General features: G+C 70.6%; 72 protein-coding genes and 3 pseudogenes. 36 read left to right on the forward strand and 39 right to left on the reverse strand.

Annotated features, from left to right (window positions below):
* Nucleotides 1-80: 80 nt before the first annotated feature.
* Entirely contained in the window at nt 81-1,730 is a 1,650-nt protein-coding gene (gene pgi / locus M1E25_RS15120; RefSeq protein ID WP_251415710.1) for a glucose-6-phosphate isomerase, read from the reverse strand.
* A gap of 348 nt (nt 1,731-2,078) precedes the next feature.
* On the opposite strand from pgi, the pseudogene M1E25_RS15125 reads away from it, so the two are divergent.
* Nucleotides 2,079-3,251: pseudogene (locus M1E25_RS15125) on the forward strand (S8 family peptidase); the annotation flags it as partial.
* A 311-nt stretch (nt 3,252-3,562) separates the two neighbouring features.
* On the opposite strand, the gene M1E25_RS15130 reads toward M1E25_RS15125, so the two are convergent.
* The 10 genes from M1E25_RS15130 to uvrC all read right to left on the reverse strand — a co-directional run bounded on the left by M1E25_RS15130 (nt 3,563) and on the right by uvrC (nt 13,189).
* A complete protein-coding gene (locus M1E25_RS15130; protein WP_308290432.1) occupies nt 3,563-3,898 on the reverse strand; it encodes an RNA polymerase-binding protein RbpA in 336 nt (111 codons plus the stop codon).
* Between the two features lie 136 nt (nt 3,899-4,034).
* Nucleotides 4,035-4,271, reverse strand: coding sequence for a preprotein translocase subunit SecG (gene secG, locus M1E25_RS15135; protein WP_251415554.1), 237 nt, complete (start codon nt 4,269-4,271; stop codon nt 4,035-4,037).
* A gap of 105 nt (nt 4,272-4,376) precedes the next feature.
* Complete coding sequence (tpiA, locus tag M1E25_RS15140) at nt 4,377-5,165, reverse strand: triose-phosphate isomerase (RefSeq protein WP_251415557.1); 789 nt, start codon at nt 5,163-5,165, stop codon at nt 4,377-4,379.
* 7 nt (nt 5,166-5,172) lie between these two features.
* A complete protein-coding gene (locus M1E25_RS15145; protein WP_251415560.1) occupies nt 5,173-6,375 on the reverse strand; it encodes a phosphoglycerate kinase in 1,203 nt (400 codons plus the stop codon).
* 184 nt (nt 6,376-6,559) lie between these two features.
* Complete coding sequence (gene gap / locus M1E25_RS15150) at nt 6,560-7,564, reverse strand: type I glyceraldehyde-3-phosphate dehydrogenase (protein WP_251415563.1); 1,005 nt, start codon at nt 7,562-7,564, stop codon at nt 6,560-6,562.
* Nucleotides 7,565-7,638: 74 nt separating this feature from the next.
* Nucleotides 7,639-8,043: a hypothetical protein gene (locus M1E25_RS15155; protein ID WP_372500836.1), complete on the reverse strand. Its 405-nt coding sequence runs from the start codon at nt 8,041-8,043 to the stop codon at nt 7,639-7,641.
* Between the two features lie 73 nt (nt 8,044-8,116).
* Entirely contained in the window at nt 8,117-9,106 is a 990-nt protein-coding gene (gene whiA, locus M1E25_RS15160; RefSeq protein ID WP_251415566.1) for a DNA-binding protein WhiA, read from the reverse strand.
* Entirely contained in the window at nt 9,097-10,161 is a 1,065-nt protein-coding gene (locus M1E25_RS15165; RefSeq protein WP_372500837.1) for a gluconeogenesis factor YvcK family protein, read from the reverse strand. The genes whiA and M1E25_RS15165 overlap by 10 nt, the downstream gene beginning before the upstream one ends.
* A complete protein-coding gene (gene rapZ, locus M1E25_RS15170) occupies nt 10,158-11,084 on the reverse strand; it encodes an RNase adapter RapZ (protein WP_251415569.1) in 927 nt (308 codons plus the stop codon). The genes M1E25_RS15165 and rapZ overlap by 4 nt, the downstream gene beginning before the upstream one ends.
* Nucleotides 11,081-13,189: an excinuclease ABC subunit UvrC gene (gene uvrC, locus M1E25_RS15175; RefSeq protein WP_251415572.1), complete on the reverse strand. Its 2,109-nt coding sequence runs from the start codon at nt 13,187-13,189 to the stop codon at nt 11,081-11,083. Before uvrC ends, rapZ begins: the two co-directional genes overlap by 4 nt.
* A 199-nt stretch (nt 13,190-13,388) precedes the next feature.
* Here uvrC and M1E25_RS15180 point away from each other — a divergent pair, with 199 nt between their 5' ends.
* The 4 genes from M1E25_RS15180 (at nt 13,389) to M1E25_RS15195 (ending at nt 18,504) form a co-directional block, all read left to right on the forward strand.
* Nucleotides 13,389-14,408 carry a LacI family DNA-binding transcriptional regulator gene (locus M1E25_RS15180; RefSeq protein WP_251415575.1) on the forward strand — a complete coding sequence of 340 codons (1,020 nt, stop codon included), beginning with the start codon at nt 13,389-13,391 and terminating at the stop codon, nt 14,406-14,408.
* 198 nt (nt 14,409-14,606) lie between these two features.
* Complete coding sequence (locus M1E25_RS15185; protein ID WP_285830801.1) at nt 14,607-15,623, forward strand: glycoside hydrolase family 130 protein; 1,017 nt, start codon at nt 14,607-14,609, stop codon at nt 15,621-15,623.
* Nucleotides 15,620-16,891, forward strand: coding sequence for a Gfo/Idh/MocA family protein (locus tag M1E25_RS15190; protein WP_251415581.1), 1,272 nt, complete (start codon nt 15,620-15,622; stop codon nt 16,889-16,891). The genes M1E25_RS15185 and M1E25_RS15190 overlap by 4 nt, the downstream gene beginning before the upstream one ends.
* Nucleotides 16,888-18,504 carry a glycoside hydrolase family 13 protein gene (locus tag M1E25_RS15195; protein WP_251415584.1) on the forward strand — a complete coding sequence of 539 codons (1,617 nt, stop codon included), beginning with the start codon at nt 16,888-16,890 and terminating at the stop codon, nt 18,502-18,504. The genes M1E25_RS15190 and M1E25_RS15195 overlap by 4 nt, the downstream gene beginning before the upstream one ends.
* Before the next feature lie 55 nt (nt 18,505-18,559).
* On the opposite strand, the gene uvrA is transcribed toward M1E25_RS15195, so the two are convergent.
* On the reverse strand, nt 18,560-21,547 hold the full coding sequence (gene uvrA, locus M1E25_RS15200; protein WP_251415587.1) for an excinuclease ABC subunit UvrA: 2,988 nt from the start codon (nt 21,545-21,547) through the stop codon (nt 18,560-18,562).
* Nucleotides 21,548-21,786: 239 nt separating this feature from the next.
* Here uvrA and M1E25_RS15205 point away from each other — a divergent pair, with 239 nt between their 5' ends.
* From M1E25_RS15205 to M1E25_RS15215, 3 genes are all read left to right on the forward strand, one after another.
* The gene (locus M1E25_RS15205) at nt 21,787-22,503 is read left to right on the forward strand and encodes a maleylpyruvate isomerase family mycothiol-dependent enzyme (RefSeq protein WP_251415589.1); all 717 of its coding nucleotides are present in this window, start codon (nt 21,787-21,789) and stop codon (nt 22,501-22,503) included.
* Between the two features lie 4 nt (nt 22,504-22,507).
* Nucleotides 22,508-23,164 carry an MBL fold metallo-hydrolase gene (locus tag M1E25_RS15210; RefSeq protein ID WP_251415594.1) on the forward strand — a complete coding sequence of 219 codons (657 nt, stop codon included), beginning with the start codon at nt 22,508-22,510 and terminating at the stop codon, nt 23,162-23,164.
* A gap of 95 nt (nt 23,165-23,259) precedes the next feature.
* The gene (locus M1E25_RS15215) at nt 23,260-24,306 is read left to right on the forward strand and encodes a S66 family peptidase (RefSeq protein ID WP_251415597.1); all 1,047 of its coding nucleotides are present in this window, start codon (nt 23,260-23,262) and stop codon (nt 24,304-24,306) included.
* On the opposite strand, the gene M1E25_RS15220 is transcribed toward M1E25_RS15215, so the two are convergent.
* The 4 genes from M1E25_RS15220 to uvrB form a co-directional block, all read right to left on the reverse strand.
* On the reverse strand, nt 24,300-25,346 hold the full coding sequence (locus tag M1E25_RS15220; RefSeq protein WP_285830802.1) for a TerC family protein: 1,047 nt from the start codon (nt 25,344-25,346) through the stop codon (nt 24,300-24,302). The genes M1E25_RS15215 and M1E25_RS15220 overlap by 7 nt on opposite strands.
* Nucleotides 25,347-25,628: 282 nt before the next feature.
* On the reverse strand, nt 25,629-25,763 hold the full coding sequence (locus M1E25_RS25775) for an ATP-dependent Clp protease proteolytic subunit (RefSeq protein WP_251415603.1): 135 nt from the start codon (nt 25,761-25,763) through the stop codon (nt 25,629-25,631).
* Between the two features lie 104 nt (nt 25,764-25,867).
* The gene (locus M1E25_RS15230) at nt 25,868-26,446 is read right to left on the reverse strand and encodes a TerD family protein (protein ID WP_251415606.1); all 579 of its coding nucleotides are present in this window, start codon (nt 26,444-26,446) and stop codon (nt 25,868-25,870) included.
* A 170-nt stretch (nt 26,447-26,616) separates the two neighbouring features.
* The gene (uvrB, locus tag M1E25_RS15235; RefSeq protein WP_251415608.1) at nt 26,617-28,740 is read right to left on the reverse strand and encodes an excinuclease ABC subunit UvrB; all 2,124 of its coding nucleotides are present in this window, start codon (nt 28,738-28,740) and stop codon (nt 26,617-26,619) included.
* Nucleotides 28,741-29,065: 325 nt separating this feature from the next.
* Between uvrB and M1E25_RS15240 the strand changes: the two genes are divergently transcribed.
* From M1E25_RS15240 to M1E25_RS15260, 5 genes and pseudogenes are all read left to right on the forward strand, one after another.
* The gene (locus M1E25_RS15240; protein WP_251415612.1) at nt 29,066-29,983 is read left to right on the forward strand and encodes a glycerophosphodiester phosphodiesterase; all 918 of its coding nucleotides are present in this window, start codon (nt 29,066-29,068) and stop codon (nt 29,981-29,983) included.
* Between the two features lie 183 nt (nt 29,984-30,166).
* Complete coding sequence (locus M1E25_RS15245) at nt 30,167-30,679, forward strand: methylated-DNA--[protein]-cysteine S-methyltransferase (protein ID WP_251415716.1); 513 nt, start codon at nt 30,167-30,169, stop codon at nt 30,677-30,679.
* A gap of 97 nt (nt 30,680-30,776) precedes the next feature.
* On the forward strand, nt 30,777-32,066 hold the full coding sequence (locus M1E25_RS15250) for an MFS transporter (protein ID WP_372500854.1): 1,290 nt from the start codon (nt 30,777-30,779) through the stop codon (nt 32,064-32,066).
* 169 nt (nt 32,067-32,235) lie between these two features.
* Nucleotides 32,236-33,140 (forward strand): annotated as a pseudogene (locus M1E25_RS15255) (S1 family peptidase).
* Nucleotides 33,141-33,201: 61 nt separating this feature from the next.
* Nucleotides 33,202-33,924, forward strand: a complete 723-nt coding sequence (locus tag M1E25_RS15260) for a S1 family peptidase (protein ID WP_251415614.1) — start codon at nt 33,202-33,204, stop codon at nt 33,922-33,924.
* 7 nt (nt 33,925-33,931) lie between these two features.
* Here M1E25_RS15260 and M1E25_RS15265 read toward each other — a convergent pair whose 3' ends face one another.
* The 3 genes from M1E25_RS15265 to M1E25_RS15275 form a co-directional block, all read right to left on the reverse strand.
* Entirely contained in the window at nt 33,932-34,702 is a 771-nt protein-coding gene (locus tag M1E25_RS15265; RefSeq protein ID WP_251415616.1) for an alpha/beta fold hydrolase, read from the reverse strand.
* A gap of 107 nt (nt 34,703-34,809) precedes the next feature.
* Entirely contained in the window at nt 34,810-35,592 is a 783-nt protein-coding gene (locus M1E25_RS15270; RefSeq protein ID WP_251415618.1) for a uracil-DNA glycosylase, read from the reverse strand.
* 88 nt (nt 35,593-35,680) lie between these two features.
* Entirely contained in the window at nt 35,681-36,322 is a 642-nt protein-coding gene (locus M1E25_RS15275; RefSeq protein ID WP_372500839.1) for an NADPH-dependent FMN reductase, read from the reverse strand.
* Nucleotides 36,323-36,433: 111 nt separating this feature from the next.
* Here M1E25_RS15275 and soxR point away from each other — a divergent pair, with 111 nt between their 5' ends.
* The 6 genes from soxR to M1E25_RS15305 all read left to right on the forward strand — a co-directional run bounded on the left by soxR (nt 36,434) and on the right by M1E25_RS15305 (nt 39,291).
* The gene (soxR, locus tag M1E25_RS15280; RefSeq protein WP_251415620.1) at nt 36,434-36,889 is read left to right on the forward strand and encodes a redox-sensitive transcriptional activator SoxR; all 456 of its coding nucleotides are present in this window, start codon (nt 36,434-36,436) and stop codon (nt 36,887-36,889) included.
* 81 nt (nt 36,890-36,970) lie between these two features.
* Nucleotides 36,971-37,405 (forward strand): type II toxin-antitoxin system PemK/MazF family toxin, encoded by a 435-nt coding sequence (locus M1E25_RS15285; RefSeq protein ID WP_251415622.1) that lies wholly within the window; start codon nt 36,971-36,973, stop codon nt 37,403-37,405.
* 5 nt (nt 37,406-37,410) lie between these two features.
* Complete coding sequence (locus tag M1E25_RS15290; protein ID WP_251415625.1) at nt 37,411-38,040, forward strand: nucleoside/nucleotide kinase family protein; 630 nt, start codon at nt 37,411-37,413, stop codon at nt 38,038-38,040.
* A 116-nt stretch (nt 38,041-38,156) separates the two neighbouring features.
* Complete coding sequence (locus M1E25_RS15295) at nt 38,157-38,558, forward strand: DnaJ family domain-containing protein (protein WP_251415628.1); 402 nt, start codon at nt 38,157-38,159, stop codon at nt 38,556-38,558.
* Between the two features lie 54 nt (nt 38,559-38,612).
* Nucleotides 38,613-38,894, forward strand: coding sequence for a type II toxin-antitoxin system Phd/YefM family antitoxin (locus M1E25_RS15300; RefSeq protein ID WP_251415630.1), 282 nt, complete (start codon nt 38,613-38,615; stop codon nt 38,892-38,894).
* Nucleotides 38,887-39,291, forward strand: coding sequence for a type II toxin-antitoxin system VapC family toxin (locus tag M1E25_RS15305; protein WP_251415632.1), 405 nt, complete (start codon nt 38,887-38,889; stop codon nt 39,289-39,291). Before M1E25_RS15300 ends, M1E25_RS15305 begins: the two co-directional genes overlap by 8 nt.
* A gap of 230 nt (nt 39,292-39,521) precedes the next feature.
* On the opposite strand, the gene gntA is transcribed toward M1E25_RS15305, so the two are convergent.
* From gntA to M1E25_RS15320, 3 genes are all read right to left on the reverse strand, one after another.
* Nucleotides 39,522-40,283, reverse strand: a complete 762-nt coding sequence (gntA, locus tag M1E25_RS15310; RefSeq protein ID WP_251415634.1) for a guanitoxin biosynthesis heme-dependent pre-guanitoxin N-hydroxylase GntA — start codon at nt 40,281-40,283, stop codon at nt 39,522-39,524.
* A gap of 347 nt (nt 40,284-40,630) precedes the next feature.
* Entirely contained in the window at nt 40,631-41,539 is a 909-nt protein-coding gene (locus M1E25_RS15315) for a GNAT family N-acetyltransferase (RefSeq protein ID WP_251415636.1), read from the reverse strand.
* Nucleotides 41,540-41,585: 46 nt separating this feature from the next.
* Nucleotides 41,586-42,431, reverse strand: coding sequence for a hypothetical protein (locus M1E25_RS15320; protein ID WP_251415638.1), 846 nt, complete (start codon nt 42,429-42,431; stop codon nt 41,586-41,588).
* A gap of 367 nt (nt 42,432-42,798) precedes the next feature.
* Between M1E25_RS15320 and M1E25_RS15325 the strand changes: the two genes are divergently transcribed.
* Entirely contained in the window at nt 42,799-43,002 is a 204-nt protein-coding gene (locus M1E25_RS15325) for a hypothetical protein (protein ID WP_251415640.1), read from the forward strand.
* A 233-nt stretch (nt 43,003-43,235) separates the two neighbouring features.
* Here M1E25_RS15325 and M1E25_RS15330 read toward each other — a convergent pair whose 3' ends face one another.
* The 4 genes from M1E25_RS15330 to M1E25_RS15345 are packed head-to-tail and all read right to left on the reverse strand — an operon-like array spanning nt 43,236 to nt 53,402.
* Complete coding sequence (locus M1E25_RS15330; protein WP_251415643.1) at nt 43,236-45,359, reverse strand: DEAD/DEAH box helicase; 2,124 nt, start codon at nt 45,357-45,359, stop codon at nt 43,236-43,238.
* Nucleotides 45,356-46,687: a BREX system ATP-binding protein BrxD gene (gene brxD / locus M1E25_RS15335; RefSeq protein ID WP_251415645.1), complete on the reverse strand. Its 1,332-nt coding sequence runs from the start codon at nt 46,685-46,687 to the stop codon at nt 45,356-45,358. Before brxD ends, M1E25_RS15330 begins: the two co-directional genes overlap by 4 nt.
* On the reverse strand, nt 46,684-49,479 hold the full coding sequence (pglZ, locus tag M1E25_RS15340) for a BREX-2 system phosphatase PglZ (protein ID WP_251415648.1): 2,796 nt from the start codon (nt 49,477-49,479) through the stop codon (nt 46,684-46,686). The genes brxD and pglZ overlap by 4 nt, the downstream gene beginning before the upstream one ends.
* A complete protein-coding gene (locus M1E25_RS15345) occupies nt 49,476-53,402 on the reverse strand; it encodes a DUF6079 family protein (RefSeq protein ID WP_251415650.1) in 3,927 nt (1,308 codons plus the stop codon). The genes pglZ and M1E25_RS15345 overlap by 4 nt, the downstream gene beginning before the upstream one ends.
* A 217-nt stretch (nt 53,403-53,619) precedes the next feature.
* Here M1E25_RS15345 and M1E25_RS15350 point away from each other — a divergent pair, with 217 nt between their 5' ends.
* On the forward strand, nt 53,620-53,817 hold the full coding sequence (locus M1E25_RS15350) for a hypothetical protein (protein ID WP_251415652.1): 198 nt from the start codon (nt 53,620-53,622) through the stop codon (nt 53,815-53,817).
* Nucleotides 53,814-54,152, forward strand: a complete 339-nt coding sequence (locus M1E25_RS15355) for a hypothetical protein (RefSeq protein ID WP_251415654.1) — start codon at nt 53,814-53,816, stop codon at nt 54,150-54,152. The genes M1E25_RS15350 and M1E25_RS15355 overlap by 4 nt, the downstream gene beginning before the upstream one ends.
* A gap of 14 nt (nt 54,153-54,166) precedes the next feature.
* On the opposite strand, the pseudogene M1E25_RS25920 reads toward M1E25_RS15355, so the two are convergent.
* Nucleotides 54,167-54,489, reverse strand: a pseudogene (locus M1E25_RS25920) (DUF6193 family natural product biosynthesis protein).
* Nucleotides 54,490-54,743: 254 nt separating this feature from the next.
* On the opposite strand from M1E25_RS25920, the gene M1E25_RS15365 reads away from it, so the two are divergent.
* The 4 genes from M1E25_RS15365 to M1E25_RS15380 all read left to right on the forward strand — a co-directional run bounded on the left by M1E25_RS15365 (nt 54,744) and on the right by M1E25_RS15380 (nt 56,708).
* Nucleotides 54,744-55,073, forward strand: coding sequence for a hypothetical protein (locus tag M1E25_RS15365; protein ID WP_251415658.1), 330 nt, complete (start codon nt 54,744-54,746; stop codon nt 55,071-55,073).
* 9 nt (nt 55,074-55,082) lie between these two features.
* Nucleotides 55,083-55,343 (forward strand): hypothetical protein, encoded by a 261-nt coding sequence (locus tag M1E25_RS15370; RefSeq protein WP_251415659.1) that lies wholly within the window; start codon nt 55,083-55,085, stop codon nt 55,341-55,343.
* 286 nt (nt 55,344-55,629) lie between these two features.
* Nucleotides 55,630-56,502 (forward strand): helix-turn-helix domain-containing protein, encoded by an 873-nt coding sequence (locus M1E25_RS15375; protein ID WP_251415661.1) that lies wholly within the window; start codon nt 55,630-55,632, stop codon nt 56,500-56,502.
* Nucleotides 56,499-56,708 (forward strand): DUF397 domain-containing protein, encoded by a 210-nt coding sequence (locus M1E25_RS15380; RefSeq protein ID WP_251415664.1) that lies wholly within the window; start codon nt 56,499-56,501, stop codon nt 56,706-56,708. Before M1E25_RS15375 ends, M1E25_RS15380 begins: the two co-directional genes overlap by 4 nt.
* Before the next feature lie 41 nt (nt 56,709-56,749).
* Here M1E25_RS15380 and pglX read toward each other — a convergent pair whose 3' ends face one another.
* The gene (pglX, locus tag M1E25_RS15385; RefSeq protein WP_251415667.1) at nt 56,750-60,484 is read right to left on the reverse strand and encodes a BREX-2 system adenine-specific DNA-methyltransferase PglX; all 3,735 of its coding nucleotides are present in this window, start codon (nt 60,482-60,484) and stop codon (nt 56,750-56,752) included.
* Nucleotides 60,485-60,709: 225 nt separating this feature from the next.
* On the opposite strand from pglX, the gene M1E25_RS15390 reads away from it, so the two are divergent.
* Entirely contained in the window at nt 60,710-61,234 is a 525-nt protein-coding gene (locus M1E25_RS15390) for a hypothetical protein (protein WP_251415670.1), read from the forward strand.
* A 27-nt stretch (nt 61,235-61,261) separates the two neighbouring features.
* Here the strand turns inward: M1E25_RS15390 and M1E25_RS15395 are convergent, their stop codons facing one another.
* The 5 genes from M1E25_RS15395 to pglW all read right to left on the reverse strand — a co-directional run bounded on the left by M1E25_RS15395 (nt 61,262) and on the right by pglW (nt 71,755).
* Nucleotides 61,262-61,738 (reverse strand): barstar family protein, encoded by a 477-nt coding sequence (locus M1E25_RS15395; RefSeq protein ID WP_285830798.1) that lies wholly within the window; start codon nt 61,736-61,738, stop codon nt 61,262-61,264.
* Entirely contained in the window at nt 61,735-66,357 is a 4,623-nt protein-coding gene (locus tag M1E25_RS15400) for a putative T7SS-secreted protein (RefSeq protein WP_251415675.1), read from the reverse strand. The genes M1E25_RS15395 and M1E25_RS15400 overlap by 4 nt, the downstream gene beginning before the upstream one ends.
* Complete coding sequence (locus M1E25_RS15405; protein WP_251415678.1) at nt 66,357-66,866, reverse strand: hypothetical protein; 510 nt, start codon at nt 66,864-66,866, stop codon at nt 66,357-66,359. Before M1E25_RS15405 ends, M1E25_RS15400 begins: the two co-directional genes overlap by 1 nt.
* Nucleotides 66,863-67,258: an SseB family protein gene (locus M1E25_RS15410; protein WP_251415680.1), complete on the reverse strand. Its 396-nt coding sequence runs from the start codon at nt 67,256-67,258 to the stop codon at nt 66,863-66,865. Before M1E25_RS15410 ends, M1E25_RS15405 begins: the two co-directional genes overlap by 4 nt.
* 87 nt (nt 67,259-67,345) lie before the next feature.
* A complete protein-coding gene (pglW, locus tag M1E25_RS15415) occupies nt 67,346-71,755 on the reverse strand; it encodes a BREX system serine/threonine kinase PglW (RefSeq protein WP_251415682.1) in 4,410 nt (1,469 codons plus the stop codon).
* Between the two features lie 254 nt (nt 71,756-72,009).
* Here pglW and M1E25_RS15420 point away from each other — a divergent pair, with 254 nt between their 5' ends.
* A complete protein-coding gene (locus tag M1E25_RS15420) occupies nt 72,010-73,893 on the forward strand; it encodes a DUF2075 domain-containing protein (RefSeq protein ID WP_251415684.1) in 1,884 nt (627 codons plus the stop codon).
* A gap of 219 nt (nt 73,894-74,112) precedes the next feature.
* On the forward strand, nt 74,113-74,250 hold the full coding sequence (locus tag M1E25_RS15425; protein ID WP_251415686.1) for a hypothetical protein: 138 nt from the start codon (nt 74,113-74,115) through the stop codon (nt 74,248-74,250).
* Between the two features lie 156 nt (nt 74,251-74,406).
* On the opposite strand, the gene M1E25_RS15430 is transcribed toward M1E25_RS15425, so the two are convergent.
* Complete coding sequence (locus M1E25_RS15430; RefSeq protein WP_251415688.1) at nt 74,407-76,008, reverse strand: alkaline phosphatase D family protein; 1,602 nt, start codon at nt 76,006-76,008, stop codon at nt 74,407-74,409.
* 282 nt (nt 76,009-76,290) lie between these two features.
* Complete coding sequence (locus M1E25_RS15435; protein WP_251415689.1) at nt 76,291-77,598, reverse strand: YncE family protein; 1,308 nt, start codon at nt 77,596-77,598, stop codon at nt 76,291-76,293.
* Between the two features lie 223 nt (nt 77,599-77,821).
* Between M1E25_RS15435 and M1E25_RS15440 the strand changes: the two genes are divergently transcribed.
* Together M1E25_RS15440 and M1E25_RS15445 are read left to right on the forward strand one after the other, a co-directional pair.
* Nucleotides 77,822-79,711, forward strand: a complete 1,890-nt coding sequence (locus M1E25_RS15440) for a CocE/NonD family hydrolase (RefSeq protein WP_372500850.1) — start codon at nt 77,822-77,824, stop codon at nt 79,709-79,711.
* A gap of 158 nt (nt 79,712-79,869) precedes the next feature.
* Complete coding sequence (locus tag M1E25_RS15445; RefSeq protein WP_251415692.1) at nt 79,870-80,436, forward strand: DoxX family protein; 567 nt, start codon at nt 79,870-79,872, stop codon at nt 80,434-80,436.
* An 87-nt stretch (nt 80,437-80,523) separates the two neighbouring features.
* Here M1E25_RS15445 and bla read toward each other — a convergent pair whose 3' ends face one another.
* Complete coding sequence (gene bla, locus M1E25_RS15450) at nt 80,524-81,444, reverse strand: class A beta-lactamase (RefSeq protein WP_251415694.1); 921 nt, start codon at nt 81,442-81,444, stop codon at nt 80,524-80,526.
* 370 nt (nt 81,445-81,814) lie between these two features.
* Between bla and M1E25_RS15455 the strand changes: the two genes are divergently transcribed.
* The 5 genes from M1E25_RS15455 (at nt 81,815) to M1E25_RS15475 (ending at nt 86,708) form a co-directional block, all read left to right on the forward strand.
* Nucleotides 81,815-82,918 (forward strand): DUF6421 family protein, encoded by a 1,104-nt coding sequence (locus tag M1E25_RS15455; RefSeq protein WP_251415723.1) that lies wholly within the window; start codon nt 81,815-81,817, stop codon nt 82,916-82,918.
* An 86-nt stretch (nt 82,919-83,004) separates the two neighbouring features.
* Entirely contained in the window at nt 83,005-83,853 is an 849-nt protein-coding gene (locus M1E25_RS15460) for a DUF6202 family protein (protein ID WP_251415696.1), read from the forward strand.
* Nucleotides 83,854-83,925: 72 nt separating this feature from the next.
* Nucleotides 83,926-84,912 carry a GNAT family N-acetyltransferase gene (locus tag M1E25_RS15465; protein ID WP_251415699.1) on the forward strand — a complete coding sequence of 329 codons (987 nt, stop codon included), beginning with the start codon at nt 83,926-83,928 and terminating at the stop codon, nt 84,910-84,912.
* 131 nt (nt 84,913-85,043) lie between these two features.
* Nucleotides 85,044-85,925, forward strand: a complete 882-nt coding sequence (locus M1E25_RS15470) for a DUF1932 domain-containing protein (RefSeq protein WP_285830799.1) — start codon at nt 85,044-85,046, stop codon at nt 85,923-85,925.
* A gap of 78 nt (nt 85,926-86,003) precedes the next feature.
* Nucleotides 86,004-86,708: an alpha/beta fold hydrolase gene (locus M1E25_RS15475; RefSeq protein WP_251415701.1), complete on the forward strand. Its 705-nt coding sequence runs from the start codon at nt 86,004-86,006 to the stop codon at nt 86,706-86,708.
* Nucleotides 86,709-86,765: 57 nt separating this feature from the next.
* On the opposite strand, the gene M1E25_RS15480 is transcribed toward M1E25_RS15475, so the two are convergent.
* The 3 genes from M1E25_RS15480 to M1E25_RS15490 form a co-directional block, all read right to left on the reverse strand.
* The gene (locus M1E25_RS15480) at nt 86,766-87,647 is read right to left on the reverse strand and encodes an extensin family protein (RefSeq protein WP_251415703.1); all 882 of its coding nucleotides are present in this window, start codon (nt 87,645-87,647) and stop codon (nt 86,766-86,768) included.
* A gap of 453 nt (nt 87,648-88,100) precedes the next feature.
* Nucleotides 88,101-89,339 carry an SWIM zinc finger family protein gene (locus M1E25_RS15485; RefSeq protein ID WP_251415705.1) on the reverse strand — a complete coding sequence of 413 codons (1,239 nt, stop codon included), beginning with the start codon at nt 89,337-89,339 and terminating at the stop codon, nt 88,101-88,103.
* Nucleotides 89,336-91,520 (reverse strand): SCO1167/SCO6262 family helicase (locus M1E25_RS15490; RefSeq protein WP_251415708.1); only part of this gene is annotated, 2,185 nt, incomplete at its 5' end. The genes M1E25_RS15490 and M1E25_RS15485, both read right to left, overlap by 4 nt.

Raw genomic sequence — 91,520 nt, forward strand, 5'->3', positions numbered from 1 at the left:
TACTGACTCAGGACACTAGGGTCTGTCTGACAGACCCCAGCAGTCCGGCCCCCGGCGGGGGACGCCGGGGGCCCGCGGGTTCAGCGCCCGCGCAGTGCGCGGTACCGGGCGACCAGGGCAGCGGAGGAGCCGTCCAGTTCCTCGGCCCCGGTGCCCTCGGTGAGGACCGGCTCCATGCGCTTGGCCAGCACCTTGCCGAGCTCCACGCCCCACTGGTCGAACGAGTCGATGTTCCACACGGCGCCCTGGACGAACACCTTGTGCTCGTACAGGGCCACGAGCTGGCCGAGCACGTTGGGGGTGAGCTCGGTCGCGAGGATCGTGGTCGTGGGCCGGTTGCCCGGGAAGGTGCGGTGCGGCACCTGGTCGGCGGGCACGCCCTCGGCTGCGACCTCCTCCGCCGTCCTGCCGAACGCGAGCGCCTGGCCCTGGGCGAACAGGTTGGCCATGAGCAGGTCGTGCTGGCCGGCGAGGTCGCCGAGTTCGTCGACCGGCCGGGCGAACCCGATGAGATCGGCCGGAACGATCTTGGTGCCCTGGTGGAGCAACTGGTAATAGGCGTGCTGCCCGTTGGTGCCCGGGGTACCCCACACCACCGGTCCGGTCTGCCAGGCCACGGGCCGGCCCTCGCGGTCCACGGACTTGCCGTTCGACTCCATGTCGAGCTGCTGGAGGTAGGCGGTGAAGCGCGACAGGTAGTGGCTGTACGGCAGGACGGCGTGGGTCTGCGCGTCGTGGAAACCGCCGTACCAGATGCCGAGCAGGCCCATCAGCAGCGGTACGTTCCGCTCCGGCGGTGCGGTCCGGAAGTGCTCGTCGACGACGTGGAACCCGGCCAGCATCTCGCGGAAGTGGTCCGGACCGATGGCGATCATCAGGGACAGCCCGATGGCCGAGTCGTACGAGTAACGCCCGCCGACCCAGTCCCAGAACTCGAACATGTTGGAGGTGTCGATGCCGAACTTCGCCACCTCTGCGGCGTTCGTCGAGACGGCGACGAAGTGCTTGGCGACGGCCGATTCGTCCCCGCCGAGGCCGTCGACGAGCCAGCGCCGGGCGGCGGTGGCGTTGGTGACGGTCTCGATCGTGGTGAAGGTCTTGGAGGAGACGACGAACAGGGTCTCGGCCGGGTCGAGGTCGCGCAGCGCCTCGTGCAGGTCGGCGCCGTCGACGTTGGAGACGAACCGGAAGTCCAGGTTGCGGTCGGTGAAGGGCCGCAGGGACTCGTAGGCCATCGCGGGTCCGAGGTCGGATCCGCCGATGCCGATGTTCACGACCGTGCGGATGCGCCGGCCGGTGTGGCCCTTCCAGTCGCCGGAGCGGACGTGGCCCGCGAACACGGACATCCGGTTGAGCACCGAGTGCACCGCGGGCACGACGTTCCGGCCGTCGACCTCGATGACGGTGTCGAGCGGAACGCGCAGCGCCGTGTGGAGCACCGCGCGGTTCTCGGTGTTGTTGATCTTCTCGCCGCGGAACATCGCGTCACGCAGCCCGGCGACGCCGCAGGCCGCTGCGAGATCGCGCAGCAGACCCAGGGTCTCGTCCGTGACCAGGTGCTTGGAATAGTCCACGTGCAGGTCGCCGACCTGGAGCGCGAACCGCTCGCCCCGACGGGGATCCTCGGCGAACAGCTCGCGCAACTGCACGTCGCCGAGCCGGCGCCGGTGCTCGCCCAGTGCGGTCCACTCCGGCATCCGGTCGAGCCCGGTGCGGCCTTCTGCGTTCATCTCGGACATCAGCCCACTTCTTCTCGTACCTGCCCCGCTGCCACTCCAACCTAATTGATCAGGGCGAGTGCAAGGTGTCGGGCGGGTGTCCTGCGGACCACGTGCCGCGGTCGTCCGCAAAGAGACGTATTGCCCCTCGGCGGCACGATCCGTCCATCACCCCGTTTCAACAGCTGATATGACTGTGCGTCACCGTGCAGGGAAGTGAAGTCGTGTACAGAGATCATTCACGTTGGAGATCTTGTCTTGGCCCTTCCGATCAGTCATCCTCCGAAGACGGGCAAGCGGACGAGACTCCCGGGTTCCCCCTTCCCGTCAGTACCCCAACCACGACGAGAAGGGCCTCGAATGGCAGCGATACGTACGTCCCAACGCCGCCTCGCTTCCGGACTGCTGGCCGCGGCCATATCCACCGCGCTCGCAGCGGCCGGAACCGCCCCGGCGAGCGCCGCACCGGCCGCCCAGAGCGATTACATCGTCACGCTCAAGGGCGCCGCGGGCCTCCTCGGGCTCGGCTCCGCGAAGTCCCGCAACGAGGCGCTGCTCTCCGAGCACGGCGGCACCCTGGGTCGCACGTTCACCTCGGTTCTCAACGGCTTCTCCGCCACGATGACCAAGGCCGAGGCCGCCGAACTCGCGGACGACCCCGCCGTCGCCTCCGTCCGGGCGGACAAGAAGTTCACGATCAACACGACCCAGTCCAACCCTCCCTCGTGGGGCCTGGACCGGATCGACCAGCCGGATCTGCCGCTCAACAAGTCCTACACCTACCCGACCAGTGCCGGCGAGGGCGTGACGGCCTACGTCATCGACACCGGTGTCCGGATCAGCCACAAGGACTTCGGCGGCCGGGCCTCCTACGGCTACGACGCCGTCGACGGCGACTCCACCGCCCAGGACGGCCACGGCCACGGCACCCACGTCGCGGCCACCATCGCCGGTTCCTCCTACGGCGTCGCCAAGAAGGCGAAGATCGTCGGCGTCCGCGTCCTCGACAACGACGGTTCCGGTTCGACGGCTCAGGTCATCGCCGGCATCGACTGGGTGACCAAGCACGCGAAGAAGCCGGCCGTCGCCAACATGAGCCTCGGCGGCCTCGCCGACCCGGCGCTCGACGAGGCGGTGCGCACGTCCATCGCCTCCGGCATCACCTACGGGGTTGCGGCGGGCAACTCCTCCCTCCCCGCGGCCCTCCACTCGCCGGCCCGGGTCGGCGAAGCGATCACGGTCGGCGCCAGCGAGAAGAACGACGCCATGGCGTCCTACTCCAACTTCGGGCCGGGCGTGGACATCTTCGCGCCGGGCACCTCGATCACCTCGGCCTGGAACACAAGCGACTCGGCGACCAACACGATCTCCGGCACCTCGATGGCCACCCCGCACGTCGTCGGCGCTGCGGCACTCTACCTGTCCAAGAACCCGTCCAAGAATCCGGCGCAGGTGTCCGATGCGCTGACCGCGGCGGCCGCCCAGAACAAGATCAGCGGCGCGCTGCTGACCCCCAACCGGCTGCTTCAGGTCCCCTGACCCCCACCACGCACGAAGGTCCGGTTCGCATCCCCTGCGAGGGATGCGAACCGGACCTTCGTCGTTCACGAGCATGCTGCGAGGTGCACACGGTCCTCGGCCGGCTGCCGGTTACCGGCCCGGAAAGCCGCAAAGCGCGGTGCAGCCCTGCCGGCTGCGGGCCGGACCCCGCCGGGGGCGGCCACTCGGTCCGGACCTCAGGGCACCGGCGCGGGGCGGGCCCGAGCCGAGCGGGATGCGAGGGCCCAGGGCGTGTTGTGAAAGTAGCGTCGTCCGCCCCTGGGGCGGGGCTTTCACAACACGCCCTAGATCTCGCCCCGCAGCTTGGCGAGGGCCTCCGCGAGAATGGCCTCGCCGTCGGCATCGCTGCGCCGCTCCCGCACGTAGGCCAGGTGGGTCTTGTACGGCTCGATGCGCGGCGGGTCCGGCGGGTTGTCCGGGTCCTTCCCGGCCGGGAAGCCGCACCGCGGGCAGTCCCACGTCTCGGGCACCTGTGCATCACTGGCGAAGCTCGGCTGCGTCTCGTGCCCGTTCGAACACCAGAAGGAGATGCGCAGGCGTGGGGCGGACTCGCCCCGCTCGGCCTCGCCCATCGGCCCCGCTCCGACCCGACTTCCTCGGATCGCGTTGCCACTTGCCACGGTCGTAACTCCCTGCGTGATGGTGCTGCGAAGTTGCCCCAGTCTACGTAAGGCCCAACGCGCGTCCAGTAAAAGGAGTTACACAGCGCTCCCCGGGGACGCAAGCCTCATGATAGGCCGCGTATGCGACGGGACGTCAGCTGCCCAGCTTCACCAGGACGCCGAGCACCACAATGCAGGCGAACCACAGCAGGCCGATCACGATCGTGATCCGGTCGAGGTTGCGCTCCGCAACGGACGAGCCACCGACGGAGGACTGCATGCCGCCACCGAACATGTCGGACAGTCCGCCGCCCTTCCCCTTGTGCATCAGCACCAGCATCATCAGCAGCACGCTGAAGACGAGCAGGGCGATCGAGAACCCTAGAACCACGGCTGGACCAACTCTCTCGGACTGTTGACGGGCGACGGGGACCGGCCGGCGACGACGCCGGTCCGGCCCCCGACAGGGTACGACGGAGTACGGGCTCCGGCCTACTTACTGGTCACGGAACCTGACGATCTTGACGAACTCGTCCGCGTCGAGCGCCGCGCCGCCGATCAGCGCGCCGTCGACGTCGGGCTGGGCCATGATCGCGGCGATGTTGCCGGACTTGACCGAGCCGCCGTACTGGATGCGGACCTTGGCGGCCAGTTCCTCGCTGTGGAGCTCGGCCAGGCGCCTGCGGATCGCCCCGCAGACCTCCTGGGCGTCCTCCGGGGTGGCGACCTCACCGGTACCGATGGCCCACACCGGCTCGTACGCGATCACGATCCTTTCCACCTGCTCGGCCGGGACGCCCTCGAGGGCGCCGTCGACCTGCGCGAGGGTGTGGGCGACCTGGTTCCCGGCCTTGCGGACGTCCAGGCCCTCACCGACGCAGAGGATCGGGGTCAGGTCGTGACGGAAAGCGGCCTTGACCTTGGCGTTGACGATCTTCTCGTCCTCGGCGTGGTACTGCCTGCGCTCGGAATGCCCGATCGCCACGTACGTGCACTTCAGCTTGGCGAGCATCGGCCCGGAGATCTCGCCGGTGTAGGCGCCCGAGTCGTGGGCGGACAGGTCCTGGGCCCCGTACGCGATCTTCAGCTTGTCGCCGTCGACGAGGGTCTGCACGGACCGCAGGTCGGTGAAGGGCGGCAGGACCGCCACCTCGACGGCCTCGTAGTCCTTCTCGGTCAGTGCGAAGGCGAGCTTCTGGACATGGGCGATGGCCTCGAGATGGTTGAGGTTCATCTTCCAGTTGCCGGCCATCAGCGGGGTGCGGCCGTTGGCGATGTCAGTCATGCGGGGTTCAGTCCTCCAGTGCGGCAAGGCCGGGGAGCGTCTTGCCCTCGAGGTACTCGAGGCTGGCGCCACCACCGGTCGAAATGTGGCCGAATGCCTTCTCGTCGAAGCCCAGGATGCGCACCGCCGCGGCCGAGTCACCGCCGCCCACGACGGTGAAGGCCGGGTTGTCGACCAGGGCCTGGGCCACCGCGCGGGTGCCCTCGGCGTAATCGGGGTGCTCGAAGACGCCCATCGGTCCGTTCCAGAAGACCGTTCTGGCGTCGGCGAGCTTCGAGGCGAAGAGCTTACGGCTCTCCGGCCCGATGTCGAGCCCCAGGAGATCGGCCGGGATCGCGTCCGCGGGGGCCGCGACCGGGTTGGCCGGCGCCTTCGTCTCCAGGTCCGGGAAACCTGCCGCGGCCATCACGTCGACGGGCAGGACAAACTCCACGCCGCGCTCGCGCGCCCGCGCCAGGTAGTCCGTGACCGCCGGGATCTGGTCCTCCTGCAGCAGCGACTTGCCCACCTCGTGGCCCTGGGCCTTGAGGAAGGTGTACGCCATGCCGCCGCCGATGAGAATGCGGTCCGCCTTCTCCAGCAGGTGCTCGATCACACCGAGCTTGTCCGAGACCTTGGCACCGCCGAGCACGACGGCGTAGGGACGCCGGACGTCCTCGGTGAGCTTCTTCAGGACGTCGACCTCGGCGGCGATCAGCCCGCCCGCGGCGTGCGGCAGGCGCGCCGGGAGGTCGTACACCGACGCGTGCTTGCGGTGCACGGCGCCGAAGCCGTCCCCGACGTAGATGTCGGCGAGGGCCGCCAGGCTGTCGGCGAAGGCACCGCGCTCGGCGTCGTCCTTGCTCGTCTCACCCGGGTTGAAGCGGAGGTTCTCGAGCACCGCGATCCCGCCGTTTCCGAGTCCGGCCACGGTCTCCCGGGCGGACTCGCCGACGGTGTCGGAGGCGAAGGCGACGTCCTTGCCGAGGAGCTCGCCGATCCGGGCCGCGGCGGGCGCGAGCGTGTACCGGGGGTCTGGTGCGCCCTTGGGACGGCCCAGATGGGAGGCGACAATCACCTTGGCGCCCGCCTCCGCGAGCTTCCTGACCGTGGGCAGGACCGCCCGGATCCGGCCGTCGTCGGTGATCGTCGTGCCCTCGAGCGGCACGTTGAGGTCGGCGCGGAGGAAGACCCGCTTGCCGGACACGTCGAGGTCGTCGATCGTCTTCATGTTCTGGACTCCTGGATAGCGCAACTCTTCACGTGGAAAAACGGCGGCCGGCGACGGAGGTTTCCCTCGGTGCGGAACGTCTGCCGGCGGGCGGCGCGGCCGCCGGGGAAGACGACGGGGCCCGTGCGGCGCGCTGTGCGCTGCACGGGCCCCGTCGTTCACATCGTCGTGCCTGCCGAGGCGGTCAGAGCCTGCCGCCGACGAAGACGGTCAGGTCCACGAGGCGGTTGGAGTAGCCCCACTCGTTGTCGTACCAGCCGACCACCTTGACCTGCTTGCCCTGGGCCATGGTCAGGCCCGAGTCGAAGGTGCAGGAAGCCGGCCAGTTGACGATGTCCGAGGAGACGATCGGGTCCTCGGTGTACTCCAGGACGCCCTTGAGCCCGCCCTCCGCGGCCTTCTGGAACGCGGCGTTGATCTCGTCCTTGGTGACCTCGCGGTCGAGCTCGAGGACGAGGTCGGTCACCGAGCCGGTCGGGACCGGGACACGCATCGCGATGCCGTCCAGCTTGCCCTTGAGCTGCGGCAGGACCAGGGCGGTGGCCTTCGCGGCGCCCGTGGACGTCGGGATGATGTTCTCAGCGGCGGCGCGGGCGCGGCGCAGGTCCTTGTGCGGGAAGTCCAGGATGCGCTGGTCGTTGGTGTAGGCGTGGACCGTCGTCATCATGCCCTTGACGATGCCGAAGCTCTCGTCCAGGACCTTCGCCATCGGCGCCACGCAGTTGGTGGTGCAGGAGGCGTTGGAGATGACGTGGTGCTGCGCGGGGTCGTACTTGTCCTGGTTGACGCCCATCACGACGGTGATGTCCTCGTCCTTGGCGGGCGCCGAGATGATGACCTTCTTGGCACCGGCCGCGAGGTGCTTGGCGGCGTCCTCACGCTTGGTGAAGATGCCGGTCGACTCGACCACGATGTCAGCGCCGAGCTCGTTCCAGGGGAGGTTGGCCGGGTCGCGCTCGGCCATGGTCTTGAACGTCTGGTTGCCGACGGTGATCGTATCGGCGGTGTGGCTGACCTCCTGCTTCAGTCGGCCCAGGATCGAGTCGTACTTCAGCAGGTGCACCAGAGTGGCGTTGTCGGTCAGGTCGTTGACACCGACGATCTCGATGTCCGCGCCCTGCTCCAGGAGCGCGCGGAAGTAGTTGCGGCCGATGCGGCCGAAGCCGTTGATGCCTACGCGGATCGTCACGAACCGATCTCCTCGTTGGTGCGCCGGCACACGTGCCGGCGAGCTGTATGGGATGTCCCCGACCACACCCGACCCTACCCCTCCGGAACGCACCTGGTGACATCGGGCGGGCCGGGGACACCCGGGGTCAGCGGCCCAGTGCCCGCAGTGCCCCGCGCATCAGCCCGGTGCGGCCCGTCGCCGCGGTCACCGTGCTCCAGTCCGAATCCCAGGAGCACGGTGTCACCGGTGGTGACGGCCGCAGAGGTACGGAACAGCTCACCGGAGCGCGCCCAGTCGGCCCCGTTCGCCGGGCTGCCCTCCGGCGGGCCGGGGACGGTCCACGGCCCGAGGTCCTGCTCGAACCCGCCGTCCTCCTGCCCGGTACCGCCGGTGACGAGCCGGGGGTTGTCCACGAACACACCCCGCCCGCCCGAACCGGGGTCGGTCACGTACGAGACGGACACCTCGACCCGCTCGCCGGCGTAGGCGCCCAGCATGAAAGCGGACGGCGGACGGCCCCGGCCCCGCAGGAGGGGGGCCGGGACCGTCCGGAATCGGCGGAGGGGCCGGTCAGCCGACGAGACCGTCGGCCAGTTCCTCGGTCAGATTGGACTCGGTGCCGGGAATCCCCAGGTCCTGGGCCCGCTTGTCGGCCATCGCCAGCAGCCGGCGGATGCGGCCCGCGACCGCGTCCTTGGTCAGCGGCGGGTCGGCCAGGGCTCCCAGCTCCTCCAGCGACGCCTGCTTGTGCTCCATCCGCAGCCGGCCCGCGGCGGCGAGATGGTCCGGGACCTCCTCGCCGAGGATTTCCAGCGCCCGCTGCACCCGGGCTCCCGCGGCGACGGCCGCCCGGGCGGAACGGCGCAGGTTGGCATCGTCGAAGTTGGCCAAGCGGTTGGCCGTCGCCCGGACCTCGCGGCGCATCCGCCGCTCCTCCCAGGCCAGGACCGACTCGTGCGCGCCGAGCCGGGTCAGCAGCGCACCGATGGCGTCGCCGTCGCGGACGACCACGCGGTCGACGCCGCGCACCTCGCGCGCCTTGGCCCCGATGGAGAGCCGACGGGCGGCTCCGACCAGCGCGAGCGCGGCCTCGGGGCCCGGGCAGGTCACCTCCAGCGAAGACGACCGGCCGGGTTCGGTCAGCGAGCCATGGGCGAGGAAGGCGCCGCGCCAGGCCGCCTCGGCGTCGCAGGTGGCCCCCGAGACCACCTGCGGGGGCAGCCCGCGGATCGGCCGGCCGCGGCCGTCGACCAGGCCGGTCTGCCGGGCCAGTTGGTCGCCGCCGGCCACCACGCGGACGACGTAACGGCTGCCGCGGCGCAGCCCGCCCGGTGCCATCACGACCAGGTCCGAGGCGTGGCCGAAGATCTCCAGGATGTCCTTGCGCAGCCGCCGCGCGGCAATGCCCGTGTCCAGCTCCGCCTCGATCACGATGCGACCGCTGACCAGATGCAGTCCGCCCGCGAACCGCAGGATGGAGGAGACCTCCGACTTCCGGCAGCAGGTCCGGGTCACCGGGAGCCTGGAGATCTCATCCTTCACCGCTGCCGTCATCGCCATGGGCCGATCCTTCCATGCATCCGAAAAATACGGTCGTACGCGGCGGCCAGCAGCTCCGGATCGTGTTTCGGGGCTCCGTCGGGCGCGGCCACGGGCGCCAGCTCCACCCTGCCGCCCAGGCGGGCGGCGGCGTCGTTCAGGCTGTCCCGGTCGGGCACGGCGGCCTCGTCGGCCAGCACCACGTCGAAGGCGAGTTTAGGGGCGTGTCGGGCCAAAACCTCCAAATGACGCTGCGGAGAGAAGCCCTCGGTTTCCCCGGGCTGTGGCGCGAGGTTGAGCGAGAGCACCCGCCTGGCCCGGGTCTCGGTGAGCGCCTGGAGCAGTTCGGGCACCAGGAGGTGCGGGATCACGGACGAGAACCACGAGCCGGGTCCGAGCACGACCCAGTCGGCGTCCAGGACCGCCTCGACGGCCTGGGGCACCGCAGGCGGGTCCTGCGGCACCACGTGCACCGACAGGACCTCGCCGGGGGTGAGCGCCACGGTGGCCTGCCCGCGGACGGTGGTGGTCTCGTGCGGCCGGGCCGGGTCGTGCCCCCGTACCTGGGCCTGGAGTTCCAGCGGGACGGCGGACATCGGCAGTACCCGGCCATGGGCGCCGAGGAGCCGGCCGACCCACTCCAGGGCCGCCACGGGGTCCCCCAGCTGCTCCCACAGGGCGACGATCAGGAGGTTGCCGACCGCGTGGCCGTGCAGTTCACCCCGGCTCGCGAAGCGGTGCTGAATGACGCGCGCCCAGGTCTGGCCCCAGTCGTCGTCGCCGCACAGCGCCGCGAGGGCCTTGCGCAGGTCGCCGGGGGGCAGCACGCCCAGTTCGTCGCGCAGCCGCCCGCTCGAGCCGCCGTCGTCGGCCACGGTGACGACGGCGGTCAGGTCACCGGTGATCCGGCGGAGCGCGGCGAGCGAGGCGGACAGCCCGTGGCCGCCACCGAGGGCGACGACCTTGGGCTGCTGTGCGTCCCGCCGCCCGGCGGCGCGCCCGCGTGCCAGATCGGCGCCCTCGGTGACGAGCCGGCGGACGCGCCGCAGCCGTGAGGCACGGCCGGTCCCCGTCACTCGCGCCCCATGTCCCGGTGCACGACCACGGTCTCGATGCCCCCCGAGGCCAGTCGGCGGGCCAGTCGCTCCGACATGGCGACGCTGCGGTGCTTGCCGCCGGTGCAGCCCACCGCGACCGTCACGTACCGCTTGCCCTCGCGGCGGTATCCGGTGGCGATGAGCTGGAGGAGTTCGGCGTAGCGGTCGAGGAACTCCTTGGCCCCCGGCTGGTTGAAGACGTAGCCGGACACCTCCTCGTTGAGCCCGGTGAAGGGGCGCAGCTCCGGCACCCAGTGCGGGTTGGGCAGGAAGCGGCAGTCCACGACGAGATCGGCGTCGACGGGCAGGCCGTACTTGAACCCGAAGGACATGACGGTGGCCCGCAGTTCGGGCTCCTCGTCGCCCGCGAACTGGGCGTCCATCTTGGCGCGCAGCTCGTGGACGTTGAGGCTGGAGGTGTCGACGACGAGGTCGGCGTCCCCGCGCAGTTCGCGCAGCAGGTCGCGCTCGGCGGCGATGCCGTCGACGATCCGGCCGTCGCCCTGCAGGGGGTGCGGGCGGCGGACCGATTCGAAGCGGCGCACCAGGGCGTCGTCGGAGGCCTCCAGAAAGAGTGTGCGACGGGTTACGCCCTTGGCGTCGAGGTCGGCGAGCGACTCGCGGAGGTTGTCGAAGAACCGGCGGCCCCGCACGTCCACGACGACGGCGATCCGGGCGACGTTGCCCTGGGAGCGCGCCCCCAAATCGACCATGGTCGGGATCAGGGCCGGCGGCAGGTTGTCCACCACGAACCAGCCGAGGTCCTCGAGGCATTTCGCGGCAGTGGACCGACCTGCTCCGGACATGCCGGAGATGATCACCAGCTCAGGAATGGCGGCTTCGGCGCTGTCCGCCGTCGTGCCCGTGGTCACCTGTGCTCCGTCTCCGTCGTTCTCGTTCATCGTTCCTTCCCCCGTCCCGGCGACGCGGCCGCGGGTGCGGCCCCGTCCTCCATGATCTCTCCTGTGGCGGTGTTCACCGCCGGAGCCGCGGGTGCCGCCCCGGCGAGGGCAGCCGCCACGGTTTCGGCCGTCTTCCGTCCGATGCCCGGGACCTCGCAGATCTCGTCGATCGTGGCGGCGCGCAGCCGTTTGAGCGAACCGAAGTGCTTCAGCAGGGCCTGCCGCCGCCCGGAGCCGAGCCCGGGGACGGCGTCCAGCGGGCCGCTGCGCAGCGACGCGCTGCGCTTCTTGCGCTGGTAGGCGATGGCGAAACGGTGCGCCTCGTCCCGGATCCGCTGCAACAGGTACAGGCCCTCGCTGGTGCGCGGCAGAACCACCGGGTCGGTGTCGTCCGGCAGCCACACCTCCTCCAGGCGCTTGGCGAGGCCGCAGACGGCGACGTCGTCGATGCCGAGTTCGTCGAGCGCGCGCCGGGCCGCGGCGACCTGGGGCTGCCCGCCGTCGACGACGACGAGCTGCGGTGGGTAGGCGAAGCGGCGGGGCCGTCCCGACTCCGGGTCGAGTGGACCGGACCGGCCGTCCCCCAGGGGGTCGGGCCCGTCCGCGGGGTCGTTCCCCTCGGGGACCTCCCATTCGCCACTGCGCTGCATCTCGCTGAGGTAGCGGCGGAACCTCCGGCTGATCACCTCGTGCATCGATCGGACGTCGTCCTGGTCCGTGCCGTGCCAGACCTGTTCGCCGCCCACCCGGCCCTTGACCTGGAAGCGCCGGTACTCGCTCTTGCGGGCGAGGCCGTCCTCGAAGACGACCATCGAGGCGACGATGTCCTCGCCCTGGAAGTGGGAGATGTCGAAGCACTCCACGCGCAGCGGCGCCGAGTCGAGGCCGAGCGCATCGGCGATCTCCTCGAGCGCGCGGGAGCGGGTGGTGAGGTCGGAGGCGCGTTTGGTCTTGTGCAGGACGAGCGCCTGCTGGGCGTTGCGCTGCACGGTCGCCATGAGGTCCTTCTTGTCGCCGCGCTGCGGGACCCGCAGGTCGACGCGCGAGCCGCGGCGTTCGGCGAGCCAGGCCGCGACCGGCCGTGCGGCTTCCTCGCCGTACTCGTCCGTGGCGGCGGGCGTGTCGGGCAGGGCGGGCACCAGGACCTCGCGCGGGACGCCCTCACCGCTCTCGTCACCGTAGAGCTGCTGGAGGGCGTGCTCGACGAGCCCGGCGGTGTCGACCTCCTCGACCTTGTCCGTGACCCAGCCGCGCTGACCGCGCACCCGCCCGCCTCGGACGTGGAAGATCTGGACCGCTGCCTCGAGTTCGTCCTCGGCGACAGCGATCAGGTCGGCGTCGGTGGCGTCGGCGAGCACCACGGCGTTCTTCTCCATCGCCCGGCGGAGGGCCTCGGCGTCGTCACGCAGCCGTGCAGCCTTCTCGTACTCCATCTCCTCGGCGGCCTCGTGCATCCGCTGTTCGAGCCGGCGCAGATGGGCACGGGTGCGGCCGGCCATGAAGTCGCAGAACTCCTCGGCGAGTTCGCGGTGTTCCTCCGGGCTGATCCGTCCGACACAGGGCGCCGAGCATTTGCCGATGTAGCCGAGCAGGCAGGGGCGGCCGATCTGGGCGGAACGCTTGAACACCCCGGCGGAGCAGGTCCGTACGGGGAAGACCCGGAGCATCAGGTCGACGGTCTCGCGGATCGCCCACGCGTGCGCGTACGGGCCGAAGTAGCGGACCCCCTTGCGCTTCGGTCCCCGCATCACCTGGACCCGGGGGAACTCCTCGTTCATGGTGACGGCAAGGGACGGATAGCTCTTGTCGTCGCGGTACTTGACGTTGAACCGCGGGTCGAACTCCTTGATCCAGGAGTACTCCAGCTGAAGCGCCTCGACCTCGGTGGAGACCACCGTCCACTCCACGGACGCGGCGGTGGTGACCATGGTGCGGGTGCGCGGGTGCAGGCCTGCGAGGTCCTGGAAGTACGAGGAGAGCCGCTGACGGAGGCTCTTCGCCTTCCCGACGTAGATCACCCGGCGGTGCTCGTCCCGGAATTTGTAGACCCCCGGCGAATCGGGAATCTGCCCCGGCCTGGGTCGGTAGCTGGTGGGGTCGGCCATGGCATCCACCCTACTGGCGGGCAGGGACAGCACCGGGCGGGGCGGGAATCGCGAGGACACGCACGGTGACCGGGAGGGGTCACGGCCCGGCCGGGGGTTGACAGCCTCGGCACTAAACCGCTTCAGTTGCATCCGTCGCGCGATCTCGAACCGGTTTGAAAGACCGGGTGCGCGCCCCGCACCGACCGGAGTGACCCTCATGGACCGACGTCCCACCATCGCGGACGTAGCGAAGCTGGCGGGCGTTTCCCGCAGCGCCGTCTCCTTCGCGCTGAACGGCCGTCCCGGCATCTCCGAGGACACCCGGGAGCGCATTCTGGCCGCGGCCCGCGAACTCGGCTGGCAGCCCAGCCGTCCCGCGCAGGCGCTCTCCCGCGGCCGGGCGGGAGCCCTGGGGCTCGTCCTGTCCCGGGAGCCCGGCGCGATCGGCGCCGACGCCTTCTTCCCCGCGTTCATCGCCGGAGTCGAGTCCGTACTGGCCGAACGCGGTGACGCACTGGTCCTGCAGGTCACCGGCCCCGGCGACGAGGAGGCCGTGTACCGGCGCCTGGCCTCGGACCGCCGGGTCGACGGCGTCCTGCTGACGGACCTGCGCGTGGACGACCCGCGCCCCGCCCTCACCACCGAACTCGGCCTGCCCGCCGTAGTGGTGGGTGACGCGGACGGCGCGCACGGGCTGTGCGCCGTCTCCCTGGACGACCGCCCGGCGTTCGCCGCCGCGGTGCACCGCCTCGCGGACCTGGGTCATCGCCGCATCGCCCACGTCGCGGGGCCGCAGGAGTTCCGGCACGCCCGCCGCCGCCGCCAATCGTGGGAGCAGGCCATGCGGGAGGCCGGTCTGCCGCCCGGCCCGGTGCTGCCCGGCGGGTTCACCGCCGCGGGCGGCGCCTCGGCGACCCGCGAACTGCTGGGCCTCGGGCCGGACCGGCCAACCGCCGTCGTCTACGCCAACGACCTGTCGGCGACGGCCGGTCTCGCAGTGGCGCAGCAACGGGGCCTGGCCGTCCCCGGCGACCTCTCGGTGGTCGGCTACGACGACACCCCGCTCGCCGCCTACACGCACCCGCCGCTGGCGTCCGCCCGGGCGGACGCCCAGGGCTGGGGCGCAGCAGCCGCCCGCGCCCTGGACGAGGTCATCGACCGCGGCAGGGCGGACGACGTCGAACTCGCCCCGGCCGAACTGCGGCCGCGGGCGTCCATCGGACCGGCGCCCGCATGAGCGGCGCCCACGCCCCCCCGCAACCCGCCGGCACCCCACCTCGTCCCCCGGACCGCACCGCATCCCACGACCCCGACCGACCCTCCCCCGGACTCCGTCCGGGCGTACCCCCATCTCCGCACCAAAGGGCTGAACACCGTGCACGAGCGCACCACCGACACCACCATCCCGTACCGACTGGTCCGCCAGGGCGTCGTGATGTCCCCCGCCCCAGGAGAACCCCACGAGGCCGAGGGCGTTCTCAACCCCGCCGCCGGGCGCACTCCCGACGGAACCCTGCACCTGCTCCCCCGGCTGGTGGCAGAGGGCAACGTCTCCCGGGTGGGGCTCGCCGAGGTCGTGCTGACCGACGGCGTGCCGACCGGAGTCGAGCGGCGCGGCACCGTCCTGGAACCCGACGAGGGCTGGGAGCGCGGCCTGAACAACGCCGGCGTCGAGGACCCGCGCATCACCTGGATCGAGAGCCTCGGCCGGTTCGTCATGAGCTACGTCGCCTACGGCCCGCTGGGCCCCAAGCCCGCGCTGGCCGTCTCGGAGAACCTCACCGACTGGCAGCGGCTGGGCCCGATCCAGTTCACGTACCAGCCGGACCTGGACACCGACCTCAACCTGTTCCCCAACAAGGACGTCGTCCACTTCCCCGAGCCGGTGCCCGGGCCGGACGGCGAGCCGGCGTACGCGATGCTGCACCGCCCGATGTGGGACCTGGGCTGGTTCCGTCCCGGTGAGGGCGTGCACCTTCCCGCAGGCGTGACCGACGAGCGGCCCGGCATCTGGATCAGCTACGTCCCGGTCGCCGAGGTGGAGAAGGACATCACCGCGCTCGTGCGGCCCCGTGACCACCGGCTGGTCGCACTGTCCGAGCACCCCTGGGAGTCCCTGAAGATCGGCGCCGGGCCGGCCCCGATCCGCGTCGACGAGGGCTGGCTGCTCATCCACCACGGCGTCTCGGGCTCCATCGAGGACCCCTTCGCCCAGAACCAGAAGGTCAGTTACGCCGCCGGCGCGATGATCCTGGACCCGGCGGACCCGGCGCGGGTGCTGTCCCGATCCTCCGAGCCGCTGATGGAGCCCGAGACCGAGGAGGAGCGCTCCGGCACCGTGCCCAACGTCGTGTTCCCCACGGCGATCGAGGAGATCGACGGCACGCTGTTCGTCTTCTACGGCATGGCCGACGCGCACATCGGTGTCGCCCGCCTGGAGCGCACGGCATGACCGCGTCCGTCCCGGCGACCGGGGCGGACGGCACGCTCGGCCTGGGGCTGGTCGGCTGCGGCGCGTTCGGGGCGTACGTCCTCGACGCCGTGGCCGGCCTGCCGGGTCTGCGGGTCACCGCGGTGGCCGACGCGGACCCGGTGCGGGCGCGGACGCTCGCGGACGCCCACGGCTCGGCAGTCTGCTCCGGCCCGGACGACCTGCTGCAACGGTCCGACGTGCACGTCGTCGCGCTGGCCACGCCGCCCGCCGGCCACGCGGACCTGGCCGTGGCAGCGCTGCGCGCGGGCCGTCACGTCTTCTGCGAGAAGCCGCTGGCCACGACTGCCGCGGAAGCGGCCCGGGTACGGGACGAGGCCGAACGCTCCTCCGGCGTCCTCGTCGTCGACCACGTGCTGCGCTACAACCCGCTGCTGCGGATGCTCCAGCGCCTCGGCCCCGGGGAGCGGGGCGGTGAGGGACTGCTGGACCCGCTGCGGAGGTTCGCCTTCGAGAACGACGCCTCCGACGAGGACCTCGGCCCCGGCCACTGGTTCTGGGATCCGGAGCACAGCGGCGGCATCTTCGTCGAGCACGGCGTGCACTTCTTCGACGCCGCCCGTGCCCTGATGGGGAGCGAGCCGGAGACCGTGCAGGCCATGGCCGTGCGTCGGGACGGCGACGGCCCCGAGGACATCGTGGTCGCCACCGCGGCCCATCCGGGCGGCGCCGTCGCCACACACACCCACTCGTTCACCCACGCGCACCGCTGCGAACGGCAGTTGATGCGGCTGGACTACGGCTTCGCCGAGGCCCGCGTCACCGGCTGGATACCCGTCCACGCGACCCTGACCGCGTGGACGGACGACGCCGGTGCGGCCCGCTGGGAGGCACTGCCGGCCAGGTCCGCCGAGCTGCTGGCCGTCCCCGGCATGCCGCTGCACGGCGGCGAACGGGTGACGGTGACCGTGCACCGGAACGCCGGTTCCGCAGCGGCAGCCCGCGGTCGCGGTGTCTCCCGCAGCGTTCCGCACCGCGTCGACGCGGTGATCGACCTCGGCGGCGAGGCGATGAAGCCGCACGTGTACGCGGGCAGCGTCCGCGCCGCCTTCGCCGACCTGCTGCGCTGCGCTGTGGACGGCGGCACTCCGGTCGCGGACGCACGTTCGGGGCTGGCCGCGGTGGCGGTCGCCGAGGCCGCCACCCGGGCCGCCGCCACCGGCCGCACCGAACCCGTCCTGATACCGGGCCGCGGTACGGCGCCACGGATGCCGGGAGCGGGCACGTGAGGGGGCGGCCGGACGGCGAGGCGTCCGCCTGGTGGCGGGACGCGGTCTGCTACGAGATCCATCCGCGGGCCTTCGCCGACTCCGACGGCGACGGCATCGGCGACCTGCCCGGTCTGACCTCCCGGTTGCCGTACGTGGCGGAGCTGGGCGTCGACGCCGTCTGGCTCACGCCGTTCTACCCCTCGCCGCTGGCCGACGCCGGGTACGACATCGCCGACCACACGGCGGTCGCCCCGGAACTCGGCTCCCTCGAGGACTTCGACGAACTCACCGCGCGGGCCCATGCGCTGGGTCTCAGGGTGATCGTCGATCTGGTGCCCAACCACACCTCCGACGCGCATCCGTGGTTCCGCGAGGCGCTGAGTGCCCCGCCCGGCGACCCGGCGCGGGAGCGTTTCCTCTTCCGCCCCGGACGCGGTGCGGACGGCGAACGGCCGCCCAACGACTGGCAGTCCGCCTTCGGTGGGCCCGCCTGGACCCGGGTCCCCGACGGGGAGTGGTACCTGCACCTGCACGCCCCGGAGCAACCGGATCTGAACTGGCGCCATCCGGCCGTCCGCGCCGAGTTCGAGCGGATCCTGCGGTTCTGGCTGGACCACGGCGTCGACGGGTTCCGGGTGGACGTCGCCCACGCGCTGTTCAAGGAGGCCGGGCTGCCGGACGCCGGCCCCGGGCAGCACCAGGACATCGCCACCAACCACCTGCTCCCCTACTACGACCGCGAGGAGCTCCACCCGCTGTACCGGCGCTGGCGGTCGCTGCTGCTCTCGCATCCGGCCGGTCCGCCCGGATCGGCCCACCCGGCCGAGCGGTTGCTCGTTGCCGAGGCCGCGGTCTTCGATCCGGAGCGGCTGGCCCGCTACGTCCGGCCGGACGAGATGCAGCAGAGCTTCAACTTCGCCTTCCTGGAGTGCCCGTGGGAGCCGGCTGCGCTGCACCGCGTCATCGACGGTTCGACCCGGGCCATGGCCGGTGTGGGCGCACCGGTGACCTGGGTGCTCTCCAGCCATGACGCGATCCGGCCGGTCACCCGCTACGGCGGGGGCGCCGTCGGGGAGCGCCGGGCGCGGGCGGCTGCACTGCTCATGCTGTCGCTGCCCGGCACGGCGTATCTCTACCAGGGCGAGGAACTCGGTCTGCCGCAGGCCGAGTTGGCCGACGACCGGATCCGCGACCCGCTGTGGGAGCGCTCCGGCCGCACCGAGCGCGGGAGGGACGGCTGCCGCGTGCCCCTCCCGTGGACGGACGGCCTGCCGCCGTACGGCTTCAGCACCGCAGCTCCGGCGGACTGCTGGTTCCCGCAGCCGGAAGGCTGGGGCCTGCTGTCCGTGGCGGCGCAGAGCAGCGACAGCTCGTCCATGCTGGCGCTTCACCGCACCGCGTTGCAGGTGCGGCGGAACAACCCCACGTCGGACGGGGGCCCGCGGCTGCTCACGCCGCCGGACGCCTCGCACCTGGCCTTCGACCGGGGCGACCGGCTCCGATGCCTGGTCAACTTCGGCCCGGATCCGCTGCAGCTTCCCGGGGGCTGCGAGGTCCTGCTGACCAGCGGCCCGCTCAGCGACGGGATGCTGCCGGCGGACACCACGGCCTGGGTCGCACCGGCCCGCTGACCGCGACGGCGGGCGAGGAACCGAACCCGCCCCTCGCCCGCCGTCGCCGCCTTCGCTACGCGCCGGTGGTCTTCCGGGACGCCGTCCTCTTCGGGGCGGTCCGGCCCGACGCGGCCTTGGCGGCAGCCGACTTGGCCGTCTTCCTCGCCACGCTCTTCTTCGCCGCGGGCTTCCTGGCCGGTGCCGGGGAGGCATCGCTGACGCGGTCCCCGAGCAGTTCGCGGAGGAACTTGCCGGTGTGGCTGGCCGGGATCGAGGCGACCTCCTCGGGCGTGCCCTCGGCGACGACCAGACCGCCGCCGCTGCCGCCCTCGGGCCCCATGTCGACGACCCAGTCGGCCGTCTTGATCACATCGAGGTTGTGCTCGATGACGATGACCGAGTTGCCCTTCTCCACCAGCCCCGACAGCACGGTGATCAGCTTGCTGATGTCCTCGAAGTGCAGCCCGGTGGTGGGCTCGTCGAGGACGTAGACGGTCCGGCCCGTCGAGCGCTTCTGCAGTTCGCTGGCGAGCTTGACGCGCTGCGCCTCGCCGCCGGACAGGGTGGGCGCGGGCTGCCCGAGCCGGACGTAGCCCAGCCCGACCTCGTGCAGCGTCCGCAGGTGCCGGGAGATGGTCGGCACGGCCTCGAAGAAGTCGAGGGCCTCCTCGATCGGCATGTCCAGGACCTCGGCGATGGACTTGCCCTTGTAGTGGACCTCGAGGGTCTCCCGGTTGTAGCGGGCGCCGTGGCAGACCTCGCACGGCACGTACACGTCCGGCAGGAAGTTCATCTCGATCTTGATCGTGCCGTCACCGGAGCAGTTCTCGCAGCGGCCGCCCTTGACGTTGAAGGAGAAGCGGCCCGGCAGGTAGCCGCGCACCTTCGCCTCCATGGTCTCCGCGAAGAGTTTGCGGACGTGGTCGAAGACACCGGTGTAGGTCGCCGGGTTCGACCGGGGCGTACGGCCGATGGGCGACTGGTCGACGTGCACCACTTTGTCGACGAGGTCGTCTCCGTCGACGCGGGTGTGCCGGCCGGGCACCGCACGGGCGCCGTTGAGCTCCCGCGCCAGATGCGTGTACAGGATGTCGTTCACGAGCGTGGACTTGCCGGAGCCGGAGACACCGGTCACGGCGGTGAACACGCCGAGGGGGAAGGACACGTCGATGTCCTGGAGATTGTTCTCCCGCGCCCCGCGGACCGTCAGCCTGCGCTCCGGGTCCACCGGCCGCCGGACGTCCGGGGTCACGATCTCCCGCTTGCCGACGAGATACTGACCGGTCATCGACTCCTTGTTGCTCAGCATCTCGGACAACGGGCCGCTGTGGACGACCTTGCCGCCGTGCTCGCCCGCACCGGGGCCGATGTCGACGACCCAGTCGGAGGCGCGGATGGTGTCCTCGTCGTGCTCGACGACGATCAGGGTGTTGCCCAGGTCGCGCAGCCGGACGAGGGTCTCGATCAGCCGGTGGTTGTCGCGCTGGTGCAGGCCGATGGACGGCTCGTCCAGCACGTACAGCACGCCGACCAGGCCGGACCCGATCTGCGTGGCCAGCCGGATGCGCTGCGCCTCGCCGCCGGAGAGGGTGCCCGCCGCGCGGTTCAGCGAGAGGTAGTCCAGACCCACGTCGACGAGGAACCGCAGCCGCTCGTTGACCTCCTTGAGCACCCGCTCGGCGATGGTCTTCTCCCGGCCGGTCAGCTTCATGTCGCGGAGGAACTCCGCGCACTCGCTGATCGACATCGCGGAGACGTCGGCAATGGACCTGCCGTGCAGGGTGACGGCCAGCACGATCGGCTTGAGCCGGGTGCCCTCGCAGGTGGGGCACGGCACTTCGCGCATGTAGCCCTCGAAGCGCTCACGGCTGCTGTCGCTCTCCGCCTCGGAGTGGCGCCGCTTGACGAACGGCACCGCACCCTCGAACGAGGTGGTGTACGCGCGCTGGCGGCCGTAACGGTTGCGGTAGCGCACCTCGATCTGCGTGCGGTGGCCGTTCAGCAGCGCCTTCCGTGCACGCTGCGGCAGCCCCGCCCACGGGATGTCCGTGCGGAACCCGAGCTCGTCGGCGAGGGCGCCGACGAGCCGGGAGAAGTAGTCCCGGGTGTGGCCGTGCGACCAGGGGCTGATGGCGCCCTCGTCGAGCGACTTGTCCTCGTCCGGGACGATCAGCTCCGGGTCGACCTCCATCCTGGTGCCGATACCGGTGCACTCGGGGCAGGCGCCGAACGGCGAGTTGAAGGAGAACGAGCGCGGTTCCAGCTCCTCGAACGACAGGTCGTCGTACGGGCAGTAGAGATGCTCGGAGTACATCCGCTCGCGCTGCGGGTCGTCCTCGTCGAGGTCGACGAAGTCGAGGATCACCATGCCGCCGGAGAGCCCGAGGGCGGTCTCCACCGAGTCGGTGAGCCGTCGCTTGGCGCCCTCCTTGACGGTGAGCCGGTCGACGACCACCTCGATGGTGTGCTTCTCCTGCTTCTTCAGCTTCGGCGGATCGCTCAGCTGGATCGTCTCACCGTCCACCCGGGCTCGGCTGTAGCCCTTGGTCTGCAGGTCGGAGAACAGGTCGACGAACTCGCCCTTGCGCTCGCGCACCAGCGGGGAGAGCACCTGGAAGCGGCTGCCCGGTTCGAGGGCCAGTACCTTGTCGACGATCGCCTGCGGGGACTGCCGGGCGATCGGCCGGCCGCACTCGGGGCAGTGGGGCTTGCCGATCCGCGCGAACAGCAGCCGGAGGTAGTCGTAGACCTCGGTGATCGTGCCGACCGTCGAGCGCGGATTGCGCGAGGTCGACTTCTGGTCGATGGAGACCGCCGGGGAGAGGCCCTCGATGAAGTCCACATCGGGCTTGTCCATCTGGCCGAGAAACTGGCGGGCGTAGGAGGAGAGCGACTCGACGTAGCGACGCTGCCCCTCGGCGAAGATCGTGTCGAACGCGAGCGAGGACTTGCCCGACCCTGAGAGTCCGGTGAACACGATGAGCGAGTCACGGGGCAGGTCGAGCGAGACGTTCTTGAGGTTGTGCTCGCGAGCGCCACGGACGATGAGACGGTCGGCCACGCCGGTCGGCACCTTTCTTGAGAGAAACGGGGGTGCTCTGGCCCCTGCTCCGTTCGGCCCTGCCGGGAGGGATCCCGTCGGCGGAAGCGAGAGGCGAGGGGAGGCCCCCGAACCAGGGTATGGGGGGCGCCACTGCGATGTCCTGCGGTTGTCCGTGCCGAGCCTATAGCACGCGCATTCGATTTATGGCCCGGCGGTCAGAGCTTCACCCGAACGTGTGGTGGCGCTAACGTCGGGTCATGACTGATCACGTTCTCGACATGGCATCCGTGGCCGACGCCACGGACCGGCTGATCGCCGCCGCGGGCAAGCTGGACGACGCCGCACTCCACCAGCCCTGCGGACTCCCCGGCTGGAGCCGGGGGCACGTCCTCGCCCACATCGCACGCAACGCGGACGCTTTGGTCAACGTGCTCACCTCCGCACACACCGGGGAACACGTCCCCATGTACACCAGCGCCGAGGCACGGGACCGGGACATCGAGGAGGGTTCCGCCCGCCCGCTCGCCGCTCAACTCGAGGACCTCACGGCGAGTGCCACCCGGTTCAACCACGCGGCGGCCCTGCTTACTCCCGATCAGTGGCAGCGGACCGTGGAACTGCGCAACGGCGTGACGGACGTGGCGGCCCGCGTGCCGTTCCGGCGCCTCGCCGAGGTCGAACTGCACCTGGTCGACCTGGACGCCGGATACGCCGTCGGTGATCTCCCCGCCGGCTTCGTCGACGCGTACCTCGACTACGTCGTGGGCGAGCGCTTCGCGGGGCGCGCGGACGTCCCGGCGCTCCTGGTCTCCACGAACGACGGCGAGGGGCGGCGCACCGGCCGCGCCGAGGGCGACCCGGTGACCGTCAGCGGCTCCCCAGCGGCGCTCCTCGGCTGGCTGACCGGGCGCACCGACGGCACGGGGGTCCAGCCCTCCGGGCCCCGTCTTCCCGCCCTTCCGCCACTAGGCTGAGGACATGACGTACAGCGGAACGGTGACGGTCGGCGGACCGGCGGACGTGCACGAACTGACCGACCTCATGATCTCCAAGGTCGCGGTCGGCCCGATGAACAACAACGCCTATCTGCTGCGGTGCCGGCGCACCGACGAGCAGTTCCTCATCGACGCCGCCGCCGAGCCCGCCACGCTGATGACACTCGTCGGCGACAGCGGGATCACGGGCGTCGTCACGACACACCGCCATGCCGACCACTGGCAGGCCCTCCAGGACATCGTGAACGCGACAGGGGCCAGGACGTACGCGGGCCGCTACGACGCCGAGGGCATCCCGGTTCCCACCGACGTCCCGGTGGAGGACGGCGATGTCATCCGCGTCGGCCGGGTCGATCTCACCGCGCGCCGGATGATCGGCCACACCCCGGGCAGCATCGTGCTGATCTACGACGACCCGCACGGCCACCCGCACGTCTTCACCGGTGACTGCCTGTTCCCGGGGGGCGTGGGGAACACCCACAACGACCCCAAGGCCTTCACGACGCTGATCTCGGACGTGGAGAACAAGCTGTTCGCGCGGCTTCCGGACGAGACCTGGGTGTACCCGGGCCACGGCGACGACACCACCCTGGGCGCGGAGCGCCCGCATCTGCAGGAGTGGCGCGAACGCGGCTGGTAGTCACGGTGGCAGGTCCCGGTCCGGCGGCCGGGACCTGCCGCCGGACCGGGAAAACGCGTCGCGGCGGGCATCGGCGCCCCGCTACGGTCCGGGACATGCCGAGACCCGTTCACCCGCCCAAGCCGCAGCCCGGTGACCGGATCGCCGTGCTCTCCCCGTCGTCAGGTCTGCCGGGGGTCCTCCCGCTCCCCTTCGAGCTCGGACTCGCCCGCATGGAACGGGATTTCGGGCTGAAGCCGGTGGAGTTCCCCACCACACGGCAGATGGGCTCGACCCCGCAGCAGCGCGCCGACGACATCCATGCCGCGTTCGCCGACCCGGACATCGCGGCCGTGATGGCGAGCATCGGCGGGGACGACCAGATCACCGTCCTGCCGCTGCTGGACCGGGAGCTGATCCGGGCGAACCCGAAGCCGTTCTTCGGGTTCAGCGACAACACCAACCTGCTCATGACCCTGTGGAACCTGGGCATCGTCGGCTACCACGGCGCTTCCGTGATGTGCGAGCTGGGCCGTCCCGGTGCGATGCACCCGCTGACCGAGCAGTCGCTGCGCGCCGCGTTGTTCCGCTCCGGCCCCTACAAGCTCCCGGAGGCCTCGGAGTACTGCGACGAGAGCCGGGACTGGGCGGATCCGGCGACCTTCGACGCCGAGCCGGCCATGCAGCCGTCGGGCGGGCGGATCTGGCACAACGCGGACCGCGTGGTGGAGGGCATCAGCTGGGGCGGCAACCTGGAGATCCTGTCCTGGCTGCTGATGGCGGACCGCGAGATCCAGCCGGATGAGAGCGCGTACGACGGGTGCGTGCTGTTCCTCGAGACGTCGGAGGAGTTGCCCGCCGCCGAGGAGGTCTTCCGCGTGCTGCGGAACATGGGCGAGCGCGGGCTCCTGCAGCGCTTCGGCGCCCTGTTGATGGCTCGGGCAAAGGCGTGGAGCTTCGAGCGGCCCAACGGTCCGGAGGCGAAAGCCGAATACGCGCGCGACCAGCGTGAGGCGGTGCTGCGGGCGCTGGCGGTCTACTCCCCGGACATGCCGGCGGTCTTCGACCTCGACCTCGGCCACACCGACCCCCAGCAGGTCATTCCCTACGGAGGGTCGGTGCGGATCGACGGTCGGACGCGGACCGTCACCGTCACCTACTGACGGTTTTCGGCCTCGGACGGGCAGTCACCGGCCCGGGCGGGCCGGTCGACGGGCGCGGGGGCACTGACCGGCTCCTCGACGAGTTGCGCAGATCCCTCGTCGTGGCCGGCCTCCGCCTGCTTCCGGGAGGCCATGAGGCTGGTGACGGTGGTGACGACCAGCACGGCGCAGATGACACCCAGTGAGAACGGGATGCTGATCTCCGGAACGTGGACGCCGGACTCGTGCAGGGCGTGCAGCACCAGCTTGACGCCGATGAACCCGAGGATCACCGAGAGCCCGTACGAGAGGTGGACCAGCTTCTTCAGCAGCCCGCCGATCAGGAAGTACAGCTGCCGCAGGCCCATCAGCGCAAAGGCGTTGGCGGTGAAGACGATGTACGGGTCCTGCGTCAGGCCGAAGATCGCGGGAATCGAGTCCAGAGCGAAGAGGACGTCCGTGGTGCCGATCGCCAGCATGACGATGAGCAGCGGGGTCATCAGGCGCTTGCCGTGCTCACTGATGAACAGCTTCGTGCCGTGGTACGCGTCGGTGGACGGGAAGCGCTTCTCCACGATCTTGAGGAAGCGGTTCTCCTCGTACTCCTCCTCGTCCTCCCCGGAACGGGCGTCCTGGATGAGCTTCCAGGCGGTCCAGATCAGGAAGGCGCCGAAAAGGTAGAAGATCCAGGAGAAGCCTGCGATGATCGCGGCGCCGGCGGCGATGAAGATCGCGCGCAGCACGAGCGCGATGAGCACACCGACCATCAGCACCCGCTGCTGGAGCGGCGAGGGCACCGCGAATTTCGCCATGATCAGCACGAACACGAAGAGGTTGTCGACACTGAGCGACTTCTCCGTGACGTAGCCGGCGAAGAACTCCCCGGCCGGCTGCCCACCGCCGTAGAGGAAGAGTCCGAGTCCGAAGAGGGCGGCGAGGACGATCCAGACGGTCGTCCAGATGCCGGCCTCCCGGAGGGAGACCTCGTGCGGTTTGCGGCCGCCGATGAAGAAGTCGGCGGCGATGAGGGCGCACAGACCGGCAACGGTCAAGGCCCACATGGTCAGACTGATGTTCACTGTTCCTCCGGCAACGGGCACGCAGCACCCCGAGGGCACCGCGTCACGGCATGTCAGCGTCGTCGCTGCCGGAGGTCTCTTCCGCCCGGGGCGCCGTGCAGGCGTCCGGACCGGCTGGCCCGGGTCCGCAGCGGCCCGTTGTCGGGTCGCGGACCGTGTTGACGGGCGCGCCGCGTCAGGAGTACTCCCCTCCGCATGCGGAAGAGTACAGGAATGGCCAAGCAACGGTAAAGAAATGGATAAAACACCAGTTCAGGTCACTTCTCAGAGCTGGTGGATCACGATCTCGGCATTGGGCAGCGCGAAGCGCCTGCCGCGGGTGCCGGCGCTCAGCAGCATCGGGTGCGCCGCGCAGGTGGAAGCGGCAGAAGGGACACCTCGGGAACGGGGCCCCTGCACGTGTCCGCCGCTCCTCCCTTCCCGCCCGAGGCCGTCCGGCGGTCGCTCACGCCGACGCCGGGCGGGAGGGGCATCGGTCTCCCGTCCGCCTACGGGACGTCAGATCAGAGGTGCGGCAGGATCGCCGGCATGAGGTCCTGGAAGGTGCGGCCGTCGGCCGGGTTGCCGATGGCCGTCATCTTCCAGCCGCCGTCGGCCCGGTGGACCTTCGCCATGATCTGGGCGGTGTACTTGCCGCCGCCGGTGAGGGTGTAGCGCGCCATCTCCTCGCCGCTGCTCTCGTCCACCAGGCGGCAGAAGGCGTTCTCGACCTCGGCGAAGGTCTGCCCCGTGAAGGAGTTGACCGTGAAGACGATCTGGTCGACGTGGTCCGGGACGCGCTGGAGGTCGACGAGGATCGCCTCGTCGTCACCACCCCGACCGGCGCCGCCGACGAGGTTGTCCCCGGTGTGCCGGACGGACCCGTCGTCACTGCTCAGGTGCCGGAAGAAGACGACGTCCACCGGCTTCTGCCCGGCGAAGAGCACGGCCGAGGCGTCGAGATCGATGTCCTTGGTGCGCAACCCGAACAACCCGCGGCGCGGGGCCGCCTGCCAGCCCAGCCCCATGCGCACCGCGTTCAGGCTTCCCCCGCCGGACTTCTCGAGGCTGATGCCCTGCCCCTTGGACAAGTTGACGCTCACGCGGTGTCCCCTCTCGTGCCGTGCCCACGCCCGCTGGTCGGGGCGGTCGGGCTCACAACCCTATGCAGCGCGGTCGCCGTCCCGCCGGACGAACGTCCGTTTTCCGGCGGTGTTGCGACAGTGCCGCCGAAGCCCCGGATTCCCCTCGGGGTCCGGGGCATGCCTCCGGTTCAGGAGAGGCCGGCCTCCCGCATCTGCCGCAGTTCCTTCTTGAGCTCCGACACCTCGTCACGCAGCCGCGCCGCCACCTCGAACTGGAGCTCCGCCGCGGCGGCCCGCATCCGTTCGGTCATCTCCTCGATGATTCCGGCGAGTTCGGCGGCCGGCCGGTCGGTGAGCTTCTCGCCGCCCGCATCGGCCTCGACCCTGCCCTTCCCCTTGAGCGCCGGGACGGGGGCCGGCGTCTTCCTGCCGTCCTTGACCTGGCGGTAGCCGGTTCCCAGAAGTTCGGCCGTGTCGACCTCCTCGCGGGCGAGGGTGGCGACGATGTCGTTGATCTTCTTGCGCAGCGGCTGCGGATCGAGCCCCTTCTCCTTGTTGTAGGCGATCTGCTTCTCCCGGCGGCGGTTGGTCTCCTCGATGGCCTTCTCCATCGCCGGGGTGATCTTGTCGGCGTACATGTGGACCTGGCCGGACACGTTGCGCGCGGCGCGTCCGATGGTCTGGATCAGGGAGGTTCCGGAGCGCAGGAAGCCCTCCTTGTCCGCGTCGAGGATCGCGACCAGGGACACCTCGGGGAGATCGAGCCCCTCGCGGAGCAGGTTGATGCCGACGAGCACGTCGTATTCACCCGCGCGCAGTTCCCGCAGCAGCTCGACCCGGCGCAGAGTGTCGACGTCGCTGTGCAGATAGCGCACCTGGATGCCCAGCTCGACCATGTAGTCGGTGAGGTCCTCGGCCATCTTCTTGGTCAGTGTGGTGACCAGGACCCGCTCGTCCTTCTCCGTTCGGGTGCGGATCTCGTGGATGAGGTCGTCGATCTGCCCCTCGGTGGACTTGACGATCACCTCCGGGTCCACGAGTCCCGTGGGCCGGATGATCTGCTCGACGACGCCGTCGCCGCGCGAGAGTTCGTACTGCCCCGGGGTCGCCGACAGGTACACCGTCTGGCCGATGCGCTCGAGGAACTCCTCCCACTTCAGGGGCCGGTTGTCCAGCGCCGACGGCAGCCGGAAGCCGTGCTCCACCAGCGTCCGCTTGCGGGAGGCATCCCCTTCGTACATCGCCCCGATCTGCGGCACGGTGACGTGCGACTCGTCGATGACGAGGAGGAAGTCCTCCGGGAAGTAGTCGAGCAGCGTGTTGGGCGCGGAGCCCGGTGCCCGGTCGTCGAAGTGGCGCGAGTAGTTCTCGATGCCGGAGCAGCTCCCGATCTGCCGCATCATCTCGATGTCGTAGGTCGTCCGCATCCGCAGCCGCTGCGCCTCCAGCAGCTTGCCCTGCTTCTCCATGCGGGCGAGGGTCTCCCCCAGCTCGGCCTCGATCCCGGTGACGGCACGCTCCAGGCGTTCGGGACCGCTGACGTAGTGGCTGGCGGGGAAGACGTAGAGCTGCCGGTCCTCCGAGATGACCTCACCGGTGAGCGGGTGGAGCGTGGACAGGGCCTCGATCTCGTCGCCGAACATCTCGATCCGGACGGCCAGCTCCTCGTAGACCGGGAAGATCTCGATGGTGTCCCCGCGGACCCGGAAGGTGCCGCGGGTGAACGCCATGTCGTTGCGCGTGTAGTGCATGTCGACGAAGCGGCGCAGGAGCTGGTCGCGGTCGATCTCGTCGCCGACCGCGAGAGGGGTCATGCGGTCCACGTACTCCTGCGGCGTACCGAGGCCGTAGATGCAGGACACGGAGGCCACGACGACCACATCGCGCCGGGTGAGCAGCGAGTTCGTCGCGGAGTGGCGCAGCCGTTCGACCTCCTCGTTGATCGAGGAGTCCTTCTCGATGTAGGTGTCCGACTGCGGTACGTACGCCTCGGGCTGGTAGTAGTCGTAGTACGAGACGAAGTACTCGACGGCGTTGTTCGGAAGCAGCTCCCGGAACTCGTTCGCGAGCTGTGCGGCCAGCGTCTTGTTCGGCGCCATGACCAGCGTCGGCCGCTGGAGCCTCTCGATCATCCACGCGGTCGTGGCGGACTTGCCGGTACCGGTCGCGCCGAGCAGGACGACGTTCTCCTCGCCGCCCTTGATGCGCCGCTCGAGGTCGGCGATGGCGGTCGGCTGGTCGCCGCTGGGCTGGTACGGGCTGACGACCTCGAAGGGCGCCACCGTGCGTTCGATCTGGGAAACGGGCCGCATGGATCCACCGTACGGCCACCCACCGACAACGAGGGCGGGCCCCGGATCCGGGGGCGGAAGGAGCGCGGACCGGGGAACGGTCCCGGGCGGCCCCGCGCCGGCCGACACGCCGCTCGGATCGACCACACGCCGCCGGTACGCCCGTCCGGCAGACACGGCCCGTCGATGTCACACAGGCATACAAGCAGTCGAGTACGCCGTACGGCCGCACGAGCAGCCCCGTCCGTGTTGTCGTTCTACATATATCCATCCCGCACCCGCCTTCCGCCTGTGGGGAGCTGGGACCCTCAGCGCATCCGTGGTCACACAACGCGAGGAGTCCTAAGTGCACACCCGCACCGTCGCAGCCACATCGGGCACGCTTCTGGGGTTCTGCGCACTCGTCCTCCCCATCGCCACCGCTGAGGCCTCCGCCGCCCGGCAGCCGACGACCGTCGCCCACCGCGGCGCGTCGGCCTACACCCCCGAGAACACGCTCGCCGCCGTCGACGAGGCGCACAAGCGCGGCATCACCTGGGTCGAGAACGACGTCCAGCGCACCAAGGACGGCCGGCTCGTCGTCATGCACGACACCACGCTGAACCGCACGACCGACGCCGAACAGGTCTACCCCGGCCGGTCTCCGTGGAAGATCTCCGACTTCACCCTCGCCCAGATCCAGCGGCTGGACGCGGGCAGCTGGTTCGCACCGGAATACCGCGGCCAGCGGGTGCCCACCCTGAAGCAGTACCTCGCCGCGGTCGACCGCAACAAGCAGAACCTCATGCTCGAGATCAAGGCGCCCGAGCTGTACCCCGGGATCGAGAAGGAGATTCTGGCGGAGCTGCGGAAAGAGGGCTGGCTCTCCGCCGGGCACCTCGCACGGCGGCTGATCGTCCAGAGCTTCAGCACCTCCAGCGTGAAGGCGGTGCACCGGCAGGCACCCGGCCTGAAGACCGCGTTCCTCGGTATGCCCAAGACCGGGGACCTGCCGGACTACGCCAAGTTCACCGACCAGATCAACCCCAGCCACAAGTCGGTCACGGCCGACTATCTGGCCGCCGTGCACCGGCTGAAGGGCGCGCACGACCGGAAGCTCGAGCTGTTCACCTGGACCGTCAACGACGGGCCGACCGCTGTGCGGCTGGCGAAGCTCGGTGTGGACGGAATCATCACCAACACGCCGGACGTGGTCCGGGACGCGGTGGCCGGAAAGAAGACGGCGGCCAAGCGGACCGAGGCGAAGAAGGCCGGTGCCTCCTGACCACAGCGAGCACCCGTGTGGCCGCTCTCCCCGGGCGGGCGGCCACGGTGTTCACGGTGGCGAAACGGCTTCCGGCTCCGGACTGTCGGTGGCCGGCCCTACGCTGAGCGCGTGAGTGCGACCCATGACGAGACCGGGCATGACAAGACCGCGGACGCCGCGGCGCCCCACGCCGAGTGGACGGTGACGGACAGCCCCGTCGGCCCGCTGCTGCTGGCCGCCACGGACCGGGGCCTGGTCGCGGTGGAGTTCCACGCCGGCCCCCGCACCGTCGCCACGGTGCTCGACCGGCTGACCCGCCGGCTGGGCGCCGAACCCCGGCAGGCGGCCGGCTCGTCCCGGCTGGCGGAACCGGTGCGGCAGCTGGACGCGTACTTCGCGGGCCGTCTGCGGCAGTTCGCCCTCCCGCTGGACTGGACGCTGAGCAGCGGATTCAACCGCCGGGTGCTGCAGGAGTTCGCCGCGCACGTGCCGCACGGGACACTCGTCGGCTACCAGGACCTGGCCGACCGCGTCGGCGAACCGGGAGCCGCGCGGGCGGTCGGCGCCGCGATGGGCTCCAACCCGCTGCCGGTCGTCGTGCCCTGCCACCGGGTGGTGGAGAGCAGCGGGGGCATCGGCGGGTTCGGCGGCGGCCTGGAGACCAAGCGCGCCCTACTGGCCCTGGAAGGCCTGCTGCCGCAGCCGCTGTTCTGATCCGCCGGCGGGGCGGGCCCCGGACGGGGTGTTCCGGCTGACCCTGGCCGCAGGGCCCACCGGCTGGCACACTGCCGAAGTGCCCGACTCCCCCGAAATAGCACGCCCCGTGCGCCCCGAAGCTCCCGTTCCGGCGTACGACCTTCCCGCGCTGCGGCGCCGGACCACCGCCGTGCTCGCCGGCAGCCAGGTGCTCGGCGGGCTGGGCGTGGCGACCGGGATCGCCCTCGCCTCCGTCCTGGCACAGCGGATCAGCGGCTCCGAGTCGCTGTCGGGGCTCGCCCAGACTGCGGCCATCGTCGGCACCGCCGTGCTGTCGGTCCCGCTCGCGGCCCTGATGGGTGCCCGCGGCAGGCGTCCCGGCCTCACCCTGGCTTACCTGATCGGGGCGGCGGGCGCCGGTCTGGTCGTCCTGGCGGCCGCCGCCGGGAGCTTCCCGCTGCTCCTGCTGGGCATGGCCGCGTTCGGGGCGTCGTCCTCGGCGAACCTCCAGGCACGCTTCGCGGCAGCCGACCTCGCGGAGGAGAACCAGCGCGGCCGGGCGATCTCCAGCGTCGTGTGGGCCACCACGATCGGCGCGGTCACCGGCCCCAACATCGCGGCCCCGGCAGGCCGGAGCGTCTCTTCTCTCGGCATTCCGCCCGAGGCGGGGCCGTTCCTGTGGGCCGGGGCGGTCTTCCTGCTGTGCGCCCTCCTGGTCACCGTGCTGCTGCGCCCCGATCCGCTGCTGACCGCGCGCGCTCTCGCTCCGCCGCAGAGCGAGGCGGAGGCCCGCTCCGGGCGCTCGCTGCGGGCCGGCCTGACCGCCGTCGCCGCGTCACCGAGGGCGAAGCTGGCCCTGCTGACGGTCAGCGTGTGCCATACGGTGATGGTCTCCGTCATGGTGATGACACCGGTCGATCTCGGCCATCACGGCGCAGGCATCGAGCTCATCGGCGTGGTGATCAGCCTGCACATCGCGGGCATGTACGCGCTCGCCCCGCTGATGGGATGGCTGAGCGACCGTGTGGGCCGGCTCGGCGGCATCGGTCTCGCGGTGGCCCTGCTGACGTGTGCCGCCCTGCTCGCCGGGACAGCGGGAGCGGATCACCGGCAGACGGCCGCGGGGTTGTTTCTGCTCGGCCTCGGCTGGTCGGCCGGACTCGTCTCCGGTTCGGCGCTGCTGACCGACTCCGTACCGCCGGGGGCACGGCCGGCCGCGCAGGGGCTGTCGGATCTGGTGACGAACTCCAGTGCCGGACTCGGCGGCGCGATCGCGGGTGTGATCGCCGCCAAGGCTGGCTACGGCGCGCTGAACCTGTCCGCAGCGCTCCTGCTGCTTCCGGTTGCGGCCCTGGCACTGGCGGCCCGGGGCCGGGGAACAACGCAGCCCGCCGCGCACCCCTGAGCCGTCGCCCCGGTCCAGGTGGTCAACGGCAACGGAAACGGCCGAAAGCGACCTTGCGCATCGGGAGCGACGTTTCGATACTTCCCACGACATTGTCAGGAGCACGTCCAGATCGGCGCAGACCGCAGGGCGGCACCCGGACCGACACAGGGACCGCCCTCACCGGCCGATTCCCCTCAGGAGGCCCGAGTTGAAGTCCGGACGCTCATACCTGATCGCCTCAGCCGCTGCGGGCCTGCTCGCCGCGGCCACACTCCTCGCGCCGGGTGCCCGTGCAGCCGCGCCACCCTCGAAAGCAGTCCTGTCCGCAGCCGCCGAAGCCGTCGAGAAGGCGGACATCGGGGGGACCGCCTGGGTCGTGGATCCGAGGACGAACACCCTGCGGGTCACTGCCGACTCGACCGTGGACGCGGCCGAACTGGCCCGGCTGCACACCGCCACCGCCCGCCACGACCACGCGGTCACCATCGAGCGGACCGACGGCGTTCTGCGCCCTTACGTGTCGGGCGGCAGCACCGTCTACAGCAGCGCCGGCTGGCGCTGCATCGCGGTTTCAACGTCCACAGCGGCTCGACGTACTACTTCCTCACCGCGGGGCACTGTACCGACGGCTTCCCGACCTGGTACGCCGACTATGCACGCACCGTCTACATCGGCCCCACCGTGGGCGCCAGCTATCCCAACAACGACTACGGCCTCGTGCGCTACGACAACCCGGCAGTGCCGCACCCCAGTGAAGTCAGGAACTTCTCGGGCGTCGTCACACAGATCACCCAGGCCGGCAACCCCACGGTCGGACAGCAGATCTGCACCACCAACGACCAGACGGACGTCGTCCACTGCGGCAGTGTCACCGCGCTCAACGCGACCGTCAACTACGGCGACGGCAACGTCGTCTACGGCATGGCGCAGACGAACATGTGCTCCGAAGCAGGGTGGAGCGGCTCTCCGGTGTTCTCCGGGACGACCGCCCTCGGCCTTGTATCGGGCGGTTCCGGCAACTGCAGCTCGGGCGGAACGACCTTCTTCCAGCCCGTCACCGAGGCCCTGAACGCCTACGGCGTGACCATCTGAGCCCGGCCTCGCCACCTCTGGCCCGGGGCCGGCCCCGGGCCCACCTCTCCTGGAGCCGCACATGAGAACCGAACGCGTCCCCCTGCTCACCGGCGCAGCGGCCGTCCTGGTCGCCGCTGCGCTGTTCCTGGCACCGAACGCCCGCGCGGCAGCGCCGCCCGCGGAGAACAGCCCTGCACACGCGCCCGTCCATGTGACGTCCGATGCCCGGAGCGTCGAAGTGGCGGGCGGAGACGTCATCTGGTCCGACATCGGATCGGCATGCCGAACGTCCTTCAACGCCGCGAGCGGCTCGGCCCACTACATCCTGATGCCCGGTCACTGCACCGACGGCACCACGCAGTGGTACGCCGACTCTGCACGCACCGTGCCGATCGGCCCCACGGTCGGCTCCGCCTTCCCCGGCAACGACTACGGTCTGGTGCGCTACGACAACCCCGAGGTGTTCCCGGTCGGGACGGCGAACGGCGTGGACATCACCGGTGCGGGCAACGCATACGTCGGACAGACGGTCATGACCCGGAGTTCGAGCACCGGCACCCATTCGGGCACCGTCACCGCGGTCAACCAGACCGTCGACTTCGGCGGCGGAGACGTCGTCAGCGGACTGATCAGGACCAACCTGTGCAACGAACCGGTCACCGGCGGCCCGGGGCCGGCGACCTCGGGGTCGATGGCGATCGGCATTCCCGTGGGCGGCTCGGGCAGTTGTTCCACCGGGATGACGACGTACTACCAGCCGGTCACCGAGGCCCTCGCCGCATACGGACTCACCATCTACTGAGCGTCGGTCAGTCCTCGGTCGGCGCAGCTGCGACGGCCCGGGCGAATCCGTCCGGGTTGTCCAGCATGATGTTGTGCCCGCAGTCGGGAATCGGAACCAGCACGACGCCCGCACCTGCCAGTTCGGCGGCCCCGCGCGGCACTCCGTCGCTCTCGGGCACCAGGTGGGTGCGCGGGATCTTCAGGTCCAGGAGAAGCTCCCGCATGGTGGGCACGGTGCCGCGGGTGAGATGTGTCGCGCTGCGGTGGAGCGCCTCGAGCCCGGCCAGCCGCATGGTGGCCCACCAGTGCGGGCCGGCTGCATCGCGTACCTCCTCCCAGCCGCCGGCGAGGAAGTCCGCCTCGGAGTACGCGGCGATGCCGCTGCTGCCGGCCCCGCCGGGAGCCGGCCTGATCGGATCGAGGTTGGCGTCCACCAGCACCAGGCGCGAGACCAGGTGGGGGTGGCGGGACGCCAGGACGACGGCGATCGAGCCGCCCATGCTGTGGGCCACGAGCTCCGTCCCGAAGACGCCCGCTGCCCCGAGGGCCGCAGCGAGCGCGTCGGCGTGTGCTTCGAGCGTGTAGCCGAAGTCGGTGGGCCGGTCGCTGATGCCGAAGCCGAGAAGGTCGACCAGGAGGGAACGGCGGCCCGCGAGCAGCGGATGCGAGGCGGCCTGCGCGAAATAGGCGGGCGAGGTCGCCCCCAGCCCGTGCACGTAGACCCTGGCCGGCTCCTCCCCGGCCAGCTCCACCCATCGGATGCGGTCGCCCCGTTCGGTCACCACAGCACTGCGCATGCTCCGCTCCCCCTGCCCATGAGCCGGCCGATCCGCAGGCACGGCAGAACGACCCTAACGGCGGCCCCGGTCGGCCGCCGGGGTTTTCCCGCGAGGGACTCCGATGCTCACGCACCCCGCAGGCCGGATGCCTCCGCCGCCGTCCGCAGCACCTCGCGGAGCATCTGCGGTGTGAGCCTGCCGGTGGACACGTTGCGTTGGCTGGGGTGGTAACAGCCGAACACCTGCAGCGGACGCCCGCCGGCGCCGTCTGCCAGCACGGTTCGTACGCCGTGCCCGAACACCGGACGGGGACGCGGGACCACCCACCCCGCCGCGGACAGCACCGGCAGCAGCGCCTGCCAGCCGAAGCCGCCGAGGACGACCGCGGATCGCAAGGAAGGTCGCAGCAACCGGAGTTCGCGGGCGAGCCACGGGCGGCAGGTGTCCCGCTCCCCCGGGGTCGGCCGGTTCGCGGGCGGTGCGCAATGGACCGGGACGGCGATGCGTACGCCCGACAACTCCAGGCCGTCCCCGACACGGACAGCGGTGGGCTGCGACGCGAGGCCCTCCGCGTGCAGGGCGGCGAACAACACGTCACCGGAGGGGTCGCCGGTGAACGCCCGTCCGGTGCGGTTGCCTCCGTGGGCGGCGGGAGCCAGCCCCACCACGGCCATCGCCGCGTTCGCGGGTCCGAACCCGGGAACCGGCCTGCCCCAGTACTCCCAGTCCCGGAACGCCCGGCGCTTGACCCGGGCGACCTCCTCCCGCCAGGCCACCAGGCGCGGGCAGGCCCGGCAGCCGGTCACCGCGGCGTCCAGCTCACGCAGATCCGCGGCGCGGGGCGCACGGTGCAGGGGGTAGCCGGGGGCGTCGGGCCCGGGATCCCGGCCATGCGCTGCCGCGCCCATCGCGACCGCCCTCTCGTCGGCTTCCTGCTCGTTCCCCCTCTCCGTTCTCGTTCCACGCCCACGCCCCCGTTACGCGGATCCGGGCAGTTCAGGACGCGTACGGGTGGGCGGCGCGGGCATTGCGCAGCGCGATGGCCCACCAGGTGATCTGGTCCAGCAGGTACTTGGCCGGACCCTCGCAGTCCTCCGGGCGCAGGGGCCTGCCGTCGTCGGCGAAGCGGTCCCACGGATTGCTGAAGCTGACGGTGGCGCGCACGGTGACGGCATGCAGTTCGGCGAAGACGGGCCGCAGCTGTTCGACTGCGCGCAGCCCGCCGGAGATCCCTCCGTACGACACGAAGCCGACGGGCTTGGCGTGCCACTCCTGGTTGTGGGCGTCGATGGCGTTCTTCAGGGGCGCGGGGAAGCTGTGGTTGTACTCGGGGGTGACGACGACGAACGCGTCGGCCGCAGCCAGTCTCGGGGCGATCTGCGCCCCGGCCCGAACGCTGCCCGGCCCGTGGCCGAGGGCGGGCAGCGGCGCCTCGGCGAGATCGATGAGGTCGACGTCCAGGTCCTCACGCGCGGCGGCGCGCCCGGCGAACCAGTTCGCGACGGTGGGTCCGAACCGGCCCTGCCGCGTACTGCCGATGATCACCGCCAGCCGGAGGGGCGCGCCGGCCCCGGCAGCGGCGGGCTCGGGCGTGGAGGTCTCGGGCATGGAGGTCTCGGGCATGGAGGTCTCGGGCATGGAGGTCCCCTGTCGTCGTGTGCGGTCGGCTTCGCTGCGCCGCCCGCTGCGGGCGGCACGGGAGGACTCTCGTACCTGAACCGAGGTTGAGGTCAAGCTAGGGTCACTCTCATGCCCGATTCCTCTTCGGCCGCGCCCGAGCTGACCATCGGCGAGTTGTCCCGGCGCAGCGGCGTTCCGGCCTCCGCGCTCCGCTTCTACGAACGGCAGGGACTCATTCACAGTCGCCGCACCAGCGGCAACCAGCGCCGCTACCACCGGACCACTCTCCGCCGGATCGCGTTCCTGAGGGCGTCTCAGAGCGTGGGCATGCCGCTGTCGGTCATCGGCGAGGTGCTGGGGTTCCTGCCGGAGGACACCGCACCCACCCGGGAGATGTGGGCGACAGCGTCGGAGTGCTGGACGAAGGAGATCAATGCCCGGATCGCGAAGATGGAGCGGATGCGGGACCGGTTCACCGAGTGCATCGGGTGCGGCTGCCTGTCATTCGACGTGTGCGCGCTGGTGAATCCCGACGACGAACTCGCATCCCGCGGCCCCGGTCCCCGGCGGCTGCTCCAGCCCTGACCGGAGGCCGACGGGGCCCCCGGGGACGGCTCGGCCGCGGTCGATAGCGTGTGCGCCACAGAACCGAGCGATGGGACGCAGATGTTGGACGAGTATCCCGGCCAGAGTGGACCCGGTGCGACGGTCGAGGCCCAGGCACACGCCGTGGGAACGATAAGGACCCAGTACGCACCCGACCCGGACGGCGACCCGGACCCGGGCGAGATCGTGTGGACCTGGGTGCCGTACGAGGAGAACGACGGACGCGGGAAGGACCGCCCGGTGCTCGTGGTGGCCCGCGAGGCGAAGGGCACCGTGCTCGCCGTCCAGCTCTCGAGCCGCTGCCACGACGACGACCCGGAGTGGCTGCCGATGGGCTCCGGGCCGTGGGACCGGTCCGGGCGGGAGTCCTGGGTCGACCTGGAGCGGGTCCTGCGCGTGCACCCGGACGGCATGCGGCGCGAGGCGTGCGCGCTGGACCGGGCGCGGTTCAACCGGGTCGTCCACAGCCTGCAGTTGCGCTACGGGTGGCGCTGACCCCGATGACGGACCACCTGGTGCGTGACGCCGCGGCGCTGGCCCGACCCGGCGGGCGGGCGGTGCTCGGCATCGTCGGCCCGCCGGGCTCGGGCAAGTCGACGCTGGCGAAGCGCCTGGTCGCGGGGGTGAACGAGCAACTCGGGACGGATGCCGCCGCGTACTTCCCAATGGACGGCTTCCACCTGTCCAACGCCCAACTGACCCGCTTGGGACTCCAACTGCGCAAGGGCTCCCCGCCGAGTTTCGACGTGCAGGGCTATCTGGCGCTGCTGGAACGGCTGTTGACGGACGACCGGCATCCGGTCTACCTCCCCGACTACGACCGGGAGCTGCACGAGCCGGTGGCGGCAAGGCTCGTGGTGCCGCCCACCGCCAGGCTCGTCGTCACCGAGGGGAACTACCTGGCCTGCGACGAACCGGGCTGGCGCGAGTTGCGGGCGCGTCTCGCGGAGGTCTGGTACGTCGAGGTGCCGGCCGGTGTCCGGGAGGCACGGCTGGTGGAACGGCAACTGGCCGGGGGCCTGAGCCCCGAGGCGGCACGCGCGTGGGTCGAGACCAACGACCGGCCGAACGGCGAGCTGGTCGAGCGCTACCGGGGCAACTGCACCCGGACCGTGGCCCCGGGCGGGTGATCCGGTGGGGCAGGCACCTGGCGGGCCATGGGAGGCAGCGGGTTACGACAGCGTCACCCTCTGCGTTCCGGGGGAGAATGGGTGCACGGATCCAGCCGACGGACGAAAGGGCAACCATGACCGAACGCAAGCCGCCGGGCCTCGACTTCGAGTCGTGGGTCGACAAGCAGATCCGTGAGGCGAGCGAGCGCGGCGCCTTCGACGACCTGGCCGGCGCGGGCAAGCCCCTCCCGGAGCTGGACCGGCCGTACGACGAGCTGTGGTGGGTCCGGAAGAAGATGCACCAGGAGGGCGTGGCCGTGCTCCCGCCGGCGCTGGCGCTGCGCAAGGAGGCGGAGGACGTCCACGTGACGGCCGCGAAGGCGCGCTCCGAGGCCGAGGTGCGGCGGATCGTGGCGGAGATCAACGAGCGGATCGCGGAAGCGCTCAGGCGTCCGCCGGCCGGGCCGCCGCTGAGCCTCTCCCCGCTGGACGCCGACGAGGTCGTCGGCCGGTGGCGCGCGGAACGCTCCGACTGAGCCCCGCCCGCGCTACGCGTAGCGCACTGCATTACAGCGCTATACAATGGTGTCATGAAGACGATTACCCAGCGTGAACTCGCGGCGCGCTCCAAAATCGTTCTCGACGACGTGGAGGCCGGGGAGGTCTACCACATCACCCGGAACGGCGTGGAGATCGCCGAGGTCAGACCCCTCAGCACCCGCCGGCGCTTCGTTCCGGTCGAGGAACTGCAGCAGAGGTGGCGCAACGCTCCGCCCGTGAGTCATGCCCGGATGCGTGAGGAAGCGGACGAGTTCTTCGGGGACGAGGACCGGGTCGGCGACGACGCGAACGCCTGGGACCGGCGTGACTGACCGGCACCCCCGGGGGCTCCTCGACACCTGCGTGGTCATCGACCTGCCCACGATCGACCCGCGGTTCCTGCCCGTGGAGGCGGCCATCGCCTCGGTCGTGCTCGCAGAGCTCGCCCAGGGTGTGGCGATGACGAGCGACCCGGTGGAGACCATGGCGCGCGCCGAGCGGCTCGCCGACGCCGAGGCGGCGTTCTCCACCATCCCGTTCGACCGGGAGGCCGCCCGCCGCTTCGGCTCCCTGGTGGCCCTGACGCTGAAGGCCAACCGCAATCCGCGTCCACGCCGCATGGACCTGATGATCGCCGCCACGGCGGCAGCGCACGGCCTGCCCCTGTTCACCCGCAACATCGCCGACTTCCGCGGCCTGGAGGACGGAGTGGAGATCGTCGCCGTCTGAGCCCGCCGGGGAGGCCGCCACGCCGGAGAACCGCACGCAGTCGCGCCCGCAATCTGCCGGGACGCCGTTGTCCGCTGCACGGCCCCGACCCGTGCGAGCCCGTGTGCGGGCGGCGCGCTTCCCACGAACCGGCGCGCAGGAATCCCGTCAACGCCTCGGCGGCGGCCCCCGGAAAGGGGTGCCGCCGCCGAGGCGTTCACCTGGCCGTGATCGCGGCCGGTCGACGACGCTCAGGCCCGCGCGGGCTCGCGGTCGCCCTCCAGCTCCAGGCCCTGGTCGAGTTCCCTCTCCAGCTCCTGATCGAGGTCCGGCTCGGTGACGTGGGCCGTCGCCGGGGCGCTCTCGCGTGCGGAGAACGGGCACTGCCAGTCCGCGGCCTTGGGGCGGCCGGAGTAGCGCCGCGCCTCGGACAGCTGCTCGTACTCGTACAGGTTCGGGTTGATGTCGCCCTGAAGCTTGATGTCCTGCTTGCGTATCTTGTCGGCCAGCCGGTCCCACATGCCCGCCCGCTTGATACGCGCGAACTGCTCGTGGGAGTTGAACGCCAGCATCGGGAACGGGGGCCTGCGGCCGAGCCGGACGTGGGTCTCGTGCAGTCCGATCACGAAGAACGGGTGTCCGGCGACGCTGAAGGCGAATTCTCCGGAGGAGGCGTCCGAGGAGTAACCCTCGGCCCAGCGGTAGGACTCGGCGTCGTACTCGTGCAGCAGTTGGAGCTGCTGCCAGAGCAGGCTCTCGAACTCGAGCTCGTCCACACCGCGCGGCTGCTCGAAGGTCGCGACGAAGCTGGTGAAGGACCGGGCGCTCCAGTCCGCGGACTGCACGAACCGCTCGAGATCGCGGGCCATGCGGCGGGCCGATTCGTCACTGCCCAGCCGTTCGTAGTGCCGATGATCGATCCCGCCCTGACGCCAGGCCGACCGGCCCGCCAGACAGGAAAACCTGTCCCCCAGCAAGAACTTCTCGACCTCACCACGCGCTTCCGCGGTCATGGCCGGCCCTCCTTCCCATTGCACGCTCCCGAGGGAGATCAACTCCTGCACAATGCCATGGCTGTCGTTCCGGATTCCTGCCCGATCGCACGGCAACCGCCCAGCTCGAACAGCCCGCAGGACGGGCTGAGGCCGGGATCGGCCGCGGATCGGAAAAGGGCACCCCGGCGATTGTGACGGTGCAGGCCCGATCAAGGAAATCCGCCCCGTCCCCCTTCGTTCCCCGCCACCCCTGTCAGGGCGTTGACGACCGCTCCGGTCTCACGTCGCGCGATGGTGCGGACGCGATCGGTCACGGTGTACGTGGCGGGCGGGCCGGTACGCGGGCGGCTCGCGCCTGCGTCCGATCAGCCGAGTTCGAGGCTCGTGACAGCGTACGTGCACTCGGACCGTACCGGGAGGACGGGACCGTTGTACATGCGTACGGTGTGCGAGGACGGTGACAGGCCACAGGCCTCCGCAAGGGCCGTCGCCGTTTCGTGGGTCTCGGGGACGTCGACGAAAACCTGTTCACCGGGATCGAGCACGGCAATCAGGGCGTCCAGGAGCGCTTCGGCGTCCTCGGCGGTGTCGGCGAACAGCGGCCCGATGCGCCGGCCGCTACGGGCGGGCCGGACGACCCCGTAGCCGGCGACGCCACCGTCACGGATGACGGCGCGGGCCGTGTGGCCGTCGGCCGACAGCCAGCGAGCGAGGAAGTCACGGCGCTCGGCGGGGAAGCACCGCCGGTCGTAGGCCGCGATCGCGTCGACGTGGTCCGCGGTGACGGGCACGACCTCTCCGCCGGCCAGGGGTTCCGCGGGGCCGGCGGCTTTGACGGGGCGGCCCGCCCAGCGAACGGAGCGGTGGGACGCGGTGAAACCGGAGCGCTCGTAGGTGGCCTGCTGGGCGGGCACCGCGTCCAGGCCGACGGTCCGGCCGACGGCGTGCGGCAGGGCGGCGTGCCAGGTGGCGAGACCCAGCCCGCGCTCCCTGTGCTCCGGGTCGACGAGGTAGTAGCCCAGGAAGGCGTACTCGGGGGAGTAGATGACGACGGAGACCGCCGAGACGATCCGGCCGTCCAGCCGCCCGACGAAGAACCCGGCCGGGTCGGTGGGGTGGAAACAGGCCGCGTCCTGCCGTCCGGGATTCCAGTCCTCCACGGCGGCCCAGGCGACGACCTGTTCCCATTCCTCCAGCGAGGCCGTGGTGACGGTGAGCCCGTCCGCTGCCCCCGGGACGGGGCCCCCGGCGGATGAGCGCTGGTGAGCGGTCATGGCGGACGTCCTCTCCGGGATGCAGCCCCACGTGGTCGGGAGTCGTTCAGGAACGCGGCACTCTCACCTCATCACGGATGCGCCCCGTCTTGTCGGCGAAGCTCTGAAGATCGATGGACGCCGGCGCGGCCCCCATGCTCGTGGCGTCGCTCTCCAGCACGCTGCCGAGCGCGCCGTTGTCCACCCAGACGCACACGGGGACGCTGATGTCCTGGCCGCTCTGGTGCTTCACGAGCACTTCGCACGTGACGGGCTCGTCCGAGCCGGCCGGGGTGAAGTCCTTGGGCGGGATCGGGACCTCCGCGCCGTCCCCTTCCGAAACGCCGTGCAGGAAGCTCGACTTCGACCTCTCCGGGTCGTCGAAGGTCCCGAAGTAGCCGGTGAAGACCAGGGCGCGGGTCTGCGTGCCGGTGCCGGCGGTGTACTGGCCGCTGACGGGTTTCACGCCGTGCTCGTAGCTGCCGTGGTCCGGAACCTTGTCGTCCATCATCCGGCTCAGGTCGTCGCCCAGGGTGTACGTGCCGTTGTCGAGCGTCTTCGGGAGCCTGAGCTCGTATTCGGGTGAGGCGGCTGCACTCGAGGAGTTGCTGCCGCCGCCGTCGGACATCCCCCGCAGGACGCCGATCACACCTGCCGCGAACACGACGGCCGCGATGGCGATCGCGACCGGCTTTCCGCGGTTCTTCTGCGGCGACGGGCCCATCGGGGGCTGCCCCCAGCCACCGCCCGGGTACGGCTGCTGTCCGTACGGCGCCGGCGGTTGCTGCGGGAACGGCGCCTGCGGCGGGTACGGCACCTGCGGGGGAGGGGCCTGCTGGTAGGGCTGCTGGGGAGGGGGCCCGCCATACGGAGGCGGGTGGGCGCCGGGCGGTTGCCAGGGTGGGTTGGTCATATCCGGGGGGACTTCCTGTGGTGGGCCTCCGGCGAGCCCACAGGGGTGCCCGTGCACCCCGTTCGGGATGCACGAAGTCCGGCGGCGTCGCCAAGTCCCCCGTCCGCTTCGCCGAATTCGAGCAGACTGCCCAGAGCCTACCGATCGGCTCCGACGACGGCCGGGGAATCCGCGGATCGGGCCGTGGCTCTCCACGGCAGCGGCCGGCGCCAGTTCCCTGCGGCGTAGCACCGTGCCGGTCGCGGCCATGTGATCGCGCGAAAATCGGTTTACGTCTCCCCACCGCTGGCTAGCCTGGACCGGAACCATCGGAGATCCGACCGAACGCCGCGGGCGGATGCCCGCGCCACACTCCGGAGGGTGCACCATGGCCGACGTGTATGTGCCGCAGCGGGGCGATCGCTACCACCTCTACGAGGACTGCTCCGGTATCGAGTACGGACGCAGCGGCAACGCCGCCAACGGGTGGGACACCTATCCCGCCTGCATGATGCCCATCGCCGCCGCCGAGTCGGCGGGCAGGACCCTGTGCCGCAGCTGCTGCGCGAGGGCGGTCGCGGTCGCAGCCTGAGCCTCCGGGAGGCGAGGCTGAGTGGGGTATCGCGAACTCTGCGGGGAGGGTGGTGCATTCGGACTTCTGGTTCAGGTTCCGGAGCCACGACTGGAGCCGCTTCTCCGCGGCGTTTCCCCGGAGTCTCAGGCACACCGAGCCGATCCCGTGATGGTGCGCGCTGCCCAGCAGAACGTCGACGCGGGCAGCGCCCTCCAGCGGGTGCACTCCGACAGGTCAGCTCCCGTGGGCCGTCATCCCCTGTCGGACACGAACCGCACCGGTTCGTCGAGTACCGCGCGTGCACCGTCGAAGTCCGCCAGGCGCGCAGCGAGCGTCGCCTGCGCCAGACGGGACGGCAGTGCTTCACCGAACTTGAGTCCTTTCACGGCACGTTCGTCCACCTCGGGCAGGCAGAGACGCCCCGCGGCCTCAGCAACCGTCTGCTTCCACGCCGGCGGGGTGACGTCCTCACGCAGCCGGATCCAGCAGTCGTTGATGCGCTGGGCGGGAACGGTGACGCCGCCGAGGCTTGCAGTGAGGGTCGCGTTCGTCCGGTGTCCGGCCCAGGTCCACCACTTGAACGGTCCACGGGAGCTGCGGGTGATCAGAGTCCCGCCTGGATGCACCTGATCCAGGAAGTGGCCACGGGCCTCGGCGAGACACCTCTCGGCCCGCTTCGTCAGGGCGACAGGCGGATCGTTCCCGAGCAGCACGTCGCGCACCGCGCGGCTGAGCGCGAAGGAGACACCCCGGTCGAACCCGACGCTGCTCCACTTGGCCTTGCCGCCCCCGTCGGCCGGCTCGACGAAGCAGCGCTTGCGGTGCCAGTCGATGTAGGTCACGAGCCAGCTGCGACCGGCGAGCAGGAGCAGCCGGGGCCCGTCGGTCTTCTCGGTGAGCAGCTCGGGGTCGGTCCTGCCGATCTCGTTGCGGCCGTGCAGCACGGTGAACTCGGGTGGGGCGGTGAAGACGGCGGTGAGGTTCATGAAGTGCCGGTGTCCGAAGCGGCGTTCGGCCTCCGGGCCGATGAACAGCATTCCGCCGTCCTGGTCCAGGTAGCCCTCGTCGGCCAGGTGCCGGACGATCGGGGCGGCGGGCCGGCCGAAGGGGCCGAGTCCGTTCCACTCGTCCTGCCACAGCCGGTCGCCGACGCGGTGCTCCTGCAGGCACAGCGCGAGGAGTTGCTGCGCGGCGATGTGCCGTGGCTCGGGTGGTGCCACGACGGGTTCCACCCAGCCTCGCGACCACTGCAGTAGGAGTCCGGCGGCCGACAGCAGCCCGCCCTCGTCCAGTGCCAGGAAGAGGCAGTTGCGGCTGGTGCCCGCCCGGCGCCCGGTGCGGCCGAGACGCTGCAGGAAGGAGGCAACGGTGGCGGGTGCGTCGATCTGGATGACGCGGTCCAGGTCGCCGACGTCGATGCCGAGTTCCAGGGTGCTGGTGGAGACGATGACGCAGTCGCGTGCCTCGGCGAACGCCTGCTCGGCGCGGCGTCGTTCGTCCACGGACAGGGACGCGTGGGAGAGGAAGGTCGTCACGCCCTTGATGCGGAGCTTCTCCCCCAGTTCCTCGACCAGCCGTCGTGATTCGCAGAACACCAGGCGTTTCTCGCCCCGGTGGAGCGATGCGATGACGGTCGCGGCGTTGTCGACGGAGCCGACGTGGTCGAGCTGGATGTCGCCGGACGGCACCGTGCCCGGTTCGGGCCGAGGTCCGCTCAGGTGCGGGGCGACGACCCGGGCCGGGCGCGTTCCCGCCCCGGAGCCCTGCAGCCACTGCAGCAGCTCGTCAGGGTTCCCCACCGTGGCCGAGAGACCGACCCGCTGCACCGGTCTGCCCACGACGCGCTGGAGGCGCTCCAGTACGGCCAGCAGGTGCCAGCCCCGGTCGTCTCCGGCGAAGGCGTGCACCTCGTCGACGACGATCGATCGCAGCCCGGCGAAGAAGGCCGCATGGTCGACCTTGGCGCTGACCAGCATCGCCTCCAGCGACTCCGGCGTGGTGAGCAGCACGTCCGGGCGGTCGGTGAGGATCTTCCGTCTCCGGCCGGCGGTGACGTCACCGTGCCAGAGCGCGGCGGTCCGCCCGAGCCAGGACGTGTAGGTCTCCAGGCGTGGCAGCAGGTTGTTGAGGAGCGCCTTGAGCGGACAGACGTAGAGCACCGAGGTGCCCGTCCACTGCTCGGCCGCCATCCGGGAGAGCAGCGGGAAGGCGGCGGCTTCGGTCTTGCCGCCTGCTGTCGGGGCGAGCAGGACGGCGTCCTCGCCCGCGAGCAGCGGGGGAACGGCCTCCTCCTGCAGGGGGCGCAGCCCGGGCCAGCCCAGGGTGTTGACGATGTGGTGCAGAAGCGCCGGGTCGAGGTCGTCGACGCCGTTCACGGCAGTTCCAGTTCGATGTCGTCCGCGCTCGCCGCCGCGGCGTTGCGCTCGACCTCGTTCAGTTCGGCGGTGGACACGGTGAGCGCGTAGTGCTGCCGCGGGTCGAAGTCCTCGAACTCGTCGACGCGGTCCAGCACGTCGGCGACCAGCTTGCGCAGGAAGAGCCGCGGCGCGACCCCGGCTTTCCCGCCGAGTCCCCCGGTCACCGCGGTGGCCAGTTCGGAGAGGTAGGCGTCGTCCACGCGGGCGGCGATGCGCTCGGGGTTCCTCGCCCCGCTCGCGTAGAGGTCGCGCACGCCCCGCCCCAGCTCGCCCAGCTTGGGCAGGTCGAAGCCGGCCAGCCGCAGTTGAACGGCCCGGGGGGAGTCGAAGCGCGGATCGGTGGTGAAGTCGGTGGCCAGCCGCTGCGCCAGGGGCGGGAGCCGCTGGGCGCCCTGCTGTCCGTCGTAGAAGGCGGGGGTGCCGGTGATGACGAGGAAGAGGCCGGGGAACCGTCCGGCGTCGATCTCGTCGAGGAGCTGGCGCAGCGCGTTGAGGCCCTTCTCCCGTACGTCGCCGCGCACGCGCTGCAGGGTCTCGATCTCGTCGAGCACGAGCAGCAGTCCGGGGTGTCCGCAGTCGCGCAGGACGGTAAGGAGGCCTTGCAGGAAGCCGAGCGCGGCGAAGTGGTCCAGGTCGCCGCGCACTCCGGCGGAGCGGCGCGCGGAGGCGGCCACGGATTTCTGTCCGCCGAGCCAGGCGATGAGTGCCTCGGCCGTGGTTCCGTCCCCGGATGCGACGGCCTGCCGGTAGCCGCGCAGGGCTGCGGAGAAGGCGGGGGTGGTCCGGGCGACGTCCGCCAGGCGGCGTTCCATGAGGTCGTCCACGGCCCGGGCGAGAGCCTCGGCGTCGTCCTCGTCGGTCTCTCCGGCGTCGAGGACCTCCTCCTCCAGGGTGTAGAACCACGAGTCGACGACGGGGCGCAGTGCGCTCGGCTGGTGGGTGGCGGTGGACAGCCGCTCGGTCAGGCGCCGGTAGACGGTCTCGAGTTTGTGCAGCGGGGTCTCGGTCTCGGAGATCTGGACCTCGGCCGTTGCCATACCCGCGCGTTTCGCCCGCTCGGCGAGCCAGCGGGCGAAGAAGGTCTTTCCGGTCCCGTACTCGCCGCGGATGGCGTGGAAGGCGGAGCCGCCGCGGGAGACGGTGGAGAGGTCGTCGTCCAGAGCGGTCCGGAAGCGCTCCAGTCCGACGGCGAAGAGGTCGAGTCCCGCCCGGGGCACGGTCCCGCGCCGCAGGGCGTCGACGACCTCGCGGCGGCGTGCCGCGCTGACGGGGGACGGGGTGGTCACGAGCGGGGGCCTTCCAGGAGGAACTGTTCGCGCAGCAGGCGCACGTCGAGCTGAACGGTGTGACCGGAGTCGACGAGACCGAGCACCGGGTAGCCCTCGACGTTCAGCAGGCGCTGGAGGGTGGTGATGAATCCGTCGACGTTCCGTTTGATCCGGTCGGTCGCGGAGATGGCCGAGACCAGGGCGGCCGGGGACAGGGTGCCGCCGGCTGCGGCGAGCGCGTCGATCACGGAGGCGACGACCTTGGCGTCGGGTGGGCGACGGACGTACTCCTTCTGCGCGAGATACACCTCTCCGGCACAGACCGCCGCCCCCAACGTGACTTTCTCCGGGACGTGTTGGGGCTCCGGCGGCGCGGTGATCTCGGCCTCGGCGAAGAGCCCCTCGGTGTTCTCCTGCGGACGGCTCCTGGTGCTCTTGCGCCGGGGTGCCGGTGGCGCGGCCGGATGTCCGGTCACGGCGGCGGCCTCGGTCTCCGTGTCGTCGACGGCTGCCTTGGGGCTCCACCACGGCGGCACGGCCCGCTCTCTCGGCAGTGCTTCCCAGCCCTTCGGGATGTCCTGGGGGGACGGCAGCAGCACAAGCAGGGGCACCGTGACCTCGGCCAGTGACGCCCCGCCGTGGTAGCCGGCCTTGCGCGGCGTGTAGCGGATGCCCTCGCGCCAGGGTGCGACGATCGTCCCGCCGCCTTCGAGAACCCGCGGCCCGGACAGTTCGACCTCTCCCTCACCCGCGGTTCCGGTGCGCCAGCGGGAGGACTCCGCGCCGGTGACGCGGGCCGGGCCGTCGCTCGTGCCGCGCTCCGGTACGTGTCCGTGGTCGGCCACGATCAGCACGGGCCGGCCGAACCCCCGTGCTGCGTCGAGGAGTTCGCGCAGGTAGCTGACGTCCCCGATGCGCCAGCGGGTGCGCTCACCCTGTTGTCCGTGGTCGAGGGCGTCGTCGATGGTGTTGAGCACGACGCCGACCACCGCGTCGGAGACCAGCGCCGCCACGAGTTCTTCGGAGAGCCGGTGTCCTGCGGTCCCGCCGATGGCCGCCTTGTGGAAGAGCACGCCTTCGCGGCGGCGCTGCTTCCAGTACGCGGCGAAGCCCGCCGATTCCACCGACTGGCCGCCCGTGACGGGTTTGCCGGCGAGCAGCGAGGCGCGGCTGACGCGGGTGACCGACGGCAGCATGGACACGGCGGCGAGACGACTCGGCGCCCTGCCCGCGGGCGACTCGGGGACGGCTTCGGTCCAGCCCTCGCGCTCCGCCTCCTCGCCGAACTGGGCGGCCACCGCGCTGCTCATCCCGTCCAGCAGCAGCACCAGGGGGGCACGGCCCTCAGCGCACAGCGGCGCCGCCGCCTCGGTGAGGACGTTCTCCACCGGCAGACATCCGCCCGGTGTCTGCGCGGACGCGGTCCGGGTCCAGGCGGCGAGCTTGACGGCGAACTGCTCGTCGAGCGCGTCCCTGCGGGCTCGCGCCAGGTCGTGCAGCGCCCGGTACTCCTGTCCCGTCGCCGGGTCACCGCCCGGGTCCCCGGCCCACAGCACGGTCAGGGCGCGGTCCACCCAACCCCACTCGGCCAGATGGGTGCGGACACCGTCGGCCACCGATGCCACCTGCCGCGACGACGAAGTGCTGAGCCAGCGCGCGATGCGCACGGCCATGGCCGCGGTGTCGGTCCGGTCGGTGTGCAGAACGGCCAGGGCGTGGTCGCGCAGTTCGCCCAGCGCCCGTTCGGCATCCTCGGCCGACTGCCTCCATGCCTGTGCCGTCCGGCGGAGCCGGACGTCGAAGCCGGAGGGGAGGAAGGCGCTGCTGCTCAGGGCACGGGTCAGTCCGGCCCGGTCGGCGAGGTGGTCGGCGCGCTCCACGACGGAGAGCACCCGTCGTCCGGCGTCCGGGGAGGTGCGCGCCTCGCCGATCCACCGGGTGAGGGTGCCGGCGACCGCGCTGCTGAAGGCCATCAGGTCGGTGCGCCGTACGTGGCCGAAGAGTCCGCCGACGGCGAGCACGGTGTCGGAGTCCGCGGCCGGGTCGGACATGACCGCTCCGAGCAGGCCCAGCGCCATCGCGTCGTTCCCGCGGCCGGATTCCACCAGGGACATCAGGACGGGCACGGCCGCACCGGCGGTCTCCCCGAGCCACTTCTTCAGCTCCGCGCGCTCGGCGGCGGCCAGTTCGGTGAACCGGGTCGGCCCGGCCGGGGTGCGGGACCAGGCCAGCAGCGCGTCGGCGTCCACAGCCGTGTCCGCGCCAGGACGCCTGCCGGCGTCGTCGCCCTGACCGAGGCCGAGCCGGGCCACGGTCAGGGCGCGGATCGCGGCGTCCCGGGTGAGGACGGTGCCGGTGCGCGGCCAGCCGCCGTCGTTGGGCTCGGCGTCCAGGAGTGCCTGGAGCAGCCACCTCTCCCGGTACATCCGCGGGTCGAGGTCGCTCGCCCCGAAGCGCTGCTTGACGATCTCGGCGTTCTCGACGGTGACGGTGCGCCGCCGCAAGGCGTGCCCGCGCAGGTCCCAGCCGATCTGGTCGTCGGGGACGCCGGTGGTCACCACGAGGAGGTCGTCGTTGCCGGCGGTCCTGCGGTGCTCGTGCCAGGCCTCGGTGATGCCGAGGACAGAACCCTGGTCGCTGACCCGCACCCGCCGCGGCCGGTCACCGATGCTGACGGTGAACTCCCTTGGTTCGGTGGCCGGGTAGCGGCCGTGGACGATGACGAGGCGCCGGTCGCGTTCCGCTGCGCCGTGGGTGTCGAGCAGCGCCTCGATGGTGCCGGCGAGGACCAGTGGCGGGATCCGCGTCATCGGTCGCCGGCCCCCGGTTCGTCCGTCGGGCCCGCGCCGGGCACCGGCTGCCAGACGATCTCTATGCGGACGCCGGGATGGGCTTCCACATAGCCGCGTATCTCCTCCCGGAGGCCGGACAGGGTCTCCTGGATGAGCGACTCGACGCGGGTCGTGTTCTGCGTCTCCAGGACGTGCGGTGCTCGCGGACCGGGGATCGGCAGCCGGACGGGCGGCTGTTGCACCGCCTCGTCGTGCCGAGGCTGCGGGGGCTGCCCGGAGGGCACGGCCGGCCTGCCGTGCTCGGTGAGGCTGACGTCGTCCGGTCCGGGGTCCTGCGGTGTGCGCGGCCCTGGGATGGTCGGGCGGGCGACGTTCGCGAGCCGCGCGACCTCGTTGACCAGGCCGAGCGCCTGGTCCTGGAGTGCGCCGAGCACGGGCACCAGGGAGCGGGCCTCCTCGTGTTCGTCGACGGTCTCGCGCAGCGCGTCGACCAGCCGACCGGCCTTGGCTCCGACCCCGTCCTCGCGCCCGGTGAACCCGCGGACGCTCCTCAGCAGCGACCAGTTGGTGTCGTCGAGGGCGGCGAGGACTTCGGGGGCCTGCTTGATCGCGGCGCCGAGTTCGTGGTCGCTCACGTCGTAGGCGGCGGTGGCCAGTTCCCGGAGCAGCGGTGTCGCCTGAGGGGTGCGGGAGAGCCGGGCGAGGAGGTCCGCGGCGGCGCGCATGGACCGCATCCGCGGGGCGTCCGGCCCGGTGAGTCCCAGGTCGTCGGCGTGCTTCTCCAGCGAGCGGCGCACTCCGGCGACGGCCTGGACGTGGGCGGCCGCGACCTCGCGTACGTCCTCGGCGAGTGCGGAGACGTTCCGGGCGAAGAGCACCGGGCGGGCGGAGACCCCGAAGACGGTGGCGGCCCGGGCACGGGCCGCCACGAACTCGTCCTCGCTGGGCAGTTCCACCGCCCGCAGTCCGTAGCCGGCGCCGATCTGCTCCAGCTGCGGCTGCGGCACGGGGGTGGTCTGGTGGACCCAGGTGCGGTCGTCGAGGAGGGCGTAGGTGGCGATGATCAGGTTGCCGATGTTCTTCTCGAGCCCGGTGTAGCCGAGTTCGGTGATCCAGCGCCGGATGTCCTCGACCGCGAGGTCGGGTCCGCCCTGGGCCTCCGCGGCCTTCTGGTTGATCCTCAGCCGCCAGTCGGGCAGCAGGTTGAGCGGCCCGTCGTGGACCTCGCCGAGCCCCAGGGGGTGCACGATCCTCTTGACGACGGCGAGCTGGTGGCGGTCGACGACGACGCGCCGGGAGCCGTCGTCCATGGCCCGGCCGATCCACTCCAGGGCGGTCTTCAGCTCCCGTGCGGTGACGGCCTTCCGGCTCAGCGTCGGGTCGAAGTCGGGGTGCTTGGGGTGGAGCGCGGCGAACAGGCCGTCGGCGAGCGCGTACAGGTTCTGCTCGAAGCCGAGGCCGGCCTGCGGCTTGGGGTTGTGGTAGGCGGGCTCCAGGGACCACACGTGCTGGTTGTCCGGCACCTCGGCGCCGACGCTGCCCGGGTCGGGCTTGCTGATGCCGTAGAGCTGCTGGAGCACGGCGGTCAGCTGCGAGGTGAGGTTCTCGCTCTGCGCCTTGAGCTGGTGCCGGATCTGGACCCGCTCGTCGGCGGACTTGGTGGCGGTGTGGTCGTCCAGCCGGTCCCGTTCCAGCAGGTAGTCGATCTTCAGCAGGCGGCCGAGCTGGCCGGACCGCTGCTCGGAGAGGAAGTCCGGCAGCCAGACGATGGTCGGCGCGTGCTTGCCGGCCTGTTTGAGTTCCTCGACGCGGCGCACGTCGTCGCTCGGGAAGTACTTCTCGTCGAAGGGGTAGTCGAGGACGAAGCGGATGTTGCCGTCCATCTGCGGCCGGAACTGCTCGTCCGGCAGGTGCTCGTCCCGGACGTTGCCGAAGACGAACTCGGCGGTGCGCCGGGTCCCCCGCCAGACGATCTCCCGCTCGCACACGAACGCCTGGGTGTCCTTGATGCCGAGCTGGGACCACAGCCGGTCTTTGACCCACTGCCGCCGTTTGCCGAGGTTGTCCTCGCTGCCGACCTCGTCGAGGATCGGCTCGATGTCGAGGTCGGAGAGGTGGAGGTGGAAGACGGGGTCCGCGGCGCCTTCGCTGCGCAGCTCGCCGAACTCGCCCTGGAGTTCCTTCAGCCGCTTGACGGCGACCGAGCCGGCCGTGCCGAGCCGCACCTTGATCGACCCGTGGTTGAGGGCGGCGAGCCGCTCACCGGTCAGCCGGGCGAGCGCGGGCACGTTCGGGGCGAGGGCCGCCAACAGCAGGGTCTTGACCAGGCGTTCGTCGCCCTTGAACCGGGGGTCGTCCGCGGTCCCGTACTTCTGGATCAGGAACGCCCGCACCCGGTCGTGGAAGCGCTTGGCGGTCTCGGCCTCCCGGCGCAGCTTGGCGGTGAACGCCTCGCCGGTGCCGTCGAGGATGACGTCCCACAGGTCGCCGAGGGGAATGAGCTCGCCGAGCTTGAGGTCGTCGCGGCGCCGGCGCAGGGTCTCCTGCACCAGCTTCAGACCGGTGCGCTCGCGCTGGAGGGCGCCGGAGAGTTCGACCAGCACGTTGAGGAAAGCCGGGGAGAGCGGGTAGACGGCGCGGAAGTCGTCCCAGTCGGCCTCGGTGCGGCCGTTGGCGTCCAGCAGGACCTGGCGCACCTCGTCCTTGGAGGACTCGACGACCTCGAAGGCGGAGTCGCGGGCCGCCTCCATGCCGGGCTTCGCGGCGAGGACCCGCTCCTTGATGATGGCGATGAGGTTGCTGTCCTCGAGGTCGACGACCTCCAGGCGCCCGGCGAGGTAGTCGACCTGCTGCTCCAGGTTCTGCACCTCGGCGCCGGCCACGTCGGAGCCGATCAGCTGGGACAGGTCGCGCTGGCGGGATATGAACGAGACGATCGGCACCGGCCGGTCGCTGTCGCCGGACTCGATGAGCTTGACCAGCTTCTGCACCTGGTCGCGGACGAAGTCCTGGTCGCCCATGTGGGCCTGGAGCCAGAGGATCAGCTCGTCCAGGAACAGCACGATGCCGTCGTAGCCGAGGGACTGCGCGTGCCGGGAGATGACGGACAGGCCGTTCTCCAGGGGCAGGAAGGCGTCCTTGGCGCCGCGGGCGCCGGTGGCGTAGGCGGTCATGGGTCCGGAGAGGAGCGCGGAGACGAGGGCTTCGCGGTACGGGTCTCCGGCCGGGGCGGTGAAGGCCCGGTCGAGGTCGGCGGTGGTCCAGCCGGAGGTCGCCGGTGCGGCGTCGAGATCGTCGAGGTCGCCGGCGTCCAGGTCGCTCGCGTCGAGGTCGTCCCCGCCGGTGGGCAGCGCGGCTTTGCCGGTAGGTGCGACGGCGACGCCGCTGCTCCCGAGCCAGGAGACGAACCGGGCGTCGTCGGCGAGGAATTCGCGCTGCCGACGGGCGTCCTCGACGGCCGAGTCGGCGCGGTAGACGGCCGGTGTCGGCCGGTCGGGGTGCTTCGCGCGGACGGTGGCCACGTAGCCGCCGAGGAGGGCGGAGTCCAGGTCGGTGGAGCCGACGAGGTGGTAGGGCACCATCAGGAACTTCTTCGCCCGCAGCCAGTCGTCGTGGTCGGCGATGACCTCCTGGAGCCGGGGCTTGGCGCGGGCGGCCGGATGGTTGTTCAGCACCGCGTGCAGCACGGTCAGGAAGTGGCTCTTACCGGCGCCGAAGGAGCCGTGGAGGTAGGCGGCGTGCGAGGAGCCGGTGCGCACGGCGGCACCGACGAGGCCTAACGCCCGGCGGAACGCCGCCTGGAGCTGGTCGGTGACGACGTACTCGGCGACCCGGGCGTCGGTCTCGGTGAAACCACCGGACAGCTCGACCTTGAAATCGCCGGCATGGACGTCTTCCTTGATGTCGATGACATCGCGGAGGAACAGGTCGCTGATGGGCATCGAGTTCTCGTCCCCTTGTTCGGCGGCGGTCGGACCAGTGGGGGGCGCACGTGCGTGCGTGATGCACCATCTTGCCATCTCTGCAACGGAGTTGACCTTCACAAGTTCTTCTCGAATCCCGTTTGCGCGTCGATGCCGCCGGTTAGCCTGGTGCGGAAGCACGGAGATCCGACCGACGTCCGTGGGCCCTGCCCGCACACACTCCGGAAGGTGCACCATGGCCGACGTGCATGTGCCGCAGCGGGGCGATCGCTACCACCTCTACGAGGACTGCCGCAGCATCGAGGACGGCCGGAGCGGCAGCGCAGCCAACGGCTCGGGCACCTACCCAGCGGACCCCATGTCCCTCGACGCGGCCGAGGAAGCCGGCAGGACCCTGTGCCGGACGTGCCACGTGACCGCGGTGAGGACGTGAGTCCCGAAGCCACGCATCAGGGAGGCGAGACGGCATGGTTCCGGTGTTACTGGGCCGAGGAGGACGTCTGGTTCTTCTTCGCCGTCGATGCCCGTGGAGACGTGATCCGGCAGATCGAGCTCCAGGGCCCTGAGCAGCGCGCCATCGCCGCCGCGTCGCTGCCCGAGTGGCAGAAGGCCTTCGATGCGGGCGGCGTCGGCGACTACGAGAACCGCTTCGGGGCGACCGCCCAAGCGCCCGTCTCCGAGTGGGAGGGCCACCAACCGGAGTTGCTGGACGCGAAGTCGTTCGAGGACGTCTGGGAGGCGGCCCGCCGGGAACTCACTGCTCGCTGATGGCGAGACGGGTCCTACGGCCGTCGCAGATCAGGGGCGGTGCCGGCGACCGCCGGTCCGCAGTCCGCCGGAAGTCCGTCCTCCACCAGGGCGATGGTCTCCCCCGCGGAGTCGGCTTCGCCGATGACGGTTCCCCGCGAGGGTCCGCCGACCCGTACCGGCTGTCGGCCAGTGGATCGACGAACGGCACCTCCCATGCGTACGGGAAGCCGGTGCAGGTGGTGAAGTGCAGCGACCAGTGGCTGGTGAACGGGTACAGCCGGCGCAGCTCGGGCTCGGCGTACGCGACCTGCCTGTCGTCAAACGTCGTTTGACGACAGGCAGGGTGACCGGGGATCGGGGGGCTATTCGGCCCTAGTCTCCCATCTCAGAACCAACGGCGCAAAAGCCCAGCAGACATCTAGACTTCCGATTCTCCGAACAGAAAGGACGTCTCATCAGATGGCAGCGCCGGACGATCCGACATCCCGCCCTCCGAGTGGTGATCCTCACCCTGCCGACCCGCCGCCGGAAGGCAGCGACGAGGGAAGTTCTCTGCGTCGGCGCATCGCTGACAGATGGAACGGCCTCGGAGTCGGCGGCAAAGCGAGTGTGATCGGCGGCGCGGCGGCGGCTGCTGCTGTGGTCGTCGGAGGCATCCTCGCCCTCTCCAACGCCCGCGCGTCGGCGACCCGCCCCGGCCCCGACAGCTGCGACGACACCACCGACCCCGGGGAAGTCCACGCCGACGAACAGCCCAGCCCAGCCGCCATCGGCTTGGCCCTCGTAACGTCGTTCGTAGACGAATACTTGCGGAACACCTGCCTCAACACCCGCGGCCATGCGACCGGCGACTGCACGCACGAGGTCCGCCCTGTGGCCAGTCACACCAAGGGCCCCGGCCGCGAGCAGCTCAAGAGCGACGAGAGCGCGAACGTCTAGCCAGCCAACATGGTCCCTCTCAGTGGCCATGGCTGTACCAACGCTCCCCGAGGCCGAAATCCGCCGGGGATCCTGCCCGGAGTCGCCAGAGCACTGGGGAGCACGGATCCGGGGCTGCCGCATCAAGGAGTCGTCGCCCTGGCTCATGTCGCCTGGCTGCACCGCACGGTGGACCGGCGGTGTCTGGAACTGCTGCGCACCTACCGTCGCGGCAACGAGGCCGACGACGACCTGTGGTCGTTCGTGCCTCATCGCCGACTGCCCTGGTGACTCCGGCGTCACCATCTCGGAGAACGGTCCCGTTGGCTGCTGCGCGACCGATGGCGACCCTGAGCAGCGGAGTGCGCGCAAGCCGGGCCGGCGTCCGGAAACGGCACGGCGTGCGCGTGACGGGGGTGGCGACCGGTAGCGAATTCGGCTTTCCCGTCACCCAGCGTGTCCGGTCGCCCTACCCTGACCAGGAACGACTTCGGTACGGAGCGCGCTCGACCGGGTGCACATGGTTGCCTTCCCGGCTGGACGGCCGTGACCGGAAAGAGCACGGGGAGGTGGCCAGTTGGCCGGTGCGGAAGGACAGCCGGAGCGGCGTCCGGAGCCGACGGAGGACGCGGACGAGGCGGTGGACCTGTTCCGCGCCATCGGCAAGCAGGTCAAGCTGCTGCGGGAACGGGCCGGGCTGACGCAGAGAGAGCTGGGCGACCGGCTCGGATACGGCGAGGACCAGATCTCCTCGCTGGAACGCGGCCGTCGCATCACCCAGCCGGAGTTCCTGGACGCGGCGGACGACCTGCTGGACGCGGGTGGACTGCTGAAGGCCGCGAAGGACGACGTGGTACGGGCCAAGGCCAAGGCGCGAGTGAAGCACCCGGCGTGGTTCCGCGACTTCGCACGGCTGGAAACCGAGGCAGTCGAGCTGAACTTCTTCAGCACGCTCACCGTGCCCGGCTTACTGCAGACCGAGGACTACGCGCGCACCACCTTCACCATCCGGCAACCGCTGCTGGACGAGGAGACCATCGAGCAGCGTGTGGCAGCACGACTAACCCGTCAGGAGATCCTGACCCGATGGCCATCTCCCATGGTGAGCGCAATCATTGAGGAATCCGTGCTCCGCCGGATGATCGGTGGTCGAGACGTGCGGTTCGGCCAGCTCAAGCACTTGCTGCGGCTCGGCAATCTTCGGAGTACCGCGCTCCAGGTACTGCCCATGGACTGCGATGAACACGCGGGCATGGACGGCCCCTTCATCCTGCTCACCCCCAAGGGAAGGCCGCAGGTGGCCTACCTGGAGGTCCAGAACGTCAGTCGGCTGATCACCGACTCGGAAGAAGTCCGCATCCTCGCCGCCCGTTATGGAAGCATCCGGGGACAGGCTCTCAGTCCCCGAGAGTCCCTGTCGCTGATCGAGAAGATGCTGGGAGACGCATGAAGATCGAGGCTTGCACGGAGGCCACCGAAGCTCTGGCTTGGTCCAAGAGCAGCTACAGCGGCGGCGAAGGCGGCGAGTGCGTGGAGGTTGCCGCGAGCCCCGGCACCATCCACGTCCGGGACTCGAAGGACAAGCAGGGGCCGCAGCTTTCCTTCACCGCCGCCGAGTGGGCGGCCTTCGTCTCGTACGCGAGGAAGCTCGGCTGAACCGTCGGGGTGGGCCCCACGTACGGGCCCACCCCAGCCGACTACTCCTCGTCCGGCACCGCTTGGGCCGCCTTTTTCGGCGCGGTCTTCTTCCGGCCGCGCGTCTTCTTCTCCGGCCGCCAGGCCCGCAGCTCCGCCTCGCTCACCTGGTGCTTGGCGCACAGCTCCTCGAAGTACGCCTGGTACTCGTCGGCCGGTACGCCCTCCCACTCCTCGTCGTACTCGCCGTGCCACTGCCGCACCCACGGCATGACCTCCACCAGCCCGGCGAGCAGCGGTTTGATCCGCTCCGTCTCCCAACCGGCCTGCTGGGTGCGGTCGTCGACCAGGTTGAACAGCGCCTGCGCCTGGTCCTTGTGGTCCCAGCCGGCCCAACCGAGGAGGACGGACGGGTCAGCGTCGGGGCTGGCCTCCAGGTAGGAGATGAAGCGCTCCTTCGGCACGTCGAGCTTTCCGCGGTGCGACCAGTAGGACGTCTTCTGGAAGTCCGCCGACTTGTACTTGGGCGGCACGGGGATGTTCAGTCGCTGGCCGGTCCGGTCCTCCTCGCGCTGCATCTCCCAGACCTGCTCCCACTGCTCGCGGTTGCGCAGGCCGGAGTCCTTGTAGCGCATGGCGGCGAGGTAGGGGACGTGCTCGTCGGCGACGATCTCGGCCAGCACCTCGGCGAGAGGCAGGTCCGGCTTGCCGAGGTGGTCAGTGGCGTAGAGCTGGGCGACGGAGTTGAAGTCCGCGTCGTCGCGGAGGGCGTCGGCGAGCTGGCCGACGGTCAGCGTCCGCGGCTGCTCCATCCCGTCCCGCAGGGCGTACCAGAGGTCGCGCTTCTCGGTCCGGTCCAGCAGCCAGGTTCGGAGAGCCGCCTTCTCCTTCTTCTCCCACGGCTCGGAGGCCCAGCGACGCTTGCACTCGGGCCGCTCGATGAGCGCAATGTCCTTGCGGCTCTCGATGATGTCGATGCGGGCCTGAACGATCTCCCGGTACCAGTCCGGCCAGCGCTCCGGAATCTCCGTGATCGGCGTCGACCCATGCCGCGCGAACCACGCGGTCTCCATCTCGCCACGCGCCATCTTCCGCGCCATAACGATCTCGAACGCCCGCTCTCCGAGCTGCACTTCGGGGATGGTCGTCGGCGCAGGCGACGGATCGGTGACGCGTGCGGTCTCGGCCTGGGTCAGTAGCCCATACGAGCCGTAGACCTGCCAGTCCAGCTCCTCCTGCAGCGCGACCATGCGCCGACGCGTGCAGGAGCTCTCGGCGTGAGCGGCATCGAGGCCGTCCCGCGTAGGCACATCTCGTTCTGCGACGGCCGACGGCTGGCAGCCCCCGAGCAGCTGTGCCAGCGAATCGAGTGCACGTCCCAGAGCCAACGGCAAGCGCTCGGGAAGCGGAAACTCCTGCAGCTTGGTCCCGGTGAACTCGTATCGATCCGACCATGCCTCCGCGCTGACCCTCGCCCCGTCCTGCCCCACAGGGTCGCCCCCCTTGGGATAGCTCACCTGCTTCAACCAGAAGCAAGCCGTCGACGAGTTGAGCACCCCCAACAACTCCAGATGCTCATCCTCCCCCGCCCCCTCCGGCAAGACCATCACTGGGGCCGATTTATTGTAGACCCCCGACCCACGCAAGAGTGTGAAATTATTCTGTGTAGCAACAAATGAGAAAGATAGAAGTCTCTTCGCCTCAAGTCTTGAAGGCATACTGAACGCATACTCTGACCAACGCATGCCACGTTCTTCTTTGGTTTTCCCGAAATAGAGAGTCGCTCGGAGATTCGAGCGAACCGGCCAGAGGATCGAACTTTCCAGGGCATCCAACTGCGATTCATCTAGGCTGTAGGGGTAGACAATAACCCCGTCTTGCTCAAACTCCCAGTCTCTGACCTGTTCCCCTTCGACAAATACACGACCAACTGCAGCGCCAGGGCGATCGTAGTAGCTCTTCTGCCTCGGGAGGAAGTAAGCGTCATCGTCGCCAGTGATGGCGCCAAACCCAGAGGAAGCGATCCGACTCTTCAACTTGGCTGACGACTCATCAATAGTTGCTTTTACATCTGACGCTCCGCCACCAGACATGTTCATGGGAAATTCCAAGAGATTTCGCGGAGCAACATCTACCACGTTGATCCACTCGGAATCACTCCCTGGCCGATCCACTTGATTGACGATCGCGGACCACACGAGGCCACTCGCTCCATCCGACGGCTGCGAGGGCTCACCCCGGACACCCAGGACCGCACGAATAAGACCACTACGCCGACACGCGCGATTCCGGCCAACTAGAATAACCGTCGGTGTCCCATGCCCCGGGATGTAGGCCCCGGACGTGTCGATAACATGAGACAGCTCTACCTTCTGTGCAAAGAATTCTTCGATCACCTTCTTTCCGAATTCTCGCTTCATGAAAGAATTTGCTGTAATCTGCCCAACGAACGCACCCGCACCCTCAAGACCGTCGGATTCACGCAGCCCAAGTTCAAAAAATCGCTGCGCAAATGGAACAGATAACGCATACTTTCCAGCGCAAGCATCGTACGCCTTGCGGTAATTCTCGTTTTCCTGCTTGTTTTTCACCGTGATATAGGGCGGGTTACCCACCACCACGTGGTACGACCCCCGCCCCAGCAGGTCCACCCGCTTGGCGAAATCCCCCACGTCCTCCGTCGCATACTGAAATGCCTCTCCCTCGCCTTCCTCCGCGAACAAGGTGTCCAGGTCCGTCTGGATGCCGGTCGCCCCCCGCCCGTGCAGCAGCGAGTCCCCCACCGCCACGTTGATCGGGAAGTTCGGCGCCTCCGCAAGCCGCCGCTGGCCCGCCGCCCGCATGGCCGCGACCAGCAGCCGGAAGCGGGCGATGCTCACCGCGAAGGGGTTCTTGTCGCAGCCGTGCGCGGACTCCAGGGCCCGGCGAACGACCACCCACTCGTCCGTACCGGGCTCGGCCGCGCGCCACTTGTCGACCAGCCGCGCGAAGATCCCCAGCAGGAAGTGCCCGGACCCGCAGGCCGGGTCGATGGTCCGTAACCCTCGCTTCACCTCACCGCCCGGGCCCACGTACTCCGGGTGCAGCCCGAACTCCTCGATCGCCGGCTCCAGCGTCAGGTCGAGGATGAACTCCTCCACGAACTCCGGGGTCTGCAGCAGCGCGTACGTCTTCCGCGCGTGCTCGCTCAGGTCCTGGTACAGGTCCCCCAAAAACCGCGTGTCCCACTGCTCATCGGTGAAGTCGTAGCGGATCTCGCCGTCCGGGCCCCGCCGGCGCCAGAAGGTCAGCAGCTCGGTCGCGGACTCGTAGCTCGGCGTCAGTCCCCACAGCGGGTTGTGCCGCCGGTCGAAGAGTCCGGCGGCGGTCTCGTTCGCGTCGGCCAGGTGCTGGAACGCCTCGACGAGCCAGTCCCGGTTGTTGAGGTGCGGCTTCTCCCGGAAGAAGGCCTCGTGCCGCTCCTCCGCGTCCCGCAGCCGCTCCCCCGGGCCGGCCAGGAACGGCCACTCGATCAGGCCGTTGTCCTCGCAGAACCGCACGAACACGCAGGCCAGCACCCAGGCCGCCGCGGCCTGGGTGACCCGCTCATCACGCCACGCCCCGTACGTCGCCGCGGTCCGCTTGCCCTCCAGCGCCCGCGCGTACTCGGCCCCCAGCCGCGTCCGGAATGCCTCTTCGCTCTCGCTGCGCTCCCGCAGGTCCTTTTCCAGGACCGCGACCTGTTTCTTCAAGTCCTTGAGCAACCCCGCCCGGTCCACACCCGTGGCCATGCCCGAAGCCCCACCCTCGACCGTCATCGCTCGCGCCCCTCTCCCAGTGCTGCGCATCCACCGCACATCCGGCGGTGTCGCTTCTCGTGTGACAGCCATGGGAGCACCGATCTGACGATGCGTCGACAGAAAGCGCATCGATCCAGTCACGCATCTCCCTTGCTGTACAGAGGAGTTGGCACCACCAGCTCCTTTGGGAGCTGCACCGCCGTGTGCGCCAGCCGTGCCGGTGCGGTCCGGTAGCTTCCTGTCATGAGCGACGACGAGGACTACCTCGACAAGAGTCCGTCAGCAGCCCGCATGGGCAAGGCGGCCGAGTACCTCGTGGCGGCTTCCTGCATCCTCGCGACCGGCGGCGAGCTGAACGTCTCCACCTCCCTGGTGGACGACGAAGGGGTGGATCTCGTCTTCCACCGCCGTGGCAGCTCCACGACGCTGGCGGTCCAGGTGAAGGCCCGGATGTCCACCGGCGTGCTGGTCCAGCAGGGCCGGTTCATGGCGTTCGTGCGCTCGCAGACCTTCCAGCCGCGAGCCGACCTGGACATGTTGTTCCTCGCCGTGGACGTAGAGCGCGGGGCGATCATGACGGCCTGGCTGGTGCCGAGCCATGACTATGACGCCACCCTGTCCGAGCCCAACAGCAAGGGCCGCTACCGGTTCTCCGCCTCGATGAAGCCGGACTCCGCGGACCGCTGGACCTCGCACCGCCTGACCTCAGCCGATCTGCCGAAGCGCATCCTGGCCCGCCTGTCCGAGCTGGAGAAGGCCGACGCCTGACCTCGGAGGCTCCGATGGAGCCCGGTCTCAGGCATAACCGTCCTGGACACGCAAGATCTCATCCGCAACCTTCGACGCCCCATCCTCGCTACAGCAGAACAGCACGTTGAAAGGGATCGCCAAATTTCCCGGATTACCCTGAGGGTTTGCCCAATCTTCCGCAGCCTGGGCAAGAACGCGAAGCAGAATTTCCCGCTCTTCAGGAAGATTCGAAAGAACGGAACTCCAGTTTTCGACGACAATCAGGTATCGATCCGCTGGCATCCACTGGAGATCGCGGAGGCAATCGGAAAGTGCGGCCCAGTTCCAGCCGAAATATGAGGGAAGGCGGAAGGCCTCGTAACATTCGGTGAAAACCCCGTCGACATCCTTCATCCGCGACCCGTCCAGGTGTGCAACGGCCGCGACGCCCGTCGGGGGGACCACGTCGACGATCGGAGCCGACAATCCCTGAGGAAATGCATGCAACCAAGGTCGCGTGTGTGTCCAGATAGCCGACCTCATGATCCAGCAACCGCCACGATGTAGGTCTGATAGTGAGTAGGAGTATAGTAAACGGAACCGTCGGAACCGGTGACGATCCGCTCCCCGCCGGGTTTAGGATTCTCCGCCGATTGCACGGTACCCCATTCTCGATAACTGATTGGATTGCCGGAACTGTCAAACTCTGGAAGTCGGTGACCTCCACCGATTCCACTGTTTTCGAAGGGTCGGGGAACGGACGGCCCCATGCGCATCGGGCCCGCCCCTTGCGCCTCTACCCCGAACTCGCGAATGTCTCGAATAACCGCCTGCGACTCAGCCGGAATCTCTGCGGGTACCCAACCACTGAGTTTTGGAGTTTCCCCGAGGGTTTGCCCAGGGCAAGGACCAAGACCGAGTGGATCGACCCATGCATGCGGATTCGAGACGTAAGCCGCTGGGTTGGGCGCGGGGGCGAGGCCCAGAGGGTCCTGGGAGAAGTAGCGGGCCGTCTCGGGGTCGTAGTGCCGGTGGACGTTGTAGTGGAGGTCGGTCTCCGGGTCGAAGTACTGGCCCGGGAAGCGGAGCGGCGTGTATGCGGTGCTGCTGCGGGTCCAGGTGGTGGAGCCCCAGAGCGTGGTGCGGGTGCGCCAGGCGATGTCACCGCTCTCGTCGACCAGTTCGGTGGGCGTCCCGACGAGGTCGGTGACGATGGCGAAGAAGCGCTCGTCCACCTCCTCCTGGGGAGCGTCGGCGAGGCCCTTGCGTTCCGTCTGCGCGATCGGGTGCAGGCCGTCGTGGTCCCAGGTGATGGTGACGGGACCGTCCGATCCCGGCGGAGTACCGGTCTGCTCGACCAGGGTGGTGCCGTCCCAGGTGAAGTCGATCTGCTCCACGACCGTGCCGTCGTCGGCGATGCGTTGCTTCGCTATTCGGCGGCCGAGGGGGTCGTAGAGGTAGCGCCAGGTCTGGCCGTCGGGAGTGGTGACGGCAGTGAGACGGTCCTCGGCATCCCAGCTGTAGCGCCAGGTGTCGGGCTTGCGGGACAGACGCGCCTTCTGCCGCAGCGTGATCCGGCCCTGGCTGTCGTGCTCGTAGCGGACCTGGCCGGCCCGGTTGATGCGTGTGCCGGTGTAGGTGCGGGAGCCCCGGGCCTCTGAGGCGGGGTGCCGGTCGGGCCACGCGGCTTCGGTCTGGTTGCCCGCCTCGTCATAGGCGTAACTCTCGGTCCAGTCCTTCGCATGGACGGCGGTGACGCGGCCCGCCCGGTCCAGGTCGAACGTGCGGGCACCACTGAGCTGGTCGTCGATGCGGGTGAGGTTGCCGTCCGGCCGGTAGGTGTAGGCACGGCGTTGGAGCGTGCCCGCTGCCGCACTGGTCAGGGACTGATCCGTGAGGCGTCCGCTGGTGTCCCAGCTGCTGCTGAGCGTGAGCGTTTCCCCGAAGTGGCGGGCGATCTCGCGGCCCGCGGGGTCGTGCTCGAAGTCGAGTGTGCGTCCGGACGTGGTGAGGGCCGTGCGCCGGCCCGCCTCATCGTAGGCCCAGGTGCTGGTCGTGCCCCCAGGAGTGGTGCGTCCGGTGCGGCGGCCGAGCCCGTCGTACGCGTAGGCCATGGTGCGGCCGTTGACCGTTTCGGCGGTGATGCGGCCCATGAGATCGCGGGTGTAGCTCAGTTCGGCATCGCGGCCGGTGGCCTGCTGGAGCCGGCCTGCCACGTCGTGCCGGTAGGTGGTGACGCGGCCGTCGGCGTTCTTCTCCACGATCCGGCCGAGGGTGTCGTGGGTGTAGGTGGTGGCCTGGCCCAGGGCGTTGGTGCGGGCCGTGAGCTGTCCGGCGGCATCGTGAGCGTAGGCGAGGGTGCGGTCGTCGAAGTCGGTCTCGGATATGAGACGCCCGGCCGGGTCGTACTGGTAGTTCCAGGTCAGCCCCTGTGGGTTGGTGACCCGGGTGAGGCGCAGCTCGGTGTCGTGCGCGAACTCCAGGCGCACGCCGTCCGGGCCGGTCCGGGCGGCCAGTTGATCGAAGTGCGTGTACTCGTAGGTCGTGACGCCACCGACGGCGTCGGTGTGGGAAAGGCAGTTGCCCTCACCGTCGTAGGTCCAGGACTCCTCCGCGCCGTCGGGTGCGAGACGGGCCGCGGGCTTGCCCCCGACCGTCCAGACGACGTGGGTGGTCTCGCCGAGCGGATCGGTGACGGACGTGGTGCGGCCGAAGGCATCGCGACGGTAGCGGGTGACGGCACCGAGCGGGTCGGTGACGGTGACCGGCAGACCGGCGTCATCGCAGTCGACCCGGGTGGTGTTGCCCAGAGGGTCGGTCACCGAGGCGAGACGACCGCGGTCGGTGTAGGCGAAGAGGGTGGTGCGGCCGTCGGCCGTGGTGACCGAGGTGCGGTTTCCCCGAGTGTCGAAGGTCTGCTCCGTCGTGGTGCCGTCATAGCCCACCATCCGTACGGGCAGGCCGAGTCCGTCGTACTCGGCACCGGCCTCCCGCCCGTCCGGGCGGGTCACGGCGGTCAGACGGCCTTCGTCGTCGTAGGCGAACCGGGTCCTGCGGCCGAGGGGATCGGTGCGGGACAGCAGCCGGTTGTAGCGGTCGCGCTCGAAACGGGTGACGTTGCCCAGCCGGTCTCTCTCGCCGACGACCTGGTGAGCGTCGTTGATCAGATACCGGGAGGTGTGACCGAACGAGTCCGTGACCGTCGTGACGCGGTGACCGGTCTCGGCGTCGACGGTGTCGTAGGTGTAGGAGGAACGCAGATGGCCTTCGGCGCCGGACTGGAAGACACAGCGGTGCTGCTCGTCGTAGGCGTACTCGAAGCGGCTGTCGTTGGTGTCCGTCCAGGAGGTGATGCGGCCCTGCTCGTCGCAGCCGAAACGCAGGGGGCGGCCCGAGGAGCCGGTGACGGAGGTGAGGTGTCCGTCGGTGTAGCCGTAGCGCACCAGCTCCGTGTCGCCCAGGTGCAGCGAGGTGATCCGGTCGTGCTCGGTGGTGAAGGTCAGCCGGGCGCCGCTGCTGTGGGTGATCGCCGTGGGTGTGCCGTCGAGATCGTGGTCGAAGGCGGTCCAGTTGCCGTTGCGGTCGTCGATCTGCTCCAGCAGCGCCGACTCGTCGTTGTGATCGGTGAAATGCCACACCCGGCCGGACTCCGGGTCGGAGACGGTGTAGCCGCCCGCCGGGTCGCGGTCCAGCGGCCAGCGCTGCCCCTCGGCCGGCAGCACCGGAACGCCCGGGGCGGGATGCGGATAGGCAAGCAGGGAGCGGTCCTCGCGTACGAAGATCACGCCCGTGGAATCGATCAGCAGGCGCTGGTCGAGGGTGGACGCCCAGGCCGGTCCGAACCAGCCGCCCGAACGGAACGACGACTCGAACGTGCGGGTGAACACCAGGGGCAGGACGCCGGGCAGGGTGACATCCGTCTGCTCCAGCAGCATCCGGCCGGTCGCCACGTCGACCGGGTCGTTCACGCAGGTCTTGGCCCCGCTCTCCTGCGCCTCGGCCTTGGGTTTCTCGTCGACGGCGTCCCGCGCATGGCGGCCTGCCGTGGACTCGGCGACATCGTCGGCGTGCCGCATGCCGTTGCGCAGACCGCTGCGCAGGCTGCCTGCGCCCTTCGTGCCGAACACTTCGGGGACCAGGCGGCCGACGAACTCGTGCGGATCCTTCTTGAAGGCATCCACGATGGCGCCGGGAATCTTCTCGGGGTGCCGTGCCGTGGTGACGAGACCGGAGGCCATCAGGCTCATCGCCTGCGCGTACTCCGCCGGATGCGCCAGGTTGTAGCTGTCCAGCGGATTGAGCGCACGGGTGGATGACAGCATGCCTGCCCCTCCCTTGACCACCCCGCCGAGCAGGTGCATCTTCTCCACGCCCTGCGCGCCGGCGAAGTCGTTCAGCTCCTTCCCGAGCCGGTCCAGGCCGGACGGTTCCGCCGGGGCGTGGGCCAGCGCGGCGCGCATCTTCGCCGCCGCAGCAGTTCCAGCTTCATTACGCTGTCGGCGTGCCTCGGCCAGCATCTCGCGGGCGGCCTGGACGTCGGCCTTGCCCGGGTCGGTGAACGCACCCGGCGCCGGTCCCGGGTCCTGCCCGGAGCGAACTGCGGCGTTGTAGGAGTCGACCCGGGTGTTGTAGGTGTCAACAGCGCGCTTCGAAGCCTTCGTTCCCGACGCGTACAGCTCGATGGCCTCGCGCGCCTGGCCCTGGGCCCACTCGACGGTCTTGGTGAAGTCCTCCAGGGCCTTGGCCGCGTCCTCGCAGGCATCCGCTGCATGCAGCCACTTCTTCGGGTGCACCCCGAACTTCTCGCGAAACGCCTCCGCTGCCTTGCCCTGCCAGTGCCCGGCATCGAACTTCGAGAGCCCCTGGCCGACGCGTTCGAACGCCTTCCGGAAGTCCTTCAGGTGCTCGATGCTGCCGGCGAGCGCCGACGGCTTGCCGTGGATGAGCTCGTCCGGCTGGTCGGTCCGGCCGAGCTGCTGTTCGCCGATGGCAGCGCCCAGATCGGAGGCGACACCGTCGCCCCAGTCCTCGACGTCGTCCGCCAGTCCGTCGGCCCCGACGGCTTCCAGTCCACCGCCGACCACGTCGGTCGTGGCGTCGACGGTGGAGCCGAGGCCCCGTTTCGCGTCGTCCCACGCTTCCCCCAGCGCGCCGAACGCCATCAGTTCTTCCCCCGTGCCTCTTCGTCGGACAGCGCGGCGTTCCATCCGGCCTGACTGCTCTGCGCTGCCTGCCGGAACGATTCCCCGCTGTAGTCCGGTTTCGCCGCGACCCCGTTGTCCCAGATCTGGCCGAAGGACTGCTGCGTCACGTCCTCCTCGCCGGCGTGGGGATTGCCCACAGCCGCGTTCGCGGCGACCTTCAGCACGCCCAGGCCGTACTGTTCCGCGTCGTGGTAGGCGCCTGCCGCCAGTCCCAGGTCGGAGGCGAACCGGCTGCCCTCGGCCATCAGCGCCCTCACCCCCCACTCCCAGCGTCCGCAGAACTCGTCCAGCACAGCGGTCAGTTCACCGTGTCCGACCTCCAGGCCGGACAGGGCGATCTCCCCGAAGCCACGGCCCATCGTGGCGTCGCCGATCAGGCCCAGTTCCTTCAGCTCGGACAGGGCGGCGTTGATGCCCTTCGCCACGTCGGCCAACGCGTCCGGGTCCGCCCCGTAGCCGTCGCTCACGCCGCGTCACCCGACGCTTCGGCGTCCACCGCGACGGGCTCCGGCACGATGCCCGCGACTGGCGGAAACAGCACCGCGTCCGGTCCGTCCGCGACATCCACGGCCACACCGCACGGAGACCCGACTGCGGGAATCACCACATCCAGCAGGCGCGCGCCGAGAATCCTCCGGTACATCCACTCCTGGTCGGCCTCGCCCCGGGCCGTGGCCCATCGGGCCAGTGCGCCCTCATCGGTGAACGCGTGGATCCAGCGGATGCCCTCGGATTCCGCCGCCCACAGATCGTCCCCGTCGGCGAGCGGCACGAGCACCGCCGTGCGTCGGAACTCCCCCAGCAACGCCGCGAACTCGCCGCGAGCCCCGTTTATTTCCCCGCCCCCGTCAGCTGACATGCGGACACGATCGCATCACGCGATTCCCCGTCGCAACAGAATGCAGCGCGATGCCCACAGTTCCCCGCCACCGGCCGGGACAGCGGTTCAGCCCGCGCGTCCGGCGAGTCCGGGACCGCGCAGCGCGTCGAGGAACGCACCGTCCACATGGGTCCGCTCGCCGTCGCCGCCAATGCACTCGACGGTCCGGCCGTCCAGGTGCGGGGGCTGACTGCGAGTCTCGACCGGGCACAGCAGCCACAGGCCGTGTGGCACCTCCGACGGCCGGCGGGCAGCCGCCTGGAGCTTGACGAGGAGGTCCCGTCCGCCGTCGTCCCAGTAACGGGCGAGCAGGCCCGCGTCATGGAGGAAGAGGACCGTACGCGAGGCTTCGGCCCGCTCCAGAAGCTGCGTCTCGACCCGGCTCCAGGCGACCCGCACGAAGCGGGCGAAGCCGCCGGGGAGCGGACCGCCGACGGCGTGTTTCCCGTCGATGCCGAGGACCTTGTCCCACGGCTGGTTCTTCTCGTCCGTCAGCCTCCGGAACTCAGCGAGGAATTCCGCGTTCAAGTCCACGCGCTCGACCGGGAATGCGGCGGCCACCGCCTCGGCCGCGCCCGGCAGCCGGGTTCCCCGGACGGTCAGCGCGAGGAAGCCGCCGCGCCGGACGGCAGAGGTGAGCCCGGTCCTGACGGCGGAATGCGGATCCTGGGCGTTCAGGGGCGTGCCGGGCACGGTGGTGAGGAAGCTGGTGCCGGTGCCGGTGGAGGACCAGGAGGGCGCTGCGTCCAGCGCAGGCGGGAAGAACCTCCCCTGCTCGGCGTCGTACTCGAGAGTGAAACGGGCTTCGCGCAGGGCCTCTTCGAGCTCGACATGCGTGGGCTCGGCACGGCCCGTCAGCAGCGCCAGGTCGGGGAAACGGGCCCGGATCCGGGCGATCAGCTCATCGGGGGCGATGCCGCTTCCGCGGCGGATTCCGGCTCCCGCCTGGGAGATGCGCAGCGCCCGGTCCAGGGTCAGGTCGCGCGGGTAGAGCTCCAGGCGGGGGCTCGCCTCGGCGGTCGCGGCGACCGCCGCCGCCAGCGCGACGAGCCGGGTGTCGGCGAGCGGGGCGAAACCGTCCGGTGCGGGCACGGTGCGCAGTTCGCGGACGACGGCCGCACGCCCCGGCAGCGGCTCCTCGTGGGCGATGCGCTCGGCGGTCTTGCCCAGAGCGGCGGCGTAGTCGGCGAGTTCGCGCGGTGCCGGGTCGTCGGTCCCGGGCAGGGACTCGGCCGCGATCAGGACGGTGTTCTCGCGGCGGTGCACGGCCAGACGCGGCTCGTGCTGCTCGCCGTCCCCGTCGTTCTCCCAGGTTTCCGCCTCCGCTGCGGCCCGCACGACGGCGAGCGCCTTGGCGAGGGTGCGTTCCGGGGCGTCGTTGCCCGCGCCGTGGCGGATCCGCAGCTCGGCGGCGAGCTCTCGCGCCGTCATGACGCGGCCCGCTGCTTCGACCGTCTCGACGAGTTCGTCCCGCACCGGCCTCAACCAGTCGGCCTCGGCCCACTGCTTGATCTCGATGCGGTGGTGACGTGAAACGGGGGGCTGCTGGATGCCGATCCGCTCGGCGACGGCCTTCTGCACCGGCCAGGGGCCGAGCACGGACAGGCCGCCGTCCTCGGGAGGCAGCCCGAGGGTGAGCCGGACGACCTCCGCACGGTGCGAGTTCCTGCGCCCCGCGACGGGGGTGAGACGGGCCGCCATCTCGTCCACGGACAGGACGCCGGTGGCGGCTGCTGCGTTCAGTTCCTCCGGGGACCATGCGGGCGGGGGGTCCGTCGCGGCGGGCCGGCTCAGGGCGGTGGCCCACTGCTTGCGGCGGCGGTTCAGTTCCTTGCGGACGAGGGCCCCGGCGCCCCGCGCGCTGTAGATGGCGTACGGCTGGACCTCGAGCAGCCCTCCGACCGTGGTCGCGCCGAGGGCTCCAGCGACGGACACCGCCCGCGGGGTGAGGCCCGCTGCGTCCAGCGGGGTGTCCGCGTCCGCGGAGTCGGCCGCGGCCTCCCGGGCCGCTTCCGCGGACTCGGGAACCGTGCCGACGGTGGCCGGGGTGGTGGCCGGTTTTCCGGCGTCGGCGGCCCGGAATATCTCGTACCAGGCGTCCCGCATCTGACGCAGCGTGTCGAAGCGGTGCTCGGTGTCCCGGTGGAGGGCCCGTTCGAAGAAGGCGGTGAGGCCGTCCTGCAGGGCCGGCTCGAACGACTCGGTGGCGATGGAGAGACCGGCCTCGGCGTTGGTGACCGGATCGAGGTGGCCGTCGCCCCACCGGGGACGCTCGCCACCGGCCATCTCGTGCAGGGTGACGGCTGCGGCGTAGCGCTCGGCGTGGTCGTCGTAATGAGCCCGGCGGCTGGTGCCGAGGAAGGGGTCGAGATAGCCGCGGGTGCCGGCCTTGACGTCGCGGTCGGACACCTCGGCGAGCGAGAAGTCGAAGAGTTTCAGCTGCCGGGTGCGGTCCTTCCGCTTGAAGATGCCGAAGTTGTCGGGCTTCAGGTCGCGGTGGCGTACGCCCTTGGCGGCGAGCTGGTCGAGCGCGTTGAACAGGTCGCTGCCGAAACGCTCCAGATCGTGGTAGCTGAGCTTGCCCTCGCCGCGCAGCCAGGCGCCCAGCGAGTGTTCGCCCGCGTACTCCAGCTCGAGCAGGGTGCAGCCGGCTATCTCCCGCGGGCCGCCCTTGAGCTGCACGACCGTGCCGCCACCGACCTGCTCCAGTGCGCGCGCCTCGCCGCGCAGCCGCTCGGCCTTCTCCTGGTCGAGGGCGACCTTGAAGACGCGCTCCTCCGTGTGCGTCTCGCCGTCCTCGTCCTCGACGGCGCGCTCGACGAGCAGGGCTCGCGCGGTGGCACCCGTGCCCAGGACGCGCCGTACCGACCACTCGCCGTCCAGCGACTGGCCCGGCAGGGCGGCCAGTGGGTCCGTCTCGGCGGACGGTACCGGGGCGGGGACGGCGTTGCGCAGCTCGGCCCGGTCGAGGAGGTCGAGGAAGCGGTCGGCGGAGACGATCCGCTCGCTCGGGTCGGAGCGGGTGGCCCGGAAGACCAGCTGATCGAGGTCCTCCGAGACCCCGTCGGCGACAGCGATCATCCGCAGACCGCGGTCGGCGCTCAGACGCTCGCTCAGACCGCTGCGCCGGTCGGCGGGCGGGCGGCCGGTGAGGATCAGGTAGGAGACCGCGCCGAGGCCGAACACGTCGAGCTCGACCGGGTCCGGGTGCTCCTGCTCGGTCTCGGGTGCCAGGTAGACCTGGGCGGCGTCCTCGATCAGGCCGGTGTCGAGGCTCGCGTTGCCGAGCGACCGGAGCAGGGTCGCATGGGTCTCGAAGTCGCGGGCCGCGGTGAGCCAGTCGGTGATGCGCAGCTCGGGCCGGGAGCCGTCGGGGCGGCAGGAGACGTAGACCGACCGGGCGGCGAGGGCGCGGTGGTAGAGCGAGCGGTCGTGGGCGTAACGGACTGCTTCGGCGAGCTGACGCACCAGGTCCAGACGCAGCTCGGGTGTGAGGCGTCCGCCGTGGGTGTCGAGGTAGTGGTCCAGGCGCAGGTCGGTCGCACGGTGGCGGAAGAGTATCGCCGGGCCCGCCTGGTGCTCGCGGATCTCGACGGCGGCCGCGATGCCCCGGTGGTTGATGCCCTGAAGAACCTGGTACTCGCGCTGGGCGGCACGACTGATGCTCTTCCGGGCCGCCTCCGTCGCCCCCTGCTGGACCAGGTAGAGGCGTACCCGGCCCTCCTCGTGGACCAGGCCGTCGACGCGTTCGGCCAGCCGGTCCTCCCAGGAGGGGCCCACATCCAGCGGACGCGGCTGCATCTTCCAGGCGTCGCCGAACTGCAGGTGGGTGGTGGACTGCCGGATGCCGATGGTCTTGAGCAGCATCGGCAGGGTCCGACCGGCGAATTCGGGGGTGATGCGGCGTTCCGGCCGCTCGGGAGGCAGGCCGAGGAAGTCCTGCCAGATGCGCGGGAGACCGCTCGCTCCCTCGTCGCGGCCGTAGACCCTGATGCGCTGGATGTCGTCGAGCCGGCTCTCCAGGTCGGGGGCGGAGAGAAAGACCGCGGGCTCGATGCGGGGTAAGGGGCGGTGGATGCCGTGCTTGCGGGCGGCCCACTGCAACTGGGACTTGAGGTCCTTCGACTTGGCGTCGTTGAAGTGCAGCGGGTTGTTGATCGTCCGGATGCGGTCGGTGCCGTGGAAGTTCCAGGTGGAACCGGTGTTCTCCAGGTGTCCCGGGTGGCTCTTGATCTCGACGAGGAAGAGGCCGGCGGGGACGGCGATCAGCAGGTCGCACTCGTTGATGCGTCCGGACTGGGCCGTGAAGGAGAAGGTGACCCAGGCCCGGTAGGGCTCGGCGGCCGGCATGAGCCGGCGCACGTGGTCGAGGGCGTCCTGCTCCCAGGGGTAGGGGGAGGGGCGCTCCTGGTTCCACTGGTTCAGGGGACGGCGAGGGCCGGGCTTGGGTGCCGGGGGGCGTGCTGTGTCCGTCACTGTCCGGCCTCCGGCGCTCATGGCTGTGCTCGGGCTGCGAATTGCCCGCTCGAGCCTACCTTGTGCCGATCGTTCGAGAGCGAGGTCCCGACCACAACTTCCCTGCTCTGGTTGCTCGTTGGCCGATCCGCCACAGCGTGCTGCGCCGCCGGCGGGGCACCACTAATGTACGTAGCAGTCATCGCGGCCCGACGGGCTTCCTCAGGACATGCCCCCACCCGCACGAGTTCTTTCGTGCTGCCTGGGGGAAGTCCTTGCTGTTCCGCGACTCCGCGTCCGCGGTCGCCGCCGAGATCCACGCCGGTTCGCTGTTCCTCCGGCTCACCGACCGGTTCGTTCACATGCACGGGCACAAGCCGGGTCCCTCCGAGGTCCGCTCCTGGGAACGCAGCATCCCCATGCTGACCAACGCGCTTCTCGATGCCGGGCTCGGGCAGGTCGAGGTCCTGCTGGAGTACGGGCTGCCGCTCACCAGCAAGCGGGCGGACGCGGTTCTCGCCGGGATGCACCCGCGGACGAAGGAACCGTCTTACGTCGTCGTCGAGCTGAAGCAGTGGAGCCAGGCGCAGCCGGACGACGGCGAGCCGGTGCTGTGCCGGGTCGACGCCTACACCCGGCCGGTGCTCAACCCGATCGAGCAGGTGCGCGGCTACTGCACCTACCTCGCGCAGTTCAACGGAGCGCTGGAGGGACGCGGTGACCGGTTGGCGGGCGTGGCGTTCCTGCACAACGCGACCGATTTCGGGGTCGCCGGACTGTACGAGGTCGAGCAGAGCGAACACGGCCGACTGTTCACCGGCGACCGGCGCGGCGAGTTCGTCGACTTTCTCCGCTCCCGTCTGGCACCGGAGCCCGGGCATGCGGCGGCCGATGAGCTGCTGCAGGGAAAGATCAAGCCGTCCCGGCAGCTCATGGCCGTGGCCGCGCAGGAGGTGCGGGAGCGCGAACAGTTCCAGTTGCTGGACGAGCAGCGCGTCGCCTACGAAATGGTGATGCGGGCCGTACAGCGCTCCCGTCAGGCCGACCACAAGGAGGTCGTCGTCGTGACGGGCGGCCCCGGCTCGGGCAAGAGCGTCATCGCTCTCCAGCTGCTCGGCGAGCTGTACCGGCAGGGGCGCAGCGCGCTGCACGCGACGGGATCGCAGTCCTTCACCACGACCATGCGCAAGGTCGCCGGTGCCCGGAAGCCCGAAGTCCAGGCCCTGTTCAAGTACTTCAACAGCTTCATGACCGCGGAGCGCAACGAGCTCGACGCCCTGATCTGCGACGAGGCACACCGCATCCGGGAGACCTCCGCCAACCGCTACACCCGTGCTGCCCAGCGCACCGGTAAACCGCAGGTGGAGGAACTGATCGACGCCGCTCGTGTCCCGGTGTTCCTCCTGGACGAGCACCAGGTGGTGCGCCCGGGCGAGATGGGAACCGTCGAGGAGATCAGGGCGGCCGCGGCGGCGAAGGGACTGCAGTGCCATGTCGTACCGCTGGACAGCCAGTTCCGGTGCGGCGGGAGCGACGCCTACATCAACTGGGTGGTGCGACTGCTCGGTCTGGAGGCCGGCGGACCGGTCGCTTGGGATCCGGACGACAGGGTCCGCCTCGAGGTCGTGGACACCCCGGCGGAGCTGGAAGCCTTCCTCGTATCGCGCCGCGCTGAAGGCTACGTCGCCCGCATGTCCGCAGGTTACTGCTGGAAGTGGACCAAGAAGACACCCCCGGGTCAAGCACTGCCGGCCGACGTCGTGATCGGCGACTGGGCCCGCCCCTGGAACGTCTACGGGGACCGCGCCGTGGCAGGCGCTCCCCCAGCCGCGCTCTGGGCGACGGATCCGGCCGGATTCGGCCAGGTGGGCTGCGTCTACACCGCCCAGGGCTTCGAGTACGACTGGAGCGGCGTGATCCTCGGCCCCGATCTGGTCTGGCGCGGCGACCGGTGGGTCACGGACCGAACCGCTTCGAAGGACCCGGTCTTCAACAAGGCCACCTCCGAAGCAGATGTCGACCGGCTGATCCGCAACACGTACAAGGTGCTGCTCACCCGCGGGATGGTGGGCACGGTGATCTACTCGACGGACGCGGAGACCCGCGCCAGGCTGCGCGAGCTGGTCCTCGGCGGTGCCCTGGCAGGGGCTGCCCTGTAGAGGTTGCCTGCGCCGTCAGAGCACAATATCCGGCCGGATCAGGGGGAATGAGACCCTGCGGCGGGCCTCTCGCCGGCCGTGACAGGCTGTGCGCTCCGACGACGCCTTCCCGTCGATCCGCTGAAGGCATCCACTCAGCTCCCCGGGAACCTCATGTCCGAGTTCGTCATGCCGACCGTCTCGCAAACCCGGGAACTTCTCCGCGAAGTGAGCGCGGAAATGAGCTCGCTCTTCGGAATCTCCCACGCCGAGGCCGTCGCCAGGATCAACTCAACGTGGGCAGATCTGGACTTCACGCGTGGGCACGACCTCATCGGCCATGAGGAGCCGGGACATTGGGCCCATGTCATCTACTAAGCGGAGCCCGTACCGTACTGGGAACCCGGCTTCGACCCCGAAGCCTGGCGCGTCAAGGAGCCGCCACCCAAGGGCTCACCGGCATGGACGCTGCTGCGGTAGTTCTTCCGTTCGTTAAGGCGATGCCCGGCAGTCCCGACCGGCCTGTCGAAGCGGCTACACCCTGACCGCGCCCGGCTTGCCGTCCTCGACGACGAACGAGGCGTACGTCGTCGCCGCCACGTCCGGCCGGCTGACCGTCGGCACCATCCGCAGGTCCGTGCGCCACTCGCTCTCACTCACCGTGCAGGTGACGTACCCGCGCCTGTCGCCGTCGAAGAACTTGATGTGCGGGTTCCACTTGATCATCGGCCCGTAGTAGGGCCCGTAGACCTCGTCGTCGCCGTTGGTCGAGATGGACGTGCCGACGAACTCCGTTGCCACGACCGGCGCATCGGGCCGGTCGAAGTCGCTCGTGATGTCGCTGACGAACGTCGAGTGCCAGTCCCCCGCCACCAGTACCGGGTTGCGCACCCCGGCCGAGGTGAACGTGTCGGTGACGGCGCGGCGCGAGGCCGGGAACCCGTCCCACGCGTCGTGCCAGATGATGTCCCCGCTCGGGCCGTCGTGGTCCAGCCGCGCCATCATCACGCTCGTGGCGATGACGTTCCACCGCGCCCGGGAGCCGCGCAACCCGTCGAGCAGCCACGTCTCCTGGGTGCTGCCGAGCAGTGTGCCCTTGGCCGGGTCGTTCCCCGCCTCGCAGGCCGGTGCCTCGCCCCAGCCGCAGGGCGGAGCGGTGCGGTACTGCCGGGTGTCCAGCATGTCGATCTGCGCCAGGTCGCCCCAGTGCGAGCGCCCGTACAGCAGCAGCGAGCCGTCCTTGCGCGGCAGGGACCGGCGGCGCAGCGGCTGGTGCTCGTACCAGGCCTTGTACGCGGCGGCCCGGTCGGTGCCGACCGGGCCGTCGTACGCGCCGGCGTAGTCGTTCTCCACCTCGTGGTCGTCCCAGGTGACCAGCCACGGGAAGCGGGCGTGGGTGCGCTGGAGGTCGGGGTCGGACTTGTAGAGCGCATACTGCATCCGCCAGCGGTCGAGGTCCTTCGGCCCCTCGCGCAGGACGTCGGGGGTCGGCGTTCTCCGCAGTCCGCCGTCGGCGGGCACGCCGTACTCGTACACGTAGTCGCCGAGGTGGACCACGAGGTCGAGGTCCTCCTCGGCCATGTTCCGGTAGGCGCCGTAGAAGCCGTGCGACCAGTCCTGGCAGGAGGCGTAGGCGAAGGTCAACGAGCCCGGGGAGGCGTCCCGTCGGGGTGCGGTGCGGGTGCGCCCCACGTCGGAGACGTCGCCGCGGTAGCGGAAGCGGTAGAAGTACTCCCGTCCCGGCCGGAGCCCGTCCACCTCGACGTGCACCGAGTGCGCCAGCTCGGGCAGGGCGGAGACGGTGCCCTGCCGGACGACGGTGCGCATGCCCGCGTCCGCCGCGACCTGCCAGTCGACGGGCACGGCCCGGCCCGGCATGCCCCCGTCCGGGCTGAACGGCTCGGGTACGAGCCGGGTCCACAACACCACGCCGTCGGGGGTGGGTTCGCCGGAGGCGATACCGAGCCTGAACGGGTACTCGCCGCTGCGGATGCGCGGTGCGGCCAGCGCCGAGCCCTCCAGGGGCAGCTGGCTCAGGGCGGCCAGTCCGGCGAGGGCTCCGGCCCCCGCGAGGAAGCGACGGCGGCCCAGGGCCGCCCGCTCGGCGGAACCGCTGGTGTTGCGGGCTGTGTTCATGGCCGGAATCCCATCCCCTGCTGTCGAGCGTCAGGTGTCGCCGGGGCGACTCCGGTGTGACGCTTCCTCGAAGAGACCGGGCGGCAGGTCCGGTGTGCGTGCCGGGAACCGTGCTGCGCGACGATGAAGCACCCCACCCCCAGGTCGTGGACCGGAGCGGTCCGGCCGGTCGTCATGATGACGGAGCCCGGATTCCGCTTCCAGGGGTGCGGCGCATGAAACACATCCTGATGCAGCGGGGCACCCGGTCCCCCGGCTGTCCGGAGCCCGGCCGCCCCGCTGCTACCGCGCCCCGAGCACGTCCGGGTCCACTCTGCCGAGCCGCATCCGCTGCGGGTGGTCGCCGACTTCGAGCCGCGCGACCTCCTTGCCGGTCTCGTAGGAGATGGCGGAGATCCGGTCGTCGCCGCTCCAGGAGACGTAGCAGTGGCGGCCGTCGCTGCTCGAAGTCGCCCAGTAAGGCTTGGTGCCGGCCTTGACGAGCTCGCCGTGCTCCAGGGTGCTGCGCGAGACGATGGTGGCGTAGTCGGACATCGTCCCAGCGACGCAGATCCCGGTGCCCTGCCTGTTCATGGCGATGCCGTGGTGGGCGGAGTCCAGCAGGTACTGCTCGCGCGGCATGTCCTTGACGTGGTCGGCGATCGGCAGGTCCACCACCCGCCGCACCCGGTCCTCCTGGAGGTCGTACTCGACGAACCCGTGGAAGAACGACACCTGGAAGTAGACGAACCGCTCGTCAGGAGAGAACGTCATCGGCCGCACCGCGGAGCTCATGTCCGGGTAGCCGGCCTCCTCGAGCTTCTTGCCCATGTCGATCCGCTTTTCGACCTCCTGGGTGTCCGCGTCGATGACCTGGACGTACCGCTCGCCCTTGGTCGTGTCGAACACCGGCTGGTCGAGGGGGGTGTAGACGAGCCCGATGCTCGCGTTGAAGATCTTCCCGCCGTCGCGGCTGTAGACGTTCTCGTGCGGGGAGTCGCCGGTCGGGAACCGTCCGGTCTCCTTCCCGGTCTCGATGTCGAGCAGGTGGACGACGTTGGCGGTGGAGGCGGAGACGGCGACCTGCTTGCCGTCCGGGGAAACGGCCATGTGGTCGGCGCGCTGGCCATCGACCTCGAACCGCCACCTGAGTTCGCCGGTGCCGAGGTCGATGGCGACCACGTCGGCGAAGCTGGGCCGGGACACCACGAGGGTGCGGCCGTCCGGGGCGGTGTACATGTCGTCGGCGTACTGGTTGTGGCCCTCGCCGACGAGCTGGCGGATCGCCAGGAAGTAGGCGAGGCGCAGGGGGTCGGCGGCGATCTCCCGCATCCGTTCGGCCCGGTCGGGGATCACGTCGACGCGGGCCTTCCTGCTGAGCTCGCCCGGGGAAACGACGTCGACCGTGCCGTCCCAGTTGTTGCCGACGAACAGCATCTCCCGCATGTCCTGCGTCTGCCGCTCCGCTGCGGCGCCGCGGACGGTACGCGGCGCCGCGTCGCCCGCCGGGCCGCGGACCGCCTGGGTGCCCGATGCCGGCGCGGTCGGGAGCAGCAGCGCAGCAACCGCCAGTCCAGCGGCGGCGCACGACCCCGCGGTTCGTCGCTTCATGGTCCGATCCCTTCGTGGGTCCGTGCCGGACGCGGGCGGCGGGCGCGCACGACGCGGGGGGCAGCCGTCCCGTTGCGGAAGAGATTCACGGACCCGGGGCCGTCTGTCCAGAGTTCTGTACTCATGAGTAAGAAATCGTCGGCGGGCGTGCATGGCCGGAACCCGGCCATCCGTTCCCGGGCGCGCCCCCGGCTATTGACGCGGCCATGACCGTGAGCTGACCATGAGCGCGCCGATACCTACCGGTTGGTACACGGCTCGTGACTGCTTCGGAGGCCCTGTGCCCGGATTCCGCGGATGGACGGCATTGCTGACGGGTGCGGCCCTGGCCGTGCCCCTGTTGGCCTCGGGCCCTGCCGAGGCGGCACAAACGGCGGACGACGCGGCCGGCGCGTACTCCGTGACGGCCCTGCGGTTCACGGTCGACGCCGGCGGACGCACGTGCCCCGTGGACGCCGACCTGTACCGGCCGGACGGCGTGGACGGGGAGCACCGCGCCCCCGCCGTGGTCACCACCAACGGATTCGGCGGCAGCAAGGACGACGACTCGACGGCCGCCATCGCACGGTCCTTCGCCTCCCGCGGCTACGTGGTCCTCTCCTACTCCGGCCTCGGATTCGGCGCGTCGGGCTGTCCGATATCCCTGGACGACCCGCGCGCCGACGGACGGGCGGCGAGCGGCCTGATCAGCTTCCTCGGCGGCACCCGCGCGGCGGACGACGGCACCCGGATCGACTACGTCACCCGGGACGGGGAGGACGACCCGCGGGTCGGCATGATCGGCGGATCGTACGGCGGCGCCATCCAGATGGCGACGGCCTCGGCCGACCACCGCATCGACGCCCTGGTCCCCTTCATCACGTGGAACGACCTCGCCTACTCGCTCGCCCCGAACCACACGGGGCAGCGGCCGGACTCGGGGGTCTCCTCGGATGTCCCCGGCGTCCACAAGTTCCAGTGGACCAACGGCTTCTTCGCCCTCGGCGAGGCTCAGGGACTGCTGCACCCGAACCTCGACCCGTCCCGGCTGGGTTCGGGTGGCTGCCTGCACTTCGTCGCCCCGGCCTGCACGGCCAAGCGCCTGCTGGACACCGGGCGCTACCCGCCTGCGCAGACGCAGCGGATGCTGGACTACGTCCGCGAGGTCTCCCCCGCCTCGTACCTCGAGGACGTCGAGGCGCCCACCCTGCTGATCCAGGGGCAGGCGGACACCCTGTTCAATCTGAACGAGGCCGCCGCCACCTACACCACCCTGCGCGACCAGGGCACTCCGGCCAGGATGATCTGGCAGTCCTGGGGGCACAGCGGCGGCATGGACGACCCGGCCCCCGGTGAACTCGACCTGGGCAGGGGGAACCTGGAGACGTCCTACGTCGGCAAGCGCATCCTCGCCTGGTTCGACCGCTATTTGCGCGGCAACAAGGCCGCCCCGACCGGGCCCGCCTTCGCGTACTACCGCGACTGGGTGGACCCGGACGACGCGTACGCAACGGCCCCGGACTTCCCCGCCGCGCAGGGCCGGCGCATGTACCTGTCCGGCGACGGCAGGCTCGTCGCCGACCGCGATGCAGTGAGGGCGGGCACCCGTTCCTACCTCAGCACGCCCGCGGCCACCGGGCATTCGGGCGCAGCGCTCGCGCACTTCCTCGGTGTCCCGGACCCCGAACCGTACGACGTGCCCGGATCCCACCTGGCGTGGACCTCCGCCCCGTTGCCGGAGGGCCTGACCGTGGCCGGGATGCCCGAGGCCACACTGAAGGTGGACGCCCCCTCGGCACGGCTGACGCAGCGGTCCCCCGACGCGGCGGGCAAGCTGGTGCTGTTCGCGAAGCTCTACGACATCGCCCCGGACGGCACCCGGACCCTGGTGCACCGTCTGGTGGCACCGGTCCGCGTCCCGGACGTGACGAAGGAGTTCACGGTGGCGCTGCCGGGCATCGTCCACCGCTACCCGGCCGGGCACCGGCTGGGCTTCGTCGTCGCGGCCGGGGACACGGCCCACTACGGCAACAGCGGGACGGGACGGGTCTCGGTCACCAGCACGGAGGGCGGCACCGGGAAGGGCGGCGTGCTGAAGCTGCCGGTCGTGAGTGGATCCCTGCCCCAGGGGTAACAGCCCGTAACAACGCCGACCATTGTTCAACGTCTGAGCAGCCGGTACGGTCGCGGTCCCGATCGGGCCGGTGGATGCAATTCCCCGGTTCCCGGGCCCTGTTGTGTCCGCACGCCGACGACAGGTGGGCTGCTGCTCACCACCCTGGAGAAGCCCCGATGTCCCTCTCCGAAACCCTCGTCCCGCTCGCCGAAGGTCCGCCCGCCGAACCCGACGCCCCGAAGCGCCGCGCCCATGACGCGGGGCTGCTCGTCCTCCGCCTGGCCGTCGGCGCACTCTTCGCCGTTCACGGCGCGCAGAAGCTCGTCGGCTGGTTCGGCGGCGCCGGGCTGGACGGCACCGGACATTTCTTCGAGAAGGCCGGCTACCCCGCCGGCCGGACGATGGCCGCCGTGGCCGGCGCCTGTGAGCTGGCCGGTGGGGTCGGCCTCATCCTGGGCCTGTTCATGCCTTTCGCCGCAGCCGCCCTCGTCGGTGTGATGATCAACGCGGTGGCCGTGAAGTGGAGCGGCGGATTCTTCGCCCCGTCCGGCATCGAGTTCGAGGCGACCCTGCTGGCTGTCACCACCGCGCTCACCCTCGCCGGCCCGGGCCGCATCGCGACCGACCACGTCCTGCCGGGCTTGCGCAACCACCGGCTCGCCCGGGGGATCTGGCTGCTCGTTCTGGCCGTCCTCGTAGCCGGCGCACTGCTGGTGATCCGCAGTCAGGGCATCCTGCAGTAGACCGACGCTCCCGCCGCACACCGGCCCCCGGCTCCTGGAGGAGCCGGGGGCCGGTGTGCGGCGGATCCCAGCGCGTGTTCCGGCCGGTCAGCCGACGGCGTCGGCCAGCACCCCCGCGGTCTTCGCGATGAGCGCATCGTCGGCAGCCGCACCCGCTTCCGGCTTGGTCGTCAGCACGGCCAGCACGATCGGGGCGCCGTCCGGCGTCCAGGCGATGCCGACGTCGTTGCCCGTGCCGTACCCGCCGCCGCCCGTCTTGTCGGCGACCGTCCAGTCCGCGGGCAGCCCGGCCCGGAACCGCTTGCCGCTGGTCGCACAGTTCAGCATCCATCCCGTCAGCAGCCGGCGGTCACCGGGCTCCAGCACGTTCCCGAGGACGAGCCGCGCACAGCTGCCGGCGATTGCTCCCGGACTGGTGGTGTCCTCGACACGCCACGGTTCACCGGAGCTGAGGTCGGTCTCCCACCGGTCGAGGCGTGTCGTCGTGTCCCCGATCGAACGGCAGAACCGGGTGACGGCGTTCGGCCCGCCGAGTTCCCGGAGCAGCAGGTTCCCCGCGGTGTTGTCGCTGGTCACGATGGTGGCGTCACAGAGCTCAGCGATGGTCATGCCGTGCTCGAGGTGCTCGGGCGTGCCCGTGACCGGGGAGTGGTCGACCAGGTCTGCCTCGGTGTACCGGATGCGCTTGGCGAGCGTCTCCCCGTTCCGGTCGAGGTCGCGGAGAACGGCAGCGGCGGCAAGGGTCTTGAACACCGAGCAGATGGGGAAGCGCTCGTCCGAACGGTGCCGCACGCCGGCTCCGGTCGCGACGTTGTACGCGAATGCGCCTACGCGCGCGCCGTGTTCACGCTCGAGCTGTCGTAAGCGTGCAACGACGGTGCCGCGGGGACGGACGTCCGCCCGCGCCGGTGCCGCGCCGTGCACGAGTGCGGCTGCCACAGCCGTTCCGGCTCCGGCAGCGAGCAGTGCCCGGCGGGCAGGGTTCGATGCCGCATCAACGGGTTTCAACGTTCCGGTCTCCTTCGTTCGTTCCTGCGGCGTCGGGCCGCAGATCTGTTCAGGACCATGCCGGGTGGCTAGTCTGCTGACCGGTCGGCACGGATCATGTGATCGTCGCGGCGTGCCGCTCAACGGATCTTTCGTAGGGAGAGTTCGTGCAGGTTGCTGACGCACAGGCGGACCCGCCGAGATCCCTGACTCCCATGGACACGCCCACGGCCGCGACCGTGGTTCCCCTCTCCGGCGACCGCCGTCCGGATCCCCGCCCGCGTCCCCGTACCGGACGCCCGCGGCCCGGCGGTGACGACCGCCCCGGCCCTTCGTCCGACCAGCGGCCCCGGCCCGCTCGGCAGCAACGGGAGAGTGCACGTTGAACGACATGCGACCGGTGTTCGCCGAGATCGGTGAACTGCGCGGACAGCTCGGGGAACGGTCGTCGTACCGCGAGCCGGAGCAACGCGCGGCGCTAGCACGCCGCATCGAAGGATCCCGGCATCTGCGACGCATGCCGGCCGCGGAGGCGCTCGTGCACGACCTGCGGGCGTACACGCCTGGAGCCCGGCTGAAGGCCGTGAAGGAACACATCAACAGCCGCCGGGACAACCACATCTTCTCGCTCTTCGACGCCTCCTATTTCCCGTCCCTCTCGCTGGACTACCTCACCTACGAACTGCTGCCGGCCGATCCGCACCTCGCCGAGCGCTACGCCAGCAACACCGCTCCGGTGAACATCACGGGACACTCTGCTGGGTTCGGCTCCCGGGTGGTCGTGGCGCTCTTCCCGGAAAACCACATCGACGGTCTCCAGGACCCGGACGACCTGATCTTCTACTTCATCGACAAGTTCGTGGAACGGCACAACCGCATCACGCGCCGGATGATCGACGCGGTGACGGCGCCCGGCAGCTTCCCGCTGATTCAGGGCGCGAGCGACAGGCAGATCGAGCAGGCGTCGTCGTGGTGGGTGCGGCTGCACGAATACCACCACCGGCAGGGCGACATGCCCATACCCGAGTTCCTGCCGGTCAAGAAGTACAAGCCGCTCGCCGGGCTCGAGGAGCTCCGGGTGGACGTCTCCGCCATGCTCGCCCTGCTGCACGACGAGAAGCTGCCGCGTCACGAGGCTCTGACCGCCTACGAGTACATCCTGGCCGAACGCCTGCTGCGCTACGCCGTCGAAGGCATACCCCGCCCCAACTACGACGCCGTCGCCTCGCAGTTGCTCTTCCGCTATCTCGCCGGGCACGACGGCATCCGGGTGGAGGACGGAGTGATCACCCTGAGCCCGGCGATCGCGACGGTGCTGGCGCAGTTCCTCGCCGAGATCGAACGGATCGAGCACCGGATTCACGAGGAGCCGGCCGAGATCGTCCGCAAACGACTGCTGGAATTCACCAACCAGTACACCGATTTCGATGCCGAGAAGCAGGACTACCGGCACATCCCGTTCTTCGCCGAGGTCAAGGCAGGACTGGGAATCTAGGGCCCTCCGCCCTGCGACACCCGTCCTCCGGAACGCCCGAGCCCCCAGCACAGCCGAACCCGCCGAATTTCTCCCCTGGAGTGATCGTGACCGCTGTTACCGGCTTTTCGCCCGAGGACCGGAACGAGCTCGACGAGCGCGTGGAAAAGGAAATCGACCGGGCCCGCCTGCGCCGCGCGGACAACGCGTTCTTCGGAACCGCGAAGAACGCCTCGGCCGTCACCCCCGAGGCCGGGCTCGCCATCGGCCTGCGCTGGCGGGAGATGACCAAGAGCTTCATGTTCACGACCCTCGCCGGACTGGGCGTGATGGCCCGCTCGTTCTCCGCCCAGGCAGCCCCGTCCCGTGAACTCCTCGGCGCCTTCCAGACCGTCTACCAGGTCATCGGCGACGACCTCGACAACGCGGCACCTGAGTTCCGGGCGGTCGCCCCGCGCGGTCCGGCGGGAATTCACTACGTCTGGTGGGACGACACGGTCGTCGCACCACTGACCCCCCACGTCGACGAAGCCGGCCGGGAGGCCGCCGCTCAGCTGCCGGCCGCGGTGCGCGAACTGCTCGGCAACATGGAGCGGCTCGCCGAGTCCCCGCTCGGCGCCGCGGTCCAGCTCCGGGTGGTGGAGACCATCGCCCTGGACATCGCCGTCGGGTTCCGGCGGCTGTACGCGAAGGTGATGGTGGACGGCGAGCGGCTGTTCCACCACAACGACCAGTTCGCCTGGATCGACTCCCACATCAAGGCCGAGACCGGCCACGCCCAGCAGGTCAGCGACGACGAGACCGGCATGACGGGCCTCGTCACGACCTCGGACGAGGCGGCGGAGTTCATCCGGCTGGTGAGCGAGTACGCCGACAACTGGTCCCGCGCGCTCGAGACCTTCGGGGACTGCCTGCGCGACGACGCGTCCCCCCGGCACGAGCCCGCATCGGCCTGAACGTCCCCGTCCGGCCGCGGCGGTCCGCTCGGGGCGCGGGACAGCGGCCCCGCAGGCAGAAGGGAGCAGCACGTGGAGATACGGGACCACTACGGACTCGCGCTCGCCGTGGTCGGGCCGGAGGAGCTGGCGGCCCGGCCCTGGGCCCGCCCGGGCCGGGACATCGACGTCGTCCGGGTCGTCGACCCGCCGGCGACCTTCTGGCCGGAGCTCGGCGCCCACGGATTCCTGCGCAAGCCGTCGGCCGTCGCCTGGGTGGCCGAACTGGGATCCGGCGAGGAGGAGTTCCTCTCCCGCCTGCGCCGGACCGCTCGCCGGGACATCCGCCGGGCGCAGCGCGACGCGGCTGCGGCGGGACTGACCGAGGTGATCGAGGAGCCGGTCTCCCCCGCCGCCCTCGACCGGTTCCTGGCCCTGTACGCAGACCGTGTCGCCCAGATGGACTTCGGCGTTCCGTTCGCCCTCGGTCACCGGGATGCCGTGCTCGACGGCCCGGACAAGTTCTTCGGCGTGTTCGCGTACGCGGGCGAGGAGCTGGCCGGTGGTTGCCTCGTCCGCGAGTGCCCGGACGACGACGCCGCGGTGGTGCGCTTCTCCGCCGTCACCGCCGAGTGGCGGCGCTCCAGCCTGGCGCGGGTGCTCTACCTCACCGCCCTGCGGGTCGCCCGGAGCAAGGGGTACCGCTGGGCGACCCTGGGGAACGAGCCCAACCTCATCGGGCACCTCACCAAGCCGGGCCTGTTCCGCTTCAAGGCCGATCTGGGCTTCCGGACCGTGCCCTCCCAGGACTTCGCCGACCCCGACGGCCACGACGAGGCCGACCTCGTCCTCAGGCTGGACCGGTTGAACGACCCCACGTTCCTGCTCGCCTACGCCGACCCCGTGGACGCTGCGGAACGCCGCCTCGCCGGGCACCTGTTCTGTGTGACCCCGCAGGACACCGCCCCGTATGCCGCGCCCTTCCTGATCTCGACCTCCCCGACGCTGCCCGCCGGCCACCGGTGCGGTGCGGCCGGTGGACCGGACCGAACGGGACCGGACCGAACGGGACCGGACTGAACGGGACCGGACCGAACGGGACCGGATTGAACGGGGGTTCGATCTTCGGAGACGCGCGGGTAGGGTTCGCGAGACATCAACCGCGCGGTCCCCGGGCCGCCTGCTGACATGCGATCGGAGAGCAGCGCCGTATGAGGGGTGTGGGAACGACCGTCGGGATCCTCCACCCGGGCCGCATGGGTGCGGCCGTTGCGGCGCAGTTGCGACGGGGTGGCGCACGCGTGATCTGGTCCCCCGAGGGCCGCAGCCCGGCGACGGCGGAGCGGGCCGAAGCGGCCAGGCTGGAGGCCGCCGACGGGCTCGCCGACCTCCTCGAGCGCGCCGACGTCGTCCTCTCCCTGTGCAGTCCGGCGGCGGCCGAGAACGTCGCCCGGCAGGTGGCGGAGCACGGGGTCGAGAACGGCACGCTGTACATCGAGGCGAACGCCACGGCTCCCCGGCGCATGCAGCGCATCGTGCAGCTGCTGCCCGGGGCCTCGGTCGTCGACGCGGCGCTCATCGGCCCGCCACCGGTCAACGGCAAGCGGCCGCTGCTGTACGCCTCCGGTCCGCCCTCGGCCGTGTCCCGGCTGAGCGGGCTGTTCGCCATGACCGATGTGCAGGTGCGTCCGCTCGGGGAGGAGATCGGCAAGGCGTCGGCGCTGGGGCTCTCCCACAGCGGGTACCGCAAGGCCGCCCAGATCCTGGCCGCGCTGGCCCACGGCGTGGCCGAACAGCACGGTGTGGCGAGGCAGTTGACGGACATTGCCGCGCAGGAGCCGGGCGGCTACCCGACGAGGACCGCCCACATACCCGACGCGGCTGCGAATGCCTGGCGCTGGGCACCGGAACTGCAGGAGGTCGCCGACCTGTTCGCCGAGGCCGGTCTGCCGGACGAGCTCATGCGCGGCGCAGCCGCCTCCCTCGGCCGCTGGGAACAGGTGCGCGATGCGGAGCTGAGCGCCGCCGACGCCCTCGAGAAGCTGCGCACGCCCACCGAGGCGAACGCCGACGGAACCTCCGGGACCGCCTGACCCGCGGTTCCCTGATCCGGAGCGTCCTTCCCCGGCGAACATCGCCACACGGGTGGCCGGTGCCGGTAGCGTCCGGCCATGCCTGATCAACACACCGTCGAGACCGGACGGGCACGGCTCGCCTACCGGGTCTGCGGACCTCCGGACGCACCGCCGCTGGTCCTCCTGCACGCGCTGGGCGAGGGGGCCCGGGACTGGGAGGACGTCACACCGGCCTTCTCCCGCCGCCGACGGGTGTACGCCGTCGATCTGCGGGGCCACGGCGGCAGCGACCGGCCCGGCGCCTACTCACTGGAGCTCATGCGCGATGACGTGCTCGGCTTCCTGGACGCCCTTGCCCTCGACCGGGTGGACCTGATCGGCCACTCCCTGGGCGGCATGGTCGCCTGGATGCTGGCCGCGGCGCATCCCCAGCGGCTGGACCGGCTGATCCTGGAGGACGTGCCGGCGCCGCTCCCCCGCGAACGGGTCGTCCCCGAACGGCCGGAAGGGCCACTGTCGTTCGACTGGGACATGGTGCTCGCGGTCAGGCAGCAGATCGATACCCCCGACGCCGCCTGGCTCGCGCTGCTCGGCAGGATCACCGCCCGCACGCTCGTCCTCGCGGGCGGACCGCAGAGCCCGGTCCCCCAGGAGCGGATCGCGGAACTGGCCCGGCGCGTGCCGCATGCCCGGCTGCTCACCGTCCCGGCCGGGCATCTGATTCACCGGACTGCTCCCGGTCGGTTCACCGATGCGGTTCTGGAGTTCCTCGAGGATCGGGCCCCGTCCGGAGGCGGGTGAGCCGGGGGCCCCGCACGGTGCAGGGGCCGGGTGTCCGCACCCGGCCCCTGCCACCGGTCAGAACGCGTCGTCGCGGAACCCGTGCCGGGCTATGCGCGCGAGCATGTTCCGCCAGGAGTCGAGGTTGGTGTGCGGGTCGCCCTCGATGCTGAGCTTGTTCTTCGCCTGGGTGAACGCCGACTGGGTCTTGGATCCCCATATCCCGTCGACCGCCAGTCCCGAGCCCATGAAGTTGTTGCACATGGCCTGGACGAACTTGGTGTCGCTGGACGAACCCTTCTGGCACAGGGTCGGAAGGCCACCGAAGTCCGCGTGGATATGGTCGTGGTGGTCCGAGTTGTACCAGCCGTCGAGGACGTAGCGGAACCGCCGACGGCAGGTCGCGTCCACGGCCAGGTAGCGGCGGCGCAGGGTCTTGTCCGAAGCGGAGTGGTGGCCGTCCAGCGGGGAGCTCTGCCGGCCGCCGTTCCAGCGGACCAGGTCGAGGTCCATCGCGGTGCCCGCACCGTGCTGGCCGCTCTTGTTGACGTAGAAGCCCGCGGACACCAGGAAGTCGATCCCGCCGAACCCTCCGTCGGCGGACAGGTCGCGCAGGTCGCGGATCCAGACCACCAGGCGGTCGTAGAAGGCTTCGGTGCACTGCCAGTTGCGCAGCGAGGTGTTCCCGCGGTCACCGCGCCAGTAGTACACGGGAGTTCCGTCGATCTTGCTGAAGGTCCGCATCGCCATGGTCTGCGGGGGCTCCATGCTCGCAGGCAGCTGCGCCGTCGTCTCGCTGCTCGCCCAGGCCGGTGAGTTCGCACCGGACTGTGCGACCAGGGCGGTCGCCGCAGCGGCTCCGAGTCCGCCGAGGAACAGGCGGCGGTTCAGGTGCCGGGTGTCCCCGGTACCTTCTGTCGGTTCCTGCGCGGCCCCCGTGGGTCTTTCGTTCTCCTGCATGCGTCGTGCTCCTCTCCAAAGGGTCTTCCGGTCTTCGGTGAGGCTCGGTTCGCGACGACGTCCCAGACATGGGCTGCGTCACGGCGGACACGGCGGAACGCTCTCGGGAACACGGTGTATCCGAGCGCGGGAAACCGTCTGTCTCCGCTCCTCGCAGGACGCACAGGCCGTCGGCGTCGGGGAGAGCAGGGCGCGCGACGACCTGCCCGCCGCTGTCGAGGCCGGGCCAAGGAAAGCAATGCGTAGCTTAATCACACTAATGCAGCGGAGGTAATGATTCCGCTCCCGATGAGTCATCAACTCAGCTCTTTTGCAAGGCAGTTGGGTCAGCAAGGTGACAGCGAACCGCCGTGGTGGTGCCGGTACGTCTCACAAGCGGCCGGAACACGCTGCGCCGGCGGGTGAGGTCTCGGCTGGCCGACCCGACCGTGCGGCCGCACGGTCGGGGAGTCCTCACCCGTACAGCAGTCCCGTGAGCGCACTGACCGGATCGGCGTCGGCCGGGCCCTCCGGCCACCAGTCCTCCCGGCCCCGGTCCGAGCGGTACGGGTACCAGCGGCCGTCCCGCCCGTAGCGGAGCTGCACGACGCCGGAGACGTTCGTGAGCCGGTTGCGCCGGGGAGTCAGCCGGGGCAGCTCCGCGGCTGTCAGGACACTGCGGGCCCGGTCGAAGTCCCCGGCCGGCGGGTCCCATTCCTCCTCGAGGACGGCCAGGCCCGCATGTCCGCCCTGCCGCCAGGCAGCGGCCGCCCGCGCCAGCTCCTTCGGCGTTCCCCCGGTGGCCCCGGCCAGCCCGGTGAAGCGGCGGGAGACGGTGTGGCGCCCGGCGAGCAGGGGGTGACCGGCGGCGAGACGTACTGCGTCCTGCCACGGGGTGAGCGGTGCCAGGGCGCTCTCCGTACCGGTGAGGAAGGCGTGGGCCCGGGCCGAGGCGTCGACGGCCAGGAACTCGAGCGTCTCCGCTGCCGGCCCGTCCTCGGTTTCGGGGAACACCGGCGGCTGCGCGGGCACGTCGGGTGCGGGCAACGGCTCCGGAAGCGGCGGGTGTTCGGTCCGCTGCAGGGCCGCGCGCGCACCGACGGTGACCGGGGGCCGTGGTGTGCCGGTCCGGTTCCGGGCGGCGCGGGCGGCGTTGCGGCGGGACAGTTCGTCGAGGAGGTCGTCCTCCTCGCGTCCGCGCATCAGCAGCAGGACGAACGGGTCCTCGTCCAGGATCCGGGCCGTCTGGTAGCAGAGGGCGGCGGCGTGCTTGCAGGGATGACCGTCATCGGGGCAGGTGCACTGCGGGGCGGGTTCGCCGGGGCCCGGGAGCAGCCGGACGCCCGCCGACGCGGCCGCTTCGACGAGCTCGTGCGGCATGTCCTTGTCGAGCAGGGCCGCGATGTGCGCGGGTCGGCCGGCCACGACGTCGAGGAAGCGGTCCCAGTCGTCGGCGGTCAGGACGCCGAGCCGGATCCGGGAGGTGTAGGGGCGGGGGCGGCTGCCGTGGACGACCGCCGTGATCAGGCCGGGGGTGACCGTGATCTGGTCGACGTTACCGGCACGCGCGTAGGTGCGGCCGCGGGAGAGGCGTCCGGCGTCGAGCGAGCTCTCCTCCAGTGCGGTCACCCAGGCCCGGCCCCACCAGGACTCGGCGAACGGGCCCCGGCTGCCCGGGCGGGGCGGGAACGGCGGGTAGACACGGCGGTTCACGGCGTCCTCCGCAGGGACACGAGGTCGGCCAGGTCGGCGTCGCTCAGCTCGGTCAGGGCGGCCTCGCCGCCGCCGAGGACCGCGTCGGCCAGCGCCTTCTTGCTGCTGAGGAGTTCACCGATGCGTTCCTCGACCGTGCCCTCGGTGATCAGCCGGTGCACCTGCACGGGCCGGGTCTGGCCGATGCGGTAGGCGCGGTCGGTGGCCTGTTCCTCGACGGCCGGGTTCCACCAGCGGTCGTAGTGGACGACGTGCCCGGCCCGGGTCAGGTTGAGCCCGGTGCCCGCGGCCTTGAGGGAGAGCAGGAACACCGGGACCCGGCCGGCCTGGAACTCCCGGACCATCGCCTCGCGCTGTGCGACCGGCGTGCCTCCGTGGAGCAACAGGCTGGGGATGCCGCGGCCGGCCAGGTGGGTCTCGAGGAGCCGGGCCATGGACACGTACTGGGTGAAGACCAGGACCGAGCCGTCCTCGGCGACGATCGTCTCCAGCAGTTCGTCGAGGAGTTCGAGCTTGCCGGAGCGTGCGACGAGGCCGGGGGCGGCCTCCTTCAGGTACTGCGCGGGGTGGTTGCAGATCTGCTTCAGCGCGGTCAGCAGCTTCATGACCAGACCGCGGCGGGCGATGCCCTCGGCCTCCTCGATCCGGGCGAGGGTCTCCCGGACGACGGCCTCGTAGAGGGCGGCCTGTTCGCGACCGAGGGCGACGGGATGGTCGGTCTCGGTCTTGGGCGGCAGTTCGGGGACGATCCCGGGGTCGGACTTGCGGCGGCGCAGCAGGAAGGGGCGGACCAGACGGGCCAGCCGTTCGGTGGCCGCGTCGTCCTCGCCGCCCTCGACGGCGCGGGCGTGCCGGGCGCGGAAGGTCTTGAGCGGGCCGAGCAGTCCGGGGGTCGTCCAGTCGAGCAGGGCCCACAGTTCGGAGAGGTTGTTCTCGACGGGGGTGCCGCTGAGGGCGACCCGGGCGGGCGCGGGGATGGTGCGCAGCGCCTTCGCGGTGGAGGAGTAGGGGTTCTTCACGTGCTGGGCCTCGTCGGCGACGACCATGCCCCAGGTGTGTGCGGCGAGTTCGGCGGCACTGGAGCGCATCGTGCCGTAGGTGGTGAGCACGAAGCCGCCGGCCAGGTCCTCGAGGCTGCGGCTGCCGCCGTGGAAGCGGCGCACGGCCGTGCCCGGTGCGAACCGTTCGATCTCCCGTTGCCAGTTGCCGAGCAGGGAGGCCGGGCAGACGACGAGCGTGGGGGCGGGGTGGTTGCGCCTGAGGTGCAGGGCGATGAGGGTGACGGTCTTGCCCAGGCCCATGTCGTCCGCCAGGCATCCGCCGAGGCCGAGGGAGGTCATGAGGTCGAGCCAGGCCAGTCCGCGCAGTTGATAGTCGCGCAGGGTGGCGCGCAGACCGGGCGGCTGGGGGGCCGGCGGCAGGTCGGAGGTGAGGCGGCCACGCAGCTCGGCGAGGGCACCGACCGGGACGGCCTCGACCTGTTCCCCGTCGACCTCGGCGGTGCCGGTGAGCGCCACGGACAGGGCGTCGACCGGGTCCAGGAGGCCGAGTTCGCGTTTGCGGGCCTTGCGGACCAGGGCGGGATCGACGAGGACCCACTGGTCCCGCAGCCGGACGACGGGCCGGTGCGCTTCGGCGAGGTTGTCCATCTCCGCTTCGGTGAGCGGTTCACCGCCGAGCGCCAACTGCCAGCGGAACTGCAGGAGTTCCTGGGTGTCGAAGAAGCCGAAGCCGTCGGCGGCCGAGCCCGGGGCGCGCCGGACGACGGCGGTGGCGGTCAGTTCGCGGGCCAGTTCCCGGGGCCAGTGGACGGCGACGCCGGCGGCGCCGAGCCGGGCCGCAGCCCGGCCGAGCAGGTCGGACAGCTCGTCCTCGTCCACCGGGAGCACGTCCGGGACGGGCCGCTCGAGCAGACGGGCGAGCGGAGGCCAGACGCGGGCGGCCCGGCGGACGGCGAGGAGGGTGTCGATGCGGGCCCGGGGACCGAGTCCGCCCTCGCCCTCCCACAGCCGGGCGGCGTCGGTGACCAGGGTGGGGTCGGCGAGGCTGTGCACCTGGAGGACCGCGGCGGCGGCACTCTCCCGGTCGTCGCCGGCCGGGTCGAAGACGGTGTGGGCGGCGAGGTCGAGCCGGAGCGAGATCCGCACGCCCGCGTCGAGGCCGGCCGCCACCTCCGCGGCC

It is taken from the genome of Streptomyces meridianus (assembly GCF_023703325.1).
GTDB classification, from domain to species: Bacteria; Actinomycetota; Actinomycetes; order Streptomycetales; family Streptomycetaceae; genus Streptomyces; species Streptomyces meridianus.

Excerpts from the sequence above, each read along its gene's own strand:
- pgi (WP_251415710.1), bottom strand. The coding sequence starts at position 1,730 with ATGAACGCAGAAGGCCGCACCGGGCTCGACCGGATGCCGGAGTGGACC.
- tpiA (WP_251415557.1), bottom strand. The coding sequence starts at position 5,165 with ATGACTGACATCGCCAACGGCCGCACCCCGCTGATGGCCGGCAACTGG.
- M1E25_RS15145 (WP_251415560.1), bottom strand. The coding sequence starts at position 6,375 with ATGAAGACGATCGACGACCTCGACGTGTCCGGCAAGCGGGTCTTCCTC.
- M1E25_RS15155 (WP_372500836.1), bottom strand. The coding sequence starts at position 8,043 with ATGCTGGGCGCCTACGCCGGCGAGCGGGTCGAGGTGTCCGTCTCGTAC.
- whiA (WP_251415566.1), bottom strand. The coding sequence starts at position 9,106 with ATGGCGATGACGGCAGCGGTGAAGGATGAGATCTCCAGGCTCCCGGTG.
- rapZ (WP_251415569.1), bottom strand. The coding sequence starts at position 11,084 with ATGAACGAGAACGACGGAGACGGAGCACAGGTGACCACGGGCACGACG.
- uvrC (WP_251415572.1), bottom strand. The coding sequence starts at position 13,189 with ATGGCCGACCCCACCAGCTACCGACCCAGGCCGGGGCAGATTCCCGAT.
- M1E25_RS15180 (WP_251415575.1), top strand. The coding sequence starts at position 13,389 with ATGGACCGACGTCCCACCATCGCGGACGTAGCGAAGCTGGCGGGCGTT.
- M1E25_RS15185 (WP_285830801.1), top strand. The coding sequence starts at position 14,607 with ATGTCCCCCGCCCCAGGAGAACCCCACGAGGCCGAGGGCGTTCTCAAC.
- M1E25_RS15190 (WP_251415581.1), top strand. The coding sequence starts at position 15,620 with ATGACCGCGTCCGTCCCGGCGACCGGGGCGGACGGCACGCTCGGCCTG.
- M1E25_RS15205 (WP_251415589.1), top strand. The coding sequence starts at position 21,787 with ATGACTGATCACGTTCTCGACATGGCATCCGTGGCCGACGCCACGGAC.
- M1E25_RS15210 (WP_251415594.1), top strand. The coding sequence starts at position 22,508 with ATGACGTACAGCGGAACGGTGACGGTCGGCGGACCGGCGGACGTGCAC.
- M1E25_RS15215 (WP_251415597.1), top strand. The coding sequence starts at position 23,260 with ATGCCGAGACCCGTTCACCCGCCCAAGCCGCAGCCCGGTGACCGGATC.
- M1E25_RS15220 (WP_285830802.1), bottom strand. The coding sequence starts at position 25,346 with ATGTGGGCCTTGACCGTTGCCGGTCTGTGCGCCCTCATCGCCGCCGAC.
- uvrB (WP_251415608.1), bottom strand. The coding sequence starts at position 28,740 with ATGCGGCCCGTTTCCCAGATCGAACGCACGGTGGCGCCCTTCGAGGTC.
- M1E25_RS15260 (WP_251415614.1), top strand. The coding sequence starts at position 33,202 with ATGAGAACCGAACGCGTCCCCCTGCTCACCGGCGCAGCGGCCGTCCTG.
- M1E25_RS15265 (WP_251415616.1), bottom strand. The coding sequence starts at position 34,702 with ATGCGCAGTGCTGTGGTGACCGAACGGGGCGACCGCATCCGATGGGTG.
- M1E25_RS15270 (WP_251415618.1), bottom strand. The coding sequence starts at position 35,592 with ATGGGCGCGGCAGCGCATGGCCGGGATCCCGGGCCCGACGCCCCCGGC.
- M1E25_RS15275 (WP_372500839.1), bottom strand. The coding sequence starts at position 36,322 with ATGCCCGAGACCTCCATGCCCGAGACCTCCATGCCCGAGACCTCCACG.
- soxR (WP_251415620.1), top strand. The coding sequence starts at position 36,434 with ATGCCCGATTCCTCTTCGGCCGCGCCCGAGCTGACCATCGGCGAGTTG.
- M1E25_RS15285 (WP_251415622.1), top strand. The coding sequence starts at position 36,971 with ATGTTGGACGAGTATCCCGGCCAGAGTGGACCCGGTGCGACGGTCGAG.
- M1E25_RS15290 (WP_251415625.1), top strand. The coding sequence starts at position 37,411 with ATGACGGACCACCTGGTGCGTGACGCCGCGGCGCTGGCCCGACCCGGC.
- M1E25_RS15295 (WP_251415628.1), top strand. The coding sequence starts at position 38,157 with ATGACCGAACGCAAGCCGCCGGGCCTCGACTTCGAGTCGTGGGTCGAC.
- M1E25_RS15300 (WP_251415630.1), top strand. The coding sequence starts at position 38,613 with ATGAAGACGATTACCCAGCGTGAACTCGCGGCGCGCTCCAAAATCGTT.
- gntA (WP_251415634.1), bottom strand. The coding sequence starts at position 40,283 with ATGACCGCGGAAGCGCGTGGTGAGGTCGAGAAGTTCTTGCTGGGGGAC.
- M1E25_RS15315 (WP_251415636.1), bottom strand. The coding sequence starts at position 41,539 with ATGACCGCTCACCAGCGCTCATCCGCCGGGGGCCCCGTCCCGGGGGCA.
- M1E25_RS15320 (WP_251415638.1), bottom strand. The coding sequence starts at position 42,431 with ATGACCAACCCACCCTGGCAACCGCCCGGCGCCCACCCGCCTCCGTAT.
- M1E25_RS15325 (WP_251415640.1), top strand. The coding sequence starts at position 42,799 with ATGGCCGACGTGTATGTGCCGCAGCGGGGCGATCGCTACCACCTCTAC.
- pglZ (WP_251415648.1), bottom strand. The coding sequence starts at position 49,479 with ATGACGCGGATCCCGCCACTGGTCCTCGCCGGCACCATCGAGGCGCTG.
- M1E25_RS15345 (WP_251415650.1), bottom strand. The coding sequence starts at position 53,402 with ATGCCCATCAGCGACCTGTTCCTCCGCGATGTCATCGACATCAAGGAA.
- M1E25_RS15350 (WP_251415652.1), top strand. The coding sequence starts at position 53,620 with ATGGCCGACGTGCATGTGCCGCAGCGGGGCGATCGCTACCACCTCTAC.
- M1E25_RS15370 (WP_251415659.1), top strand. The coding sequence starts at position 55,083 with ATGGTCCCTCTCAGTGGCCATGGCTGTACCAACGCTCCCCGAGGCCGA.
- M1E25_RS15380 (WP_251415664.1), top strand. The coding sequence starts at position 56,499 with ATGAAGATCGAGGCTTGCACGGAGGCCACCGAAGCTCTGGCTTGGTCC.
- pglX (WP_251415667.1), bottom strand. The coding sequence starts at position 60,484 with ATGACGGTCGAGGGTGGGGCTTCGGGCATGGCCACGGGTGTGGACCGG.
- M1E25_RS15390 (WP_251415670.1), top strand. The coding sequence starts at position 60,710 with ATGAGCGACGACGAGGACTACCTCGACAAGAGTCCGTCAGCAGCCCGC.
- M1E25_RS15395 (WP_285830798.1), bottom strand. The coding sequence starts at position 61,738 with ATGAGGTCGGCTATCTGGACACACACGCGACCTTGGTTGCATGCATTT.
- M1E25_RS15400 (WP_251415675.1), bottom strand. The coding sequence starts at position 66,357 with ATGGCGTTCGGCGCGCTGGGGGAAGCGTGGGACGACGCGAAACGGGGC.
- M1E25_RS15410 (WP_251415680.1), bottom strand. The coding sequence starts at position 67,258 with ATGTCAGCTGACGGGGGCGGGGAAATAAACGGGGCTCGCGGCGAGTTC.
- M1E25_RS15425 (WP_251415686.1), top strand. The coding sequence starts at position 74,113 with ATGAGCTCGCTCTTCGGAATCTCCCACGCCGAGGCCGTCGCCAGGATC.
- M1E25_RS15430 (WP_251415688.1), bottom strand. The coding sequence starts at position 76,008 with ATGAACACAGCCCGCAACACCAGCGGTTCCGCCGAGCGGGCGGCCCTG.
- M1E25_RS15435 (WP_251415689.1), bottom strand. The coding sequence starts at position 77,598 with ATGAAGCGACGAACCGCGGGGTCGTGCGCCGCCGCTGGACTGGCGGTT.
- M1E25_RS15440 (WP_372500850.1), top strand. The coding sequence starts at position 77,822 with ATGAGCGCGCCGATACCTACCGGTTGGTACACGGCTCGTGACTGCTTC.
- M1E25_RS15445 (WP_251415692.1), top strand. The coding sequence starts at position 79,870 with ATGTCCCTCTCCGAAACCCTCGTCCCGCTCGCCGAAGGTCCGCCCGCC.
- M1E25_RS15455 (WP_251415723.1), top strand. The coding sequence starts at position 81,815 with ATGCGACCGGTGTTCGCCGAGATCGGTGAACTGCGCGGACAGCTCGGG.
- M1E25_RS15470 (WP_285830799.1), top strand. The coding sequence starts at position 85,044 with ATGAGGGGTGTGGGAACGACCGTCGGGATCCTCCACCCGGGCCGCATG.
- M1E25_RS15475 (WP_251415701.1), top strand. The coding sequence starts at position 86,004 with ATGCCTGATCAACACACCGTCGAGACCGGACGGGCACGGCTCGCCTAC.
- M1E25_RS15480 (WP_251415703.1), bottom strand. The coding sequence starts at position 87,647 with ATGCAGGAGAACGAAAGACCCACGGGGGCCGCGCAGGAACCGACAGAA.